This window comes from Rhizobium sp. L51/94 (assembly GCF_019355555.1).
GTDB lineage: Bacteria > Pseudomonadota > Alphaproteobacteria > Rhizobiales > Rhizobiaceae > Rhizobium > Rhizobium rhododendri.
The window spans coordinates 56,733-155,000 of sequence record NZ_CP072141.1; the positions used below are offsets into that span (position 1 = coordinate 56,733).

Here is a 98,268-nt window from a genome sequence, read left to right on the forward strand (position 1 = left end):
CGACTTGATCGCCGGATAGAGCGCCCGGTAACGCCCGTAAGCCTCCTCGTAGGCACCAGCGAAGGCGGATACGGGCTCGATCGTCCCGGCCGTCGCCGGCGGCGTGCAGACGGCAACCGGATCGGCCCCCGTGGCCGCAATCAGCCCGAGCCGGGCAGCACCGAAGGCCGCGCCGAAATCGCCGTCGGCCGGCAGGTCGACGGGCACGCCGAGCGCGGTGGCGATCGAGGCCAGCCAGTAGCGAGAGCGCGAGCCGCCGCCGATAGCGGTGACGCGGGAGATTTGGGTGCCGGCAGAACGCAGCGCCTCGAGGCTGTCACGGATGGCGAAGGATACCCCTTCGAGCACGGCTTGGGTCAGCACGACGCGGCTGCTCTCGTGGCCAAGGCCGATGAAGGCGCCACGGATCGCGGCATCGTTATGCGGCGTGCGCTCGCCGGAAAGATACGGGAGAAATGTTACGCCCGACGGCGCCTTCAGCGTATCGCCGAGTTCGCCGGTGAGGTCAGCCGGCGACTTACCGGTGATCTCGGAATGCCAGTTGAGCGCATCGGTGGCCGACAGGATGACGCCCATCTGGTGCCAGGTGTTGGGAAGCGCATGGCAGAAGGCATGCACGGCGCTCTCCGGCTTCGGCAGATAGGAGCCGTTGGCGGCAAACAGCACGCCGGAAGTCCCGAGCGACACAAAGGCTGCGCCATCGCTGACGGTTCCCATGCCGCAGGCCGAAGCCGCATTGTCGCCTGCCCCGCCGGCCAGGACGACGTCGCCGGACATGCCCCACTTCGCCGCCAGTTCGCCACGAAGTTTGCCGCCAACCTCGGTGCCTTCGACCAGTTGCGGCATCTGCGCTTCGGTAAGGCCGGTGGCGGCCAGCAATTCAGCCGACCACTTGCGCTTGCCAGTATCGAGCCAGGATGTGCCCGCCGAGTCCGACATTTCCGAGATGTGTTCGCCGGTCAGCCAGAGGCGGAGGTAATCCTTGGGAAGCAGCACGTGGGCCACCTTGGCGAAGATTTCCGGCTCGTGCCTGGCAACCCAGGCGAGCTTGGGCGCGGTGAAGCCCGGGAAGACGATGTTACCTGTCAGTGCGCGAAAACGCGGATCGGCGTCGAGCGCGGCCGCCTCGACATGGCTGCGCGTGTCGTTCCAGAGGATGCAGGGGCGCAGCACCTTGTCGGCAGCGTCCAGCAGCGTCGCGCCATGCATCTGACCGGAAAGGCCGATGCCGCGCACCGCAGAAAGCTCGTTCGGATGAGAAGCCTTGAGGCCCGCAATCGCCTCCTCCGTGGCACGCACCCAATGCGCCGGATCCTGCTCTGACCAGCCGGGATGCGGCCGCGAAACGTCAAGCGCGCCATTGGCGGAGCCGACGATCTTCTGATCGCCGTCGATCAGCATGGCTTTGACGCCGGAAGTGCCGAGATCGAGACCGAGATACATGTGGTTTACTCCTGTTGCCGCCCCTCAGGGCAGATTGTCTTTCAAGAAAATATCGAGCCGGATGCGCTCCTGGGCCGCGATGACAGCCAGCCCGTCGGCCTTGGCCTTGAGCACGCGGACAGCGCTGCGAACCTCATGGCCTGCATCCTGGTTAAGCACCACGTCGATCAGCCCATCCTGCAGGGCCTCGCGGGTGTAATCGGTCAACTCGTGCGCAACGACTGTCAGAGCCTTGCCTGCAGCCCGCGCCCGCAAGGCTCTGATCAGGCCGCGGTTGCCGGCGCCAATACTATAGATGCCGATCACGTCTGGATTGTCCGCCAGTGCTTTCGTGACAAGCCCGTTCACCGTCTCCGGATCGTCGAGCCCCTCCAGCACCGGCAGCAGCGTCAGGGCGGAAAACTCCTGCTCCATCATCGCCGAAAAGCCCTCGAGCCGTTCGCGATGGTCCCGTACCAGCAGCGAACCTGCGAGCACGAGGACTTCCCCCTTCCGTCCGCCGAGAAACCGGCCGAGCAAGCGCGCCGCCGTCCGCCCTGCCGCGATGTTGTCGATGCCGGCGTAATGATGACGTGCGGAACCGGTCAGGTCGGAAACCAGCGTCACCACGGGAATTTTCGCTTGTACCAGCCTTTCAACGGCATCCCGGACTTCGGGCGCATCGACGGCAACGAGCGCCACGCCGGCAATATCGGCGCCGGCAAGGCTGTCCAGCGCCGCCACCAACGCTGCGGGGTCGAAAGCCTTGACCTCGATGATGCGGATAGAGCACCGCTCCGATCCGGCGCGTGAAATTGCCTGCCGCGCCTCGGCGTGCAAGCTGTGCATGAAGGAATTATCGCTGGCCGGAAGGATGAAGACGAGCGGATAGAGGCGACCCTTGGCCAGATTGGCGGCCGCCATGTCGCGCACATAGCCGATATCGTTGATGACCGCTTCGACCCGCTGCCGAGTGACGCTGCGCACGCCGGCACGCTGGTTAAGCACCCGGTCCACGGTCGCAAGGCTAACGCCCGCTGCAGCGGCGATATCGTGAACGGTTGGCCTCATGTCTCCTCCTTCGAAGACACTTAGCGCCAAATCTGACGTACGTAAATCAGATTTTTCAAGGCGAAGGCTTTCGACGCAAGCTTGCCGCCGAAAGACCGGGCTCAGACGTTATTTTTCGCGGTCGTTGGCGATCCCCGCCTCGACCCGCCGGGCGATAGCCGAGAGATCGCGCTTCTCGCCGCCGAGGGTCTCGATAGCACCCACCGCGACGTCGCTCGCCACGTAGTCGGATTTGTGACCCATATTGTGGATTGAGATCAGTCGGGCGCCGCTTATGGCTTTTGCCAGTTGTCCTGCGTGGATTGTGGGCGAGACGACACTGTCGGTATCGCCTGTTATGATGATGGTAGGCTTTTCTATCTCGGGGTAGCGCGGCGATGTCTTGGCGGTCCAGTCCTTGAGATTGGCAACATCGACGGCGTTGTTGTGAAAAGAACCGGGACGGATCGCCATCAGCGCGTGGGTTTTCGCCACATAGTCCGCAGGCGCGACGTTCGGCGCAAAAACGCCCTTCACTGCACTGTCGATCATCACCACGCCGGCTGGCGGTGCGATTAACGTCGAAAACAGCCAGCCCGTCACGGGCGTCGAGGCCGCGCGATAATACCAGGCGATGCCGCCCGGCCAGGGATAGACGGCGGGCGAGAGAAAGACCAGGCCGATGACCTTGTCGGGGTGACGCAGCGCAAAGCTGGCAACCACGGCACCACCGAAGGAATGGCCCACGATGATCGCCTTCCTTATCCCCCGTTTATCCATGACAGCGGCTATGGCATCCGCCTGACCATCAGGATAGGCGTTTTCCGCACCGCCACGGTCCGAGCGTCCGTAGCCGGGGCGATCGACGAACAGCAGATCCGCCCGGCCCTCCAGCTTGCCACGAAACGACAGCATCGGGTCGAACAGGTTGGCGCTGGCACCATGGACGAAGACGACCGGCGGCAGGTCGGGATGACTGGCGCGCAGGTAGACGCTGTTCATCCTGTAGCCACCGACATCGATCAACTCCTGCGGCACGGAATCTGCAGTCGCCGAGGTCGCGCAGGAAGCTCCGCAAGCGAACAGTGCGAGAAGCACGAGTGCCCGCCTGATGGTGCAGAAAGTCGTTTTGAGCATGTAAACGGGGTCCGGCATGGAGGAACGAATGAAATGTCGATACGTCGCCGACGGCGCGCCGGTTCACCGGCCGGCACGAAAACGCCGCCAGACAGATACGTCGTGGCGGCGAAAAGGTTTCGGTCGAAGTTGCTAGTGGCCGCCGGCCGGCGCACCCTTGGGTGGCGGCTTCGGCTTGCTGATCATCGCAACGCCGATCAGCATGAGCGTGAACAGCACCGTCAGGATCATGAACACGTCGCTGAACGACATCACCATCGCCTGCTTGGTGGTCAGGTTGACCATCGTGCGTACGGCGACATTCGAACCGTCCATCCCGTGAGCATTGTAGTTGGCGGCCATGCTGTTCAGCTGATCGACGGCAACCGGATTACCCCAGTTGATATTTTCGCGCAGGCGCATGTAGTGCAGGTCCTGCCGGGTGGTCAGCACCGTGTTGATGATCGCAAGGCCAACGGCACCGCCGAGATTTCTCGTCAGGTTGAACAGGCCCGAAGCGCCGCGCATGCGCTCCGGAGCCATCGTCCCCAGCGCGATATTGTTGATCGGCACCATGCACAGCATCAGACCCACACCGCGCAGGATCTGCGGGATGAGCAACTCCCAGAAATCCCAGTCGGTGGTAATCGACGTCATGATCCATGTGCCGGCTGCAAAGAAGATAAACCCGGCCGCCATGATAATCCGCGGATCGAGCTTGCTCGACAGCATGCCGGCGACCGGCGCCGTACAGAACATCGCGAGGCCGGAGACAAACATGGTCTCGCCGATCATCAGCGAATCGTAGCCGCGTATGCGACCGAGATAGAGCGGATAGACGTAGGTCAGGCCATATAGCCCGATGCCCATGACGAAGGAAAATACCGAGCCGAAGGAAAAGTTCTTGTTGGCGAAAGCCTTCAGATCGACAATCGGAAAGGACGCTGTAAAGGCCCGGAAAAAGAATATTACCCCGCCTATCGCCGAAGCAATGGCGGCGATGACGATGTAGCCGTCGTTGAACCAGTCGTTGGTGTTACCTTCCTCGAGCACATACTCCAGCGCACCGAGAAAAACGGCCATGCCCAACAAGCCCCACCAGTCGAACTTCTTCATCAGCGACAGCTCAGGCTTGTCGAAGTCGATGAAATTCCATGTGACGAGCGTCACGAGAATACCGGGGCCGATGTTGATCAGAAACAGCCAGTGCCAGGAGAAGGCATCGCTGAGATAGCCGCCGACCGTCGGTCCGATGGTCGGTGCCAACGTGGCGATCAAGCCGATGATCGGCGATATGACATTGCGCTTTGATGGCGGAAAGATGGTAAAGGCGGCAGCAAACACGGACGGGATCATGCCCCCGCCGATAAAGCCCTGCATCGCCCGATAAACGATCATCTGGTCGATATTGGTCGCAGTGGCGCAGAGAGCGCTGGATGCGGTAAAGCCGGCAGCGCAGATGGCGAAGAGATAACGGGTGGAGATGATCCGTGCCAGCGTGCCCGACAACGGGATCATGATGACTTCGGCTATCAGGTAGGCAGTCTGCACCCAGGCGATTTCATCGGAACCGGCACTGAGGCCGGCCTGAATTTCAGCCAGCGATGCCGACACCACCTGGATGTCGAGGATCGACATGAACATGCCGAGCACCATCGCGATGAATGCGATCATCCGGCGCGGATCTACGCGCTCCGAATCGGGAGCGGCAGAACCGGCAGCCGGTCCTGCAGTGGGTGTTGCGGCAGCCATGGATGCTCTCCGAGCGTTACTTGTTTGACTGCGGCGCAGTGCGCGTATCGACGTCGACGACGACGCTGAGGCCGGCACGCAGGCGACCGCTGTCGAGTGCTTCCTGCGGCAGGGCGATGCGGACCGGCACGCGCTGGATCACCTTGGTAAAGTTGCCCGTCGCATTTTCAGGCGGCAGCAGCGAGAAGACCGAGCCGGATGCCGGCGCGATAGACTCGACGATACCGACAATCGGCTCGTCGCTATAGGCATCGACATGCACCTCGACCTTGGAGCCCGGAACGACGTGCTGGAGCTGGGTCTCCTTGAAGTTGGCGTCGATGTAGAGCTTGCGGGTCGGGACGATGGACATAAGGCGCGTTGTTGAAGACACGTAATCGCCTTCCTGGACCGAGCGGTTACCCACGATGCCATCATAGGGGGCCTTGAGGACCGTGAAGCTCAGGTCGCGGGCGGCCTTGTCCCGCGAGATTTCGAGTGTCCGGACCGTGCCTTCAGCCTGCCTGCGCTGCGCTTGCAGCAAGGCAATATTCGCCTGTGCCGAGGCAATATTGGCATCGCCGGCGACGAGGTTGGCGTTGGCCTGGTCGAGCGCGATATTGGCGGAGTCGACGTTGGCGGCGGTGCCAGCAGACTTCGATTCCAGCTGGGTCGCGCGGCTCTGGGTGATCTGCGCGCCACGCACCGTTGCCTGCAGCGCCACCTTCTGGGCCTGCGCCTGGGCAAGCGAGGCCTGCGCCCCTACGATTTGCGCGTCGATGGTCTGCAATGCCAGCTTCTCTGTATCAACCTGCGCCTGCGCCTGGTCGAGTGCGTTCTGGTAATCGCCGTCGTCCAGTGTCAGCAGTACATCGCCAGCCTTGACCTGCTGGTTGGCAACCACGTCGACCTTGGCGACATAGCCGGCAACCTTGGGCGAGATGACCGCCATGTCACCGCCGATATAGGCATCGTCGGTCGACACCATGAAACGTCCGGTCGTCCACCAGTTATACCCGTACCAGCCACCGCCGATCAGCGCGATCACGACGATGATCGGAAGGACGAAGCTGCGGCGCTTTTTGCCGGCTTTTGGCGGATCGACTGTCGTTGTAGCCGAGGGCTCAGCTGGCGCAGGGGTGCTGCGTGCTTCGGCCGCTGCCGGCTCCGCTTGCACAGCCGGGTCAGACTGGGCAGAATTGGCGTCTGCGGGTTCGCTTACAATGCGTGCAACATTGTTCTTCTGAATGGACGACATGTAGAGAGCACCAGATTTTTACGGAATTTGTCGAACCGAACGGTTCGGTTCAGTTGACATAGAGCGTTTAACACATCATATCAAGTCATACCGAACCAATCGGTTCGATTTGGTTAAAGAATCTTCGTTGAATGACAGTGTCTGACAATATAACGGTCAAAAACAATTTGGCGCCTGAGGATAACTCTTCTTCGGCAGGCGGTCGCTGGGCGGCTGGCGAAGATCCGACGAAGCGCGAGCAGATCCTGGATGGCGCCCATCGCGTCTTCATGCGGCTCGGCTTCGACGCCTCGAGCATGAACGATGTAACGCGCGAAGCTGGCGTTTCAAAGGGCACGCTCTACGTTTATTTTGCCAACAAGGAAGAGCTGTTCACCGCAATCATCGAGCGGCAGCGTGCTACATTCATCGCCACGATGCGCATGGCTCTGGCGGAGCATGACGATCTCGAAGGGGGCCTCTACGACTTCGGCGTCACGTTCGTGCGGCATATGACCGACGAAAAGGTCATCACGGCGATGCGCACGGTGCTGGGTGTCCGCGAAAGAATGCCTGTCCTCTGCAAGCGGTTCTTCAAGGGACCAGAAAATCTGCGCACTGTCCTGCAGGACTTTCTGCTGCGGCACATGGCGGATGGCAAGCTGGAGATAGACGATCTCGACCTCGCGGCCGGGCAGTTTCTCGATCTTTCCAGCGGCACTTTCTTCAAACTTCGCCTGTTCGGAAGCATGGATGAGCCCCCTGAACAAGCGGAAATCGAGCGTGTGATCAATGGCGCGGTGAAAACCTTCCTCGCCGCCTATGGAAAGTCTTCAAAGCCTTCGTAAACCAAGGCGCCCTCGCGGCGCTTGCGCTCGAACTTCCAGTTCCTACATTAGCCCGGGTATTTTTCGCCGGTTTAGTCAATGTGGGGAACACGATCGATGCAGACACTGATGCCATTGCTACAGGATCCAAGCGCCTGGGTGGCGCTCGTCACACTCGTAGTGATGGAGGTGGTTCTCGGCATCGACAACCTGATCTTCATCTCGATTCTCACCAACAAGCTGCCACCTGAAAACCGCGACAAGGCCCGCAAGATCGGTATCGGCCTGGCTTTGATCATGCGCCTTGCGCTGCTGGGCACGGTCGCCTGGATCGTGCGCCTGACGGAACCGGTCTTCGATATCATGGGCCATGGCTTTTCCTGGAAGGACATCATCCTGATTGCCGGTGGCCTGTTCCTCCTGTGGAAGGCCACGAAGGAAATCCATCACAGCGTTGATCCCGTCGATCAGAACGGCGATTTCATCGCAAAGTCGACCACGACGGGCTTTGCCGCTGCCATCGGCCAGATCCTTCTGCTCGACCTCGTCTTCTCCGTTGACAGCATCATCACCGCCGTCGGCATGACGCCGCACATTCCGATCATGTTCGTGGCCGTCATCACCGCGGTCCTGGTCATGCTGCTGGCTGCAGCGCCGCTTGCCAACTTCATCGAGAAGAACCCTTCGATCGTCATGCTGGCGCTCGCCTTCCTGCTGATGATCGGCACCACCCTTATCGCCGACGGCATGGGCTTCCATGTACCGAAGGGCTACATCTACACCGCGATGGCATTTTCCGCCCTGGTGGAGATTCTCAACATGATGGTGCGCAACCGCAGGGAAAAATCCAAGACCCGGCACTGAGCCTACGGACCTTCCCGCAATAGACCGGCTCGGCGCTCGAAAGACTGCCGATCCGTCAGGCCAGCATGCCGCTCTGGCGCACCGGAAATCGGCGGTTTTTCTTGACCTCGACGGTTGAATATGTCCTAAGGCCAGCCAGACGGAAAATGGCTGGCCTGGCAGTGTTTTTGGCGCTGTTTTGAGGCTGTTTCCGAAACTCCGATCCGTGGCGCCGGCCAGTGCCCCGTCTGGATCTCCCGCACGTCATTACGGATAGACATCATGACCACTTCAGGCGTCCGCGTCCGCATCGCACCCTCCCCGACCGGCGAGCCCCATGTCGGCACGGCCTACATTGCGCTGTTCAACTATCTCTTTGCCAAGAAACACGGTGGCGAGTTCATCCTGCGCATCGAGGATACCGACGCTACCCGTTCGACGCCGGAATTCGAGACTAAGGTTCTGGATGCGTTGAAGTGGTGCGGGCTGGAATGGTCGGAAGGCCCTGACGTCGGCGGACCCTATGGGCCTTACCGCCAAAGTGACCGCAAGGACATGTACCAGCCCTACGCCGAGGAGCTTTTGCGCAAGGGCCACGCATTCCGCTGCTTCTGCACGCCGGAGCGCCTGACGGCAATGCGCGAAGCCCAGCGCGCAGCCGGCAAGCCGCCGAAATATGACGGTCACTGCCTTAACCTGTCCGCCGAGGAGGTAACCTCGCGCGTTGCATCGGGCGAAGCCTCCGTGGTGCGGATGAAAATCCCGACGGAAGGCTCCTGCGACTTCCACGACGGCGTCTATGGCGATGTCAGCATTCCGTGGGACAGTGTCGACATGCAGGTGCTGATGAAGGCCGACAACATGCCGACCTATCATATGGCAAACGTCATCGACGACCATCTGATGAAGATCACCCACGTCGCGCGCGGCGAGGAATGGTTGGCGTCCGTGCCGAAACACATACTGCTCTACCGCTATTTCGAGTGGGACCAGCCGGTGTTCATGCATCTCTCCCTGATGAGGAATGCCGACAAGTCGAAGCTGTCGAAGCGCAAGAACCCCACCTCGATTTCCTACTACACGGCACTCGGCTATATCCCGGAAGCGCTGATGAACTTTCTCGGCCTGTTTTTTATGCAGATCGGCGAAGGCGAGGAACTGCTCGATATCGAACAACTGGCTGCCAACTTCGATCCAGAGAACCTGTCCAAGGCCGGCGCCATCTTCGACATCCAGAAGCTGGACTGGCTGAACGGCCGCTGGCTGCGCGAGAAAATGTCGGAAGAGGAATTCAGCCGGCGCGTGCTCACCTGGGCGATGGAAAACAACCGCCTGCAGGACGGCCTGAAGCTGTCGCAGTCGCGCATCACCAAGCTCGGCGAGCTGCCGGACCTGATGGGCTTCCTGTTGAAATCCGATCTGCACCTCGATGCATCGGCCTTCGCCAAGATCAAATCGACGCCTGAAGAGCTGCTGGAAATCTTCAACACGGTGCAGCCGGATCTCGAAAAGATCCTCGAATGGAATGTCGAGTCCATCGAGGCCGAGCTGCGTGCCATCGCCGATCGCATGGGCAAGAAGCTGAAGGTCATCCTGGCGCCGCTCTTCGTTGCCATGTCCGGCTCGTCACGCTCGCTGCCGCTGTTCGACAGCATGTCGATCCTCGGCCGCTCCGTCGTGCGCCAGCGCCTGAAGCTCGCAGCCACTGTGGTGGCGACGATGGCCGGCAGCGGGAAATGAATGTGCTGGGAGGAGACACCTGTGTGTGTCCTCCCTCATTCCTGTGCTTGTCACAGGAATCCAGCCACGGCGCGTCTGCGCTGTGAGAGAATGAACGAACCATCCCACGTCCAAGGACTTGGACGTACTGGATTCCTGTGACAAGCACAGGAATGAGGGATACCGAAAGCAAAGCGCGCCCCGGCTACAGGAAATAGAACAATGTCCGACAACAAGACCGAAACTGCCCTGTCCTCCGATGCGACCGAAGTGCGCGCCCAGAAGCTGAAGCTGCTGCGCGAACAGGTGGGCGATGTCTATCCGGCGCATTTCCACCGGACCATGACGAACACCGAGCTGGCGGAGAAGTACAAGGACCTGGAGATCGACGTCGAAACGACCGACACGGTCACGGTCGCCGGTCGCGTCTACTCCTCGCGCAATTCCGGCATGTTCATGGACATCCATGACGCCGGCGGCAAGATCCAGATTTTCAGCCACAAGGACACCACGCCGGAAGAAGCCCGCGCCCTGCTGCCGATGATCGATATCGGCGACATCATCGGCGTGACCGGCGTCGTGCGTCGTACCAAGCGCGGCGAGCTGACGATCTCGGCCCGCGAGATCACCATGCTAACCAAGTCGTTGCTGCCGATGCCGGAAAAGTGGCATGGCCTGTCCGACATCGAGACCCGCTACCGCAAGCGTCACCTCGATATCATGACTAACGAGGACAGCAAGCTGCGCTTCCAGCAGCGCTCGAAGATTGTCTCCGGCATCCGCCGTTTCATGGAAAATGACGGCTTCATGGAAGTCGAGACGCCGATGCTGCATTCGGTCTATGGCGGCGCCACGGCCGAGCCCTTCAAGACCCACCACAACACACTGAAGCTCGACATGTACCTGCGCATCGCGCCGGAACTGTTCCTGAAGCGCACGCTGGTTTCAGGCCTGACCGACAAGGTCTTCGAGATCAACCGCAACTTCCGCAACGAAGGCGTCTCCACCCGGCACAATCCGGAATTCACGATGATGGAGTGCTATTGGGCCTATGCCGACTACGAGGACATCATGGACCTCGTCGAGCGGCTGTTCGAGACACTCGCCCTGTCCATCCACGGGACGACCGAGTTTGCCTTCGGCGACAAGCAGATCTCCTTCAAGGGCCCGTTCAAGCGCGTGCCCATGCCGGACGCCGTCAAGGAGGCCACTGGCATCGACTTCCTCGCCATGAAGACCGACGAGGAAGCCCGCAGCGCCGCCAAGGTTGCCGGCTTCGCCGTCGAGAAGGACTGGACCTGGGGCGAGTGCCTGGCTTTCATCTTCGAGGAGAAGGTCGAGGGCACATTGATCCAGCCAAGCCACGTCACCCATTTCCCGAAGGACATCTCGCCCTTCGCCAAGGAAGTGCCGGGCGAGCCGCGCCTTGTCGAGCGTTTCGAGACCTATTGCAACGCCTGGGAACTGGGCAACGCCTTCTCGGAACTGAACGATCCGGAAGAGCAGCGCAAGCGCATGGTCGAGCAGCTCGAGCAGGCCCATGCCCGCGGCGAAAAGGACAAACAACTGGACGACGAGTTCCTGGACGCAATCGACCAGGGCATGCCTCCGGCCGGTGGCCTCGGCATCGGCGTCGACCGCCTGATCATGCTTTTGACCAACGCCCCGTCGATCCGCGACATCATCCTCTTCCCGGCTCGCCGCGCCAAGGCTGACTAGATAACGCATATGTCGAAGCGCAGGGGGGGCGACCCCTGCGCCAACAGTCTATCGGCTTGTGCCTGTCACCTGCGGATCGGCCGGCAGGGTGGCCGCAACGGCTTCGCTCGTTGCGGGCAAGGCAGCGTTTACCTGCAGCGACGTGGGTATGATCTTCGGCTCGACCTTCACACCTATGAAACTGCCGGTACTGCCATGCTCCGGCTTGACGTCGGCTGCTGCAGGCGGATGCTCGGCTGGCGGTGCAACAGCCTCCGGTGATTTTTTCTCGCTGCTCTCGCTCTTCGCAGCGCCCTCGGCTGTCGGCGGGGTCTTCGGATGCTTGCCGCCTTCTGGCACCTTGGCAACTCCCGTGGTGACCGGGTCGGTACAGTCGCTGTGGTCTTTCAGGGAGGCCATCACGCCGTCGATATCCGTGCTCGTCATATCGACCCGGTCTCCGAAGAACAGGCCTTCGTCGCTGGCACCGCCATTGTAGTAGCGCGCTGTTATCGGCACCTCGACCGAGCCATCGGCAATCTTCTCAGGGTGGGGAATATAGACCACCGTGGCGCCAAGGGCGCGGCCGTGAATGTCGGACTGCAGTGTCGGTCCCTTCTTGTCGAGCACCACGACCTGAACCAGGTCCGGCTTCTGCGCATCATAGACGGCCTTTGCCACGCGCAATGCTGTCTTGACGCGCGTCAGACCGTCAGTCGCATCGGAGGTGATGTACTTGCGCAGCCAGACACGGTGATTCTTGCGGATCGTCACGAGATTGAGGTCGGTGCACTGCATGCCGTTGACGGATGTAGCGGAGGGGCCAAGCAGTCTGTCGCGACCGATATAGAGTGCGAATGCGCCGGAGGAGCCCATCAACAAGGCCACTCCGCCGACAATCATAACCAGCTTCCGGGGTCGCCGGAAAATGCGCAGTAAGGCCTTCAAGCCAACTGCTCCACCATAAAGCACTCCAACACCGCGATAGACACTCGCAAAGCTAGAGATATGACGTTTCAGAATACTTAAGGAGAGCGTAAAACGCCCCTCCATACAGCCACATTTCGATAAAACAGTCGCCGGAATTTCAGAAACGAAACCAATAGCTTCAAGTTTGTGCCGGATAGACGCATCCACCTGAGGCTGCTTCATTTCGAGGCGATTTACAACCTTATGATGCGTCGATGGCTTGCTTGCATTCGTTGATAGGTGACGCTGCGCCCTCCATCGCTCGTTGTACCGCGATCAGGCCGACCGACATCATCATACCGGCGCTGTTCTCAACCGCGCACGGTCCCGGCGGATAACGCGGTGCTGGTCACCTTGCTGTCGAATGTGGCATCCTAATATCTTGACCCCAGGCGACGGCCAGATCGCCGACGGCGGCAACCAATGAAAAGGGAGAACGTCATGGACACTGCAATGCTGATCGGGTCACGCTTCGAGGCCGGCACGGAAAATGAAGAACACGTTCTCAACCCGAAGACCGGCGAGACCGTGCTCGACCTCCCCGAAGCCTCGCTCAGTCAGGTCGACAAAGCCGTGGATGCTGCAGAAGCCGCCTTCAGGACATGGTCGCAGACCACGCCGGCCCAGCGTTCGGCTTACCTGCTGCGGATCGCCGACGCGATAGAGCGGGATGCCGAGGGCTTTGCAGCGCTCGAAGCGCTGAATTGCGGCAAACCGATCAACGCAGTCCTCAATGACGAGATACCGGCGATCGTCGATTGCTACCGCTTCTTTGCCGGTGCCGTGCGCAACCTGCACGGACCTGTGGCGGGTGAATATCTGCCCGGGCACACCTCGATGATCCGCCGCGACCCTGTCGGCATCGTCGGCTCCATCGCGCCCTGGAACTATCCCCTGATGATGATGGCATGGAAGCTTGCACCGGCGCTGGCCGGCGGCAACACGGTTGTGTTCAAGCCATCTGAACAGACACCGTTGTCCGCCCTGAAGATGGCGAAGCTGTTCGCCGAGATTTTGCCCGAGGGCGTGGTCAACGTCATCCTTGGACGCGGGGAGACGGTCGGCAGCGCGCTGATCAACCATCCGAAGATCGGCATGGTGTCGATCACCGGCGATATTGGCACCGGCAAGAAGGTTTTGGAGGCAGCTGCCAAGACGGTCAAGCGGACCCACCTCGAACTCGGCGGCAAGGCGCCAGTCATCATCTTCGACGATGCCGATATCGATGCAGTGGTGTCGGGCATTCGTACCTTCGGCTACTACAACGCCGGCCAAGACTGCACTGCGGCCTGCCGCATCTATGCCGACGCGAAAATATACGACAGGTTCGTCGCCGACCTGACCTCCGCCGTGTCATCCATCAAATTCAATCTTGCCGACGACACCGAGAACGAGATCGGACCTCTGATTTCGAAACGCCAGCGCGACAGGGTGGAAAGCTTCGTCGACCGTGCAGCGGAGCACAAGCACATGGAGATCACCACCGGGGGCAAGGTATCTGGCGATAGGGGCTTCTTCTACACGCCAACCGTCATCGCCGGCGCGACCCAGGCAGACGAGATCGTCCGCCGCGAGGTATTCGGGCCTGTTGTCTCCGTCACCCGCTTCACCGACGTCGACGACGCCGTCGCCTGGGCTAACGACAGCGACTATGGCCTTGCCTCATCCGTCTGGACAAAGGATATCGGTCGCGGGATGCAGACGGCGGCACGGCTGCAATACGGCTGCACCTGGATCAACACCCACTTCATGCTGACAAACGAGATGCCGCATGGCGGGATGAAGCAATCGGGCTATGGCAAGGACATGTCGATCTACGCGCTGGAAGACTACACCACGGTCCGCCACGTGATGATAAACCACGGATGAAGCGGCGATCTCGGCGCACTCCACGTCGGGTGCGCCGGTTGAATTCAGAGACAGTTGGAACTTTTCTTTCGCTGGCGCGTATCCCTGCGACAATTGGCGCAGAGGAAATTTTTCATGCTGAAATGGGCTCTTATATTCTTCGTTGTTTCGGTGATTGCCGGCTTCTTCGGTTTTTCAGGCGTATCCGCCGCGACGGCAACCATCGCACGCGTGCTGTTCGGCATCGCCCTGATCGTGTTCCTGATCTTTGTCGTTCTGGCCATCATGGCCGGCAACGCAATAGTCTAACGACCTGACTTTGCTCCGCCCCCCGGTTGGTCGGGCGGAGCATCTGACCTTCAAGGCAGGCAAGCGTCGAAGGTCAGCGTGAACCGCGTTTCTTCCGCGGAAGAGGCAACTGTCAACTCACCGCAATGAGCGCGCGCTATCTCGGATGCAATATAGAGCCCGAGACCAAGCCCCTGGTGGCTGGAATTTGCCGAAGCCCGCACAAAGGGCTTAAACAAGTGCTCGGCGATTTCGCCCGGTATGGGATCTCCGGGGTTTGCGACGGTGAGCTCGAACCGGCCATTCTCGACACGGGCGCCCACGTAAATTTCCCCATCCTCCGACCCGTGCGTCAACGCATTCGCAAGCAGGTTCGACAACAGCTGGCCTATGCGCGCCGGATCGCAGCGTACGCTGACGGCGCTTATGTCCGCCCGGATAATCCGGTCGGGATGGGTGGACGCTAGCTCGCTTATGACCTGCTCGATCATCGGCCGCACTGGCACCACCTGCATGTTTTCCACCAGCAGACCGCTGCCGAGACGTCCGCGTGCAAAGTCCAGTACGTCGTCGATCAGTCCGGACATGCGGCTGACACTCGCCTGCATCAGCTTCAGGATCGAACGCGACTTGTCATCGAGAGGCGAGCGCTGCAGGATTTTCGCACCGGCTTCGATTGAGGCCAGCGGGTTACGAAGATCGTGCCCGAGGACAGCGATGAATTCCTCTCGAAGTGCCGTATTTTCCTGCTCTGTCCGCAGCCTGTCCTCGCTGTCGAGAACGCGCTGGTTGGCATCGAGATGCAGCGCGATCAGGTCGGCGAACAGCCGGAACATGCTGATCGTCGATTGCGTGCTCAGTGTTCTCGGCACCCGGTCGATAGCGCAGAGCGTCCCAAAAAACGTGCCGTCGGGCAGGATGATCGGCATCGAGATATAGCTCTGCAGCCCGTACATCTGCGGCGTATGATGCATGGAAAACACCGGGTCTCTGGCAACGTCGTCGATAACTACCGGCTGGCGGTTCTCACGGATGTCGTGGCAGATCGTTGTCTCGACCTTCAATTCGCCGCCCGGCTCCAGGCCAAAGGCAATGTCGTCCCGCACGCCGCAGGCAATCCAGCGATCTTCTGTGACCCTGGCGACTGCCGCAAATCCCATGCCGGTGGTCTTGCAGACAACTTCGAGAATGGTGGGAACGGCATCGATCCGCGAGATGGCCCGGACTGAGGAGGTCGATAGCTCGTCTGACATTCCACGCTCACTCGCCACGCTTGAACAAGGCGCCTCCCGTTACGCTGCGGGAAGACAAACCAAATTTGACCTACACAGAACATTGGCCCTTGGATAGTAGTCAAGCCCGACAAATTGTTTGCCGGTACAGGGTCAAGCAAGTCTAGCGCTGCATTGCTGAAGTCGCTGCCCAAACAAGCCTAGATGAGGCTGGCACCGACATTGATCGCCAGTGCCAATATCGTGGTATTGAACAGGAACGACAATACGGAATGCAGCAGCGCAGTCTTGCGCATGGATGTCGTGGCAATAGCGACATCGGCAGTCTGCGATGCAACGCCGATCGTGAAGGTGAAATACAGGAAATCCCAATAATTGGGTTCCTTGATATCGTCGGGAAAGCGGATCGGCGGCTTGCCGCTGCTGTCTGCATAGAAACGGTGGGCATAGTGGGTGGTGAACAGCGTGTGCAGGAAGACCCACGAGATCAGGATCGTCAGAAACGCCGTCCCGGCATTCTCCAGGGCCTGCGCAGGAGAAGCATTCTTGACGCCGCTGAGTTCGATGCCGATACCCCCGATGCTCGCCACTGCGGCGGCTATCGACAGGCAAAGCACCAGAACGTCGGAAAAGTCGCAGTCGGCCGATCGCTGCCGGATGCGGCTGACGTTGGAGCGCAGCATGCGATACCAGGTGAAGGCGATGTAGACGACCGCGCCCCAGTTCCAGCTTGCCAGAAAGTTGCTGGCATTGAACTGCCGGGACGTCGTCAGCGCGAAGACGACCAGGCTGGTCAGGACAGCGAGTACGACGTTCAGATGCTTGCGCACCAGCATAACGACGGGCGATCGCGCCGCCCTTCGCTTTACACTCTGCTGCATGCCGGCGCTCCGTTCCTGGTCACATCGTCCTGATATACAGTGGCGGGGCAATCTGACAAGCCATCCGGCTCAAGCCACCGCACCAGCAAACATGTGCTGTCATCAGCAACTTCAGGGTCTACATCGGCCACCTACTGTCAGCCGGTCCAGCCGCCGTCCACAACCAGCGCCTGGCCCGTCGTGAAGCCCGATTCATCCCCGGCGAGATATGTCACCAAGGCAGCGATCTCTTCAGGCGTGGCGATGCGCCCCATCGGTTGGCGGGCAATGAAATCGGTCATGGCCTTGTCGTAGTCGCCGGTGGCCCGAAGGCGCTCATGAAGCGACGGGCTATCTACCGTGCCGGGGCAAATGGCGTTGGCACGAATGCCCTTGGCCACGAAATCGGCGGCAATAGACTTGGTCAGGCCGATCACGGCAGCTTTGGAGGCACAGTAGGCAAAGCGGTTCGGCACGCCCTTAACGCTTGAGGCGACCGATGCCATGTTGACGATGACACCCTTGCCCTTCTCCAGCATGCCCGGCAAGAATGTACGGCATGTTGTGTACATGGCCTTGGCATTGAGGTTGAAGGAGAAGTCCCAGTCTTTCTCCTCGCAGTCGAGGATGCTGCCCGCGTGGACGAAGCCGGCACAATTGAACAGCACGTCGATGGCGCCGATCTTGCTGGCAAATTCCTTGACGCGATCGCTGTCGAGCACATTGAGGACGTGGGTTTCGGCTTCCTCGAGGCTCGCCAGAGCCGCCTCGTTGATATCGGTCGCAATGACCCGGGCGCCAAGCCCGAGGAAGCGTTCGGCCGACGCGCGGCCGATGCCCTGCGCCGCCGCTGTGATCACGACGGTCTTGCCTTCCAGTCCGTGTCCCATATCGAATTTCCCTGTCCTAAGATCTGCCGGAACGCCTTAGCATCAAGCCGGGATCGTTTACACAATGAACGACTTGAGCCAGCCAGTTCGAACTCTATGCCCGCTGACGCGACAGCGTCCAGAGACATTCGCACGCCCGCTCAACAGCGATAATATCCACATATGCATGTTTGATTTATCTGTAAACGCCACATTGTCCAGCGTCAAGGTAGCAGCCCATCGCTTGCAAACGCCATCCATTCATATATGAAAGTTTTCAGTCAAATTGCAGTGACAGGGATGAGATGGCCAGCGCTGACGAGGAAGGTGACCGGTACAGAGCCCCGGCACTCGACAAGGGTCTCGATATTCTGGAGCTTCTGGCACGCATCGACGGCGGCCTGACACAGGCGGAGATCGCCAAGCATCTCGGCAAGAGCCCCAACGAATTCTACCGCATGCTTGATCGACTGGTGCGGCGCGGCTATGTCCAGCGACAGGAAGGCGACCGCTTTTTACTGACGCTGAAGCTGTTCGGGCTGGCACATTTTCATGCCCCCGTGCGCCGGCTTGTGTCGTTCTCGACGCCGCTGATGCGCGAATTTGCCAACCGCGCCGAACAGGCCTGCCACCTGGCGGTCTTTGATCGCGGTTCCGTCGCCATTATCGCCCAGCAGGATTCGCCGACCTATTGGGGGATCTCGATCCGGGTCGGCGCCCAGATCAGCTTGTTCAACACCGGCTCCGGCCATGTGCTGCTCGCTTTCCGCGACGAAAAGCAGCGACAGATGATGATCGACGAGCAGCAGCGCCGCGACGATGATGTCGCCATGCCCGGCGATCTCATCGGGCGGCTGCAGGTCATCAGGGAGCGCGGCTTCGAGACCATGGACAGCCTGCAGACGACAGGCGTCCGCAACATTTCCGCGCCCATATTGGCGCGAGATGGTAACGCGCTGGCCGCTCTTACCTGTCCCTATATCCAGCCGGTCAGCGACAAGGCACCCAGCTTCGACCAGGTCATAGCGTTTGTACGCGCCGCAGCAGCGGAGATTTCCGAGACGGTTGCCGGAATGGTGGACGAGGCAGGTTGATAACTCTTATATGAATACCCTATTCTTCCGTGAAAAGCCTGACGGCACATCCGGAGGAAACCATGCTGTTCGATAGCCATCTTCATATCGTCGACCGGACAAGGCTGAACTACCCCTGGCTCGCCGGCTCAGGCGCGCTCAACCGTGACAGTCTCTACGACGATTATGCCCTCGAAGCAAAACGGTGCGGCATCACCGGCGTCCTGCACATGGAGGTCGACGTCGATCCATCCGACATTGAGCCGGAAACAGAGTATGTGCGCGAGCTCGGCGCTCGGTCGGACAGTCTCATCCGCGGCGCGATTGCAGCTTGTCGCCCGGAGGACACCGACTTTCCGTGGTACCTCGAGCGTGTGCTAGCCGATCCTTTCGTCAAAGGCCTGCGTCGCGTCCTGCATGTCGTTCCCGACGAGTTGTCCACGCGTCCGCTCTTTCGCGAAAACCTCAGCCTCATGGCGGAGACGAGGCTGACCTTCGACCTCTGCGTCCTGCCGCATCAGATCGAGCATGCGATAGCACTCGTCGACCTCAACACGGAAGTCCGCTTCATCCTTGATCATTGTGGGGTCCCAGCCATCAAGGATAGCATGAGCGAAGCCTGGCAAAACGGCATCCGGGAAATTGCACGCCGTCAGAATGTCAGCGTGAAGATTTCCGGCGTCGTCGCCTATGCCGATCCGCAAAGCTGGACGGTGGAGACTTTGAGGCCCTTCATCGAGCACTCGATTGCATGTTTCGGATGGGATCGTGTCATCTGGGGCAGCGACTGGCCAGTCTGCACCCTCGGCGGAGGGCTATCGACCTGGGTGGCTGCAACCCACGCCCTCATCGCCGGCTGCAGCGAAAGCGAGCGGGCACGGCTCTATCGGCAGAATGCCCAACGGCTCTGGAACCTGTGAACCGACCGCAAAGAAACAGGCCTGGCTGCGTGCTGCGACCAGGCCTTCGAGATCATAGTTCAGTCGTGACGCTTAAGCGGCCTTCAGTTCCTTGGAGACCATTTCACGCAGTGTCACCAGATCCTTGCCGAACTGGCGAATGCCTTCGGCAAGCTTTTCAGTGGCCATGGCGTCTTCGTTCATCATCCAGCGGAAAGTCTTTTCATCGACGTTTAGCTTCGGCGTTGCCTTCTTGACATCCGGCGAAAGCTTGCGCTCGAGCTTGCCTTCGTCCTTTGCGAGTTCGTCGAGCAGGTTCGGGCTGATCGTCAGGCGGTCGCAGCCGGCAAGTGCCGCCACTTCCTCGGCGCTGCGGAACGAAGCGCCCATGACGATCGTGTTGATGTCGTTGGCTTTGTAGTAGTTGTAGATTTCACGAACCGAGATGACGCCTGGATCTTCTTCCGAGGTGTAGTCCTTGCCGGTCGACTTCTTGTACCAGTCGAGAATACGGCCGACGAACGGCGAGATCAGGAACACCTTTGCATCGGCGCAGGCAGCAGCCTGGGCCATGCTGAACAGCAGCGTCAGATTGCAGTCGATGCCTTCCTTCTGAAGGACTTCGGCAGCCCGGATGCCTTCCCATGTGGACGCCAGCTTGATCAGGATACGATCCTTCTCGATGCCGCGCTCCTTATAGCCGGCAACGATGGCATGCGCCTTCTCGATCGAGGCCTTGGTGTCGAACGAAAGGTCGGCGTTGACTTCGGTAGAAACGCGGCCGGGTACCAGCTTCGACAGCGCGGCGCCGACGGAAACCGCCAGGCGGTCGGCAACAGCTTCTGCAACGGCCTCGGACGAACCCGACTGCTTCTTGCCCCAGGCAACGGCTTCCTTGATATCGTCGGCAAACATCGGCGTGCCGAGCGCCTTCAGGACGATCGATGGGTTTGTCGTGCAATCCACTGGCTTCAGGCGCGCGACGGCCTCGATGTCGCCGGTATCGGCGACGACGGTCGTCATTTCGCGAAGTTGGTCAAGCTTGGAAGTCATGATGAATATCCTTGTTGATTTCGAACTGAGGACCGACGCCGTCTTGCGTGGCGAACGGTAAGGTTGGCAGGCCCTCCCCGACGCAAGTAAACGAGAGGGCAGTGACGATGTTCCCGCGGACGCAAGGGTTTCGCAGATGTATGGCGCGGGCTTTAGGATATGCCGGGGGAGCCATGCGGTGCAAGCGCGGAACTATGTTCCCGGCATCGCCGCTCCAGCACGCAATCATAACATCTGCCCGCAGATTGCCCTCCTCGCTGGACAAGAGACTCGGTTTTCCAAGGTGGATATCACCGCTCCACCAATGAAAAGTCAAGGACATTTGTGCATTTCAATTGACATAAGTCTCATGTCGCCCAATATCAACCCTGAAAAGCCGGGGTAGCGGCAAACAACATGCACGCGACGTCCGCCAATGTCATCGTGGCGGCAAATTCTCGGCGGCCTTGTTGCCGGAGGACATATGGCCAAGCTCAGACGTGGAACCCACATCGCCTATTCAGAAACGGCATCGCTGCGCCTGAGGGCTGCCTGGCTCTACTACAACCAGAGCCTGACGCAGAAGGACGTAGCCGAGCAGCTCGGCATCAGCCGCACCACCGTCATCCGCCTGCTCGACGAGGCGCGACGGCGCAGCGAGGTGCAGATCTGGATCAACGACGGCATCGACGATTGCGTCGAGCTGTCCATCAAGCTGGAACGTGCTTTCGGGCTGGACGAAGCGATTGTCGTGCCGACGCCCGCAGGCGGCGGCGTCGATGCCCAGGCAAAGTGCGTCGGCCTGGCGCTCGGACAGTTCCTGACCGAAGCCATCCCCGACGATTATACCATCGGTGTCGGCTGGGGCCGGACGATGACGGCATCGCTCGGCAGTTTCCGCCCACCACGCCGCGACAATTGCAAGGTGGTCTCGCTGCTCGGCGGCATCGTTGCCGTCCAGCAGACCAATCCGATCGACTATACGTGGCGACTGGCAAGCCAGCTCGGCGCCGAATGCTACATGTTTCTAGCACCGCTGCTGGTCGACTCGATCGAGACGAAGAGAAACTTGATCGAGAAATGCGGCCTCGAAGCTATCTACCGGCTGGCGGAAAACCTAGATCTGGCCATCGTCAGCTGCGGCGATATCGGCCCGCACTCCACATCGCTCTCGGAAGGCTTCATATCCAAGGCCGAACTCGATGAGCTCATCGCTGCCGGCTGCGTCTGCGACACCATGTTCAATTTCCTCGATGCCGACGGAAACTCCGTCGACCACACCATTAACAGCCGGGTGATGTCCGTCGATCTCGATACCCTGAAGAAAGCAAAGCACATCGTTCTCGCCTGCGGCGGCGCGCACCGGGCGACGGCCATCCATGCCACGATCAGGCGTATCGGCTGCAACACGCTCATCACCGACGAAAGTGCAGCGCGAGAGCTGCTCGGCCGCATGGAGCCGGTTGCCGCCTGACCTCAGGCCTTGCCGGCTTCCCAGCCGAGCATCGCACGTTTGCGCGTCAGCCCCCAATGGTAACCGGTCAGCGCCCCGCCCTTGCCCAGCGCGCGATGGCAGGGAACGACGAACGAAATCGGATTTCGGCCGATTGCCCCACCGACTGCCCGCATCGCTGTCGGCTGGCCGATATCCCGGGCGATGTCCGAGTAGGTCATTGCCTTGCCGAAGGGAATTTTCAAAAGACTTTCCCAGACGCGCACCTGAAAATCGGACCCGATCAATACGACACGCAGCGGCTGGTCCGCAGACCATTGGCTCGGCTCGAAAATACGCTTGGCAAAGGGCGCCGTTGCCTGGCTGTCCTCGACATACCGGGCGTTCGGCCAGCGGCAAGTCATGTCCTCGAGACAGGCGGCCTCGCTGCCGGTATCGCTGAACGCCAGGCCGGCCAGACCTCGATCGGTGACCATGACCAGCGCCATGCCGAACGGGCTGGCATGGAAGCCGTAGCGGATGGTTAGCCCCCCGCCCTTCGCCTTCCATTCCCCCGGCGACATCGCCTCGTGGGTGACAAACAGGTCGTGCAGCCGGCTCGGGCCGGAAAGGCCGACCTCGATCGACGCCTCGAGCAAAGGCAGCGCTTCCTGCCGCAGCAGCCGCTTGGCGTGATCCAGCGTTACCGCCTGCAGGAAGGCCTTGGGCGACAACCCGGCCCACCGGGTGAATGTCTTCTGCAACTGTGTCGGCGATTGCCCCAGCCGCGCGGAGAGATCTTCCAGGGACGGCTGGTCGCGATAATCCTCGGTGATCAGCTCGATGACGCTGCGCACGACCTCGTAGTCGGATCCTTCCGGGGTAAAGTCTTTCGTAAGCAGCGGCGCCATGTTCATCATCGGTCTCCTTGCGGCCATGATGAGGGTTCGCCACCCGTCTCGCCACCCGTTTCTTGCACCGACGCTAAATTCGACGTTTCACGGTCGCAAGTGCTGCCCGGAAGGCCTTGGCAAAGCTTTCGCGATCCTCTGGGTTAAGAAACGACCCGACATCCGCCCGCCGCCCCTCGCCCGACACATGCATGGAGCGGATACCGACGCCGGGCTCCCGCCGAACCAGGAAGCGTAGCCAGAACGGGTTGAAACGATGCTCGACGGAGCGACCGGAGGCCAGCACCTTGCGGATGGAGACATCGGTGCGGGACACCTTGACCTCTTCGCGGACACCGCCCGACCGATAGTTCAGCCAGAAGGCGCCATAGAGAAGCAGGAAATCCGCACCGAGGAAAAAACCGATCGGCCACGCGCCGCTGGCAACGAACAGGCCGCCATAAAAGAGGCTGAGAAAGCCGGCCATGGCGAGCATGACCTTGAAGCCCTTTCGGCCGAGCGAGCGATGCGGAAAAAGCTCCGCAGAAAAAACCAGCTTTTCTTCCGGCGCCCCGCCGTTGCCATCCGTCATAATCCGCGATTATAGGTCTTTGATGGCAAATCCCAAGATCAAATCCGGCCTTCCGGCCCCGAAAAAGGCCCTTGCGACAGCACGCCGCAAGCCCTCGTTCCGCAGCGTCTATCCGAAGACGGAAATCGACGAGATCTTCCGTCGCTTCTCGATCCAGCGGCCTGAGCCAAAGGGCGAACTGGAGCACGTCAATCCCTTCACCCTGCTCGTTGCCGTGGCACTGTCAGCGCAGGCGACTGATGTCGGTGTCAACAAGGCGACACACGCCCTGTTCGCCATCGCCGATACCCCCCAGAAGATGCTCGACCTCGGCGAGGATCGAATCCGCGACTATATCCGCACGATCGGCCTCTATCGCAACAAGGCGAAAAACGTCGTCGCCCTGTCTGCAAAGCTGATCAGCGATTTCGGCGGCGAGGTGCCCCAGACCCGCGAAGAGCTGGTGACACTGCCGGGCGTCGGCCGCAAGACCGCAAATGTCGTGCTATCCATGGCCTTCGGCCATTCCACCATGGCCGTCGACACGCACATCTTTCGTATCGGCAACCGCATCCGGCTCGCACCCGGCAAGACGCCGGACGAAGTCGAGCAGCGGCTGATGAAGGTTATTCCAGACCACTATCTCTACCACGCCCACCACTGGCTTATCCTGCACGGTCGCTACGTCTGCAAGGCCAGGCGGCCGGAATGCGAACATTGCATCATTGCTGACCTCTGTCGCTCGCCGGAAAAAAGCTGCGACATCCCGGCGCCGCTTGTACCCCTACCGCCGCAATTCGTCGGAGAATGAGGGGTCGCGGAGGGTCAGCCGCTTGTGCAGATGAACCATCATGGCGCCAGCAAACAGCGGCGTCAGCAGGTTGACGAACGGAATGGTCAGAAACGCTGCAATCACCAGCCCGGCCAGGAAAACCGTGGACGCATTCTTCTTTCGAAAATTCCGGGCCTGCTGCGGCGAGCGAAAGCGGCTGGCGGCGAATTCGAAAAATTCGCGGCCGAGTAAGTAGCCGTTAACCAGGAAGAAGGCGACGAGATTGACCCCCGGCACGATCAGCAGAATAAGCGCTATGCCGTTGCCGACGATGAGCACGCCGAGGAACTTGATCGAACTGACCATGGCAGGGCCGAAGGGCATCGCTTTGCCGGGGGCATCGAGCGGATAGTCCTGGCGCTCGACGACCTCGGCGACGTCATCCAGGAACAGCCCGGCGACCAGCCCCGCCACCGGCGCCAGCAGGAAGGCCGCGCCAAGGCCCACGACTGCCGCCAGCGCCACGGCCAGCCAGTCGACCCAGGCAGGCAGTCCTGAGAAAAAGTAGTGCAGTAAAGACACCCCGTAGGTGGCGACAAGCGCCTGCAAAGCTAGCCAGAAGCAGATCAGGACGGCGATGGAGAGGCCGAGTACTTTCCAGACCACCCGGCGCATGTCCGGTGCCAGCAGATTGGCAACCGCCAGGCGTGCAGATTCTATGATCATGGATGACATTCTCGCGTAAAAGGCTTTTGATCTATGTAAGGGAGGCTAGGCACTCCGACAAGAACTCGGTGTGTACAAGCAACGCCAACATTGTAATAAAGGCTGCACTAATATAAAATGAATGATATTACACGAGACAAACCTTACTTTTGACGAACCTGAAAATTAGGCATTGACGCGCGCAGATTGTTTTGTTTGGACAGTGATGGCGCAATAACATTGCGAGGCAGAATGGACGACCTCAGCCAGAAGCTAAAACAATATATCAAATCCGGCACGCCCGCCGAGAGACGGATTGCGCGGTACTTTTCAGACCATATGAGCGAACTGCCATACGAGACTGCATCGTCCGTTGCCGACAGGCTGGAATTGAGCCCGATGACCGTTGGCCGCTTTCTGCGGGCGCTGGGCTACCAGGGGCTGGATGGCTTCAAGGTTCACCTGCGCGAAACGGTTCCGCCGACCGCGCTGCAGAAGAACCCGACGACCGTGGAGCAGCTCCACCAGGACGCCGCCGCAGGCCTGCCGTTGGCAGCATTGATGGCAGAGCAACTGGACATGCTGCACCATGTCTACAATCTCTCGTCCCAGCCGCAATGGGCAGACGCGGTCTCTTCCATCCTCGGTGCAAGCGACGTCTTTGTCGCGTGCCATCTGACATGCCCGATCGGCCAGTATTTTTGCGATCGACTGAGCTTTGCCCGCGACAACGTACGGATGGCCGGCAACGGCAATGCCACCTATATGGAGCTTCTGGCACCATCCACGACGAATTCGTTGCTCATCATTATCGACTCGCACCGCTTCGCGAAGTCTCGACTGCTAGCCCGCTCGGCACGTCGCTCGGGCCTGAAAGTTCTGCTGGTCACCAGCCAGTACACTGACTGGGCCCATGAATTTTCCAACACCACGCTGTCCGTCCCGCCGCCCCGTGTCGGGCCACGCGATAATCTGACCGCGATGTCCGCACTACTGGAGTTCCTCGCAACCGCTGTAATCCACGCCGCCGGCCAGGACGCCGAAGTCCGCGCACGGCGACTGGCAGAACTCGAGAACATGTTTGCCGAAGCACCGATGCGGTAAATCCGAGAGGCGGGTGGAGCGGTTACAGCGAGGGCGCGTATCGCTTTGGCGCTAGAAGTGCATAAAAACAAAGAGATAGAACATTTTTGCATCACCATGAGATGCTGAAATGTTCTAATCCATCATTTCGAGTTCAGCCCTATGGCGGATCATCGCCAGGAACCGTCTGTACTCCCGGTCATAGCCGGCCTTTCTGCTGGCGTCGGGCACCCGCTCGTTGCCGCCCGGATACATCGCCGCCCCGGCCGTTGCCAGCGTCTCGTGCATCCCACAGGCGACCGAGGCCGCAATTGCAGTGCCAAGCAGCACGGCTTCGTTCATCTTCGGCATGATCACCGTGCAGCCGGTGACGTCGGCATAGAGTTCCATCAGCACCGCGTTCTTCACATGCCCGCCTGCGACATGCAGTGTGTCCGGAACGTGCCCGTGTTCCCGCATCTTGTCGAGGATATGGCGAATGCCAAGGGCAATGCCGAGGCTTGTCCGCCAGTAGAGCCGGCATAATCCGTCAAACGAAGTATCGAGCGTCAGGCCGCTGATGACGCCAACCGCATGCGGATCGGCAAGCGGCGAACGGTTGCCGTGGAAATCAGGCAGAACGTGAATACGGGCACCGAAATCGGCACCCTCAATATCACGCAACTCCAAGATCCTCGCGACGATCTGGGCATGCAGGGCAGCGGTCGGCGCGCCACCGGCAGCGTGCATCCGGACGATATGGTCCAGAAGCCCGCCGGTTGCCGACTGGCCTGCTTCGACCAGCCACCAGTCAGGATAGACAACATCGAAATATGGGCCCCACATGCCTGTGCTGCCCGGCATTTCGCGGGAAAAGGCAACGACGCAGCTCGACGTTCCCGCGATCAGCGCGAGTTGTCGCTCTAGTTCCTCCGGCTTGCCGACATGCGCGGCAAGCGCGCCCAATGCGCCCGCATAGGCATCGATGACCCCGGCGGATACACGGCAACTGCTGTCGAGCCCGAGGGCTTGCGCCGCCTCCACGCCCAACATGCCCATGCTCGAGCCGACCGGCGCCGTCTCCTCCGGCAGGTGTCCACGCTCGAGGAGGTCGGAGAGACCGATCTGGTCGAGAAAATCGTGCTGCCAGCCGGGGCTGCGATGCGCCAGGTAATTCCATTTCGCCGTCAACGTGCAACGCGAGCGAGCCAGCGATCCGGTCGCCTTATAGGTCATGAAATCCGCCAGATCGAAGAAGTAGCCGCTTCGTGCCCAGCTCTCCGGCAGGTTCTTCTTCAGCCACATCAGCTTCGGCATCTGCATTTCCGGCGACATTACATGGCCGGAATGGGCAATGACCCGGTGCTGCGTGGCGGTGCAGAGGTCCGCTTCCGCCAGCGCGCGGTGGTCGAGCCAGACGATGGTGTCGAAACGCGCCTCGCCCCCGGTCGATACCGTCAGCGGCTGGCCATCGCGGTCGCGCACCACCAGCGAGCAAGTGGCATCGAAGCCGATGCCGGCAATCGCGTCTGCCGCCACGCCGGAAGCGGAGCGTGCAGCCCGGACGGCAGCACAGACTGCCGACCAGATATCCTCCGAGCTATGTTCCGCATGATTTTCCTGCGGCCGGTTCATGAGGATCGGATGCTCGCCCTTGCCCAGCATCCGCCCATGCGAATCGAACACGCCGGCGCGCGCGCTGCTCGTGCCGATATCGACCGCAATCACATGATCACGCATTAAGTCCCGGTCCTGTCCGTCCTGTGTTTTTGGACAAGGTGTATCAAATCCGGCATGGCGTCAAACACCACTTCGGGTGCCAACCGCTCCAGTTCCGCCCGGTAATGGGCCGAGGTGGCATGCGCTCCGCCGGTGAAGGCAAAGACCGTCATTCCGGCGGCCCGTGCAGCGACGATGCCCGCAGGACTATCCTCGACGACGATGCAGTTTTCCGGTGGGACGCCCATCTGCTTCGCCGCATAGAGAAACAGGTCCGGCGCCGGCTTTCCGCGCTTGACCATGCTGGCGCTGAAAATATGCGGCTCGAGCCGATCGAGGAGGCCTGTCAGGCCGAGCGACAGCTTGATCCGCTCCAGCTGGCTGGACGATGCCACGCAGCGCCTGATGTCGAGCCTGTCGAGAGTTTCGCCAATACCGGTAATCGGCTGCAACTCGCTGCGAAACCGGGCGTAAAGGTCCTCACGGATACGATCGAGAAAAGCCTGGTCGGCCTGAACGTTAAATTCCGTATCCAACGTGTCGATCAGGGTTGCAAGGCTTTTGCCGAGAAAGCGCTGGTAGGCACCTTCAGCATCGATTTCGATCCCGCTGTCCCGCATCGCCTGGACGACGACGGCGATGGAGAGCGGTTCGCTGTCGACGAGAACGCCATCGCAGTCGAAGATGACAAGCCCGTTTTCCGCGTCAATCATTGCCGGTCCACCTTCATCCAAAGGGATGCCGGCGCCTCTCGGGACGCCGGCCGATGTTTAATCAGCCAGATTGTTGTCGAGGTAAAGCTGCAGCGTTTCGCGCGTACCCTTTTCCCACAGCGTCTTAAGTGCGTGCGCAAAACGCTTGCGGAAAAGCTCGGACTTGGCGACCTCGCCGAAAATGTCGTCGAAAACGAGGAAAGCCGCCGGATCTGTCTTCGCCTTCAGTGCCGCTGCGTGCAGTCGATCCGAACTGGCATCGTTGAAGACGATTTCCTTGCCGCTGTCCGTCGTGCCGGCGAAATAACGGCACCACAGCGCGGAGACCAGCGACAGGCCGACAATATCCCTGCCCTGCGCCAGATTATCGAGCGTCGATGGCAGGATGAATTTCGGCTGGCGATTGGAGCCGTCCTGCGCCAGGCGCGGAATGGTATCGGCAATCTTCGGGTTCAGCAGCCGGTGCTCGATCAGCGCGAAATAGTCCTTCAGGTCGGTGTTTGGCACAGGCGGGATGATCGGGATGATTTCCTCGTTCTCGAGCTTAGCGAGAAAAGCCCGGATCAGTGGATCTTCCATCGAATCATGGACGAAATGGATGTCCATCAGCGCCGCCGGATAGGCGATCGCTGCGTGGCCGCCATTGAGGATGCGGATCTTCATGTGCTCGTAGGGCGTGACATCGGGCACGAAGGTGACGCCGACCTTTTCGAGCGCCGGGCGGCCAGCCGTGAACTTGTCCTCGAGTACCCACTGCTTGAATTCTTCGCAATAGACTGGCCAGTTGTCCTCGATGCTGAAAACATCCTTCAGCAGGTCGATCTCGCGCTGCCCGGTCGCCGGCGTGATGCGGTCGACCATGGCATTCGGGAAGGCAACGTTGGCCTTGATCCAGTCGGCAAGGTCAGGGTCCGAAAGCCGCGCAGTGCCAACGACGGCGTTGGTCGCCACCACGCCATTGTGCGGAATGTTGTCGCAGGACATGACGGTGAACGGGACGAGGCCCTTGTCCTTGCGCGCCTTCAGCCCGGCAACGATCAGGCCGAAGACCGTCTTCGGTTCGCCAGGATTCTGGCCGTCGGCGATGATGGCCGGGTGGGCCGGATTGAACTTGCCCGAGGCATCGATGAAATAGCCGCCCTCGGTAATGGTCATGGACACGATACGGATGGCCGGGTCGGCGAGCTTTGCAATGATCGCCGCGGAATCGCCGACTGGCAGGATGTCGATCATCGGACCTGTGACGCGCGCCGACGTCGAGTTGTTGTCCTGCTCGACAACGGTCGTCAGAAAATCCTGCGCCGCAAGCTTTTCACGCATGCTGGCGTCGGACGGCAACATGCCCGCACCGACGATTGCCCAGTCATGATCATGGCCCGCAGTGAACAGGTCGTCCAGATAAACCGCCTGATGGGCACGGTGGAAATTGCCGACGCCGAAATGGACGATACCGGCCGACAGCTGAGACCGGTCATAGGCCGGGATGGCGGCCGTTTCCGAAATGGCTTTCAGGGTTGCCAGCGAGAGTTTGGTCATGATCGAAAGTCCTTCCGAAAGGTCCTGATGGTCCGTATTATCGTTGCGCCCGTCGGCCACTGCGCTTCCCCGGCTCACTCGCCGGGACGTGCGTCATCGCTCGTCGCGGGTGCGGCGTGGCCAGCCTAGGAGGCGATGGCCAGGCCCTTGTCGTCGAACTTGTGGATGCGGGTGCGGTCCGGGGTCATGTAGACGATCTCGCCTGCCTTGACCGGGAATTCACCGGTACCACGCGCCGTGATGTGGCCGATACCTTCGACATCGACGTGCAGGAACGTATCGGAGCCGAGATGCTCGGCAACCGTGACCTTGCCCTGCCAAACGCCGCTTTCGGTCGACAACACGATATGCTCGGGCCGAACGCCAACCGTCGGCGCGCCGAACGGCTCTGCATAGACGCCGGTGACAAAATTCATCCTCGGCGAACCGATGAAGCCGGCGACGAAGAGATTTGCCGGGTTCTTGTAAAGCTCCATCGGCGAGCCGACCTGCTCGATGTTGCCGCGGTTGAGGACGACGATTTTGTCTGCCATGGTCATGGCTTCGACCTGGTCGTGGGTCACGTAGACCATTGTGGTCTTCAGCTGCTGGTGCAACTCGCTGATCTCGAGACGCATGTTGACGCGCAGCGATGCATCGAGGTTTGAAAGCGGCTCGTCGAACAGGAAGGCCGATGGCTGGCGCACGATGGCACGGCCGATGGCGACGCGCTGGCGCTGGCCGCCAGACAGCATGCGCGGCTTGCGGTCCAGATAATCGGTGAGGTTCAGCACGCGGGCGGCTTCGCTCACCTTGCGGTCGATCTCGTCCTTCGACATGCCGGCCATCTTCAGCGGGAAGGCGATGTTGCTGCGCACGCTCATATGCGGATAGAGCGCATAGGACTGGAACACCATGGCAAGCCCGCGCTCGGATGGTCCGAGGCTCGTGCCGTCCTTGCCGTCGATGATGATCTTGCCGCCGGACACATCTTCCAGCCCGGCGATCAGCCGCAACAGCGTCGATTTTCCGCAACCGGACGGCCCGACGAAAACGACGAACTCGCCGTCCTTGATTTCAAGGTCGATGGAAGGGATGACCTTGGCTTCGCCAAAGACCTTCGAAACCTTCTGAAGGGTAATGCTGCCCATGTCTCTCTCCCAGATATCTTATTTGACCGCGCCAAAAGTCAGGCCGCGAACGAGTTGCTTTTGGCTGAACCAGCCGAGGATCAGGATCGGCGCAATCGCCATGGTCGAGGCGGCCGAAAGTTTTGCATAGAACAGACCTTCGGGGCTCGAGTAGGAGGCGATGAAGGCCGTCAGCGGCGCCGCCTTGGAAGCAGTGAGATTGAGCGTCCAGAACGCCTCGTTCCAGGCGAGGATGACGTTCAGCAGCAATGTCGAGGCGATGCCCGGTATTGCCATCGGCGTCAGCACGTAGATGATTTCCTTCATCAGCGAGGCACCGTCCATGCGGGCTGCTTCCAGGATCTCACCCGGAATTTCCTTGAAGTAAGTATAGAGCATCCAGACGATGATCGGCAGGTTGATGAGTGTCAGCACGCCGACGAGACCGATGCGGCTGTCCAGCAGGCCGGTGGCCTGGAAGAGCAGATAGATCGGAATGAGGGCGCCGACCGGCGGCATCATCTTGGTCGAGAGCATCCACATCAGGATGTCCTTGGTCCGCTTCGTCGGCGAAAACGCCATTGCCCAGGCGGCCGGAACCGCGATGATCAGCCCGATGATGGTCGATCCGACGGCAATGATGACCGAGTTCGAGAAGTGCAGGAAATAGTCCGAGCGAGACTGCACCTCGACATAGTTCTCGGTCGTCCAGTGGAAGAACAGGAACAGCGGCGGCGAGGCGACGGCATCGCCTTCCGACTTGAAGCTGGTGAGGAAGGTCCAGAGGATCGGGAAGAAGATCAGCAGGCCGAGCGCCCAGGCGACGACCGAGACGATGACCTTGTGGCGGGTGGAAACGCTGCGAGCCATCTCAAGCCTCCAGATTCTTGCCGACGATGCGGACGAGGAAGATAGCGACGATGTTGGCCAGCACGACGGCGACGATACCGCCCGCCGATGCACCACCGATGTCGAACTGCAGCAGCGCCTGCGAATAGACCAGATAGGTCAGGTTCGTGCTGTCCGTGCCCGGGCCGCCATTGGTGGTAACCAGGATTTCGGCAAACACCGACAGCATGAAGATGGTCTCGATGAGAATGACCACCGTGATGGCGCGCGCCATGTGCGGCAGGATGATGTAGATGAATTTCGACACCACGCCGGCACCGTCCATCTCGGCTGCTTCCTTCTGCTCTTCGTCGAGCGACTGGAGAGCTGTCAGCATGATGAGCGTCGCAAACGGCAGCCACTGCCAGGCGACGATGACGATCACCGAGGCCAGGGGGGCGTTGGCCAGAAAGTCGTAAGGCTGGAGCCCGACAGCCTTTGCCGCATAGGCAAAAAGGCCGTTCACCGGGTTCATGAACATGTTCTTCCAGATCAGCGCCGCCACCGTCGGCATGACGAAGAACGGTGCGATCACCAGGATACGGACGATCCCCTGGCCGAACATCGGCTGGTCCAGCAGCAGCGCGAAGGCAATGCCGCCGACAATGGTGATGAGTAGCGCACCGCCAACCAGCAGCAGCGTATTCATCAGCGCCTGCAGGAAGGCCGGATCGGTGAGGAAGTACTCGTAATTGCTAAAGCCGATGAATGGATGGTCGCCCGGCATCAGCAGATTATAGTTCAGCGTCGAGAAATAGATCGTCATTGCCAGCGGCACGATCATCCACGCGAACAGCAGGATCACGGAGGGCGCCATCATCAGGCGGGCAGCGGAACGGGTCTGTAAGGTCGCCATGGGAAGGACCAATCTTGTCTTGAAGCGGGGAGAGTGGCCGCAACAGCGGAATTTTTAAAAGGCCGCCAAGTGACGCTTGGGGCGATCGCCGGCGAACAGGAGGGAGGCGCGCAAGGCGCCCCCACTCCCTAGCCCAGCCGATATCTTACTTGGGATAACCGGCCTTCTTCATTTCGCGGGTCGTCAGTGCCTGCGCACTCTTGAGAGCCTGGTCGACAGTGACCTGGCCGGCAAGCGCTGCAGAGAACTGCTGGCCAACGGCAGTGCCGATACCCTGGAATTCAGGAATAGCGACGAACTGAACGCCGACATAAGGAACCGGCTTGACAGTCGGCTTCGTCGGATCGGCGGAGTTGATGCTGTCCAGCGTCATCTTCGCGAAAGGAGCAGCCTTCTGGTAATCGGCATTCGCATAGAGCGAAGCGCGGGTACCGGGAGGTGCGTTCAGCCAGCCGTCTTTCTGAGCAACAAGGTTGGTGTATTCCTTGCTGGTTGCCCAGGCGACGAACTTCTCGGCAGCTTCGATCTTCTTGGAACCGGCCGGGATGGCGAGATTCCAGGCCCAGAGCCAGTTGCCGCGCTTGCCGAGACCGTTGTCAGGAGCAAGTGCGAAACCGACCTTGTCGGCAACCTTGGACTGCTTCGGATCGGAAACGAAGGAAGCAGCAACCGTGGCGTCGATCCACATACCGCATTTGCCGGTCTGGAACAGGGCGAGGTTTTCGTTGAAGCCATTCGAAGAAGCACCTGGAGGTCCGTCTTCCTTCAGCATCTTCACGTAGAAGTCGAGGGTCTTCTTCCACTCAGGCTGATCGAACTGTGCAGTCCACTTTTCGTCGAACCAGCGTGCGCCGAAGGAGTTGGACATGGCTGTCAGGAAAGCCATGTTCTCGCCCCAGCCGGCCTTGCCGCGAAGGCAAATGCCGTAGACTTCGTCTTTCTTGTCGGTGATCTTCTTGGCTGCGTCTGCGATGAAGTCCCAGGTCGGGGCATCAGGCATCTTCAGGCCGGCCTTGTCGAAAAGGTCCTTGCGATACATGACCATCGAGCTTTCGCCATAGAATGGCGCAGCATAGAGCTTTCCATCCGTGGTCAGGCCGCTGCGGATGGCCGGAAGAAGGTCATTCACATCATAGCTGGCGCCGAGATTGTCGAGCGGCTGCAGCCAGCCTTGCTTGGCCCAGATCGGAACTTCATAGGTACCGATCGTCAGAACGTCGTACTGACCGCCTTTGGTGGCAATGTCGGTCGTGACCTTCTGGCGGAGGATGTTTTCTTCGAGCGTCACCCACTGCAGGTCGATGCCCGGGTTCTTGGTCTTGAAATCATCGGTAAGTTTCTGCATGCGGACCATGTCGCCGTTGTTGACGGTAGCAATGGTTAGCGTCTCTGCAGACGCCATTCCGGCAAGCATCATCACTGAGCAGGCGCTCAGGAGTAGAGTCTTCAATTTCATAATCTTCCTCCCAGAAGAGAAAATATGAGCATTCGCTTAGCTCGAGGGCAATTACTCATAACATGCGACAAGTTGTCAATGCTTAATCGTTGCTGCGACGCCGAACGAAAAAATAAGTCGTTGAAGAAAATGGGTTAAATTTGCCTCAGTCGTCGATCAAGAATGCGGCAGTCGCCTCATCCGTAATCAGGCCGTTGATCAGCCGGCCTGTCAGCGCCGCTCTGATAGCCTCAAGTTTGCGTTGCCCCTTGGCAATTCCGATCACGGTCGATGTTTCGCGGCTGGGTATCGGCGCGCTGGCGACACGCTCGTTGACGGCGTTTTCGAGCAATTTGCCCTCCCCGTCGAAGATCCAGCCGCAGATCTCCCCGGTCGCGCCTTTGGCGACAAGCCCGACCATTTCGTCCCGGCCGAGAAAGCCGTCGACGCAGAGTGGCGCGTCGACGCCCATCTCGCCGATCCCGACAAAGGTCACATCGGCAACGGCGCTGATATCGAGCGTCGAGCGCACCAGCGCCTGCGCGTGCAACAACTCACGCTCAGAAGCAGCCGATACGAGAACCGGCAACGGCATGGGATAGTGACGGGCCTTGATCGCGTCCGCCATGCTGAAGATGACGTTGTAATAGGCAGCGGAGCCGTCCGGACCGATGTTGCCGGTGAGCGAAACGATCCGATGCTGCGTGCAATCGATGGAGGGCAACTGGTCGACGGCAGCCTTCAGCGTGCGCCCGGTGCCGATGGCAAGCACGATGGGCTCCGGTCGCTTGAGCCAGCGTTCGATCTCGGCGGCGGCGGCCTCCGCGATGCCGACAGTCGTCGACGTCGATCCGGGATCGCTCGGCACCACCTCGACATGGGAGAGGCTGAATTTCCGGCGCAGATCCTCGGCCAGCTGCAGGCAGGCGGCGATTGGATGGTCGAGGCGGACCTTGATCAGCCTTTCGGCAACCGCGAGCGACACAAGCCTCTGTGCCGATTGCCGCGAAATCCCCATGGCCCCGGCGATCTCGTCCTGGGTCCGGCCGGCGACATAGTACAACCACCCGGCTCTTGCCGCGTCATCGAGCCTGCCCTGGGTTTCCGACTTCCTGGCCATCCTGTCCCTTCTGTGGCGCTGGCCGCAACATCCCCGACATCGGGTCGAACATCGCTGCAGCCAGAGGCACGATTGTGACGACGCGAACCTTACGCTGCGTCGGGCGGAATGACGCCCTTGGTCAGGGTGAAGCAGCCGTAAAACCGGCGCTCGCCTGTCTGGATGACGCAATAGGCGCTCTTCGCACGCTCATAGAACGCGAAACGCTCGACCGGCACAAGCGGCCAGTGCTTGCCTTCGGCGCGATCGATCTCTGCCTGCATCTCGACCTGAACGGCCGGCAGTTCATCCGGGGAGCCGACCACTTCCATGCGGGTGGCTGCGTCGTCGATGAACGTATCGAGCGGCATCAGCGACAGGATGGCGGCAGCAGCCTGTGGAGAGGTGACGTTATCAATCCGCAGCAGATGGCCAAGGCTCGTTTCGAGCGCCACCGACTCAGCCGGGAAGTTGGTATCGACGATGACAAGCATGTCGCCATGGCCCATGGAGGCCAGCGCGTGCAACACGTCGGCATTGAGAGCAGGTGAAATTCCCTTGAGCATGATAAAGCCTCCTCCAGGCACTTCTTTCAGAATTCGCATTGGTGGCGGGAGACCCCGCACTTTGCGCAGCAGACAAGTAAACGCGACGCCGCAGTCTGTCCAGAGACGCCGTGGATGCGCGTCCGCAAGCGAAGCGCCGACGCCAGCTTGATACACGGCTTATTTAAGCCCCGATTGACCGCATAGCTCCCGCCATATTAGGACAGACATCCCCGAGCGTTGCGAGGCAATTGTGAGAATTCTCCTGGTCGAAGACGACGATACCCTCGGCAGCGCTGTACGCGACCACATTGCCGCAAGCGTCCATGCCGTCGACTGGGTGAGAAACCTCGGAGATGCCGAAAGCGCGGCGAACTCGGTTCACTACGGCCTCATACTTCTCGATCTGCAATTGCCGGATGGCACTGGTATCGATTTTCTGAAGACACTCCGCAAGAATGCCAAGGAGACACCGGTCATCATCCTGACGGCACGTGACCAGATTTCAGACCGGATAGAGGGTCTGAACAGCGGCGCCGACGACTATCTGGTCAAGCCCTTCAATCTGGGCGAACTCTCCGCGCGCATCATGGCGGTTGCCCGGCGTTACTCAGGCAGTCCGCAGCCGATGCTCAAGATCGGCGACCTCGAAGTTGACCAGACGCAGCGCCGCCTTATCGTATCGGGCAAGGACGTCGTGCTGACCGGCCGCGAATGGGCGGTTCTCGACCTGCTGGTCGCCCGCCCCGGCGCCATGGTCTCCAAGGACCAGGTCGAGGAGGCGCTCTATGCCTTCGGCTCCGAAATCGAGAGCAACACTGTCGAGGTCTATGTCAGCCGGCTGCGCAAGAAGATCGGCCGGGACCGCATCCGCACGGCGCGCGGCGTCGGCTACTCGCTCGGAGAACGATAATGCCGGAGACACTCGGCCGCCTCAGCCGCATCAGCATCACCCGTCGGCTGATCACCACGCTCACAGGGCTCGTCGTGCTCTTCTGGCTGATCGCGGTGGGCCTGGGCGCCTATGTGATGAACCGGGAATTTGCCGAAATCTTCGACGGAACGCTGCAGGAAACAGCGGAAAGACTGATGCCGCTCGTGCTCGACGACCTCGCCCAGCGCGACGGCGCCACCGATCCCCAGGCTTTGCAGGCCGTGCAGCAGGGCCTGAACAAGGAATATCTCACCTATCAGGTCATCGATTCCAGTGGCAAGGTCATCATCCACTCACAGGAAGCGCCGGCCACGCCCTATGACGTACCCCTGAAGGTCGGTTTTCACGACACGCCGAAGCACAAGATCTACACAGAATCGGCGCTCAACGGCACCTTGTTCCTGCATGTAGCCGATGCCTTCCGAAACCGTCGCGAGGCCCTGCGCGAAGGCACCGTGGCGCTGCTCTGGCCGCTGCTGCTGCTGATACCGACGAGCATACTGCTGATCCAGTTCATCGTCAGCCGCTCGCTGGCGCCCATCGACCGCCTGCGCGACGAGATTGGCACCAAGGACAGCGGCAATATGGCGGCAGTCGAAGGCGATACACTCCCCCGCGAACTGCGGCCGATTGCCCGTTCCGTCAACCTGCTGCTCGGAAGGCTGCGGTCGGCACTGGAAGCCGAGCGGGAATTTACCGCGAACAGCGCCCACGAGCTGCGCACGCCGATAGCCGGTGCGCTGGCGCAGACACAACGATTGATCGCCGAACTGCCCGAGGGTCCCTTGACCGTCAGGGCCGGACGCATCGAGACGGCGCTCGCCAATCTCGGACGCCTTGCAGAAAAGCTGCTGCAGCTGGCGCGTGCCGAAGCCGGGATCGGCGCATCCGACAAGCCGCTGGATCTGACGCGCATCGTTGACGCTGTCGTCGGCGACTACGACCGGGACAGTCGCACCGCCGGTCGCGTCACGCGAGACTATGCAGCCGGGGTGACCCTCGCGCGCTGCGTCGACATCGACGCCTTTGCCATCGTCGTCCGCAACCTGATCGAAAACGCACTCGTCCACGGACCGCACGATGGGGTCGTCACCATCTCTGTCACCGGAGATGCCGTCAGCGTCGTCAACGGCGGCAATGTCGTCGCGGCCGAGGAGCTCGCCGGCCTCAAGCGCCGGTTCCGTCGCGGGGAAACGAGCGCCGCCGGCTCAGGCCTCGGCCTCGCGATTGCCGACAAGATCGTCACACAGATGGGCGGCCGACTGGACCTGCTGTCGCCGGCCTCGGGTCAGCCAGATGGCTTCGAGGCCCGCATCGTCCTGACACCGCCGGCCGGAAGCTGATCTCTTGCAATGGCTGGAAAAGGATGCGAGCAACGTCGTCTCAGTGCCATAGCGAGTGACGGATGATCGTTTCTTTTGACATCGGCGGGTCCGCCATCAAGGGCGGTTTTGCCCGCTCCCAATCCGACATTACGACGCTGCCGCGCCGGGTTACGCCCGGCCATGATTTCGAGGCCTTCGTCACGGTGCTCCGCGAGATTATTGCCGAGGCCCCGGAAAAGCCTGATGGCATCGCCGTCTCCATCGCCGGCGTCGTCGATCCGGACACGCAGACGCTGACCTGCGCCAACATTCCCTGCCTCCACGGTCGCAAACTTGGTAGCGATCTGGAGACGGCACTCGGCTATCCCGTGCTGATCGCCAACGATGCCGATTGCTTTGCCATGGCAGAGGCCTTTTCCGGCGCGGGTCGCGGTCACCGCATCGTCTTCGGCGCCATCCTCGGCACCGGGGTCGGCGGTGGACTGGTTGCCGACGGGCGGCTGGTTAATGCATCCGGCGGCTTTGCCGGCGAATGGGGCCACGGACCGATCGTCGCGGCCTTTGCCGGCACACCGCCTGTGGCCATTCCCGCCTACCCTTGCGGCTGCGGCCAAACCGGATGCGTCGACACTATCGGTGGCGCGCGGGGGATGGAACGCCTGCACGCGCTGCTCCACGGCACCAGTCTTTCCAGCGAGGAAATCATCGGCTTTTGGCTCGGCGGCGACGATAAGGCGAGTGCAACGCTCGACGTCTACATCGATCTCGTCGCGCCGCCCCTGGCCCTGACAGTCAACATTACAGGCGCCACCATCGTGCCCGTGGCAGGCGGTTTGTCGAATGTCGAGCCGCTGCTGGAGCGCCTGGATATAGCCGTGCGCCAGCGTATCCTGCGGAAATTCGACCGCCCCCTCGTCGTCCGCAGCCAGTGCCGCATCGAGCCCGGCCTGATCGGCGCCGCCATTCTCGGGCTGCGCGATGTCGAGGAGCGCCGCCATGTTGCTTGAGGTCTGCATCGAGGACAGCGCCGGCCTTGCCGCCGCCATCGACGGCGGCGCGGATCGCATCGAACTGTGCAGCGCGCTTGCCATCGGCGGCCTGACGCCGAGCGCCGGCCTGATGCGCGAAGCCGGCCAGCGTCAACTGCCTTGTTATGCCATGATACGACCACGTCCCGGCAACTTCGTCTGGTCCGCGGAGGACATGGAGGTGATGTACGGCGATATCGACATCGCACGCAGCGCTGGATTGGCCGGCGTGGTACTAGGTGCCTCCCTGCCCGATGGCCGGCTGGATCGCGAAAGCCTCGACAAACTCGTCCGCCACGCCGAAGGTCTCGGCCTGACGCTGCATCGTGCCTTCGACCTCGTGCCCGACTGGCGCGACGCCGTCGAAATCGCAATCGATCTCGGTTTCGAGCGGATTTTGACCTCGGGCGGAAAAGTGGCGGCTCCGGATGGGGTCGAGGCGTTGGAAACGCTGGTAGCACTTGCATCCGGCCGGATATCCATCATGCCTGGCTCCGGCATCAATCCGCAAACCGTGAGCACCTTGATCCCGAGATTGAAGATCACCGACATCCACGCCTCCTGTTCTTCCAGCGCAGCATCCAGCGACCCGCGGCTTGTCTCCCTCGGCTTTGCGCCTGCGCTCGAGCGACGTACGGACGGCGCGGTGGTTCGCGCCCTGAAGGCGCTAGTCGCCTAAGACGGGCTGCGTTGCCGACATGGCAAGCCCGATTGCCACTGGGCGACAAAGAGGGCATGAATGCATCTGTTGCGTAAAAGCGTCCCTTCCGGAAAGTCGGGAACTGCGGCTGCGCGAAAACGATGCTTTCACGGCTTGAGTCTCGACAGTGATTTCGCAGAGAGCATGAAATGACGGTTTCACCCCCGCGACGGAAAAGCCGCATCGTTTTCTGGCTGGCCGCGATCCTCATCCTGACGGGCATCGTCGCCACCGCGCTGCTTGCCAACGACCGGCGGAACTTGCGGTTTCTGGCTGACCGCTACCATATCGGCTGGCTCGGATATGAAACCGTCATGCCGCCGAAGAAGCTACCGCAAGCCAAACAAGGCCCGCGGCCGTTTGCGCCACCGCCAAGCCCGCCTGCAGTGGTAAAACCGGTCGCGACGCGGCTTTTTACCAACCTGAATTCCGCGCCCAGCTTTTTCCTACGCCGCTGGAAAATCGCCGGCGAGAAGGCCTGCAACGCAATCTCACGAGCCGGCTTCCCCGTCAGCCCTTGGCATCAGGGCGTCATCGACAATTCGACATTCGAATGCAGCTACCAGACGCCGGTGTCGGAGACAGCAGAAGAAGAACAACCTTCGCTCTTCGTCATCGTCCGCGGCACGCCGAAAGGCGAGGTCAGCAGTATCCGGGTCAAGGCGATCCTGCCCGAGACTGCCGCCGGGCGGGAGCTGCAGGCAAAATTCCAGGGCTTGGTCCACGCCATCGTCCAGGCTGTCGGCTGGGGCGACCTCAGCGATGCCACGGACCGCATTGGAAGGCTCGAGAACGTCACACAGTCGAGCTTCGGCGCAAGGATTGTATTCTCGCATGAGTTCGCCGATCCGCGCCGTTTCAACCTCATCCTCGACATCGACAGACCCACCGGCGACCGCATCCTCGCGGCCAATTTTTTCGACACGTCCAAGTGGTTGCCGCTGCCCGAAATTATCGCGCGCAAGTGATCCGAATTGGTACAGCAGCGGAGTGCAAACAAGGACAACGCAATTGCTGCGTTGCAACATACTGCCATTGCACTAAGATGGCCTCGTTCTACATGTTCGTTTCACCGTTCATTCCGTAGGGGATTTCGATGAGGTAGCAGGCGTGAAGCCAGCCGGTAAAGCTCTGGCATCATTCATGAAACTGATGACATATCAGTTTATCTGTTTCTTGAGCGATTACGCAGGAGCCGGAAATCTGGCCACGTCAGCAACTTCAAATCGACCAACAGAACGCGTTTGCGTTGTCTGAAAAAGAGGAAAATCGATGCGTATCACGATGATCGGGTCTGGTTATGTGGGTTTGGTGTCAGGCGTCTGCTTTGCGGATTTCGGCCATGACATCATCTGCGTCGACAAGGACGAGAAGAAGATTGCAGCCTTGCGGGCCGGCGAGATCCCGATCTTCGAGCCGGGGCTCGAAAGTCTCGTGGCGGAAAATGTCCGCTCCGGCCGCCTGTCGTTTTCGACGGAAGTGGCAGAAAGCGTCGCCGCCAGCGATGTCGTCTTCATCGCCGTCGGCACCCCGTCGCGCCGTGGCGATGGCCATGCCGACCTGTCCTATGTCTATGCTGCTGCCCGCGAGATCGCCACCCACGTCAAGGGCTTCACCGTCATCGTCACCAAGTCGACTGTCCCTGTCGGCACCGGCGATGAAGTCGAGCGGATCATGCGCGACACCAACCCGGACGCTGACATCGCCGTCGTGTCCAACCCCGAATTCCTGCGCGAAGGCGCCGCCATCGAGGACTTCAAGCGTCCGGACCGCATCGTCATCGGCCTCGACGACGATCGTGCCCGCGCCGTGATGACCGAAGTCTACCGGCCGCTCTACCTCAACCAGGCGCCGCTGCTGTTTACCTCGCGCCGCACGTCCGAACTGATCAAGTACGCCGCCAACGCTTTCCTCGCCATGAAGATCACCTTCATCAACGAGATGGCCGATCTCTGCGAAAAAGTCGGCGCCAATGTCCAGGAAGTCTCCCGCGGCATCGGTCTCGATGGCCGCATCGGCGCCAAATTCCTGCATGCAGGCCCAGGCTATGGCGGCTCCTGCTTTCCGAAGGACACGCTGGCTCTGGCAAAGACCGCACAGGACCATGACAGCCCGGTGCGGCTGATCGAAACGACCATCTCGATCAACGACAACCGCAAGCGGGCCATGGGTCGCAAGGTGATCGCGGCTGTTGGTGGCGACGTTCGCGGCAAGAGCGTCGCAGTTCTCGGCCTGACCTTCAAGCCCAACACCGACGACATGCGCGACAGCCCTGCGATCTCGATCATCCAGACCTTGCAGGATGCCGGCGCCAAGGTGGTCGGTTACGATCCGGAGGGCATGGACAACGCACGCGGTCTGATCGAGGGCATGACGTTCGCAGCCGATGCGTACACCGCCGCCGAGGGCGCAGACGCTCTCGTCATCGTCACCGAATGGAACCAGTTCCGCGCGCTCGATTTTGCCCGCCTGAAGCGGGTCATGGCCGCACCTGTGCTCATCGACCTCAGAAATATCTACCGCCGCGACGAGATCACAAAGCACGGCTTCGAATATTCGAGCATCGGACGGCCGAACCAGACCAACGATCAGCACTGAACGTTGTCAGCAATCAAAAAAAGGGGCATAGCTTGGCGCTATGCCCCCTATTTTATGCGTTACCCAAGCAGCATTGGAAACAACGCCAGCAGGTCTACTGCTTATCTCACACTCACATAAGGTTTGGATTCGCGTATGTGGTGGCGATAGTAGGAGCCCGGAGAATCGGCCGAGATCAGATTGCGGTAAATCTGTTCCGGCACGTTGCTGTAGGGCTCAACTTTGCCATTGTGAAACTCGATTTCCATGCGCGACGATTTCAGATCGTACGCAACAGCCGTAATGAGGCGCGATTTTATTTGAATGCGTTCCATTCCAAAATTCCCTTAGTTGCAAGAAATCAAAAACCAGAGCATGGGCACTGCTTCTACATCCCGGTCAGACGAACTTAGTATCTTTTACCGCTTATATTAAGTATTTAATAATAATAGCAATTCACAAATAATCAACGATGTTTACAGTTGCACTTCGCGGATAACGATTAACAACCTTGAGATGCGAAATGTCTCCGACTATCGAGATGAGTGCTCAGGCTACAGGAAGCAGATCCTGCAATCAGCCTCTCCAACTCGCTTATGAAGAGCCCGACAGACCGTATTTCTCGCTATGCTGGGGCAATTTTACGGCAAACGAAGTGCTCGCCAAGAGTTGATCGGTCGCGCCCCTGCGTTGCAGCGTTTTTCTTGCGCCGCGTGCGCGCAGTGGTGATATTCACCCTTCCTCCTTGTGCATCATCGCCGACGCCGAAAATGCGGAGCCAAGCCGCGACGGAAAGCCTGAATCAACAGCATGACACAGACTGAAAACGCCCCCTCGGACCCAGGGTTCGCCACCGAGCGCGATCCGCGACTGCGCTTCATCATCCCGGCCGTCGTTGCCGTCGCCTTCCTGATGGAACAGCTGGATTCGACGATCATCGTCACAGCTATTCCCGCCATGTCCCACAGTCTTGCCGTGACGCCACTCGCCATGAACCTCGCGGTCACGGCCTATATCCTGACGCTTGCGATGTTCATTCCGGTCAGCGGCTGGTTTGCCGATCGATTCGGTGCACGCCGCATCTTTGCGCTGTCGCTGCTGATCTTCACTATCGGCTCGGTGCTCTGCGGGCTGGCAGTCAATTTCCCGATGCTGATCGCGACGCGCGCCCTGCAGGGCTTCGGCGGGGCGATGATGACGCCGGTCGGCCGGCTCATCCTCATTCGCAGCTTTCCGCGCAGCCAGCTCGTGACTGCCATGACCTACATGACCTTGCCAGCTATCCTCGGGCCTTTGGTTGGCCCCATCCTCGGCGGCGTCCTGACGACCTATCTCTCCTGGCGATGGATATTCTACGTCAACGTGCCCTTCGGTATCATCGGCATCGTCATGGCGCTGCGCTACGTCGAGGATACCCACGCCGACACCTCCAAACGGTTCGACGTTCCGGGCTTTCTGATGGTCGGCTCCGGACTGGTGCTGCTGCAATACGGCATCGAGAATATCGGTCGGCCGGCCATTCCCGTCCCGGCCATCATTGCCGTCCTTGTCGCCGCCTTGCTGCTGCTCGTCTTTTTCGTCCGATATGCGCGCGCCGTGGCTGCGCCGGCTGTCGACCTGACGCTGTTTCGCCTGCGCTCTTTTCGCGTCGGTACGCTTGCCGGAGGCATCTGTCGTGTCGGATTGAACGGCGTGCCCTTTCTGCTGCCGCTGATGCTGCAGATCGGCTTTGGCGTCAGCCCCATCGTCTCGGGCTCGCTGACCTTCGCCAGCGCCTTCAGCGCACTCGTGGTCCGGCCGATCTCGCAACGGCTGCTGCGGGCATTCGGCTTCGATCGGGTGCTGACCTGGAGCGCCGTCGCAGGCTCGCTGACAGTCGCAGGCTTTTCACTGATGACGCTTCAGACACCCTATTGGCTGATTATCGTCTGGGTGTTTGTCTTCGGCCTGACACGGGCCGCACAGTTCATGACGTCGAACACGCTCTCCTACTCGGACACGCCAGCAGCGCAGCTCAGCAGCGCCACAAGCCTCGGGGGCGTGCTGCAGCAGCTGAGCGTCAGCTTCGGCGTATCGATCGCCGCCATGCTGCTCGGTCTCGTCACAGCGGGCAGTGGCGCCCTGACGCTCGGCAGCTTTCATATCGTCTTTCTGGTCATGGCTATCATTCCGCTGCTTGGCCTGCCCGGCTTCCTGCAGCTGAAACCAGAAGACGGCCAGCAGGTCAGCGGCCATGTGCGAAGAATAGCCCCGGACTAAGCGGAGTTACACGGTATTCAGGCTGCCACGGCAACCTTGCGGGGACTGACCAGGTGATCCTTTAGCACGATACCCGCCCTGTCGATCTCCTGCAGCACGACATCGTAGCTCCAGAGATCCGCCAGATGCTGCAGCACCTTCCGGGTGTCGCCCTCCTCCAGCAGACTGCCGTTCATCACCGTGTGCCGCAGGATCAGCCGACGGTCGCCGGGCAGGTCGACATCGACGACCTCGATATGTGGATCGATCCAGCCGATGTCGTATTGCCGAGAGAGTTCTCGCCGGACGCGCCGATAGCCGCGCTCGTCGTGGATTGCCGCCACCCGCATCCCTTCCTCCTCAGCCGGATCGTCGGTCAGGTGGAACAGCCGCAGCTTGCGCATAAGGTTGGGGCTGAGAAACTGGGCAATGAAGCTCTCGTCGCGATAGTTGGCCCAGAGATCGCGGAGCACCGCCATGGCATCTCCGGTTCCGGCAATCTCCGGGAACCATTCGCGATCCTCCTGCTCCGGCTTGGTGACGATACGTTCGATGTCCTGCATCATCGCAAAGCCGATGGCATAGGGATTGAGGCCGGAATAACGCTGGTCATCGAACTGCGGCTGGAACACCACATTGGTGTGGGATTTCAGAAACTCGAGAAAATCACCGTCGCCGATACCGCCGCGCTCGTGCAGACGTGTCATGATCTCATAGTGCACATAGGTCGCCGTGCCCTCGTTCATCACCTTCGTCTGACCCTGCGGGTAGAAATACTGGGCCACGTGGCGGACGATTCGGAGGATTTCCCGTTGCCACGGCTGCAGGCGGGGCGCTGTCTTTTCGAGGAAATAGAGGATATTTTCCTGCGGCAGCCCGGTGATTGCCTGCCGGCGCTCGAGGCTGAGATCCGGTGCGCTCTTGCCGGCCTTGGTCGGCACGGTTCGCCAGAGATCGTTGAAGATGCTTTCGTCATGCGCTCGCCGCTCCTGCAGCCGGACCTCCTCCATCCGCAGATCGAGCTTCTTCTTGCCGGCATAGCGGTGCACGCCGTGCGACATCAGTGCATGGGCGGAATCGAGCGTCCGCTCCACGGCCGCATGCCCGTAGCGTTCCTCGCAATTGGCAATATAGCCCTTGGCGAAATTCAGGTAATCGAGGATGCCATCGGCGTCTGTCCACAGCTTGAAAAGGTAGTTGTTCTTGAAGAAATGGTTGTGGCCGAAGGCGGCATGCGCAATCACCAGCGCCTGCATCGTCGCGGTGTTCTCCTCCATCAGGTATGAGATGCAAGGGGAGCTGTTGATGACGATCTCGTAGGCTAGCCCACGCAGGCCCTTGCGATAAAATGCCTCGTGATGGGCGAAATGCTTGCCAAACGACCAGTGCTTGTAGAAGAGCGGCATGCCGATCGAGGAATAGACATCGAGCATCTGCTCGGCAGTGATGATCTCGATCTGGTTAGGATAGACATCCAGCCCAAGCTCGTTGACGGCGATGTCCTGGCAGGCATCGTGGATGCGCTGCAACGCGGCGAAATCCCAGTCGGCACCGTCGTAGAGACGCTTCATTGCCTTTGCCATTATCAGCCAGCCCTTGTCTCCGCAGCGCGGCGTTGAAAGAGATCATGGAATACCGGGTAGATCTGGCTGCGGTCGCTGACCTTGCGCATCGACAGCACCGGCCAGCCGGCCGAAATCCGCTCATAGAGCTGCCAGACCGCCGAGCCGGACGAAATCGCCCCGCTGCGCCCTTCGCCGACTTCGAGATAGGCGAAATATTGCGTCGCCGGCAGAATCCAGTCCTGCATGAGAGCTGCTGTCGTGGTGCTGTCGGAATAGGCGTTGTCCCCATCGGATGCCTGCGCCGCATAGATGTTCCAGTCGGACGGTGGAAAACGCTCGGTCATGATCCGTCGCATCGCATCCAGCGCGCTCGATACCTGCGTACCGCCCGTGGCGGGGCTGCGGAAGAATGTTTCCTCGTCGACCTCCTCGGCCGTGTCGGTATGGCGGATGAAGACGATCTCGACGCGCTTGTACTGCCTCGTCAGGAAGATATAGAGCAGCATGTAGAAGCGCTTGGCGAGATCCTTCATGTGCTCGGACATCGAGCCGGAGACGTCCATCAGGCAGAACATCACCGCCTGGGCGACCGGCCTCGGCTCGTTTTCGAAACGCCGATAGCGAATGTCGATCGGATCGATATACGGAATGCGCCGCACCCGTGATTCCAGCGCCGACACTTCAGCCTCCAGTGCCAGCCGCCGATCCTCGTCTACGCAATCGGCGATCTCGGCATGCAGCATGGCCACCGTCTCCGCCTTCGGCCGGTTAAGCGCAACGCGGCGCATCATGGCCCGCTTCATGGTCCGGTTGATGGCGAGATTGGAGGGAGAGCCGTTTACGGAATAGCCTGCCCGCACCGGGTTCGGCTGTTCGGATGTGGCGAGCTTTTTCTTGGCCAGATCCGGAAGCTCGAGGTCGTCGAGGAAGATGTCGAGGAATTCGTCGCGGGTCAGGACGAAGCGGAAGGCATCCTCGCCGTTGCCATCGCCACCGTCGCGCGGCTTGCCTTTTCCGCCCGGCGGGCGGGAGAGAATATCGCCTTCGATGAAGGTCTTGTTGCCCGGCAGGACGTGTTCGTGGATGCCGGCCGGGCCTTTCCGGAAGTGCGGCTCCTCAGTGCCCCCAAGGGGAATACTGATCTCGCCGCCTTTGAGAACGTCTTGAATACCGCGGCTTTGCGAGGTCTCGTAGACCGCTTTCTGCACCAGCGCCTTTGCTCGTCGCAGGAAGCGCTGGCGATTTTCGAGACTCTTGCCGCCTGGATTCAGGCGCCGGTCAACAATGTGCATTCCTACTCCTCTGTTGGGACTAGTCTAGCCTGCCTGTTTGACGCGCATGTACCACTCTACCAACCGGCGAACCTGGCGCTCCGTATAGCCGCGCGAAGTCATGCGCTCGACGAATTGCCCATGCTTCTTCTCCGTGTCGCCGTCCTTCTTCGAGCCGAAGGAAATCACCGGCAACAGGTCTTCCACCTGGCTGAACATCCGCTTTTCGATGACTTCGCGGATTTTCTCGTAACTCGTCCAGGATGGATTCTTGCCGCCATTGCTCGCCCGCGACCGCAGGCAGAATTTTACCACCTCGTTGCGGAAATCTTTCGGGTTGGCGATCCCGGCAGGCTTTTCGATCTTGGTCAGTTCCTGGTTGAGCAGATCCCTGTCCAGCATCTGGCCGGTATCCGGATCCTTGAAATCGACATCCTCGATCCAGGCATCGGCATAGTCCACATAGCGGTCGAAAAGGTTCTGGCCGTAGTCGCCATAGGATTCGAGATAGGCCTTTTGGATCTCGTGTCCGATGAATTCCGCGTAGCGCGGCGCCAGCTCCCCTTTGATATACTCCATATACTGCTTCTCGACCTCGGCCGGCAGTTGCTCCCGCCGGATCGACTGTTCGATGACATACATCAGATGCACCGGGTCGGCCGCGATCTCTGTCGTATCGTGGTTGAACGTCGCCGCCAGAACCTTGAAGGCAAAGCGCGTCGAGACGCCGTCCATGCCCTCGTCGACGCCGGCTGTGTCCCGATATTCCTGCACGCTGCGGGCCCGGGGGTCCGTTTCCTTGACGCTCTCGCCATCGTAGACGCGAAGCTTGGAAAACGGCGTCGAGTTTTCATGCCGCGTCAGCCGCGACAGAACCGTGAAGCGCGCCAGGGTTTCCAGCGTCGACGGCGCGCAAGGCGCCTGGCTAAGCTCGGACTCCTCGATCAGCTTCTCGTAGATCTTCTGCTCTTCCGTGACCCGCAGGCAATAGGGCACCTTAACGACGCAGATACGATCGATGAAGGCCTCGTTGTTCTTGTTGGCCTTGAAGGTCTGCCACTCCGCCTCGTTGGAGTGGGCCAGAATGACGCCTGAGAACGGGATGGCGCCGATATTCTCGGTGCCAATGTAATTGCCCTCCTGCGTCGCCGTCAGCAGCGGATGCAGCATCTTGATCGGCGCCTTGAACATTTCAACAAATTCAAGCACGCCCTGGTTGGCGCGGTTGAGGCCGCCGGAATAGCTGTAGGCGTCGGCATCGCTCTGGGCGAGGCTCTCGAGCTTGCGGATATCGACCTTGCCGACGAGCGAGGAGATATCCTGGTTGTTCTCGTCGCCAGGCTCGGTCTTGGCGATGGCGATCTGGCGCAGCCGCGACGGCTGCATCTTCACCACCTTGAAGCGCGAGATATCGCCGCCGAATTCTTCCAGCCGCTTCAGGCACCAGGGGCTCATCAGCCCTGTCAGCCTTCGCTTCGGAATACCGTAGCGTTCCTGCAGCATGTCGCCCATCGCAGCCGGATCGAACAGGCTGAGCGGGCTTTCGAAAACCGGGCTGAGTTCGTTGCCGGCCTTCAGCACGTAAATGGGATGGACCTCCATCAGCGCCTTCAGCCGTTCGGCCAGCGACGACTTGCCGCCACCGACAGGGCCGAGCAGGTAGAGGATCTGCTTGCGCTCTTCCAACCCTTGCGCCGCATGGCGGAAGAAGGCGACGATTCGCTCGATCGTCTCTTCCATCCCGTAGAAGCCCTCGAAGGCGGGATAGGTCCGGATGGTGCGGTTCAGGAAGATACGCCCAAGGCGGGAGTCCCTCGACGTGTCTACAAACTGTGGTTCACCCATCGCGGCAAGTAGTCGCTCTGCCGCATTGGCATACATCAGTGGTTCGCCCTTGCAGGCTTCCAGGTATTCAGAGAAAGACATCTCGACTTCGCGCCGCGCTTCAAAGGAACGGGCGAAGGTGTTGAATAGTACATCCGTGTTGTACATGGCGCCTCATCGAGGTTGCTATTGCAAATACGCCTGGTCAGCTGGATAACAATCCGCTGTATTCATATTTCGGTGACGTTTCTATGAAAGTGAAATGCGACCGTGAATCAAATGCTACGCTTGATTCGGCAATGCAGCAATATCCGAGGCAATCCCAAGTCACCGATTTAATGATAAAGATGCTCAGGGTTGCGTAATAATGAATGCGAATATACCTGAAGTGGCGGATGTGAGTGTATGGTACTCAAGCGATATGCGCCATAAAACCGGTACCAAGCCATTGATTTCATAACAATCAATGCGAGTGGCACCGATAGCGGACGGCAAAATTGCCACATGCCGTCCGATTTTTTTCCACAGAGCCCGTTTGTTATCAGGCGTTCATCTGGGAGATGAGGCGCGTTTCCAGATAGGAATCCACCGCCTCTGAGCCGCCTTCCGTGCCATAGCCGGAATCCTTCATGCCGCCGAACGGCACTTCCGGAATGGAAAGGCCGTTGTGGTTGATGGTCAGCATGCCTGCTTCCATCCGCTGTCCCAGCGCATGCACCGTGCCGACTGACGTTGTGAAAGCATACGAGGCAAGCCCGAACGGCAGGCGGTTTGCCTCGGTGATCGCATCGTCGACAGTCGCGAAACGATTGATGATGGCGACGGGACCGAAGGGCTCCTCGTTCATGATGCGCGCATGGATGGGCACGTCGGTGATGACGGTCGGCTCGAAGAAATTGCCTTCGTTGCCGATCCTGCGGCCGCCGGTGCGCAGCGTCGCGCCCTGCGACACGGCATCGTTGATCAGCGCTTCCAGCGCCGGGATCCGCCGCTCGTTGGCAAGCGGCCCCATCTGCACGTCTGCCTCGAGCCCGTTGCCGACCTTGATCGCCTTGGCGGCGGCAACAAACCCATCAGTGAACTGGTCCATCACGCCGTTCTGCACGAGGAAACGCGTCGGCGCGACGCAGACCTGGCCGGCATTGCGGAACTTCGCCAGCGACGACACTTCGATGGCCTTGGCGATATCGGCGTCATCGAAGACGATTGCCGGCGCGTGCCCGCCGAGTTCCATCGTCGCCCGCTTCATGTGCAGGCCGGCAAGCGAGGCCAGTTGTTTGCCGATGGGGGTGGAGCCGGTAAACGAGATCTTGCGGATGACGGGGTGCGGGATGAGATATTCGGAGATCTCTGCCGGCACGCCATAGACGAGGTTGACGACTCCGGCCGGCATGCCCGCGTCGGCAAAGGCGCGGATCAACTCGGCCGGCGAGGCCGGCGTCTCCTCGGGCGCCTTGATGATGATCGAACACCCGGTCGCAACCGCTGCCGACAGCTTACGGACGATCTGATTGATGGGGAAATTCCAGGGCGTGAAGGCCGCAACCGGGCCGACCGGCTGCTTGATCGTCATCTGCAGCACGCCGGTGTGGCGCGCCGGGATGATCTGGCCATAAGTGCGGCGCGCCTCTTCGGCAAACCAGTCGATGGTATCGGCAGCCCCGAGCGTTTCCGCCAACGACTGCGCCAACGGCTTGCCCTGTTCACGCGTCATCACCCAGGCGATCATGTCCTTGCGCTCGCGCAGGAGATCGGCCGCACGACGCATGATCTTCGAGCGCTCGAAGGCAGATGTATCGCGCCAGACCTTGAAGCCCTTGTCGGCCGCCGCCAGCGCAAGATCCAGATCGGCGCGCTCCGCATGGGCGATCTGCCCGATGGTCTGGCCGGTCGCGGGGTCGCTGACAGGGATCGTCTTCTTCGAAAGCGCATCGCGCCATTCGCCATCGATGAAGAGTTTGACGTCGGGATAGGTATGCATGGGGAACCTCTTTGGATGATCAGGCCGGCTTTCAGCAGATGCCGCAGGAAGCGGCGGTGCGACAAGCCTCCAACCGACCGGCGTCGATCGATAATGCTTTTATGGGAGCGCTGTACATGGTGTCAACGACGGCACAATTCCAGCCACTGGTCCAGCCACTGGTCCTGCCACTGGCGGCACCAGCCGAGGATCACGAAAACGCGAACAACTCTGGATTTCATTAGAAGAAGCGCCATATTCGTCTCACAAAAGGAGCGAGAACATGAAAAGACTAGCAATTATCGCGGTGTCGCTGATGACGGCATTCACCGCCATCACGCCTGCCGAAGCATTCCCCGTATCCGCTGCGCCGGTAGCCACGATCCAGAATTCGGATGTCGTGAACGTGCAATACAGCGAGTACAGGCACCATGGACGCCGAAACGGCGATCGGCGCAATTACTATCGCGGCCGCGGCCATGATCGCCGCTATGACCGCGGCTACCGTCGCCACAACAACACGGGCGCCATCATTGGCGGCCTCGCAGCCGGCGCCATCATCGGCGGCATCGTTGCCGGCTCCCGCTCGAACGGCAGCTCCCATGCCCAGTCCTGCGCCAACCGCTACAGAACATACCGCGCTTCGGACAACACGTATCAGCCGAACAGCGGCCCACGGGTGCAGTGCCGGTAAGCTATCGGTTCGATTGAGTTTGTGTGATGTTAGGCCGCCCGTGACGAGAGTTGCGGGCGGTTTTTTGTGTTTAAATACAAGTAGACGCGTACTAAGCGTAGCGCAGGTGGAAATAGCGCTTCCCAATTTTTAGGACTTCACCATCTCGTACCATTAAACCAAGAACCGCATGAGACAGGAAATTTTTGCCCGTCTCTTTACCGTCGACAAGGGAGGAATGGGACTGCAAATCCAACGCATTCGCCATGTCGGTATTTGTTGCGCCCTGCGGCTTTTCTTCCAAGTGACCACGGATAGCGGCTTTCAACATATTCAAGCCCGCGATGGCATCTTCTTTTGGCGTCATGAATCAATCCTTTGAAATAGACTGAATAACACGTCCGCCAAAAACGCTCTAAACATAAATCTATCGCGGTAGAATCGTCCAAATTTATTGAGAAATTTGATGGTGCCCGGAGGCGGATTTGAACCACCGACACGCGGATTTTCAATCCGCTGCTCTACCAACTGAGCTATCCGGGCATACCTGCTTCATCCCGAAGGATTTGCCTCGCTTGGAGGCTTGGGGAGCTTGGTTTTCCCCGGAAGCGTGGGCGTTATAACATCTTGTTCGGCCATGTCCAGCATCAATCGCTACTTTTTCGACAGGAAATGCAAGACCGGTAATTGTCGAACGTCCTCAATGCCTTGCCGTTCGTTTCCGACAGGTTTGTGACTATTCCTCGTCCTCGTAGTCAGCCTTTGTCTCGTCGTCGGCAACCGGAATGGCATAGGAACCGCTCAGCCAGCGCGACAGGTCCATCTCGCGGCAGCGGTCCGAACAGAAGGGATAATGTTCGCGCATCGACGGCCGGCCGCATTCGGCGCAGGCGCGCGGCTTGCGCAGGGGCTCGACCTTGGCGCCGAGCTTAATCTCGTTTTCCGACATGGATCATCCTTCCTGCCAATGGGCGTGAACGTCGAATCCTTCGCCTGAAAGCAGCAGCATGGTCTCGTAGAGCGGCAGCCCGACGACATTCGTGTAGGAGCCGACCAGTTTCTGGACGAAACCGCCCGCCAGCCCCTGAATGGCATAGGCGCCTGCCTTGCCGCGCCACTGGCCGGAGGCCAGATAGAATTCCATGTCGTTGCCCGAAAGCCGCTTGAAGCGGACCTTCGTCTCGACGACCTTCTGGCGCATCTTGCGATCAGGCGTAATCAGGCAGATCCCGGTATAGACAGTGTGGCTGCGGCCCGAAAGCAGGTGCAGCGCCGCCGATGCTTCCTCGACGAATTCCGCCTTCGGCAAAATGCGCCGCCCGACGGCCACCACCGTGTCGGCCGATAGAAGATAGCTTCCCTGCCATGCGACGTCGCCCTTCAGCGCGGCATAGGCAGCCTCCCCCTTTTCAGCCGACAGACGACGGGCCAGCGAGCGCGGATGCTCGGCCTTTTTAGGAGTCTCGTCGATATCCATCGGCATGAGGCGCGCGGGTTCGATGCCCGCCTGGTGCAGGAGATCAACGCGGCGCGGCGAACCGGAAGCCAGTATCAACGAATGTTTCAGCGCCATAAAACCTCGACGTCAGCGGGAAGACGGGGGAGCCGGCGTCAGAACCCGCCGGACTACTTGAAGCGGTAGGTGATGCGGCCCTTGGTCAGATCGTAGGGAGTCATTTCCACCAGAACCTTGTCGCCAGCCAGAACGCGGATACGGTTCTTGCGCATGCGGCCCGCCGTGTGGGCGATGATTTCGTGTTCGTTTTCGAGCTTGACGCGGAACGTTGCGTTCGGCAGCAATTCGGTCACGACACCGGGAAATTCGAGGACTTCTTCTTTAGGCATGTAAGACGGTTCTTCCTGTCGTTTGACGCCGGGGCTGATGCCGCCGGAAAATTTGCGCGGAAACTACACAATCGACGCGGTCTTGTGAACCTCGTTGATCAGGCTTTCTGCATTTGTTTCATGCCGATTGCGCGGCAATTCCATTTCGCCGGGCCAGCCGGCTGTCGATCAGCCCGTACAGATGGTCGCGCACGCCACGATAGGCTTCGACGATCTGTTCGCGCGTTCCGGATATAACCGTTGGATCGAAGGTTGGCCAGTAGATGACCTCGACCGCCTGCGACCGCGTCAGTTCCAGCGCCGTGTGGTGGGCTTCCGGCGAGAGCGTGATGATAAGATCGAAGAAGTCGTCTTCCAGCTGCTCCAGCGTTTGCGGCTGGTGGCGACCGAGATCGAGGCCTATTTCGTCGAGCACCGCATCCACGAAGGCATTCCGCTCGCCGGCCCTAACGCCAGCCGACATGATATAGGTGCCCGATGGCAGAATGCTACGGGCGATGGCTTCCGCCATGGGCGAGCGGATCGAATTCATCCCGCACATGAACAGCAAGGCCTTGGGCGTATGGCTTGGCGTCGGAAAGCGATCCTGCGTTTCCATTGGCGCTTAACCCCGCCAGTAGAGAACGCAGACGAGCGTGAAAAGCCGTCGCGATGTGTTGAAGTCGATGTCGATCTTGCCTTTCAAGCGGTCGCTCAGCGTCTGCGACCCTTCGTTGTGGATACTGCGGCGACCCATGTCGATGGCCTCGATACGGCTCGGCGTTGCCGACCGGATCGCCTCGTAGTAGCTCTCGCAGACCAGGAAGTAGTCCTTGACGATGCGCCGGAATGGCGTCAGCGACAGGATATGCGTGGCGACCTGGGGCTCGCCTTCGGCACTGATATCCAGCACGAGCTTGGAATCCAGCAACGACAGTTTCAGGCTGTAGGGCCCACCGGCATGACCGATCGGCTGAAAGAAATTTTCCTCGACCAGGTCGAAAATGGCAACGGCGCGCTCGTGTTCGACGTCAGGGCTGGCGCGGCCGATCGTATCGTCGAGGACCACATCGGTCAGCCGGAAGTCGCCCGCCGCCATCGCCTAGCCTTCGAGGTTGAGCCGGATCGCCACCGAGCGGGCATGAGCATCGAGACCTTCGGAATTGGCAAGCGCGATGGCCGCCGGCCCGAGCGCCCGGAGCTGTTCGGCCCCGAGCTTCAGCACCGAGGTGCGCTTCATGAAGTCAAGCACCGAAAGGCCGGATGAAAAGCGCGCCGAGCGGGCGGTCGGCAGCACGTGGTTGGAGCCACCGACATAATCGCCGATAACCTCAGGCGTGTGCTTGCCGATGAAGATGGCGCCGGCATTGCGGATACCGAGCATCAGCGCATCGGGATCGTCGACCGCAAGCTCCAGATGTTCGGCAGCGATGCGGTTGGCGAGCGGGATCGCGTCTTCGAGGCTCTCGACGATGATGATGGCGCCGAAATCCCGCCAGCTCGCCGCTGCGGTCTCGACGCGACCAAGCGTCTTCAACTGCCGCTCGACGGCCTGTTCGACGGATTTGGCAAGCAGCGGATTATCGGTAATCAGGATCGACTGGGCGCCTCGGTCGTGCTCGGCCTGGGCAAGAAGGTCGGCCGCGATCCAGTCGGGATCGTTATCCTTGTCGGCAATGACCAGCACTTCGGAAGGACCGGCAATCATGTCGATGCCGACAGTCCCGAACACATGGCGCTTGGCGGCCGCCACATAGGCGTTGCCCGGCCCGGTGACTTTCGCCACCGGCGCAATCGTCTCGGTGCCATAGGCGAGCGCCGCGACTGCCTGCGCGCCGCCGACGCGGTAGATTTCCTCGACACCGGCCATGCGGGCAGCGGCCAGCACGGCGGGATTGACGACGCCCTCCTTTGCCGGCACCACCATGACGACACGCTCGACACCGGCGACCTTGGCCGGGATGGCATTCATCAGCACCGAACTCGGGTAGCTTGCCGTACCGCCGGGCACATAGATGCCGACCGCCTCGATCGCCGTCCAGCGCGAGCCGAGCACGACACCCAGTTCGTCCTCGTAGCTGTCATCGCGCGGCAACTGGCGGCGATGGTGCGACTCGATGCGCACGGCGGCAACCTTCAGCGCGCCCAGCACTTCCGATGGCACCTGCGCGATGGCAGCATCGATTTCCTCAAAAGTCACCCGCATCGGCGTCGCATCGAAATCGATACCGTCGAAGCGGACGGAATATTCTATCAACGCAACGTCGCCACGCGCCCGAACGTCGGCGATGATATCGCGGACGACAGCGTTCACATCCTCGGACACTTCCCGCTTCGTGGTCAGGAATGCCGCGAACTGCGCCTCGAAACCTTCCGCCGCCTGCTCAAGCCAGATCGCCAATGCCGATATCCTTTGCTTTCAAAAACCGCCGCAGCGGCAAGAACCAGTCTCTGCCACTCAGGCGGCGTCGTCGGGGTGCGTCGGTTTCTTGGCCGTTTCCCATGCGCCGCCGATATCGGCCAGCTGCACTTCGATGCATTCCACGTCGAGCGCCAGCGTAGCATTGCCGGCAAGCGTCAGTTCGATCGTGCCATCCGGCCCTTCGCCCTTCTGCTCGAAGCGAATGGCCAGAAGCGAAAGCACCGTCTCGCGCCTGCGGCGGTCGATGCCCAGCGTCCGCACGGCCAGCACCCGCTTGAACACGAGCGCCGCGCGATGGCGCTGATAGCCCTTGGCCTTGCCATCTGCCTTTTCCCAGTCGAAGCGGTTTGCCGTCAGGGAAAACTGCAGGCCGCGCGGCTCATAGGCCATGTCGCCGACCTTGAAGACGGCGTCCTGCATATGGGCAGAAACAACCGCCAGGTCTTCGCCATCGAGCGCCACAAGCTTCAGATCTGCCATGCCTTAGTTCCCCACATCGTCAGCCGCCACATCCGGCGGCCCGTTCCACCCCGAGATAGGGTGCCTGGGGCTTGGACGCAACGGCAGATGCGGCTCCCGGCAACGCTTTCAGGGCCTATTCGCTGAGCCGTTCGACGATGGCGCCGCAGCGCGTCAGCTTCTCTTCCAGCCGCTCGAAGCCACGGTCGAGATGGTAGACGCGCGAAACGACGGTTTCGCCTTCTGCGGCAAGCCCGGCAATCACCAGCGACACGGAGGCACGAAGGTCCGTCGCCATGACAGGCGCCCCGCGCAGCCGCTCGACACCCTCGATCTTCGCCGTCTGGCCGGACAGCGAGATCCTTGCGCCGAGACGGGCAAGCTCTTGAACGTGCATGAAGCGGTTTTCGAAAATCGTCTCCGTGATGTGCGCCGTGCCGGAAGCCCGCGTCATCAGCGCCATGAATTGCGCCTGCAGGTCGGTCGGGAAGCCCGGGAAAGGGTCCGTGACGATATCGACCGGCCGGATGCCGCCGCCATTGCGGCGCACGCGCATGCCGTTGTTGGTCGGCGTGATCTCAGCGCCGGCGCGACGCAAGGTTTCAAGCGCCGTCTCGAGCAGCGACATATCGGTATTTTCAAGCGTCACGTCGCCGCCGGCCATCGCAACAGCCATGGCATAGGTGCCGGTCTCGATACGGTCTGGCAGCACGCGGTGGCGGGCGCCAGAGAGTGATGTGACGCCATCGATGGTGATGGTCGAGGTGCCGGCGCCGGAAATCTTGGCGCCCATGGCGATAAGGCAGTTGGCGAGATCGACGACCTCAGGCTCGCGGGCGGCATTGCCGATGACCGTGGTGCCGCGCGCAAGCGTTGCCGCCATCATCATCACATGAGTAGCGCCGACGGATACCTTCGGGAATGTGTACTTGGCACCGATCAGGCCGCCCTTCGGCGCAGTGGCGTTGATGTAGCCGGCATCGATATCCATGTTGGCGCCGAGCGCCTGCAGGGATTCGATAAACAAGTCGACCGGCCGCGTGCCGATGGTGCAGCCGCCCGGCAGCGATACGCGTGCCTGGCCTTCGCGGGCGAGCAGCGGCCCGAGCACCCAGAAGCTGGCGCGCATCTTCGAGACCAGCTCGTAATGGGCAGTGGTATCGACGATCGTCCGGCAGGTGAAATGGATCGTGCGGGAATAGGCGTCGTCCTGACGCTCGCGCCGGCCGTTGACCGAGACGTCGACGCCGTGGTTGCCGAGAATGCGCAGCAGCAGTTCGACATCGGCCAGGTGAGGCACGTTTTCGAGCGTCAGCGTGTCGCTCGTCAGGAGCGACGCAATCATCAGCGGCAATGCGGCATTCTTGGCGCCGGAAATCGGAATGACGCCATTGAGCTCATTGCCGCCGACAATCCTGATACGATCCATGTGCGATTACGGGCGAACCCGCCTTTCTGAAATCTTGATGCCTTGCAGAGGAAGGTGGTGTTTAAAGGAAATCGGTCGCCGCTTCAATTCGTTTGCGGCGTGTAAGACCTAATCATTACAATTCGTCCATTTTTGCGGCAGGCAGGCCATCCGTCTCGTCAGCCTCGCCGGCGCGGCGTGCGCGCACCTGCTGCTTGCGGCGAGAAAGATTCTCCTTCAGCTTGGCAGCCGCCCTCGCCCGCCGCCGATCCGCTTCGCTGAGCAAGGGCTGCTGCGGTTTAAGCAAGGGGCCATCTGCGACCGTGGCACTCGTGCCGCCACCACTACTTTGTTCGTCTTCGTTCATGTCTGCCTTGATAGCGCAGATGACGATATTTCAAAAGCCACGCCGACGTTTTCCCGTGCTTGTTTCAAGAAGATTGGATTTTGCGGCTTGCGCTTGCCGATCAGCTATGGCAATAGCCGCCTCGCCCGATACGGCGCATCCGCTGCGCCACGATGCTGCTATAGCTCAGGGGTAGAGCACTCCCTTGGTAAGGGAGAGGCCTGGGGTTCAAATCCCCATAGCAGCACCATTTCCCCAAACGATATTGCCGCCTCATCCATCACAGATAGACACATTGCGTCGATGGCCGCGTGAAAGCGCCTAACTATCTGCCTGCGTCGGCACCGCAGCGGATTGGTACCAGCGCGTCTGCGCCCTAGACCGAGGGACGAGCACGTAGGCGAGGCGCCGGAAGAAATCGACGGTGCGGAAAAGATGGGCCGGAAGGCGCTTCCAGGCAGACAGCTTGGCCGCGCGGTAGTCCCGGCGACGGCCGATCATCGTTTCGCGTCGTGATTTGTTGAAGCCGACGAGATTGGTCTTGCTGGAAAAAACCGAAATATCCATATCCCACCCTCGCTCGATGGCGACGTCCCACGGCAAGGACATGACCGCGAGCGACTGGGCTATTTTCTCTGCACCGCGCCGCGTCACCAGATAGCAAGCCGTAGACCCCTGTGGTCCGAACAGGCAGCGGCCGATAGTGTCACCACGTTCGCTGCGGGCGTGGAAACGAAAGCCTTTCCAGCGGTGATTGACGAGCTTGATCATGTCGGCGCCGGGAACAGCACGGCTGGCGGCCAATGCCCTCGCAATGAATTCACCATCAAGCGCAATATCGTCCTCGATGATCACGGCCGCCTCGTTGCCGCTTGCGATAAACTGGCGTAGCGCCAGCAGGTGGCTTCGGTAGCAGCCGTACTCGCCCGGAAGAATACGCCTGCCATGACGGTTACCGAAGCGCTTCTGGTCGACGTCGACCCATTGCGCCTCTGGCACCAACAACCCGTCGACGCCCTCCACAAGCTCTATGGCGATGCCGAGTTCACGGCCGCGAGAGCAAACTTCCTGCAGTCTCTCCTTCGCCCGAGCGATATTGATGAGATAAACCGGAAGAGGCTGCAGGGTGGACATAAATGGCCTCGGTACGCGTAAATGAAAGTGGACAGAGCCGGATGCGCTCAGATCACGCAACCATCCGAATCGATCAGGCGGGCTTCGTGCAGGGCACAGTTAAGAACTCGGCCGCTCCATAACAAGCTGGCGGCGAGACCGCCACCCTCACACTTTGTTGTTCAAAGCCATTGAATTTTGTTATCCGGGCAAGGTCGCTGTCAGTACAGATTGCAAAACCCAAACGCCCGTTTGAACAAACCGCTTTCCCTTTCTATAGTCGCCTCGAACGGACATTCCAATGTCGTCCCTTCCGCTACCCTGGCGGCAGAAGCGACGACCCTATCGACAACGGAGGAGAAGACGATGACGAAGATGCGTGCGCTGGTTCTCGAGCGCCAGCACGAACTGGCCTTGCGCGACATAGACCTGCCTCAGGAAGTCGGCGCCGGACAGGTGAAGATCAAGATCCACACGGTCGGCGTCTGCGGCTCCGATGTCCACTACTACACCCACGGTCGGATTGGCGGCTTCATCGTCACTGCGCCGATGGTGCTGGGACACGAGGCAGCTGGCACGGTGGTCGAGATCGGCGCCGGCGTGACCCACCTGAAGATCGGCGATCGCGTCTGCATGGAACCGGGCATTCCCGATGCCAATTCCCGCGCCAGCCGGCTTGGCATGTATAATGTCGATCCCGCCGTCGTCTTCTGGGCAACCCCGCCGGTCCATGGCGTGCTGACGCCCTATGTGGTGCACCCGGCCAATTATACCTTCAAGCTGCCCGACAATGTCTCGTTTGCCGAAGGTGCCATGGTCGAGCCATTCGCCGTCGGCATGCAGGCCGCAAGCAAGGCGCGCATCGCACCCGGCGACACCGCCGTCGTGCTCGGCGCCGGCCCCATCGGGACAATGGTGGCAATTGCAGCGCTTGCCGGTGGCTGCTCGCGCGTCATCGTCGCCGATCTCGCCCAGCCGAAGCTCGATATTGCTGCGCAGTATCAGGGGATCATTCCCGTCAACATCCGCGAGACGAAGCTGCTCGACGCGTTGAACCTGTTGACCGACGGTTGGGGAGCGGATGTCGTGTTCGAATGCTCCGGCTCACCGAAGGCCTGGGAGACCATCATGGAGCTGCCACGTCCGGGTGGAGCAATCGTTGCCGTCGGCCTGCCGGTTGCACCTGTTGCCATCGACGTCTCGATCGCCACCACCAAAGAGGTGCGGATCGAGACAGTGTTCCGCTATGCGCACCAGTACGACCGTGCCATCGCCCTGATCGGCTCCGGACGCGTGGACCTGAAACCGCTGATTTCCGAGACTTTCGGCTTCGAACAATCCATTCAGGCTTTCGAGCGCGCCGCAGAAGGCCGGCCCAGCGACGTCAAGCTGCAGATTGTCATGGACCAGTAGGAGAAAGCCAAAAGCCCGCACGACATCCGTGCGGGCATTTGCAGAAAGGCGCTTAAAAGCCTGCTATTCGGCGGCCGCTTTGACGCCGCTGGCGTGTCGACCCATCGTCAGCTGTGCAAGCAAGAATGCAGTCACTGCAGCGCAGGCGATGGCTACCGTCATCGGCACGGCTGTTCCGTTGGCAAACAGGCTGGCCAGCACCATCGCAATCGCGCCGGTGGTGAACTGCAGCGTGCCCATCAGCGCCGAGGCCGTGCCGGCGATGGCACCATGCTCCTCGAGTGCGAGCACCGCCGTCGTCGGGATGACAAGGCCGAGAAATCCAAATCCGACGAACAGAAGGACGACCAGCACCGGAAGTTGCTCGAAGCCGAGGCTCATCGCTGCGACCAGAGCAACCATCGACGCAGCAAAGCCCGTGACGGCGAAGCGCATGACACGCACAAGCCCATAACGCTGGCCAAGCCGGCCCGTCAGCTGCGACACAGCAAAGAACGACACCGCGTTGACGGAGAAGGCAAAGCTGTATTCGGTCGGTGTCAGTCCATAGTGGTTGATCAGCACGAAGGGCGAGTTGGCGAGATAGACCAGGAAGCTGGAAATGCCGAAACTGCCGATGAGGGACAGCGTCATGAACGTCCGATCTCCGAGCAGATAGACATAGGCCGCCATCGCGCTGCGGAAACTGCTGCCGGCGCGGTCTTCTCTGGAGCGGGTTTCGGAAAGCTGCGTCGAGAGCAGGACCAGGCCAATGAAGGCAGCGATGGTCACAGCCCAGAAGACACCGCGCCAGCCGAAGAAGGCAATGACCGCGCTGCCGGTCAGGGGCGCCAGGATTGGCGATATGCTGAACACCAGCATCAGCAGAGACATAAGCCGCGCTGCCTCCACACCGACATGCATGTCGCGGACAACCGCCCGTGGCACCACCATGCCGGCGGCGCCGCCGATGCCCTGAAGGAAGCGGAAGGCGATCAGCATTTCGATATTGGTAGCCAGAGCGCAGCCGATGCTGGCGACGGCAAACAGACCGATGCCGATATAAAGTGGCGCCTTGCGGCCGTACATGTCAGCCAGCGGACCGTAGAGCAGTTGAAATGCAGCGAAGGGAATGAAGAAGGCAAGCAGGCTCATCTGAACCAGATTGTCCGGCGCACCGAGGTCATGGCCAATGGATGGCAGCGCCGGCAGGTACATGTCGATGGCAAAAGGCCCGATTGCTGACAAAAGGCCAAGAATCAGCGCGATGCGAAAGAAGGGTGTCATGGGGCGAATACTCTCGAAAATTGGATAGGGGCCGCTTTCGCTGGAAGCGCGGTAACAGATGCCGGATGCGGTACAGGCCGGTCACATTTTGGACACTGGTGTCAAATTAGACAGACTTGTCTAAAACGTCAATGCGACTTACTCTCCGATCATGACAAATGCGCGAACTGCACCACCGCAAACCATTTCAGACGTCCGGCGTGGGCTTTCGACCAAGCGGGTCTCCGTTCTCACGGCTGCAACAGAGGTTTTCTGCCGCGAAGGTTTTTCCGGCGCCTGCATCGATGAAATCGCCGAGCAGGCGGGTGTGTCGCGCCAGACGATCTACAACCACTACCGCGACAAGGAAGCACTCTTTGTCGCGATCGTCGAAGACATCACGGCGCGCACCGTAGAGGCGCTTTCATCGACGATCGCCACCTTTCCAGACATGCCAGCCGACATAGAGGCGGAAATGACTGCGTTGGTGTCCCTGTTGGTGCGCAACTGCCTCTGCAACCGCGATGGCCGTTTTATGCACAAGCTGCTGCAATCCGAAGGCGAGCGGTATCCGCAGCTGTTCGCGACGTGGCGCCAAAAGGGCTCGGGCTTGCCGGCCGAGGCCGTCTCTGGGCTTTTCACGCGCATCGCCAAAGCGGGTCTACTGGATATCGACGATGCAGACCTCGCGGCCCGGCAATTTCTGGCGCTCATCCATGCAGACTTGCAGACGACAACCTTGTTCGGCGGCATTCCCGAAGATGAAGATGTGGCGCGAGCAGCCCGCAACGCCGTGCGTACATTTCTCCGCGCCTACTCCGTACCGGCATAAGGCCGCAGTCCGGCTTGAGGTAGGGTAGAAAACAAGGCGCCCATATCGTCGTCACATTGACGCGGTCACATCAGGCGCCTGAAAGTATCAGGCGTCCGGCAAGTCGATCTTCAGGGCAGATGCAATTCGCTTGATTTTGAGCGGATCAGTGTCGGTGCCGGCCTCTATGGCGACGATTTCGTCAACTGTCAGTCCAACTGTCTCGGCCAGATCGTCGACGCTGTAGCCGAATGAGCCGCGCGTAATGCGAATTCGCGTTCCGACATCGGCGAGCTGGGCGGACGGTGTGTCATGGATGGGGTTGGACATGGAGTTCTCCTTCGCCGCCGGTGATCGTGCTCGACCGCTGGCGACATCGTTTACCAATGCCGACCCTCTTTATTGCCGCAATATCGAATCGGCAAGCAGAATTGCTGCAGAGCACAAAAGGATTGCCCGCCGGTTAACCGGGCCGCCGCCGTCCCCAATGTCACGCCGGTTCGCCGAATCATGAGGAAAACAACGCTTCTAGACGCTGTTAAAACCAAGCGAAGCCTACTCCGCAGCCATTGCCGGCGGCATCGGATGTTGCTGTTCGTCCACCGTCCCGGCCTCGTTCTTGCCGGCCTTTAATTTCGGCTCCTTGCCAAAGAACAGGGCGTAGGCGGCGGGCAAGACGATGATCGTCAGGACGGTTGCCACCAGGATACCGCCCATCATCGCATAGGCGAGCGGGCCCCAGAACACGCCGCGCGAAATCGGGATCAGCGCCAGTACGGCGGTGAGCGCGGTCAGCATGATCGGCCGGAAACGACGCACGGCCGAGCCGATGATCGCCTCCTGGCGCTCCATGCCCATAGCGATATCCTGGTCGATCTGGTCGATGAGGATGATCGAGTTGCGGATGATGATACCGAGCAGCGCGATGACACCGAGAATGGCAACGAACCCGAACGGCGCACCGCTGATCAGGAGCGCAGCCGCAGCCCCGATGATGCCGAGCGGTCCAGTCGCCAGCACCAGCATCGCCTTGCCGAAGTGCTGCAACTGGATCATCAGGAGCACGACGATGACGAGCAGCATGATCGGCGCCTTGGCGGCAATGGAGGCCTGGCTTTCCGCCGCATCCTCGGTACCACCCTGCACCTCGATCTGATAGCCGGGCGGCAGGCTGTCGCGGAGCGGCTTCAGGTCGGCGTAGAGTTTTGTCGTCACGTCGTTTGCCTGCACATCGTCGGGCAGCGTAGCCCGCACCGTGATCGTCGGCAGGCGGTCGCGGCGCCATTCCAGCCCCAGCGTCATGGTCGGCACGACCTTTGCCACCTGCGACAGCGGCACGAAACCGCCGGCATCGCTCGGCACGGAGATGGAATTGACCGCCGACAGCAGATGCCGATTGGCTTCCGGCTCGCGTGCCACGATCGACACGGTCTCTTCGCCTTCGCGGAAGTCGCCGAGCGAGGCCCCCGTGACGGCAGCGGCCAGTACCTGGCGAATGCGCTGCGACGTGACGCCGAGGGCCCGTGCCCGATCCTGATCGATCACCAGGCGCATTTCCGGCACCGGCTCGAGCCAGTCGTCGTGGATCGCACCCATGCGGGGATCGGCGGCGAAACGCTGCTTTACCTGGTCGGCGATACGACGAACCTCGAGGCGGTCGGGGCCAAGCACGCGCATCTGCACGGGCCATCCGGTCGGCGGACCGAGGAACAGCCGGTCGACCTTGGCGCGGATGTCCGGAAAGTCGGCGGCGAGAATGCCGCGCAGCTTGATGATCAGCCGCTCGCGGGCGGGTTCGTCGTTGGCAAGCACGAGCAATTGCGCGAAGTTCGGATTGATAAGCTGCTGGTCGAGCGGCAGGAAAAAGCGCGGAGCGCCCTCGCCGATGTAGCTGGCAACAAAGCGCTTGTCCTTGTCGTCGGCAATCCGGGCCTCCAGCGCCGCCGCCTGCTTTTCAACCTCGGCGATGCTGGTGCCCTCAGGCAGCCAGAGGTCGACAAGGATCTCAGGCCGCGACGATTGCGGAAAGAAATTCTGCGGAATGAACTGGAAGGCCCAGAGACTGGTGCCGAAGGTCAGCAGCGTCAACGCCAGCACGATGATCCGATGCCGCACGGCCCAGCCGACAGTGCCGCGCAGGCGACGGTAGAAGCGGGTATCGAAGACGTCGTGATGGCTGCCCGCATGATGCCGCTGCTTGAGGATCATGTAGCCGAGCCACGGTGTAAAATAGACGGCGACGAACCAGGATGTCACCAGCGCGATGCCGACCACATAGAACAGGGTGCGGACATACTCGCCGGCGGTAGACGCTGCAAAGCCGACCGGGATGAAGCCTGCCGTGGTGATCAGCGTTCCTGTCAGCATCGGGAATGCGGTTGATGTATAGGCAAAGCTGGCGGCGTCGAGCTTGACCATGCCCTCCTCCAGCTTGCGCTCCATCAGTTCGACAACGATCATGGCATCGTCGACCAGAAGACCGAGCGCAATGATCAGCGCACCCAGTGAGATGCGCTGCAGGTCGATGCCGAATTCGTACATGATGGCAAAGGTCGCGGCCAGCACCAGCGGAATGGCGATGGCAATCACCAGACCCGAGCGCCAGCCGATCGACACGAAGGAGACGATCAGCACGATGACGAGCGCTTCGCCCAGCGCATGCATGAATTCGCTGACCGCGTCGGTGACGACATCGGGCTGGTTGGCGATCTGGTCAACGGCGACGCCGAGCGGCAGCGACGATTCGAACCGCTGGTAAACGGCATCGACGGAATGGCCGACGTCGGTGACTTTGTAGCCCTTGGCCATGACCACGCCGACCTGCACGCTCTCATGGCCGTTATATTTGAATTTGGCCGTGTAGGGGTCCTGCAGCCCCGCATAGACGGTGGCAATGTCGCCGAGACGCGTCACCTGGTCTCCGGCCTTCAACCTCAACTCACGGATATCTTCGATCTTCCTGACATCGCCCTCGACGGAAATGCGCACCGACCTCAAGCCGGTATCGACGGAGCCGGCCGAATCGACGCTGTTCTGGCCCGTGACGGCAGCACGAAGGGTATCGAGCGTCAGTCCGCGCTCGGCCAGCGCCTTCGACGAGACGTCGATGTAGATTCTCTCGGGCTGGTCGCCGATGATCACCGCTTTTTCGACGCCCGGCACGGTTAGCAGCATGTCCCGCGCCTGGATGGCGAACTTCTTCAGCTCCGGATAGCTGTAGCCAGTGCCGCTGATCGAATGGAGCGTGATGAAGGTGTCGCCGAATTCATCGTTGAAATAGGGTCCGAGGAGGCCCGACGGCAGCTCGCTCTGGATATCGCCGACCTTCTTGCGCACCTGATAGAAAGCGTCGTTCACCTCGGCCGCGTTGGTGTCGCCCTTGACCTGGACAGTGATGATGGCGCTGCCGGCGCGGGTGTATGATTTTACCCAGTCGAGATGCGGCGTCTCCTGCAGTTTGCGCTCGATCTTGTTGACCACCTGGTCTTCCATCTCGTCAATCGACGCACCGGGCCAGATGGCCTGCACCACCATGACGCGGAAGGTAAAGTCGGGATCTTCCTTCTGGCCCATGTGGGTCAGGCCGAGGGCTCCGGCGATGATGATCAGCCCGAACAGGAAGCGGGCGATACTCGGATGGCCGATTGCCCAGCGCGAGAGATTGAATGGCTGCTTTTGTTCAGTGGGTGTGGTCATCATCTTCATCCGCTTTCGAGTGCGATCAGCGCATGACGGCCGCAGACGCAGCAGCGTCCACAGGCTCTGCGGCGGCGGCCTGCTGTCCACTGCCATCGGGTAGCTTGACCTGCATGTTTTCGGCCATGAACTGCGTGCCAGCGGCGACGACGAGATCGCCGGCCTTCAGGCCATCGGAGACCCGGACGCCGACCCCGGTAAACTCGGCAAGCCTGACGTCCTGCGCATGCACGGTGGCCGTTGTCCTGTCGACCAGCCAGACGACCTTGCGTCCGTCCTTCTCGGCCAGCGCACTGAGCGGTATGGACACGAAAGGCACGGCGTTTTCCGCTGTCGCCTCGACGGTAGAAGTCATCCCGAGAAGCACGCGCGGGTCGTTCGGCAGGCTGATCCGGACTGAGAACGTGCGCGATTGCGTATCGGCGCTGCCGGAGACCTCGCGCACCTTGCCATCGAACACGAGGCCGTCGTTCGCCCAGAAACGGGCCTTGACCGTCTTGCCGACGCTGAACTGGCCAACATCGGTTTCCGGCACGGCAATAGCGACTTCCTTCTCTCCGTCGACCGCAACGGTGATCACCGGCGTGCCAGTGCTGACCACCTGGCCGACATCGGCATTGACGGCGGTGACGATGCCATTGAGATCCGATGCGAGACTGGCATAGGCGACCTGATTCTTGGCCTCGTCGAGCGACGAGATGGCCGAATCGCGCGTTGCGACGGCCTGGTCGTAAGCCAGCTGTGCCTGCTCGAGTTGCGACTTCGAGGAGACGTTCTTATCGAACAGCTGCTGGGCGCGATCGCGAGAAAGCGTTGCGGTCTGGACCTGCTTCTCGGCGGAAAGACGATCCGCCTCAGCGCGCTTGACCGCCAATGCGTAGTCCGTGGCATCGATTTTCGCCAGCACATCGCCCGGCTTCACCCGCTGACCGATATCGACGCGCCGCTCGACGATCTTGCCGCTGACGCGAAAGCCGAGGTTCATCTCGGTTCGGGCCCGCACGGAGCCGGAATAATCCAGTGTCCGCGTTGTTTCCGCCTTGGCAATCTCGACGACCTTGACAGGGCGAATGACAGGCTTGGTCTCGGCCTGCTTCTCGTTGCAGCCGGAAATGACGGCAGCAGCGATGAGGAGGACAAAGGCGGATGAAAGGCGCAGTTTGATGGGCGAAATCATGATCGCACTCCTCGGTCGACGGCGGATGGACGGCAGCAGGCAAATTATCTCAAGGCACGAATGGCGTATTCCACGAGATCGTCGGGCATCGCCCGGTTCTCCTTGGCAAGGCACTGCGCCACCATCTGCGGGTGACAGAGGGTAACCGTTGCTGCGCCAAGACATTTCGACGCGATGTGGGGGTCCTGTTCGGCAAACTCGCCGGCAGCGATCCCTTCGGAAATGATACCAGCCATGACGTCGTGGATGCGGTCGATGTGCTTTTCGATGACATGCCAGTCACGCTCGATGGCGACGACGACCATCTCATGAACCTTCTCCTCGTCGAGCATGGTATCGAGAGTGAGCTTGTACTGGCCATGGACGAGAGCACGCAGCCTGTCGGCGGCACTCGCCTGCTTGCGCGCCGCGCCAAGGGCGAGCTCATAACCGGTATCGAGCATCCGCCCGCAGAGCGCCTGGTGGATTTCGACCTTGGAGCTAAAGAAGCGATAGATGTTTGCCGTCGACATGCCGAGATCCTTGGCGATGTCGGCCACCGTTGTCTTGGCATAGCCGTAGTGGCGGAAAAGCCGCTCGGCACAATCGAGGATGCGCGCAACATTCTCCTGGCGGTTGACCTCTGAGGAATCGGCGATGGCGTTCATAAGGCACTTTCGATTTACGACTGACGAAATTCTATTTTCGTCAGGCGTAAATCGAAAGTCATACTTTGTCAACGCATTGCCAGGCACCTGGCACGGGTTTCACTGTGCGGGAGTTCATAGCCGAGGCGCGCGGAGCTCGGAGCTCGGAGCTCGGAGCTCGGAGCTCGGAGCTCGGAGCGCACGACGCATAAAAAATGCCGGACCATTGGCTGGTCCGGCATGTCAGGCAGCAGTTTTTCTTAGGAGAACTGCACGTCGAGCGTCATTGGCACGGCGGCAAGCGCTTTTGATAACGGGCAACCGGCCTTCGCCTGTTCAGCCAGTTCCTTGAACTTGGCCTCGTCGGTGCCGGGCACGCTTGCAACCAGCGTCAGGGCGATACCCGTGATACCGAAGCCGCCTTCGACGCTTTCCAGGGTGACCCTGGCAGTTGTCTGCATGCTGGTCGCTTTAAGGCCAGCGCCATCGAGGATGCCGGAAAGAGCCATCGTGAAGCAACCGGCATGGGCAGCACCAATGAGTTCTTCCGGATTGGTGCCGGCAACGCCTTCGAAACGGCTGGCATATCCGTAAGGATGCTCCTTCAGAGCGCCGCTCTGGGTGCTGATCTCGCCTTTTCCATCCTTGATTCCGCCAGCCCAGTGGGCCGAGCCCGTGCGTGTGATCTTCATGTGGTGCTCCTTATGATTGGTTGTCGGGAGACGGCGGCTGCCGCTCCAGGGCAATCGATCGGAAAAACCTAAAAGGCTCCCCCATTGGCAATATAAGGTTTTCCCCGCAAAAGACGACCGCGGCAGCATGAAACTTCAAAAACGGCCACGGCTTCTTTTCCAAGGCACAAAAAACCCCGCGATCCGATTGGCTCGCGGGGCTCCTGGTAAAGGCGGATGTGACTGCACTGCGCCGAATGCACTATTTGTTCAGCGTCGCCTGCAGCTTGTTGACGTCGTCCGTCGACATCTCACCATCGGTGGCGACCTTGCCATCGGCAATCTTCCAGAGACGGAACGGGCCAGTGATATCCCCGTATTTGTCGAAGGCGACGGGACCGATGACGCCTTCGTAGCGGATCGGTTTGCCATCCTTGATCAGGCCGAGTGCCTTGGTGAACTCTTCCTTGCCGGCATAGATAGGCGTGCCCGAAGGATCGACGGCCTTGTAGATCGCGTCCTTGATTTTGGCAGGATCTTCCGAGCCGGCAATGGCGATGGCAAGCCCGGCAATGGCACCGGCATCATAGGAGCGGTCGGCTGCCGGATTGGATGGCTCGATACCCGAGAAATCCTTGTAGTTCTTCATGAAATAATCGGTCGAGGCCGTCGGGCTGGTGCCGGAAGACGTGCCGTAGGCTTCCTTCAGGTAATCGGCGCCGACAGACTCGATGAAGTCAGGGCTGTTCATGCCGTCGTTGAGCAGGAATTTCTGCACCCCGCCCTGCGACACCCAGGTACGGGCAATCGTCGCGCCGTCGACCGGGGTGCTGATCAGGTAGAGGCCATCCGGGGTGCCGGACATGGCAGCGGTGACCTCGGAGGCATAGCTCGACTGCTTCTCGTTGTACGGCGTGTCGGAGATGATCGTGCCGCCGAGCGCCTTGTAGGCGCGCGAGAATTCGGCCGACATGTTGACGCCGAAGTCGCTGTTGACGTGGATGATGGCGAGCTTCTTGAAGCCCTTGTCGACCGCGTATTTAGCAGCGGCGACGCCCTGCAGTGCATCCGAGGTGATCGTCCGGAAGAAGATGCCGTTGGTCTTGCCATCGCGCCCGAGCGCCGTCAGCGTCGGCGACGAGGAAGCAGGCGAAATCTGGACAACCTTCGCAGGAGCAGTAACCGAGGTCAGGATCGGGATCGACACCGACGAGATGATACCGCCGATGATGACGGGCACCTTCTTCACCTGTACTAGCTGCGTTGCCGCATCGACAGCGACGTTGCCCTGGCTCTGGCTGTCGCGGGTATCGGTGACGAGGTCGCAGCCGCGCACGCCGCCGGCAGCATTGAGGTCGCGGAAGGCCATTTCGACCGACTTGGCGCCGGCCTGGCCGTATTCGCCGGCAGGACCGGTCAGTTCCATGACGAGGCCGACGGTGATCTTGCAATCGGCGGCATTGGCGATGCCAGCGGCAGAGATCAGGCCGAGAGCGGTGGTTACGGAAAGAAGCGTCTTTTTCATGATTGTTCCCCTTGTTAGGTACGACTTCTATTTTTACGCAGTAATCCTGTCAGGTCTCCGGTGTCTGCAACCAGGTTTCTTGCAGATGCCGCCATTGGACGCCCGATGGCGCCGATGAACTCGCGGTAAAAAGGGCACTCGCCTGCCGACGGGACCGGACGCCCCTGCGGCACTGCACCTCGACATAAGTGACGACGACAGTATCGTCAGTCTGGAAGCCCGCGCGGATGTCCTCGATGTCGATCGAGAAATCACCATGGAAGGTGGCGCGATTGGCCCGGATCAGATCGATGGTCGCCGCCCTGTCGAAAACGCGGCCGGTCGGCGGTATCATCTGGAAGCCGTCTCCGAACGCCTGCTCACAGCGTCCGAAATCCGTCAGGTCAGCCGTCGCCGCATCGTACCAGCCGACGAAGAATTCGTGGAAGGCGATGACCTCGGCGCGGGCACACTCGAAGAGTGACTGATCCTGGCTCATACTTTCCCCGCGTTGAGATTGTAATGCATGATGGAGCCATGCCTGCCGTTTCGGTCGCGTTCCAGCGTGTAGACGTCACCGAGGGGGCCTTTGCTTTCAGCGATAATCGCTTCGATCTGCCCCATGTCGTCTGCCGAAAGCACGATATCCATGATGCCGGCATTGGCCAGCGCATGCGCCTGATTGCGGGCACCGACGATGACAGCTGCGACCTGCGGCTGACGCAGCACCCAGGCGCTGGCGACAGTGGCGATATCGACGCCATGTCGGTCGCCAATGACCTTCAATGTCGAAAGCAGCGATTGAAACAGGTCCCAGCCGCCGAAGTCGTCGATGATCAGCTTGTATTTCACCAGCGACCGGTTCTCGAGCGGCATCTCCGGCTCCGGCTGGCCCAGCCACTTGTCGCTGAGGAAACCGCCGGCAACCGAACCGTAGCACAGGAATTTCACATCATTCGCCGCAGCCAGCGCCGTCAGGCTGTTGGCCGGCCGCTGGTCGAGGACGGAATATTGCAGCTGCTGGCTGACCAGCGGGATACCCGCCTTCAGGATCTCGGCAACATGCTGGGTGTCGAAATTCGTAGTGCCGACATTACGGACCTTACCCTCCCCGTGCAATTCGTTGAGCCAGCCCAGCGCATCGAGATAGCCGTCAAGCGAGTAATCCCACCAGTGGAACTGCACAAGATCCAGGCGCTCCGTGCGCAACCGCCGCAGCGACTGCTCGACGATGCCACGGATATAATCGCGGTTCATGTTGCCGAGCTTCTCGAGATCGGGCACCAGCTTGGTGTGAACCTTCATCTCGGCCGCCGCCTCGGCCCCGCGCTCATTGCGCAGGCGGTCCCGGGCAGCGCCGATCAGTTCCTCGACGCCGGTGTAGATGTCGGCACAGTCGTATGTCCTGATACCGGCATCGTATGCGGCGATCAGGTCGGTCACGGCCTGATCGCGATCGATCGCCCCATGGCCACCGGCCAGCTGCCAGCCACCGCGAATGACGCGGGAAATGGCATAGCCGGGGCGAAGTTCGAAGGTTTTCGTCATGTCATGCAGCTTTCAAATTGGTAGAACGGTGGAGCGCGAAGGGCTCCCCCTCATTTGCCCTTTGGGCATCTTCTCCCCACGGGGAGAAGACAGATATCGCTCCTGCGCCGCGCGCCATCATTCAGGCCTCGTCACCCGGCAGCGGCACTGCCGTCGTCTCGGCATGGCTGAAACGACGCTTGCCCGTGCGCACGATCCTTAGCCGGCTAGCGCAGTTCGGGTCGGGACAGGCGATTTCGGCATCCGAGGTCATCCAGTCGTTCCGGTGCGTCGGCCGCTGCTTGGCGGCCAAGAGCGGCAGCACGGCGGAAATCGAATAGATGGAAAATCCCTGGCCTGCAGGCATCGACAGCATCTCGCCTTTCAGCTCGAAATAATCGCCCTCCCTGGCGCCGCAATAGATTGGCTTGCCCTCCGGGATGACCGCCTCGACGCGCAGGTCGTAAAGCTCGAAACTGTCGTCGGTTTCGCTCACCTCAAACCTCCGTCAGCGCGAAGGTGACGTCGCAGCCGCCGTTGCGGCGGATGATGCCGCAGGCGGCAGCGAAATGCTCGCGCTCCTCCGGCCGCACCTGCGCCATGACGGTGCCGGCCAGCCAGCCGATCGGGAACAGCAACCGCGCACCCTGCCCGTAGAACAGGCCGATGTCGAAAATGGCGTTGGGGCTGCCGCCCCACATGCGCGCCGGCACGTAACTCAGCACAATATCGCCCGGCTGCGGCGTCACCGTAGCGTTCTCGGCCGGCAGCGCAGTTGCATAGGCGGCCCCCTCGAGATGAGCCGCCGGGATCGGGCAGGAGATTTCCGGGCCGGTCCACATCGCATGGATGCCGGGCACGATGCGCGGCTCGGACAGATATTGCATGAAGAAGGCAACGTTCTCGGGCGCCTTGCCGGCCAGCAGCGGCGCGATCACGGACAGTCCGGAACGGGGCTCGGTGATGTGGATTGCATTCTGGCTCATGATCGGTCTCAAATCCTGGCTGCGTCTGTCTGCAGCTTGTTGCGCAAAAAGGTGAAGGGCCGGCTGATATCGGCGACCAGCGCGGCCCGTGCCGCGTCGGCATCCTGGGCGGCCAATGCCGCGACGATGCTGCGATGGTAATGGGCGGTATCGACCTCGCCGGCTTCGGAGAAGGCATAGATCGCCACCCGGATACAGGGGCCCGATTGCAGCCACAGGCTTTCGATCATGGGGATGAGCACGGCCGAGCTGCAGGCCCGGTATATCTCGAAATGGAATGTCTGGTTGAGCGTGACCTCGCGGTCCACGTCCTTCTTCTGCTTCAGGGCGCGCATCTCGTCCCATTCGTGCAGCATGCCCTCGATGACCGTGATATCTTTCGGGCCCATGCGTTTTGCGGCCAGCGCGATGGCCTCGCCCTCTATCAGGATACGGGCGCGCAGGAGGTCGTCGATACGCTCCAGCGTGATCGGCGGGACACGTACCGAGCGATTGGGCAGTGCCTCCAGCGCCTTTTCGGTGATCAGCCGCCCGAGCGCCTCGCGCACCGGCATGGTGCTGGTAACAAGCGCATCGGCAAGTCCGCGGATTGTTAGCACCTGGCTCGGCTCGAAAAGCCCGCCGATCAGCGCCCTGCGAAGCTCGGAATAGACACGGTCCTGAACGGTTTCGCGGCCAACCGGGGCCAGTTGGGCGGCAATCAGATCATTGCTTTTTTCGGCTGAGGCCTTTTGCATTGCGATCCCGTTTTTGACTTGCAGAACGAATTAAAGCTGAATAGCGTGATCAATGCAAGTGTGATCACAAATCAAAAAATCAGGGTGCGACAACGATCGTTCCCGGCCAGAGGGATCCATGAGTTTACCATCTGAACGGCAGGGGGAGGATACCCGGGAGCCTGTTCTGAGTGCGAGGAATATCGTCCGCCGATTCGGCGGCATCGCCGCCGTCAACGACGTATCCTTCGAAGTGCGGCACGGCGAAATCCTTGGCCTGATCGGCCCGAACGGCGCCGGCAAGACGACGATGTTCGATCTTCTCTCCGGCAGCGTCCTGCCGACGAGCGGCGAAATCCGACTGAACGGCACAGTCGTTTCCGGCGAATCCGCACACCGGCGCATCGGTCGCGGCCTCGGCCGCACCTTCCAGATCCCCCGCCCGCTCCCCAACATGACACTGATCGAAAACGTCATGCTCGCCGCCCAGCACCAGACCGGCGAAAAACTGTTTGCCAACTTCCTGGTGCCATGGCGCGTTGTCGCCGAGGAGAAGCGCTCACGCGAAAAAGCGATGGAGCTGCTCGATCTCGTCCTGCTGACGCGGCTGGCCCACGAGCCCGCCCGCGTACTCTCCGGCGGCCAGCGCAAGCTTCTGGAACTTGCCCGGGTGATGATGGCGGATCCCGCCATCATCCTCCTCGACGAACCGGCGGCCGGCGTCAACGCCACCCTGCTCGAAGTCATCATCGACCGCATCCGCGATATCAACGCCCGCGGTATCACTTTCCTGCTGATCGAGCACAATATCGACATGGTCACCCGGCTCTGCAATCGCGTACTGGTCATGGCTGGCGGCCAGCTGCTCTGCCAGGGCACGGCGGAAGAAGTGGCGCGCGACCCCCGCGTCATCGAAGCCTATCTCGGAGGTGCGGCATGAGCGAACCCGTTCTCCTCGTGCGCGATCTCGTCGCCGGCTACGAGCCCGGCGTACCGATCGTCCGTGGCGCCTCGATTACCGTCAACAAGGGCGAGATCGTCGTCGTGCTCGGTCCCAACGGCGCCGGCAAGTCGAGCTTCATCAAGGCTGTCGCCGGCCTCGTGCCGATCGCCGCCGGCACCGTGCTTCTCGACGGGCGGGATATCACTGCGGCACCGGCCCACATGATGGTCCGCCTCGGCCTTGCCTTCGTGCCGCAGACGGAAAATATCTTTCCGCAGATGTCGGTGGACGACAACCTGAAGGTCGCCTGCGGCATCCTGAAGCCGAGGGACGTCCCGTCCCGCATAGAGGCGATGTACACCGCCTTTCCGGACCTTGCCCGCCATCGCAAGATCGCCGCCGGCAATCTTTCCGGCGGACAGCGGCAGATGCTCGCCGTTGCCCGCGCGCTGGTCGTCGACCCCAAGGTGCTCGTCCTCGACGAGCCCTCGGCTGGTCTGTCGCCGAAATTCGTGTCGATGGTGTTCCAGATGCTGACCGAAATCCGCAAATCCGGCGTCACAATCCTGCTGGTCGAGCAGAATGCCAAGGCGGCGCTGGCGATCGGCGACCGCGCTTATGTGCTGGTCGAAGGCAAGGACCACCATGAAGGCATCGCCTCCGAGCTTTGGAACGATCCCGTCGTGGCCGAACTCTATCTGGGCCAGCGCCCGACGCAGCCTGCCAGACCGACCGAGACCGGAGGTGCCGCATGAACCTGCAATTCATCATCGACGGATTGCTGACAGGCTCGATGGTCGGCCTCGGCGCCATCGGCGTCACGCTGACCTATTCGATCCTGCGCTTCTCAAACTTTGCCCATGGCGACTTCATGGCCTGGGGCACCTACGCCACCCTGACCGCAGTCAGCGCCATCGGTGCGATGTTCGGCAAGATCGCACCGATCGGTCCGTTTTCCTTCGGCTGGCCGCTGATCGTTGCAGTGGTCATCGGCATGGCTTTTACCGGGCTGATGGCGCTGCTGCTCGACAAGATCCTGTTTGCGCGGCTGCGGGCAAAAGGCCAGACAATCATCGTCGTGATGGCCAGTTTCGGCGCCTCCATGGCGCTGCGCAGCCTGCTGGAGTTCATCTTCACCTCGCGTCCGGCCTATTTCAGCCGCTCGATCCAGATCGCCATGCCGGTCGGGTTCGGCATCCGCATCACGCCCGACCAGATCGTGCTGCTGCTGCTGACAGCATTTCTGGTGCTGGCGGTACACCTGCTGATGACCCGCACGCAGATCGGTCGCTCGATGCAGGCCGTCAGTCAGAACCCGGCGCTCGCCCGCGTCGTCGGCATCGACGTCGCCAAGGTGGTGCGCGTGACATGGTTGGTCGGCGGGGCGCTTGCCTGCATGGCCGGCGTCATGATCGGCATTCTCGTGCAGATCCGGCCGCTGATGGGCTTCGACATGATGCTGCCGATGTTTGCCGCAGCCATTCTCGGCGGTATCGGCAGCGTGCCCGGCGCTGTGCTCGGCGGTCTGATCATCGGCCTGACGGAAGCCGGCGCCGTCCAGTTGATCGGCGCAGAATGGCGCGCGGCGGTCTCCTTCGTCATCCTGATGGCGGTGCTGCTGGTCCGGCCGATCGGCCTCTTCGGAGTGAGAGAGAGATGATGGACATTCTTGGCTATGGCGCCTTCTTCCTGACGACGGCGCTGATCTTCTCGCTGATCACCCTCGGCCTCAATCTGCAATGGGGGCTGACCGGCCTTTTCAACGTCGGCCTCGCCGGTTTTGTCGCCATCGGCGCCTATACCTCGGCGCTGCTGACGACACCCGATACCGTCGGCCGCTTCGGCGGCTTCGACATGCCGATTGTCGTCGGCTGGCTCGGCGCCATGATCGTCACCGCCCTGGCTGCCGCCATCACCGGCGTCGCCACGCTGCGGCTGAAATCTGACTACCTTGCCATCACCACCTTCGGTGTCGCCGTGGTCGTGCAACTGGTAGCTTTGAATGCGCAGAAACTGACCGGCGGCCCGTTCGGCATCGGCTTCATCCCTCGCCCCTTCGCAGCACTTGCCGAAACGCCCGTGCTCTTCAACTTCTCCAACCTCGCCGTCGTCGCCGGAGTCACGCTCATTACCTATCTGGCACTGGAGCACCTTGCCCGCAGTCCATGGGGGCGCGTGCTGAAGGCCCTGCGCGAAGACGAGCGGGCCGCCATCTCGCTCGGCAAGAGCGCCCGCTTCTACCGCGTCCAGGCCTTTGCCGTCGGCGGCGCCATCATGGGGCTGGCCGGCGCCGTGCAGGCACATTTCATCGGCTTCATCGCGCCAGACAACTACATGCCGACGCTGACTTTCCAGGTCTGGACCATGCTGATCGTCGGTGGTTCCGGCAGCAACAAAGGCGCCATCCTCGGCAGCGTCCTCGTCTGGGCGATCTGGGCGGGCTCCGGCGCGCTGACCAGCGCAGCCTTCCCGACCGACCAGCAGGCCCGCGCCGCCTCGCTGCAGATCGTCGCCATCGGCGTCATGCTCTGCGTCATCCTGCTGGTGCGCCCTAACGGCATCCTCGGCAACATGCCGCGCCGCTTGCGCTGGTTCGGCAAGAAGCAGCCGCCGGCCATGCCCGACCAGAATGGTGCCGCCTCGTGAGCAAAGCAGACACCGCATCGCCGGACGCGCCGTCCCTCTGGCACGTCGTCGGCCGCAACCGGCGGCACCGGCCGCAACTCCAAGGCCCGCTCGATGCTGACCTCGCCATCGTCGGCGGCGGCTTCTCCGGCCTGTCGACTGCGTTGCATGCGGCAGAAAAAGGTCTTTCGGTGATACTGCTGGAGGCCGGTATCATCGCCTGGGGTGCCACCGGTCGCAACGCCGGCTTCGTGGTTCCAAACTTTGCCAAGGTGGACCCGGATAACGTCATCCAGCAACTGGGCCCCGAGCGCGGAAAGCGCCTGGTAGATTTGGCAGCGGGCAGCGGCGACCTGGTCTTCGAGCTGATCCGCCGCCACGCAATCGAGTGCGCCGCGCAGCAGAGCGGCTGGATCCAGCCTGCCCATTCCGCTAACGCCCTCGAAAAAGTACAGTCCCGCGCCGCGCAATGGCAGGCCCGCGGACGCCCGGCGGAAGTCATGGACCGACAGACGATCCGCGACGTGACCGGTGCAGACGGCTATTTCGGCGGCTGGACCGACAAATCCGGGGGCGTGCTCAATCCCGTCGAATATGCGCGCGGCCTTGCCGACGCTGCGGAAGCGGCTGGCGCCCGTATCTTCGAGCGCTCGCCCGTCTCAGCCATTGGCCGAGCAGCGGACGGTTGGCTGCTGCAGACGCCGACGGGCAGCCTGCGCGCCGGCAAGGTCGTGGTCGCGACAAATGCCTACGGCGGACGGCTCAATCCGGAACTCGCCCGCACCTATTTTCCATTGAAGGTATTCCAGGTCGCCACACATCCGCTGCCGGCCGCAATCCGCCAGCGGCTCCTGCCGGCAAATCAGTGTGTTTCCGATACCAGGCGCAACCTCTTCACCTTCCGCTTCGATGCCGACAATCGGCTGATTTCGGGCGGTATGCACATCTTCGGCCCTGGCGCCGACGCCCGTGTGCCAGCAACAATCCATCGACGCATGGCCGAAAAGCTCGGGCTCCCCGATCTACCGCCGCTGGAATTCAGCTGGTCCGGTCTGGCTGCTGTCGAACCGGATTTCCTGCCGCATCTGGTCGATCTCGGACCCGGACTGATCGCCGGCTTTGCCTGCAACGGACGCGGCATCGCCATGACGACGGCGATGGGCAAGGAGCTTGCCGCCTGGGCAACAGGTGCAGATGCCCGTGATCTTGCGATCCCCTTCGGACCGCCGGCACCGATACCGTTCCATGCTCTCCTGAAGCACGCGCCCAATGCGCTGCTGCCGTGGAGCATGCTGCAGGACCGGCTGGACGAGCGAGCCTAACCCCAAACGCAATGCGCCCGCCGATCCCATGACAGATCGACGGGCGCCCGCTCACTCCTGGCCCCACCAGGAGGAGCTGTTACTCGCGGTCGCCCGTAAAGTTGAGCAACAGCTGGAAGATGTTGACGAAGTTCAGGTAGAGCGACAGGGCGCCCATCACAGCCATTTTCTGCTGCGATTCCTGGTCATAGTTCTCGGCATACTGTTCCTTGATGTTCTGCGTATCCCAGGCGGTCAGGCCGACGAAGACGGCGATACCGATCACGGACACGGCAAACTGCAGGACAGTCGAGCCGAGGAAGATGTTGACGACGCTGGCGATCACGACGCCAATCAGGCCCATCATCAGGAACGAGCCGAAATTGGCGAGATCCCGCTTCGTCGTGTAGCCATAGAGACTTGTCGCGCCGAACATGGTGGCTGCGATGAAGAAGGTGCGGGCGATACTGGCGCCGGTGAACACCAGGAACACCGAGGCGAGCGATAGTCCCATGACTGCGCAGAAGGCCCAGAACATGGCCTGCGCGCCGCTGGCGGACATCGACTGGATCTTGAACGAGAAAAACAGCACGAAGCCGATCGGTGCCAGCATGACGACCCACTTCAGGGGCGACGAGAAGATCGGCACATAGAGCGCCGGCGTCGTGCCGACGACGAAGGCAACGAGCCCCGTCACGACCAGACCGATAGCCATATAGTTGTAGATGCGCAGCATATGCTTGCGCAGTCCTTCGTCGAACAGCGCCTGGGTGCCGGCGTTAACGCCGAAACCGGAGCGGGGATTGATCGGATTCATGATCTGTCTCCTTGATTGCGTTAATAGAGTGTCCGGGAAAGCCGCTCGGCCTCCCCGTCGAGATTGTTGGCGGCGGCATCGGCAACCAGCGCGTAGGCGACATCGCCGATCTGCCAGTAGGATGCCTGCACGCCGTCGAGGGCGATGTGGTCGACCTTGGCGACGGCAAAACTGCCTGGCCGGACTGCAAACAGCGACAGCCGCTTGCCATTCGCATCGACGGTAACTTCGATGCTCGGTCCGAAGGCCGACGGATAGATTTCGGCATCGGCCACCTTCCAGTCGGCCGGCAACGTCGGCATGACGATTGCGGTTGCCGCCCGGATATCATCCGGATTGTAGTTGGCCGACTTCGGCTGCGAGGCGACCTGCGCCCTCAATGCCGAGGTGCGGAAAGCCGCAACCGCATCGTCGACGAAAGCCGGCGGCGGCACGGATGCCGAGACCTCGGTGGCCGAGAAAGCGCCGAACGAATTGTGTGCCACCCAGCCCGATGCCACCAGAACGGCAACGGCAGCAATGCGCTGCAATGACTGCAATACGCGACCGTAGGCAAGCCCACGCTCCAGACGACGGGCGGCCTCGCGGGTCTGCACCCCGCCGGTTACGGCCTCCGTCGCCAGTGCCAGCCGCAATTCGCCGCGCAGGCTTAAGTCGGCCATGACCTTGGCAGCCGTTGCCGGATGTTCCGACAGGTAGGATTCCACCGCTATGCGCCGCGATACATCCAGTTCGCCGTCGACATAGGCATCGAGATCGGCGTCGATGATCGGATCAACTGACGTCATGATCGTTCCCTCCGATAACACGCAGATGCGACGCAGCCGGCGCCTTGTCCTCGAAATCCCTCAACTGGGCGCGCGCCCGCGAAATTCGCGACATCAGCGTGCCGACAGGTATGCCGAGCGTCGCTGCGGCCTCGTTGTAGGACATGTCCTCGATGGCAACGAGATGCAGCGCCGCACGCTGTTCTTCCGGAAGCCTGAAGAAGGCGTCACGCACCTGCGACAGCCGGACGGCATGCTCCTGGCCGGCCGCCAGCGACTGCTCCATCTCGACGGCCGCGCCATCATGGCGCCGCGCCATCGACCGGTCCCGACGCAGGCGGTCGATATGGGCGTTATGGACGATGGAGAGAAGCCAGGAGCGCAGGTTTGCGCCGCGACGGAAGGTCGACTTGCGCTCATAGGCCCGCAGCAAGGCATCATGCACGAGGTCTTCCGCATCGTCGGCGTTGCGCACCAGCGAACGGGCGTAGCGTCTCAGGGATGAGAGCTGTGCCAAGACATCGAATGTGCGTCCGTTGCGTTCCATGACCCAGTATACGGACACCGATGCGAACTTATTCCCGGCACGATCAAAAAAAATCGCAATGCGGCTTACATCAGCACGAAATTGGTGGGCGTCGGCAGCGGTGGCAGATCCGTCTCGCCCATGGCTTCTCGCAGATTGTGCTCGATAGCATCGGCAAGCGCACCGATCGGCAAAGCATTCGCCTCCTTGCTGAACGGATTTTCGAGCTCGTCACCGAGCGCATCGAGGCCGAAGAAGGTGTAGGCGATGACCGCCGCCGCAAACGGCGTTCCCCAGCCGAGCACGTCGACCGAACCGAACGGCATTAGGAAGCAAAACAGATAGGCCGTGCGATGAACCAGCAGCGTGTAGGCAAACGGCAACGGCGTGTTTCGGATGCGCTCGCAGGTCGCCGGCACAATTGCCATGTCGGTGATTGTCCTGTCGAGCATCTGGTACTGGATATCTGTTATCCGGTCGCTCGCCCGCATTCTTGCCAGATCGGCCGACATCAGCCGCATCAGCATTTCAGGCCTGTTCGATGCAGCGTGATAGAGGGGCTGGACATCGTCCGGCAATAGCCGCTCGACCTTGCTCTGGTCGCCCTCCGGCCGAAGATGCTGGACAAGCGCATGTGGCATGGCCATGGCCAGCGTCAGCAGGCTACGCCTGACCCGCCGCCCCTCCTCGCCGTGCAAGGCTTCCAGCAGCAAGGTCTGGCGCGAAAACGTCCGTGCCGCGTAGACCAGTTGTCCCCAGCTGTGCCGCGCCTCCCACCAGCGTTGATAGCAGGCGTTGTTGCGGAACGACAGAAACACCGAAAGCGCTGTGCCGAGCACGGCGAACGGCACGCCGCTGACCGACAGGATCATGCCCGGTCGCTCGTGATGGCCCCAGGTGATGAGGCAGGACATAACGAAAATCACGATGATCTGCGGCAAGATGCGGGGAACGATCGATCCACGCATGATGAAGAATAGCGGGAGTAGCCCCGGGCGCTCGCGGACGATCATGGTGGATGCTCTGTTGGGGCTGCCTGTACACCACCCTTACCGGATAAAGATAGGCTGCCTAACCGATATTGGCACAAACGGTGCACTGGGGGTATGCGCCCATTTGTCGCCTCACACGGGAGGCAATGCCGCCAGACTGCAATATCGGATATACACGAGACCTCGGATAAATATCCGCCAAACCTACCCCCCCAGACCTAAAGACTGAGGATCGCTCCGCCAGTTGTTACCTGACGGAGCGGTGGCCTTCGATCAGTTGCTGGCGGTCACCAGTACCGGTTCGGCACGATAGTCCTTGGGGAACATGCGCTTCAGGTCATCGATTTTCGGTATGTCGTTGATGGCGATGTAGGGATATGTCGGGTGGGTCGTCAGGAAATTCTGATGATAAGTCTCGGCCGGATAGAAGCTCTTTCCCGGCTCGATCTTCGTGACGACAGCCTCACCGAAAACGTGTGCCTTGTTCAGTTGATCGATATAGGCCTTGGCGACGCGCGCCTGTTCAGGCGTGGTCGGAAAGATTGCCGAGCGGTACTGGGTGCCGCTGTCTGGCCCCTGGCGGTTCAATTCCGTTGGATCGTGGGCGACGGAGAAGTAGATCTGCAGCAGATGGCCGAGGCTGATCTTGTGCGGATCGAAGACCACCTTCACGGTCTCGGCATGGCCCGTGCTGCCGGTGCTGACAGTCTCGTATTCAGCGGTATTCTTCGCGCCACCGGCATAACCGGACACCGCGCTGACGACGCCGTCGACATGCTGGAAGACGCCCTGCACGCCCCAGAAACAGCCCCCGGCGAGCGCGATTGTCTCGGTGCCGGAACCCGGCGCTGCGTCGATAGTGGCTTTCGGAATCTCTCGGGCTTCGCCGGCCTGGGAAGGTGTGAAATGCAGCACAGTGCCGCCGACCAGAAGGACCGCAACAGCGGTGCCGGCCCGTCGGCCATATCGGGACAAGGCTTCGCGCATGGAATATTTCAAAGTCATCGTCATGGAAGATCTCCCGTTAGCCGGAGGTGAATGCGTAGGCCTGAAGTCTGAGCCCAAATGCTGGGCGGAATTGGCGTTTCAAGAGGTGCGTCACGCAGATGATGCCTGGAACGTCATGGCGATGCCGTTCATGCAGTAGCGAAGGCCGGTCGGCTTGGGGCCGTCGTTGAAGACATGGCCGATATGGCTGCCGCAACGGGCACAATGCACGGCGTTGCGGACCATGCCGTAGGACGTATCCTTGACGGACCCGACGGCTTTTGGCAACGGTTGCCAGAAACTGGGCCAGCCCGTGCCGCTCTCGAACTTAGTCTCCGAGGAAAACAGGGGTAGTTCGCAACCGGCGCAGGCAAATCTTCCCTTACGGTGTTCTTCGAGCAGCGGGCTGGTGAAGGGGCGTTCCGTGCCCTCGTTGCGCAGAACCTCGTATTGTTCTGCGGTCAAAAGCTTGTGCCATTGCGCATCGGTATGGGTTATGGGAAACGTTGCGGCAGCAGCAGTCCCCAGCGATCCGTTCCAGCTCCGCGCGGAAAACACCGCCGCACCGGTCGCCACAGTCATCAGCAATGCGCGTCTCGTCTGCATTCTGGTCCTCCCGGTTTTATTCATCATACAGCAGATACGAACGCGGCCGTGGTTTTGTTACACAAAGCCGCGTGAGACACAGAAATGTGACCGCTATCCAGGCGAGGCCTCGGCAATACGGGGATCAATAGTGCGGCGGTTTCGCGTTGGCCGGCGCCTCGGCAGTTTCTTCGTCGAGCGTCATGAAACGCTCGACCAGACGTTCGAGCTTGTAGCGGGTTTCCTCGACCACCTTCCACTGCGCCGTCAGCTGGTCGGAGAGTTCGTCGATGGTCTTTGCCTGGTAGGCAACAACTTCCTCAAGCTGGGTAATGCGGCTTTCCTGGTCAGACATCTCGGCTTCCTTTCGATCGTGCCATGGCGGCGACACACCAGCTTTCGGCCCGGTTGGCAAGAGCCGCCCCAATCTTGCAGCGGACCCTCCATCTCGGTGGAACTGATGGCCTCGAGGCAAGTTACGAAACGCGGCCTTGTGCAAGCGGGAGATGATAATGTCCGACACTCCGAAAATCGAACCGAACGATGCTCCAGCCGGCGGATGGGGGTCGGTCAGATCGCTGGCCCATCAGGCGCGGGAAAACGGCCAGCCGCTCAGCGTCGTTGCAGGTCTCGCCAAGCAGAACAAGGCCGATGGCTTTGCCTGCGTCAGCTGCGCCTGGGCAAAGCCCGCCAAGCCTCACCCGGCCGAGTTCTGCGAAAATGGCGCCAAGGCGACATTCTGGGAACTGGCCGCCGCGCGCGCCGACGCGGATTTCTTCGCGCAGCACACGGTCACCGAATTGCGCGGCTGGAGCGACTATGATCTCGAAAATGCCGGCCGACTGATGCAGCCGATGCGCTACGATGCCGCGAGCGACCACTATGTTCCCGTCTCATGGGACGAGGCCTTTTCAGCCATCGGCCGCGAGCTGAAGGCAATCCGTGCAGTCGATCCCAACAAGGTCGTGTTCTACGCCTCCGGCCGGGCCTCGCTGGAAACATCCTACATGTATCAGCTGATGGCTCGGGTTTATGGCACCAACAACCTGCCTGACAGCTCCAACATGTGCCATGAATCCACCTCTGTCGCACTTCCGGAGAGCATTGGGATTCCCGTCGGAACGGTGCGGCTGGACGACTTCGAGACGGCGGAAGCATTCTTTTTCTTCGGCCACAATACAGGCTCCAATGCGCCGCGCATGCTGCACCAGCTGCAGGAAGCAGTAAAGCGCGGCGCCGAGATCGTCACCTTCAATCCGCTGAAGGAACGCGGGCTGGAGCGGTTCGTCAATCCGCAAAGCCCGCTCCAGATGGCCACCAACCATGCCACCGAGATCAGCAGCCAGTATCACCAGGTCAAGGCCGGTGGCGACATTGCTGCTATAACCGGAATCTGCAAGGCACTGCTGGCAACAGACGACGCCGACCTCGCATCCGGCGGGAACGGCGTCCTCGACCGCGAATTTCTGGCAGAACACACCCACGGCGCCGGAGAATTCATCGACTACGTCAGGTCTCAGAACTGGGACGTCCTCGTTCGGGAATCAGGCCTGCCAATTGCCGCAATGGTCCAGGCGGCGGATACCTATAGTCGCGCCAAATCCGTCATCGGCATCTACGGCATGGGACTGACCCAGCACAAGCTCGGCGTCCAGGCGGTCCAGATGCTGGTCAACCTGCTTCTGCTGCGCGGCAATATCGGCCGGCCCGGCGCCGGCATCTGCCCAGTACGCGGCCACTCGAATGTCCAGGGCCAGCGTACGGTCGGCATTTCGGAAAAGACCAAGCTGGTTCCGCTGGACAGGCTGAAGGAACTCTACCACTTCGAGCCGCCTTACGAGGATGGACTGACAACCGTTGATGCTTGCCAGTCGATCATCAAGGGCGATGTCGAAGGCTTCATCGGGCTCGGTGGTAATTTCCTTCGCGCCGTACCGGAGCGGGAAGTGATGGAGGAGCGCTGGCCGGCCATGCGCCTGACAGTGCAGATCGCCACCCGGCTCAACCGTGGCCAGCTGTTCAACGGCAGCGTCTCCTACCTCCTGCCGTGCCTTGGCAGAACCGAGATCGACGAGCAGGCAAGCGGTCCTCAGGCTGTCAGCGTCGAGGACAGCACGTCCTGCATCCACGGCTCCAGAGGTTTTCACGCTCCGGCAGGGCCCGGGCTCTATTCCGAAACGAAAATCGTTGCCGGGATCGCCAAGGCCACCCTGCCCGACAATCCAGACATCCCGTGGGACGAGTGGGTGAATGATTACGCTAGGGTCCGCGACGCCATAGAGGCGACCTACCCGAAGATATTCAAGGATTTCAACAAGCGGCTGTTTACCCCCGGCGGCTTTGAAAAACCGCTCGCCGCCCGCGAGCGCGACTGGCAGACGGACACGGGCAAGGCAAATTTCAAAGTGCCGACCGCACTGTCGGCAAGTTTCGCAGAAGACCACGCCGACATTTTCCGGCTGATGACGCTACGCAGCAACGACCAGTTCAACACGACCGTCTATGGCTATAGCGACCGCTTTCGCGGCGTCGAAGGCACCCGCATGGTGATATTCCTCAACGTGGCGGACATGCAGAGGCTCGGCATCGCCAAGGACGACACTGTGTCGTTGGTCACCGCTACCGATGACAATATCGTCCGCCGGCTGGATGGCCTGCGCGCCGTCCCACACAGCATCCCTGAAGGGTGCTGCGGCGCGTATTATCCCGAGTGCAACTCCTTGATACCGCTCTGGCAACATGCCGAAAAGAGCAAGGTGCCCGCCGCCAAATCCGTCCCGGTTTACATCGTAAAGGACGGAAGCAAGCTCGCGCCGATGCCAGTTTACAGCCGGATTAATGCCAGTCAGCCGGTCGGCATCGAGACCTGACAGCGAGCGATCCGAGCTTCCCGGAAAGCGATCCGGGGAGCCACTCGCAAGACATTTTGCGACAATCCGGCGAAACTCTAAATGGCCGTGTGGCTGTTATTCAACTGACATGAGCGAGCACTAGAGAGAGCGGCAAGAAGCGCCGGCCTCCTCTGGAGCGCCGCTTACCGAAGGCGCTTCCATCTTTATTTCGGAGACGCCGCATGAAAATCATCCAGATTACCGACACCCATGTCAGCCCCGGAAAGCCGCATTTCAACGGTAACTGGGAACCACTGGCACGCTGGATCAACGACAGCGGCGCCGATCTCGTGATCCACACCGGCGACCTCAGCGTCGACGGCGCCGACAAGGACGAGGACCTCGTCTTCTCGATGGATCTGATGCGGCAGGTTGCCGTGCCGATGCTGATTGTCCCCGGCAATCATGATGTCGGCCATCTCCCGGGTTCGGCCCAGCCCGTCAATGCCGAGCGGCTGGCCCGCTGGCGGCGCCTCGTCGGCCCCGACCGCTGGGTTGAAGATCGAGGCAATTGGCGCCTGATCGGTCTCAACAGCCAGTTGATGGGCTTTGAGGATGGCGAGGACGAAGCCCAGTTCGAATGGCTGGAAACAACGCTTGCCAGCCGGGGCGACCGCCGCGTCGCGATCTTCGCCCACAAGCCGCTCTTCGTAGACACGCCGGACGAGGGCGACACCGGTTACTGGAGCGTCCGGCCGAACCAGCGTCAGCGCCTCTACGATTTGATCGCCGCCCATGATGTTGCGCTGTTTGGCAGCGGTCACCTGCACTGGGCCTGGAAGGGCGGCTTCAAGACCACCTCCACCGTCTGGGCGCCACCGGCCGCCTTCATCCTCGACAAGATGGAACGCGAAATGCCCGGCGAACGCTTTGTCGGCGCCGCTATCCACACGTTTGCCGATGACGTCACCACCGAGCTTGTCGCGGTTCCCGGCATGACCGCCTATTTCCTCGACGATGTCGTTGAGGAGGTCTATCCCCAGGCAGCCCACAAGGTCGTCCGGGATGCGGCCCAATGAGCGCGCTTTCCCTTTCCGGCATTACCAAGTCCTTCGGTGACAACGCCATCCTCAAGGGCGTCAGCCTCGAGGTCGAGCCGGGCGAGTTCATCGCGCTGGTCGGCCCTTCCGGCTGCGGCAAGAGCACGCTGCTGCGCATCCTTGCCGGCCTCGATCATGCCGACAGCGGCGAGATCGTCATCGGCGGCAAGGAAATGTCCGGGACGGCGGCGGCCGACCGCAACATTGCGATGGTCTTCCAGTCCTATGCCCTCTATCCCCACCTGACCGCTGGCCAGAACATCGCGGTGCCGCTTGCCATGCGCCGGCTGTCTAGCAGCCAGCGCCTGCCCCTCATCGGCAATTTCATGCCCGGCCAGCGCAGCATCCGGAAGACGATCCAGGGCGACGTCGCCGAAATGGCGCGTTCGCTGAAGATCGACCACCTGCTCGATCGCAAGCCCGGCCAGATGTCCGGCGGCCAAAGGCAACGCGTCGCGCTGGCCCGTGCCATGGTCCGCCAGCCGAGCGTCTTCCTGATGGATGAGCCGCTGTCCAACCTCGATGCAAACCTGCGCGTCCATGCCCGCGGCGAGATCGTCGATCTCCACCGTCGCGCCGGCGTGCCGACGGTCTACGTCACCCACGACCAGGCCGAGGCCCTGTCTATGGCCGACCGCGTCGCCGTCATGATCGGCGGCAACCTGCTGCAGCTTGCCACGCCGCAGGTCATCTATGACGACCCGGCCCATGTCGACGTTGCCCGCTTCGTCGGCCAGCCACGCATCAACCTGGTTCCGGCGCTGGCCGAGAACGGCATCGTCTCGTTCGGCGGCATCCGCATGACGCTCGCCGACAGCCACGTCGATGGCACCGACGTCACCATCGGCATTCGCCCCGAGTTCGTGCGCCTGTCGGACGTCGGCAAGGATGCGCTTTCCGCCCGTGTCGAGCGCGTCGAATTCCTCGGCTCCGAGGTCATCGTCTACTGCAAGCTCGACGCCATCGGTGAAATCATGATCGCCAAGCTGACGCCGGCCGAAGCATCCGGCATTGCCGTCGGCAAGCCGGTGGGCATGATCCTCTCGCCCGACCGGGCAATGGTCTTTGCTGCTGATGGAAAACGCCTCGCCGCCGCTCACGTCAGCGTCGACGCGGTGCGGGAGCACGCCCATGGCTAGCATCGCCTTCGACGCCGTTCCCGCAAAGAGGACGGCCGACATCCACGCCCGCAACGAAGCGCGCACCGCCTGGCTGCTCGCCTCGCCGGCCATCGTCTTGATGGTCGTCTTCGTGCTCTTGCCGGTGATTGCCGTCATCGGTCTCGGCTTTACCAATTTCGAACTCGGCATCGACAAGTTCCGGTTTGTCGGCCTGGACAACTACGCCCACCTCTTCAGCGACCGCACCTTCAAGAAGTCGTTGTGGAATACGACGGTCTACACGGCCATCGTCGCGCCGGTCTCCATCATCCTCGGCCTTGGCGTAGCGCTTCTGATCGAGAGCGAGACGACGGCGCGCAGTTTCTTCCGCACCGCCTATTTCCTGCCGGTCGCCTCGCTGATCGTCGCCATGGCGACCGTCTGGCAATATCTGTTCCACCCCACCATCGGCCCTATCAATGCCATGCTGGCGATGGTCGGCATCCCGGGACCGAACTGGCTGGGATCGGCCGGCACCGTGCTCTACAGCCTGTCGATCATCGGCGTCTGGCAGTCGGTCGGCTTTAACATGGTGCTGTTTCTGGCCGGCCTTACCGCCATCCCGCGCGAACTCTATGCCGCCGCCGAAGTCGACGGCGCACGCTCGGCGATTGATCGGTTCCGGCTTGTCACCTGGCCGATGCTGGCGCCGACGACGCTGTTCGTTACCACCATCAGCATCATCAATGCCGTCAAGGTATTCGAGACGGTCCAGACGCTGACCGACGGCGGCCCAAACAGGGCGTCGGAAGTCCTGCTCTTCACCATCTATCACGAGGGATTCGTCTACCTGCATGTCGGCTACGCCTCGGCGATGACCGTCGTCTTCCTCGTCATCCTGATGGTGCTCACCTTCCTGCAGTACAACGTCCTCGACAAGCGGGTGCACTACTCATGAGCACAGCCACCTTCACCACCGGCCGCGCCATCCGCCTGACAGTGCTGTCGCTCGGCGCGCTGGTCTTCCTGTCGCCCTACATCTTCATGCTGTCGGCGGCCGGCAAGACGCAGAGCGAGATCTTCACCTCGGCGCTGTCGCTGATACCGCAGACATTCTATTACGTTGCCAACTTCACCAAGGCCTTCAGCCGGGTGCCGATGGGCACGCTGTTGTGGAACGGCGTCCTCGTCTGCGGCCTGATCTTCTTTTTCCAGGTCATCGTCGCAATCCCCTGCGCCTATGCCATGGCCAAACTCAAGTTCCGCGCTGCAAAACTGATGATGGCGATGGTCATGCTCGGGCTGCTGGTGCCGATCCACGCGACGGCCCTGCCGCTCTACGTCGCCTTCGACAGCGCCTCGCTGCTCAATAGCTACACCGCGTTGGTGGCGCCGTTCTCGATCTCGGTCTTTGCGATCTTCATGTTCCTGCAGTTCTTCCGCGCCATGCCGGACGACCTGATCCATGCCGCCCGTCTTGACGGCATGTCGGAGATCGGCATCGTTGCCCGGGTCATCGTGCCAAATGCCTGGCCGGCCGTCACCGCCTTCGCGATCTTCTCGGTGGTTGCCCACTGGAACGATCTCTACTGGCCGCTGATTGTCATCAGCAAGCAGAGCTTTGCCACGCCGCCGCTCGGCCTGATGTATTTCCGCGCCGCCGAAGCCGGCGACGATTACGGCGCGCTGATGGCCGCCACCATGGTCATAACCCTTCCCCTCGTTGCCGCCTTCCTGCTCGCGCAAAAGCGCTTCGTCGAGGGAATTACCATGACCGGTCTCAAAGGCTGACCGGTCGTCAAACAGGAGAACGCTCGATGAAACACTTCACCAAGCTCGTTGCCGCCGCTGCCATCGCGATGGCCGTGTCGGTGCCGGCCTATGCCGAAACCACGCTGACGGTGCATTACCCCATGCCCGGCTTCTTCAAGGACGTGATGGACACGATCTCGAAGAAGTTCATGGAAGAAAATCCTGACATCAAGATCCAGTTTGCCAGCCCGTCGGCCACCTACGAAGACGGCATCCAGACGATCCTGCGCCAGGCCGGTACTGACGCCATGCCAGATGTCACCTTCATCGGCCTCAACCGGCTCCGGATGATCTCCGAGCGCAACGTTGCCCTCGACCTCGGGCCGCTGATCAAGAAGGACGGCAACATGGCCGAGGAAGGCTTCTCGGACACGATCCTGAAGCTCGCCCAGGTCAACGGCAAACAGCTCGGCCTCGCCTTCGCCACCTCAACCCCGATCATGTACTACAATGCCGACCTGGTGAAGGCTGCCGGCGGTAATCCCGACGTCCCACCGACCACCTGGGACGAAGTCATTGCTCTAGGCGGCAAGATCAAGGCGCTCGGCAACGGCGTCGATGGTATCGATTTCCGCTGGCAGGGCGACGACTGGATGTTCTCCGCACTGCTGTTCGGCAACGGCGGCACGATGCTGAATGCCGACGAGACCAAGGTCGCGTTCAACGGTCCTGAAGGCCTGAAGGCTGCCGAAACCCTGCAGCGCATGGTCAAGGAAGGCGGCCTCCCCGTCTTCACCAAGTCCGCCGGAGAACAGGCCTTCGCCGCCGGCAAGGTGGGCTTCGAGTTCCAGACGACCGGCGCACTGCGCAATACCATCAAGAATGTCGGCACCAAGTTCGACCTGCGCACCGCCAAGCTGCCGCTGCTCGATCCGGCAAAGGGCCACCTGCCGACCGGCGGCAACGCCGTCGTCATTCTCGCCAAGGACCCGGTCAAGCAGGAAGCCGCCTGGAAGTTCGCCAAGTTTGCCGCCGGCCCCTACGGCGCCTCGGTCGTCGTTCCCGGCACCGGCTACGTTCCGAACAACGAACTGGCCGCCAAGTCCGACAAATATCTCGGCCAGTTCTACAAGCAGAACCCGCTGTTCCAGGCCGGCCTCAACCAGATGTCCCTGATGATCCCCTGGTACGCCTTCCCCGGCTCCAACGGCGTCAAGGTCACCCAGACCATCGTCGATAACCTGTCGCGCATCGTCGACGGTTCAGCCGAACCCAAGGAAGCCCTCGACGACGCAGCCGCCGACGTCGAAGGCATGCTGCCCCGCAGCTAAGCCACATAGGCTATGGCATGATCAGCGCCGTCTTCCGAAAGGGAGGCGGCGTTTTGCGGGGACCAAGCTGGCTTCGGAGACTGCTTCCTCTACCCGCGTCGCTCCCATCTTTCAAACGGGATGAGACCGCAAAGCACAAGAGACAGAGCCGGCACGAGCGGCAGGATTCATGCCGTCGACGAACCGGACGCTGGTATCTTATTTGCGAGCTGTGTAGCTGACCGACAAGAGATTACCGGTCTGGTTGAGTTCGACAACATCCCCCGCTCGCTCCCAGTCGGCGATGAGACCGAGCTCGAATTTGTCGAGCTTGGAGGGCTTGCCGAAATGGGAAAAAAAGGCGCTGAGCAGCGCTGCTCCGTCACCTGATGCATAAAACGAGCACATTCGGGTCGAAACCGGTCCTGTCGAAATCCAGAACGATAGGAGGCCGTCGCTATCTTTTGCGCCGCGCCGCCAGCCGACAACGTCGACCGATCCGCCGTTGTAGTTCTCGAAGCTCTTCTTCCAAGCCTTGTCCTCCACCGGTTGCCAGCCCAACACATCACCTTTCTTCGAGGCCTCGACAACAGTTGAGGATTCGCAGATGCCGATGAGCTGATCGGCAGTGAGAGGCATGGGTTGCTGTGCGGCCGAAACCGTTGCGGCGAAAGCGACTATGACCGAAAAGGTTCTAGGCACACGAAACTCCGGACAGGACCATGTCGCAACGCATTTAGCGCGGACGCGCATCATGTCATGGGCAGACAGTAAAATCAGATGGTCTCCTGGACAATTACCGAGGTAGACCCGCCACGGTTTTCCGCAGGGAGGACGCCCCGCGCTCGTGACAAAAAAGCCCATTCACCGTGAGCCCGAGCGCTCACTACCGATGCGGACGCCGTCCAATGGATGCAGCACCCCCTCTGTCGGCCTGGCCGACATCTCCCCTACAAGGGGGGAGATCAAGTCGTCGCGCCGGCTATCCGAAACAGTGACCTCAGGAATTCTGCGATGTCGAAGCCAGTTGGGCAGGCAATGGCGCTCCAGCCAATCTCCCCCCTTGTGGGGGAGATGCCCGACAGGGCAGAGGGGGGTGAAGCCCCAGAGACGATCTCGCCCGCAACCAGCCAAGCCCCAGAACAAAAAAGCCGCCGTCCTTTCAGACAGCGGCCTTCATATTCACAGTGAGCCCAAGGTTACTTCCCGGCGCGCACGCCGTCGAGAAGGTGCGGCAGCGTCTTCACGCCGTCGTTGCTGAGTTCCGGCGGCAGCAGGCTGTCCGGGAGGTCCTGGTAGGAGACCGGGCGCAGGTAGCGGCGGATGGCCATGGTGCCGACCGAGGTGGTGCGGCTGTCCGAGGTGGCCGGGAACGGGCCGCCATGCACCATGGCATGGCTGACTTCGACGCCCGTTGGCCATCCATTGGCGAGAATGCGACCAACCTTGCGCTCGAGCACCGGCAGCAGCTTGCGCGCATCGTCATGGTCGGCGGGGTCGAGATGCAGCGTTGCCGTCAGCTGGCCTTCCAGCTTCTCGGCAATAGCCACCATCTGCGCCACGTCCTTGCAATGGACAAGCAGGCTGGCAGCACCGAAGACTTCGTTACCGAGGCTTTCGTCTGCCATGAAGTGCTCGGCGTCGGTCTCGAAGAAGATCGCCGGGCTGCGGTTGGCGCCTTCGGCAGGCTTGCCCTGGGCGACCGTCTTGACGGCCTCGTTGCCGGCAAAGGCAGCGACGCCCTTGTCATAGGCAGCGTGGATGCCGGGGGTCAGCATCGGGGCAGGTACGCTTTCGGTAAGCGTACCGGTGGCAGCAGCGATGAAGGTGTCGAGGTCGGGGCCGTCGACCGCAAACATCAGGCCCGGGTTGGTGCAGAACTGGCCGGCACCCATGGTCAGGGAGCCGACGAAAGCCTTGCCGAGCGCTTCAGCGCGGGCGGCAAGCGCTGCCGGGAACAGATAGACCGGGTTGACGCTGCTCATTTCGGCATAGACCGGGATAGGCTCGGGACGGGCAGCGGCAATGGCTGCAAGCGCCAGGCCACCGGCACGCGAACCGGTAAAGCCGACCGCCTTGATGTGCGGGTTCTTCACGAGCGCAGCACCGGTTTCATTGGCGCCGGTGACCAGCGAGAACACGCCCTCCGGCAGGCCGCAGGAGGCAACGGCGGCGCGGATGGCGCGGCCGACCAGTTCGCCCGTGCCCGGGTGGGCAAGGTGGCCCTTGACGACAACAGGGCAACCGGCAGCCAGCGCCGACGCCGTGTCACCGCCGGCGACCGAGAAGGCGAGCGGAAAGTTGCTGGCGCCGAACACGGCGACCGGGCCGAGCGGGATCTGGCGCAGGCGCAGGTCCGGGCGCGGCAGCGGCTGGCGATCAGGCAGGGCCGGATCGACGCGCAGGTCGAGCCACTCGCCGGCACGGACAACCGACGCGAAGAGGCGCAACTGGCCGACGGTGCGGCCGCGCTCGCCGGTGAGGCGGGCGAGCGGCAGGCCGGTTTCGGCATGGGCGCGCTCGAGCAGCTGGTCGCCGATCTCGAGGATATTGGCGGCGATGGTTTCGAGGAAGACGGCGCGGTCTTCTAGGCTCACGGCGCGGTAGGTGTCGAGGGCGGCAGCGGCGAGATCGCAGGCACGGTCGACATCGGCAACGGAGGCGACGGCGAAGGCCGGTTCCATGTTTTCGCCGGTGGCAGGATTGATGGCGCGCACGGTTCTATTGTCGCCGGTGGAATCGGCGCCGATCAGAAGGTCGCCCTTGATGTCGAATGCCTGGGTCATGAAATTTCCTCGAGTGTTTGGAGGACGCCGCGAAATGCGCCCGGAAGCCGGATATCAATATCGGATGACAGCTATAAGATGATGGCCTGCGCTGCAAGTTCAAGTCGCACATCGGGTAAGTCATCGTCGACGTTCGCATGGCGTCAGGGATGGAACTGAGCCGGCGTTCGTGCGACTGTAACGCCCGCTCAGCCTCGGCTGCGCACCTCGTTCTCTCCGCGTAGACGATTGGTCCCTTATGACGTTCGAAGATATCGCCAATCCGGTCGTTCAGTTCTGCTTCGTCATGATCGTCGGTTTTGTTGTCAGCCGTATCCTGCTGCGCCGCCGGCAGGTCTGGCGTCTAGTCGCGCAGATCGCACTGTTCATCCTGTTGACAGTAGTGCTTCTCCACAACGACATCGTCCCCTATGAAAAGGCGACGCTGGAAACCTCGGTAACGCTGCGCATCTTCACGACCTTCGCCAAGATCGTCTGGTGGATCAATGGCGCCTGGACGCTGGTCGCCTTTGTCCGCGTGTTTCTGATCTTCGAGCGCAAGCCACGCGAGGGCCGGCTGCTGCAGGACCTCGTCGTCGGCGTCATCTATATGAGCGCCGGTCTCTCAATTGTCGCCGACGTCTTCGGTGTCCCCGTCGGCACGCTGCTCGCCACGTCGGGCGTGTTTGCCATCATCCTCGGCCTCGCGCTGCAGAGCACGCTGAACGACCTGTTTTCAGGCATCGCGCTCAACCTCGGCCGACCCTATTCGGTCGGTGACTGGGTGGTGCTCGACGACGGGATGCAGGGAAAGGTGATCGAGACCAACTGGCGGGCCACCTACCTTTTAAACGGCACCAACGGCCTGATCGTCATTCCGAACAGCGCGCTGGCAAAGGCGCGACTGACAAACCTGTCGAGCCCGGATGAACAGCACGGCGTCACCATCACGGTTCGCCTGGTACCCACGACGGCCCCCAAGTTCATGGCAGAGGTCATGCGGAATGTCCTGCTCAGCAGCAATTCGATCCTCGCAAACCCGGCACCGTCGGTTTCCATAGATGCCCTGGACAGCCAGGCCGTACAGCTCGGCCTCTCCTTCAGCGTCAAGAACATCGCCATGACGACAACGGCCAAGAACGAGATCTTCGACCTGATTTACCGCCACGTCAAATCCTCCGGCTACAGGATGGCGCCGCCGGTGGGCAGCGGCATCTACGGCGATGCGGAGGCCTTGGCGGATACGGACAAGGTCCGCAAGATTAGCACTCCGCTCAGCCTGCTCAGCAATATCCCGCTGTTTGCGCCGTTGACATCCGAGGAAAAGGAGGCCCTTGCAGGCCAGATGACCCGGCGAACCTATCGCAAGGACACTGTCATCGCCGCCCAGGACAGCCAGCTGACGGCATTGATGATCGTGCGCACCGGCGTCGTCAGCATCACGCGCAGCGAGGACGGTCGCGAGATAGAGCTGACCCGGCTCGCGCCCGGCGACTGCTTCGGCGAAGGTGGCGTATTGATGGGAGCCAACGAAGTCGGCAGCATCCGGGCGCTGACATTCGTCGTCATCTACGAACTCGGCCAGGAACAGCTGTCGCCCTTGCTGAAAGACAGGCCGATGATTGCCGAAGAGCTCGGCCAGATCATGTCGCAGCGCATCGATGCCGAAAAACACCTGTTCGCCGGGGGCGGCACCATCGGCAATGGTGCACAGGGCGGATCGCTCGCAACCCGCATCCGCCACCTGTTCCAGCTTCCGCACGACTGAAGCAGCTCTGCTATCCGATAGTTTGATGACGCGGAGACCTGTGAAACAATAACGGAAAGATCTGCTATACAGCCCTTCCAACGTAAAACGCCCGGCTTTGTTGCCGGGCGCGCATGTGCTTTACGGTAATCGGGAAGCGGCCAAATTGCCGGCCGTCCCGGATGCCCCCGATCAGTTCTCGCCGCGGGTTGCTTCGAACAGGAACCAGGCGCGACGCTCGGCAAAATCCGTCCAGGTGTCGATGACGCCGCTGGTGCCGTTGTCCTTGGCGTCGTCGGCAAGTTCCTTGGCCTGGCGCAGCGCTTCCACCAGCGAGAGATTGTCGGCATGCAGCTCCTTCAGCATCGCGACCGGCCCAACGAACTCGGCGTCGTTGTCCGAGATCGACTGGTGACGCGCGATGTCGCCGACAGAGCGCAGCGTGGTCGCGCCGATCTTGCGGACGCGCTCTGCGATATCGTCGGTCGTGCCGATGATCTGGGCAGCCTGCTCGTCGAGCATCAGGTGATAATCGCGGAAATGCGGGCCTGACATATGCCAGTGGAAATTCTTGGTCTTCATATACAGCGCGAAGGTGTCCGCGAGGATGCCGTTCAGCGCATCGGCGACCTTGGTCTTGTCATTACGGCCGAGATCGGTAGGGGTTGCGAGAGCTGCTGAGGATGCATTGTTCTTGGTCATGATCTTCCTCTGATATCTTTTGTGCGGACCATCGCCCGCATCGATAAATCTGTCATGTTTTATGTCCGGATATCGGTCGGCAGGCTGCGGGAAGGCAAGCACCGTCGTGCCGCTTTTCATTCCGGGTGGGCACGCCGATAAGGTCTCGAGAGGGCAAAAGGTTCCTTGACCTCGAGCCTACATCGCCTTGACCTCTGCCGCAACAATGCCAGCTTTACAAAGCATGCCATGCAGGCACCGGAAAGGTCTTGCAGGCCTTTGACGAAACGATCACAACGAAGCCGCCACCTCCGATTTCCAATCCCCAAGGAATTGCCGATGTCTGCAACTGCGCCCGAGATACTGGCCGCCAAGGCCGATGAGACACGCACCACACCCGCGCCGGCCGACCCCTGCGCCATGGTCCTGTTCGGCGCCGGTGGCGACCTGACCCGCCGCCTGGTCATTCCGGCACTCTATAACCTGCTGCTGTCGAAGACCCTGCCGGACAAATTTGCCCTGATCGGCGTCGATCTTGCCGATGGCAACGTCGAGAGCTGGGCCAAACGCCTGCGCGAAATGCTCGAAACTTTCATCGGCAACCGCTCCTCGGATTTCGACATTACTGCCATCGACGAGGCCGCCTGGGCGACGCTGGTGTCGAAAATGGTCTATATCCAGGGGGACCTGACCAAACCGGACCTTTATGCCGCGATCGGCAAGGCGCTGGATGCCGCCAAGTCCGGCCATGACACCCAGGGCAACGCCATCTTCTATCTGGCAGTCGCCGGCCAGTTTTTCGGAACCGTCATCGATCAGCTGGGTGCGGCCGGTCTCGTGACCCAATCTGACGGATCGGATGGCGGGGCGAAGTTCTGGAGACGGGTCGTCATCGAAAAGCCCTTCGGCCACGATCTCGCCTCTTCGCAGGCCCTGAACGCGCAGATTCTGAAGGTCCTGAAGGAGGATCAGATCTACCGCATCGACCATTTCCTCGGAAAGGAAACGGTGCAGAACATCATGGCCTTCCGCTTTGCCAATGGCTTCTTCGAGCGCATCTGGAACCGCGATGCCATCGAGCAGGTGCAAATCACCGTGACGGAGACAGTCGGGGTCGAAACGCGCGGCAAATTCTACGAAAACACCGGCGCCCTGCGCGACATGGTCCCGAACCATCTCTTTACCTTGCTGTCGATGGTGGCAATGGAGCCGCCAACCTCCTTCGACGCCGCCTCCATCCGTTCGAAAAAGGCGGAAGTGGTCGAAGCCATCCGTCCGTGCCAGCCATCGGAAGCTGTGCGCGGCCAGTACGATGCCGGTTCGGTGCTCGGCAAGACCGCAGTCCCCTACCGATC

The 98,268-nt window shown here is 61.1% G+C and carries 95 protein-coding genes and 2 tRNA genes (2 of these 97 running past the window's edge); 36 read left to right on the top strand and 61 right to left on the bottom strand.

Features of this window, described 5'->3' with window-relative positions; genetic code table 11:
- From xylB to J5274_RS00290, 5 genes are all read right to left on the bottom strand, one after another.
- Positions 1-1,443, bottom strand: partial view of a xylulokinase gene (xylB, locus tag J5274_RS00270; RefSeq protein ID WP_142830423.1) — the 5' portion only. The gene continues 12 nt to the left of window position 1, outside the view; 1,443 of the gene's 1,455 nt are visible here — the first part of the coding sequence; the start codon lies at positions 1,441-1,443; its stop codon lies beyond the left edge, outside the window.
- A gap of 24 nt (positions 1,444-1,467) precedes the next feature.
- Entirely contained in the window at positions 1,468-2,493 is a 1,026-nt protein-coding gene (locus J5274_RS00275) for a LacI family DNA-binding transcriptional regulator (RefSeq protein ID WP_142830421.1), read from the bottom strand.
- A 108-nt stretch (positions 2,494-2,601) separates the two neighbouring features.
- Entirely contained in the window at positions 2,602-3,609 is a 1,008-nt protein-coding gene (locus J5274_RS00280; RefSeq protein ID WP_142830419.1) for an alpha/beta fold hydrolase, read from the bottom strand.
- 132 nt (positions 3,610-3,741) lie between these two features.
- Entirely contained in the window at positions 3,742-5,340 is a 1,599-nt protein-coding gene (locus J5274_RS00285; protein WP_142830417.1) for a DHA2 family efflux MFS transporter permease subunit, read from the bottom strand.
- 16 nt (positions 5,341-5,356) lie between these two features.
- Entirely contained in the window at positions 5,357-6,577 is a 1,221-nt protein-coding gene (locus tag J5274_RS00290; protein ID WP_142830415.1) for an HlyD family secretion protein, read from the bottom strand.
- A gap of 131 nt (positions 6,578-6,708) precedes the next feature.
- Between J5274_RS00290 and J5274_RS00295 the strand changes: the two genes are divergently transcribed.
- From J5274_RS00295 to lysS, 4 genes are all read left to right on the top strand, one after another.
- Positions 6,709-7,404, top strand: a complete 696-nt coding sequence (locus J5274_RS00295) for a TetR/AcrR family transcriptional regulator (protein ID WP_142830413.1) — start codon at positions 6,709-6,711, stop codon at positions 7,402-7,404.
- A 96-nt stretch (positions 7,405-7,500) separates the two neighbouring features.
- The gene (locus J5274_RS00300; protein WP_142830411.1) at positions 7,501-8,247 is read left to right on the top strand and encodes a TerC family protein; all 747 of its coding nucleotides are present in this window, start codon (positions 7,501-7,503) and stop codon (positions 8,245-8,247) included.
- A 261-nt stretch (positions 8,248-8,508) separates the two neighbouring features.
- Positions 8,509-9,966, top strand: coding sequence for a glutamate--tRNA ligase (gene gltX, locus J5274_RS00305; RefSeq protein ID WP_142830409.1), 1,458 nt, complete (start codon positions 8,509-8,511; stop codon positions 9,964-9,966).
- A 201-nt stretch (positions 9,967-10,167) separates the two neighbouring features.
- Positions 10,168-11,664, top strand: coding sequence for a lysine--tRNA ligase (gene lysS, locus J5274_RS00310; protein ID WP_142830405.1), 1,497 nt, complete (start codon positions 10,168-10,170; stop codon positions 11,662-11,664).
- Between the two features lie 48 nt (positions 11,665-11,712).
- On the opposite strand, the gene J5274_RS00315 is transcribed toward lysS, so the two are convergent.
- Positions 11,713-12,546: a hypothetical protein gene (locus J5274_RS00315; protein ID WP_219274715.1), complete on the bottom strand. Its 834-nt coding sequence runs from the start codon at positions 12,544-12,546 to the stop codon at positions 11,713-11,715.
- 507 nt (positions 12,547-13,053) lie between these two features.
- Here J5274_RS00315 and J5274_RS00320 point away from each other — a divergent pair.
- Both J5274_RS00320 and J5274_RS00325 read left to right on the top strand, forming a co-directional pair.
- Positions 13,054-14,481, top strand: a complete 1,428-nt coding sequence (locus J5274_RS00320; RefSeq protein ID WP_142830403.1) for a gamma-aminobutyraldehyde dehydrogenase — start codon at positions 13,054-13,056, stop codon at positions 14,479-14,481.
- Between the two features lie 114 nt (positions 14,482-14,595).
- Positions 14,596-14,769 carry a DUF1328 domain-containing protein gene (locus J5274_RS00325; protein WP_111218870.1) on the top strand — a complete coding sequence of 58 codons (174 nt, stop codon included), beginning with the start codon at positions 14,596-14,598 and terminating at the stop codon, positions 14,767-14,769.
- A gap of 50 nt (positions 14,770-14,819) precedes the next feature.
- Here J5274_RS00325 and J5274_RS00330 read toward each other — a convergent pair whose 3' ends face one another.
- The 3 genes from J5274_RS00330 to J5274_RS00340 all read right to left on the bottom strand — a co-directional run bounded on the left by J5274_RS00330 (position 14,820) and on the right by J5274_RS00340 (position 17,730).
- Positions 14,820-16,001, bottom strand: coding sequence for a HAMP domain-containing sensor histidine kinase (locus J5274_RS00330; RefSeq protein WP_142830402.1), 1,182 nt, complete (start codon positions 15,999-16,001; stop codon positions 14,820-14,822).
- A 179-nt stretch (positions 16,002-16,180) separates the two neighbouring features.
- Complete coding sequence (locus tag J5274_RS00335) at positions 16,181-16,861, bottom strand: DUF1345 domain-containing protein (protein WP_219274716.1); 681 nt, start codon at positions 16,859-16,861, stop codon at positions 16,181-16,183.
- Between the two features lie 137 nt (positions 16,862-16,998).
- Entirely contained in the window at positions 16,999-17,730 is a 732-nt protein-coding gene (locus J5274_RS00340; RefSeq protein ID WP_219274717.1) for an SDR family oxidoreductase, read from the bottom strand.
- Positions 17,731-18,014: 284 nt separating this feature from the next.
- Here J5274_RS00340 and J5274_RS00345 point away from each other — a divergent pair, with 284 nt between their 5' ends.
- Positions 18,015-18,803: an IclR family transcriptional regulator gene (locus J5274_RS00345; RefSeq protein WP_142830396.1), complete on the top strand. Its 789-nt coding sequence runs from the start codon at positions 18,015-18,017 to the stop codon at positions 18,801-18,803.
- Positions 18,804-18,865: 62 nt separating this feature from the next.
- Positions 18,866-19,702: an amidohydrolase gene (locus J5274_RS00350; protein ID WP_219274718.1), complete on the top strand. Its 837-nt coding sequence runs from the start codon at positions 18,866-18,868 to the stop codon at positions 19,700-19,702.
- Between the two features lie 72 nt (positions 19,703-19,774).
- On the opposite strand, the gene tal is transcribed toward J5274_RS00350, so the two are convergent.
- Positions 19,775-20,734 (bottom strand): transaldolase, encoded by a 960-nt coding sequence (tal, locus tag J5274_RS00355; protein ID WP_142830392.1) that lies wholly within the window; start codon positions 20,732-20,734, stop codon positions 19,775-19,777.
- A gap of 463 nt (positions 20,735-21,197) precedes the next feature.
- Here tal and J5274_RS00360 point away from each other — a divergent pair, with 463 nt between their 5' ends.
- Positions 21,198-22,187, top strand: a complete 990-nt coding sequence (locus J5274_RS00360) for a sugar-binding transcriptional regulator (RefSeq protein WP_142830390.1) — start codon at positions 21,198-21,200, stop codon at positions 22,185-22,187.
- A 2-nt stretch (positions 22,188-22,189) separates the two neighbouring features.
- On the opposite strand, the gene J5274_RS00365 is transcribed toward J5274_RS00360, so the two are convergent.
- On the bottom strand, positions 22,190-23,062 hold the full coding sequence (locus J5274_RS00365) for a bifunctional helix-turn-helix domain-containing protein/methylated-DNA--[protein]-cysteine S-methyltransferase (protein WP_142830388.1): 873 nt from the start codon (positions 23,060-23,062) through the stop codon (positions 22,190-22,192).
- Between the two features lie 67 nt (positions 23,063-23,129).
- Positions 23,130-23,627 (bottom strand): DUF2244 domain-containing protein, encoded by a 498-nt coding sequence (locus tag J5274_RS00370; RefSeq protein ID WP_142830387.1) that lies wholly within the window; start codon positions 23,625-23,627, stop codon positions 23,130-23,132.
- A gap of 22 nt (positions 23,628-23,649) precedes the next feature.
- Here J5274_RS00370 and nth point away from each other — a divergent pair, with 22 nt between their 5' ends.
- The gene (gene nth, locus J5274_RS00375; protein ID WP_142830385.1) at positions 23,650-24,417 is read left to right on the top strand and encodes an endonuclease III; all 768 of its coding nucleotides are present in this window, start codon (positions 23,650-23,652) and stop codon (positions 24,415-24,417) included.
- Here the strand turns inward: nth and J5274_RS00380 are convergent.
- Complete coding sequence (locus tag J5274_RS00380) at positions 24,391-25,104, bottom strand: sulfate transporter family protein (RefSeq protein WP_142830383.1); 714 nt, start codon at positions 25,102-25,104, stop codon at positions 24,391-24,393. The genes nth and J5274_RS00380 overlap by 27 nt on opposite strands.
- 231 nt (positions 25,105-25,335) lie before the next feature.
- Here J5274_RS00380 and J5274_RS00385 point away from each other — a divergent pair, with 231 nt between their 5' ends.
- Entirely contained in the window at positions 25,336-26,187 is an 852-nt protein-coding gene (locus J5274_RS00385; protein ID WP_142830381.1) for a MurR/RpiR family transcriptional regulator, read from the top strand.
- Positions 26,188-26,301: 114 nt separating this feature from the next.
- Here J5274_RS00385 and J5274_RS00390 read toward each other — a convergent pair whose 3' ends face one another.
- From J5274_RS00390 to J5274_RS00430, 9 genes are all read right to left on the bottom strand, one after another.
- Positions 26,302-27,885, bottom strand: coding sequence for an FGGY-family carbohydrate kinase (locus J5274_RS00390; protein WP_142830379.1), 1,584 nt, complete (start codon positions 27,883-27,885; stop codon positions 26,302-26,304).
- Positions 27,885-28,577, bottom strand: coding sequence for an HAD family hydrolase (locus J5274_RS00395; RefSeq protein ID WP_142830377.1), 693 nt, complete (start codon positions 28,575-28,577; stop codon positions 27,885-27,887). The genes J5274_RS00390 and J5274_RS00395 overlap by 1 nt, the downstream gene beginning before the upstream one ends.
- Before the next feature lie 57 nt (positions 28,578-28,634).
- Entirely contained in the window at positions 28,635-30,113 is a 1,479-nt protein-coding gene (locus J5274_RS00400) for a mannitol dehydrogenase family protein (RefSeq protein WP_263431682.1), read from the bottom strand.
- Positions 30,114-30,238: 125 nt separating this feature from the next.
- The gene (locus tag J5274_RS00405; protein ID WP_142830375.1) at positions 30,239-31,243 is read right to left on the bottom strand and encodes an ABC transporter ATP-binding protein; all 1,005 of its coding nucleotides are present in this window, start codon (positions 31,241-31,243) and stop codon (positions 30,239-30,241) included.
- Between the two features lie 18 nt (positions 31,244-31,261).
- Positions 31,262-32,092 carry a carbohydrate ABC transporter permease gene (locus J5274_RS00410; RefSeq protein ID WP_142830374.1) on the bottom strand — a complete coding sequence of 277 codons (831 nt, stop codon included), beginning with the start codon at positions 32,090-32,092 and terminating at the stop codon, positions 31,262-31,264.
- A gap of 1 nt (position 32,093) precedes the next feature.
- Entirely contained in the window at positions 32,094-32,966 is an 873-nt protein-coding gene (locus tag J5274_RS00415; protein WP_142830372.1) for a carbohydrate ABC transporter permease, read from the bottom strand.
- 145 nt (positions 32,967-33,111) lie between these two features.
- Positions 33,112-34,422: a sugar ABC transporter substrate-binding protein gene (locus J5274_RS00420; RefSeq protein WP_142830370.1), complete on the bottom strand. Its 1,311-nt coding sequence runs from the start codon at positions 34,420-34,422 to the stop codon at positions 33,112-33,114.
- Between the two features lie 145 nt (positions 34,423-34,567).
- Positions 34,568-35,521 (bottom strand): sugar-binding transcriptional regulator, encoded by a 954-nt coding sequence (locus J5274_RS00425; protein ID WP_142830368.1) that lies wholly within the window; start codon positions 35,519-35,521, stop codon positions 34,568-34,570.
- A gap of 89 nt (positions 35,522-35,610) precedes the next feature.
- Complete coding sequence (locus J5274_RS00430) at positions 35,611-36,066, bottom strand: RbsD/FucU family protein (protein ID WP_142830366.1); 456 nt, start codon at positions 36,064-36,066, stop codon at positions 35,611-35,613.
- A 232-nt stretch (positions 36,067-36,298) separates the two neighbouring features.
- Between J5274_RS00430 and J5274_RS00435 the strand changes: the two genes are divergently transcribed.
- The 6 genes from J5274_RS00435 (at position 36,299) to J5274_RS00460 (ending at position 42,630) form a co-directional block, all read left to right on the top strand.
- Positions 36,299-36,958 carry a response regulator gene (locus tag J5274_RS00435; protein WP_142830364.1) on the top strand — a complete coding sequence of 220 codons (660 nt, stop codon included), beginning with the start codon at positions 36,299-36,301 and terminating at the stop codon, positions 36,956-36,958.
- Positions 36,958-38,322 (top strand): HAMP domain-containing sensor histidine kinase, encoded by a 1,365-nt coding sequence (locus tag J5274_RS00440; RefSeq protein WP_219274719.1) that lies wholly within the window; start codon positions 36,958-36,960, stop codon positions 38,320-38,322. The genes J5274_RS00435 and J5274_RS00440 overlap by 1 nt, the downstream gene beginning before the upstream one ends.
- 62 nt (positions 38,323-38,384) lie before the next feature.
- Positions 38,385-39,311 (top strand): ROK family protein, encoded by a 927-nt coding sequence (locus J5274_RS00445; protein WP_142830360.1) that lies wholly within the window; start codon positions 38,385-38,387, stop codon positions 39,309-39,311.
- On the top strand, positions 39,301-40,011 hold the full coding sequence (locus J5274_RS00450) for a copper homeostasis protein CutC (protein WP_161990966.1): 711 nt from the start codon (positions 39,301-39,303) through the stop codon (positions 40,009-40,011). Before J5274_RS00445 ends, J5274_RS00450 begins: the two co-directional genes overlap by 11 nt.
- A gap of 170 nt (positions 40,012-40,181) precedes the next feature.
- Entirely contained in the window at positions 40,182-41,000 is an 819-nt protein-coding gene (locus tag J5274_RS00455) for a DUF6030 family protein (RefSeq protein ID WP_142830356.1), read from the top strand.
- Between the two features lie 304 nt (positions 41,001-41,304).
- Positions 41,305-42,630, top strand: a complete 1,326-nt coding sequence (locus tag J5274_RS00460; protein WP_219274720.1) for a UDP-glucose/GDP-mannose dehydrogenase family protein — start codon at positions 41,305-41,307, stop codon at positions 42,628-42,630.
- Between the two features lie 101 nt (positions 42,631-42,731).
- Here J5274_RS00460 and J5274_RS00465 read toward each other — a convergent pair whose 3' ends face one another.
- Positions 42,732-42,944 carry a KTSC domain-containing protein gene (locus J5274_RS00465; RefSeq protein ID WP_111218920.1) on the bottom strand — a complete coding sequence of 71 codons (213 nt, stop codon included), beginning with the start codon at positions 42,942-42,944 and terminating at the stop codon, positions 42,732-42,734.
- Between the two features lie 475 nt (positions 42,945-43,419).
- Between J5274_RS00465 and J5274_RS00470 the strand changes: the two genes are divergently transcribed.
- Positions 43,420-44,868: a DHA2 family efflux MFS transporter permease subunit gene (locus tag J5274_RS00470; protein ID WP_219274721.1), complete on the top strand. Its 1,449-nt coding sequence runs from the start codon at positions 43,420-43,422 to the stop codon at positions 44,866-44,868.
- A gap of 17 nt (positions 44,869-44,885) precedes the next feature.
- Here J5274_RS00470 and J5274_RS00475 read toward each other — a convergent pair whose 3' ends face one another.
- From J5274_RS00475 to J5274_RS00490, 4 genes are all read right to left on the bottom strand, one after another.
- Entirely contained in the window at positions 44,886-46,430 is a 1,545-nt protein-coding gene (locus J5274_RS00475; RefSeq protein WP_142830352.1) for a SpoVR family protein, read from the bottom strand.
- Between the two features lie 2 nt (positions 46,431-46,432).
- A complete protein-coding gene (locus J5274_RS00480; protein ID WP_142830350.1) occupies positions 46,433-47,704 on the bottom strand; it encodes a YeaH/YhbH family protein in 1,272 nt (423 codons plus the stop codon).
- Between the two features lie 24 nt (positions 47,705-47,728).
- Entirely contained in the window at positions 47,729-49,675 is a 1,947-nt protein-coding gene (locus tag J5274_RS00485; RefSeq protein WP_142830349.1) for a PrkA family serine protein kinase, read from the bottom strand.
- A 373-nt stretch (positions 49,676-50,048) separates the two neighbouring features.
- Positions 50,049-51,488 carry an NAD-dependent succinate-semialdehyde dehydrogenase gene (locus J5274_RS00490; protein ID WP_142830347.1) on the bottom strand — a complete coding sequence of 480 codons (1,440 nt, stop codon included), beginning with the start codon at positions 51,486-51,488 and terminating at the stop codon, positions 50,049-50,051.
- An 11-nt stretch (positions 51,489-51,499) separates the two neighbouring features.
- On the opposite strand from J5274_RS00490, the gene J5274_RS00495 reads away from it, so the two are divergent.
- Together J5274_RS00495 and J5274_RS00500 are read left to right on the top strand one after the other, a co-directional pair.
- Positions 51,500-51,712 carry a hypothetical protein gene (locus tag J5274_RS00495; RefSeq protein ID WP_142830345.1) on the top strand — a complete coding sequence of 71 codons (213 nt, stop codon included), beginning with the start codon at positions 51,500-51,502 and terminating at the stop codon, positions 51,710-51,712.
- Positions 51,713-51,750: 38 nt separating this feature from the next.
- Complete coding sequence (locus J5274_RS00500; RefSeq protein ID WP_142830343.1) at positions 51,751-52,161, top strand: BA14K family protein; 411 nt, start codon at positions 51,751-51,753, stop codon at positions 52,159-52,161.
- 91 nt (positions 52,162-52,252) lie between these two features.
- Here J5274_RS00500 and J5274_RS00505 read toward each other — a convergent pair whose 3' ends face one another.
- The 11 genes from J5274_RS00505 to J5274_RS00555 form a co-directional block, all read right to left on the bottom strand.
- Positions 52,253-52,507: a hypothetical protein gene (locus J5274_RS00505; protein WP_142830341.1), complete on the bottom strand. Its 255-nt coding sequence runs from the start codon at positions 52,505-52,507 to the stop codon at positions 52,253-52,255.
- A 100-nt stretch (positions 52,508-52,607) separates the two neighbouring features.
- Positions 52,608-52,683: transfer RNA gene (locus J5274_RS00510), tRNA-Phe, on the bottom strand.
- 193 nt (positions 52,684-52,876) lie between these two features.
- Entirely contained in the window at positions 52,877-53,089 is a 213-nt protein-coding gene (gene yacG / locus J5274_RS00515) for a DNA gyrase inhibitor YacG (protein WP_111218937.1), read from the bottom strand.
- 3 nt (positions 53,090-53,092) lie between these two features.
- On the bottom strand, positions 53,093-53,713 hold the full coding sequence (locus J5274_RS00520; protein WP_111218939.1) for a Maf-like protein: 621 nt from the start codon (positions 53,711-53,713) through the stop codon (positions 53,093-53,095).
- A 53-nt stretch (positions 53,714-53,766) separates the two neighbouring features.
- The gene (gene infA, locus J5274_RS00525; protein WP_004117876.1) at positions 53,767-53,985 is read right to left on the bottom strand and encodes a translation initiation factor IF-1; all 219 of its coding nucleotides are present in this window, start codon (positions 53,983-53,985) and stop codon (positions 53,767-53,769) included.
- A gap of 118 nt (positions 53,986-54,103) precedes the next feature.
- Positions 54,104-54,583 (bottom strand): low molecular weight phosphatase family protein, encoded by a 480-nt coding sequence (locus tag J5274_RS00530; RefSeq protein ID WP_142830339.1) that lies wholly within the window; start codon positions 54,581-54,583, stop codon positions 54,104-54,106.
- A gap of 6 nt (positions 54,584-54,589) precedes the next feature.
- Positions 54,590-55,063: a UPF0262 family protein gene (locus tag J5274_RS00535; protein WP_142830337.1), complete on the bottom strand. Its 474-nt coding sequence runs from the start codon at positions 55,061-55,063 to the stop codon at positions 54,590-54,592.
- 3 nt (positions 55,064-55,066) lie between these two features.
- Positions 55,067-56,365: a histidinol dehydrogenase gene (hisD, locus tag J5274_RS00540; protein ID WP_219274722.1), complete on the bottom strand. Its 1,299-nt coding sequence runs from the start codon at positions 56,363-56,365 to the stop codon at positions 55,067-55,069.
- A gap of 57 nt (positions 56,366-56,422) precedes the next feature.
- A complete protein-coding gene (locus tag J5274_RS00545; RefSeq protein WP_111218945.1) occupies positions 56,423-56,866 on the bottom strand; it encodes a DUF2948 family protein in 444 nt (147 codons plus the stop codon).
- A gap of 115 nt (positions 56,867-56,981) precedes the next feature.
- Complete coding sequence (gene murA, locus J5274_RS00550; RefSeq protein WP_111218947.1) at positions 56,982-58,274, bottom strand: UDP-N-acetylglucosamine 1-carboxyvinyltransferase; 1,293 nt, start codon at positions 58,272-58,274, stop codon at positions 56,982-56,984.
- A gap of 115 nt (positions 58,275-58,389) precedes the next feature.
- Positions 58,390-58,620: a hypothetical protein gene (locus J5274_RS00555; protein ID WP_142830333.1), complete on the bottom strand. Its 231-nt coding sequence runs from the start codon at positions 58,618-58,620 to the stop codon at positions 58,390-58,392.
- Positions 58,621-58,774: 154 nt separating this feature from the next.
- Here J5274_RS00555 and J5274_RS00560 point away from each other — a divergent pair.
- Positions 58,775-58,849, top strand: a tRNA-Thr gene (locus J5274_RS00560).
- Positions 58,850-58,920: 71 nt separating this feature from the next.
- Here J5274_RS00560 and J5274_RS00565 read toward each other — a convergent pair.
- Complete coding sequence (locus tag J5274_RS00565; RefSeq protein ID WP_142830331.1) at positions 58,921-59,733, bottom strand: glycosyltransferase family 25 protein; 813 nt, start codon at positions 59,731-59,733, stop codon at positions 58,921-58,923.
- Positions 59,734-60,078: 345 nt separating this feature from the next.
- Between J5274_RS00565 and J5274_RS00570 the strand changes: the two genes are divergently transcribed.
- Positions 60,079-61,125: an NAD(P)-dependent alcohol dehydrogenase gene (locus J5274_RS00570; protein WP_142830329.1), complete on the top strand. Its 1,047-nt coding sequence runs from the start codon at positions 60,079-60,081 to the stop codon at positions 61,123-61,125.
- A 63-nt stretch (positions 61,126-61,188) separates the two neighbouring features.
- Here the strand turns inward: J5274_RS00570 and J5274_RS00575 are convergent, their stop codons facing one another.
- Entirely contained in the window at positions 61,189-62,391 is a 1,203-nt protein-coding gene (locus J5274_RS00575; protein ID WP_142830327.1) for a multidrug effflux MFS transporter, read from the bottom strand.
- Between the two features lie 151 nt (positions 62,392-62,542).
- On the opposite strand from J5274_RS00575, the gene J5274_RS00580 reads away from it, so the two are divergent.
- Positions 62,543-63,202: a TetR/AcrR family transcriptional regulator gene (locus J5274_RS00580; RefSeq protein WP_142830326.1), complete on the top strand. Its 660-nt coding sequence runs from the start codon at positions 62,543-62,545 to the stop codon at positions 63,200-63,202.
- 87 nt (positions 63,203-63,289) lie between these two features.
- Here J5274_RS00580 and J5274_RS00585 read toward each other — a convergent pair whose 3' ends face one another.
- The 11 genes from J5274_RS00585 to J5274_RS00635 form a co-directional block, all read right to left on the bottom strand.
- Positions 63,290-63,511, bottom strand: coding sequence for a helix-turn-helix transcriptional regulator (locus J5274_RS00585; protein ID WP_142830324.1), 222 nt, complete (start codon positions 63,509-63,511; stop codon positions 63,290-63,292).
- Positions 63,512-63,736: 225 nt separating this feature from the next.
- Positions 63,737-66,877: an efflux RND transporter permease subunit gene (locus tag J5274_RS00590; protein WP_142830322.1), complete on the bottom strand. Its 3,141-nt coding sequence runs from the start codon at positions 66,875-66,877 to the stop codon at positions 63,737-63,739.
- A 25-nt stretch (positions 66,878-66,902) separates the two neighbouring features.
- The gene (locus J5274_RS00595; protein ID WP_142830320.1) at positions 66,903-68,054 is read right to left on the bottom strand and encodes an efflux RND transporter periplasmic adaptor subunit; all 1,152 of its coding nucleotides are present in this window, start codon (positions 68,052-68,054) and stop codon (positions 66,903-66,905) included.
- 44 nt (positions 68,055-68,098) lie between these two features.
- Positions 68,099-68,701 (bottom strand): TetR family transcriptional regulator, encoded by a 603-nt coding sequence (locus J5274_RS00600; RefSeq protein ID WP_142830318.1) that lies wholly within the window; start codon positions 68,699-68,701, stop codon positions 68,099-68,101.
- A gap of 239 nt (positions 68,702-68,940) precedes the next feature.
- The gene (locus J5274_RS00605; protein WP_142830316.1) at positions 68,941-69,372 is read right to left on the bottom strand and encodes an OsmC family protein; all 432 of its coding nucleotides are present in this window, start codon (positions 69,370-69,372) and stop codon (positions 68,941-68,943) included.
- A 241-nt stretch (positions 69,373-69,613) separates the two neighbouring features.
- The gene (locus J5274_RS00610) at positions 69,614-70,876 is read right to left on the bottom strand and encodes an ABC transporter substrate-binding protein (protein WP_142830314.1); all 1,263 of its coding nucleotides are present in this window, start codon (positions 70,874-70,876) and stop codon (positions 69,614-69,616) included.
- Positions 70,877-70,925: 49 nt separating this feature from the next.
- Positions 70,926-71,354 (bottom strand): hypothetical protein, encoded by a 429-nt coding sequence (locus J5274_RS00615; protein ID WP_142830312.1) that lies wholly within the window; start codon positions 71,352-71,354, stop codon positions 70,926-70,928.
- Positions 71,351-72,403 carry an aldo/keto reductase gene (locus tag J5274_RS00620; RefSeq protein ID WP_142830310.1) on the bottom strand — a complete coding sequence of 351 codons (1,053 nt, stop codon included), beginning with the start codon at positions 72,401-72,403 and terminating at the stop codon, positions 71,351-71,353. The genes J5274_RS00615 and J5274_RS00620 overlap by 4 nt, the downstream gene beginning before the upstream one ends.
- 121 nt (positions 72,404-72,524) lie before the next feature.
- Complete coding sequence (locus J5274_RS00625) at positions 72,525-72,878, bottom strand: TIGR04076 family protein (RefSeq protein ID WP_142830308.1); 354 nt, start codon at positions 72,876-72,878, stop codon at positions 72,525-72,527.
- Position 72,879: 1 nt separating this feature from the next.
- Positions 72,880-73,368, bottom strand: coding sequence for a DUF3830 family protein (locus J5274_RS00630; RefSeq protein WP_142830306.1), 489 nt, complete (start codon positions 73,366-73,368; stop codon positions 72,880-72,882).
- Positions 73,369-73,376: 8 nt separating this feature from the next.
- Positions 73,377-74,105, bottom strand: a complete 729-nt coding sequence (locus J5274_RS00635; RefSeq protein WP_142830304.1) for a GntR family transcriptional regulator — start codon at positions 74,103-74,105, stop codon at positions 73,377-73,379.
- Positions 74,106-74,223: 118 nt separating this feature from the next.
- Between J5274_RS00635 and J5274_RS00640 the strand changes: the two genes are divergently transcribed.
- From J5274_RS00640 to J5274_RS00660, 5 genes are read left to right on the top strand one after another with little or no spacing between them, the layout of a single operon-like run.
- Positions 74,224-75,024 carry an ABC transporter ATP-binding protein gene (locus J5274_RS00640; RefSeq protein WP_142830303.1) on the top strand — a complete coding sequence of 267 codons (801 nt, stop codon included), beginning with the start codon at positions 74,224-74,226 and terminating at the stop codon, positions 75,022-75,024.
- A complete protein-coding gene (locus tag J5274_RS00645; RefSeq protein WP_142830301.1) occupies positions 75,021-75,782 on the top strand; it encodes an ABC transporter ATP-binding protein in 762 nt (253 codons plus the stop codon). Before J5274_RS00640 ends, J5274_RS00645 begins: the two co-directional genes overlap by 4 nt.
- The gene (locus J5274_RS00650) at positions 75,779-76,687 is read left to right on the top strand and encodes a branched-chain amino acid ABC transporter permease (RefSeq protein ID WP_142830298.1); all 909 of its coding nucleotides are present in this window, start codon (positions 75,779-75,781) and stop codon (positions 76,685-76,687) included. Before J5274_RS00645 ends, J5274_RS00650 begins: the two co-directional genes overlap by 4 nt.
- Positions 76,684-77,673: a branched-chain amino acid ABC transporter permease gene (locus tag J5274_RS00655; RefSeq protein WP_161990965.1), complete on the top strand. Its 990-nt coding sequence runs from the start codon at positions 76,684-76,686 to the stop codon at positions 77,671-77,673. The genes J5274_RS00650 and J5274_RS00655 overlap by 4 nt, the downstream gene beginning before the upstream one ends.
- A complete protein-coding gene (locus J5274_RS00660) occupies positions 77,670-78,974 on the top strand; it encodes an FAD-binding oxidoreductase (RefSeq protein WP_142830297.1) in 1,305 nt (434 codons plus the stop codon). Before J5274_RS00655 ends, J5274_RS00660 begins: the two co-directional genes overlap by 4 nt.
- 79 nt (positions 78,975-79,053) lie before the next feature.
- On the opposite strand, the gene J5274_RS00665 is transcribed toward J5274_RS00660, so the two are convergent.
- The 7 genes from J5274_RS00665 to J5274_RS00695 form a co-directional block, all read right to left on the bottom strand.
- Positions 79,054-79,770 (bottom strand): Bax inhibitor-1/YccA family protein, encoded by a 717-nt coding sequence (locus tag J5274_RS00665; protein WP_142830295.1) that lies wholly within the window; start codon positions 79,768-79,770, stop codon positions 79,054-79,056.
- Positions 79,771-79,790: 20 nt separating this feature from the next.
- Positions 79,791-80,558: an anti-sigma factor gene (locus tag J5274_RS00670; RefSeq protein ID WP_142830293.1), complete on the bottom strand. Its 768-nt coding sequence runs from the start codon at positions 80,556-80,558 to the stop codon at positions 79,791-79,793.
- Positions 80,545-81,084 carry a sigma-70 family RNA polymerase sigma factor gene (locus J5274_RS00675; protein ID WP_142830554.1) on the bottom strand — a complete coding sequence of 180 codons (540 nt, stop codon included), beginning with the start codon at positions 81,082-81,084 and terminating at the stop codon, positions 80,545-80,547. The genes J5274_RS00670 and J5274_RS00675 overlap by 14 nt, the downstream gene beginning before the upstream one ends.
- Positions 81,085-81,149: 65 nt before the next feature.
- Positions 81,150-82,076, bottom strand: a complete 927-nt coding sequence (locus J5274_RS00680; protein ID WP_142830292.1) for a bestrophin family protein — start codon at positions 82,074-82,076, stop codon at positions 81,150-81,152.
- Between the two features lie 252 nt (positions 82,077-82,328).
- Positions 82,329-83,066, bottom strand: coding sequence for a peptide-methionine (S)-S-oxide reductase MsrA (gene msrA / locus J5274_RS00685; protein WP_142830290.1), 738 nt, complete (start codon positions 83,064-83,066; stop codon positions 82,329-82,331).
- An 87-nt stretch (positions 83,067-83,153) separates the two neighbouring features.
- Positions 83,154-83,648 carry a peptide-methionine (R)-S-oxide reductase MsrB gene (gene msrB / locus J5274_RS00690; RefSeq protein WP_142830288.1) on the bottom strand — a complete coding sequence of 165 codons (495 nt, stop codon included), beginning with the start codon at positions 83,646-83,648 and terminating at the stop codon, positions 83,154-83,156.
- Between the two features lie 124 nt (positions 83,649-83,772).
- A complete protein-coding gene (locus J5274_RS00695; RefSeq protein WP_142830286.1) occupies positions 83,773-83,982 on the bottom strand; it encodes a SlyX family protein in 210 nt (69 codons plus the stop codon).
- 157 nt (positions 83,983-84,139) lie between these two features.
- On the opposite strand from J5274_RS00695, the gene J5274_RS00700 reads away from it, so the two are divergent.
- The 6 genes from J5274_RS00700 (at position 84,140) to J5274_RS00725 (ending at position 91,741) form a co-directional block, all read left to right on the top strand.
- The gene (locus J5274_RS00700; RefSeq protein WP_142830284.1) at positions 84,140-86,497 is read left to right on the top strand and encodes an FdhF/YdeP family oxidoreductase; all 2,358 of its coding nucleotides are present in this window, start codon (positions 84,140-84,142) and stop codon (positions 86,495-86,497) included.
- A gap of 203 nt (positions 86,498-86,700) precedes the next feature.
- A complete protein-coding gene (locus J5274_RS00705) occupies positions 86,701-87,537 on the top strand; it encodes a metallophosphoesterase (protein WP_142830282.1) in 837 nt (278 codons plus the stop codon).
- Positions 87,534-88,697 carry an ABC transporter ATP-binding protein gene (locus J5274_RS00710; RefSeq protein ID WP_142830280.1) on the top strand — a complete coding sequence of 388 codons (1,164 nt, stop codon included), beginning with the start codon at positions 87,534-87,536 and terminating at the stop codon, positions 88,695-88,697. The genes J5274_RS00705 and J5274_RS00710 overlap by 4 nt, the downstream gene beginning before the upstream one ends.
- On the top strand, positions 88,690-89,616 hold the full coding sequence (locus J5274_RS00715) for a carbohydrate ABC transporter permease (protein WP_142830278.1): 927 nt from the start codon (positions 88,690-88,692) through the stop codon (positions 89,614-89,616). The genes J5274_RS00710 and J5274_RS00715 overlap by 8 nt, the downstream gene beginning before the upstream one ends.
- Positions 89,613-90,449 (top strand): carbohydrate ABC transporter permease, encoded by an 837-nt coding sequence (locus J5274_RS00720; protein WP_142830277.1) that lies wholly within the window; start codon positions 89,613-89,615, stop codon positions 90,447-90,449. The genes J5274_RS00715 and J5274_RS00720 overlap by 4 nt, the downstream gene beginning before the upstream one ends.
- A gap of 26 nt (positions 90,450-90,475) precedes the next feature.
- Positions 90,476-91,741 carry an ABC transporter substrate-binding protein gene (locus J5274_RS00725; protein ID WP_142830275.1) on the top strand — a complete coding sequence of 422 codons (1,266 nt, stop codon included), beginning with the start codon at positions 90,476-90,478 and terminating at the stop codon, positions 91,739-91,741.
- 198 nt (positions 91,742-91,939) lie between these two features.
- Here J5274_RS00725 and J5274_RS00730 read toward each other — a convergent pair whose 3' ends face one another.
- Both J5274_RS00730 and J5274_RS00735 read right to left on the bottom strand, forming a co-directional pair.
- Positions 91,940-92,584, bottom strand: coding sequence for a hypothetical protein (locus J5274_RS00730; protein ID WP_142830273.1), 645 nt, complete (start codon positions 92,582-92,584; stop codon positions 91,940-91,942).
- Positions 92,585-92,919: 335 nt separating this feature from the next.
- Positions 92,920-94,506, bottom strand: coding sequence for an aldehyde dehydrogenase (NADP(+)) (locus J5274_RS00735; RefSeq protein ID WP_142830271.1), 1,587 nt, complete (start codon positions 94,504-94,506; stop codon positions 92,920-92,922).
- Between the two features lie 238 nt (positions 94,507-94,744).
- Between J5274_RS00735 and J5274_RS00740 the strand changes: the two genes are divergently transcribed.
- A complete protein-coding gene (locus tag J5274_RS00740) occupies positions 94,745-96,253 on the top strand; it encodes a cyclic nucleotide-binding domain-containing protein (protein ID WP_142830269.1) in 1,509 nt (502 codons plus the stop codon).
- A gap of 171 nt (positions 96,254-96,424) precedes the next feature.
- Here the strand turns inward: J5274_RS00740 and J5274_RS00745 are convergent, their stop codons facing one another.
- Positions 96,425-96,934 (bottom strand): Dps family protein, encoded by a 510-nt coding sequence (locus J5274_RS00745; protein ID WP_142830267.1) that lies wholly within the window; start codon positions 96,932-96,934, stop codon positions 96,425-96,427.
- A gap of 318 nt (positions 96,935-97,252) precedes the next feature.
- On the opposite strand from J5274_RS00745, the gene zwf reads away from it, so the two are divergent.
- Positions 97,253-98,268: the 5' portion of a glucose-6-phosphate dehydrogenase gene (gene zwf, locus J5274_RS00750; protein ID WP_224127932.1), read on the top strand. 577 nt of this gene lie beyond the right edge of the window; the window shows 1,016 of its 1,593 coding nt (coding positions 1-1,016); the start codon lies at positions 97,253-97,255; its stop codon lies off the right edge, out of view.

Bases quoted from the DNA above. Each gene is read 5' to 3' on its own strand.
- J5274_RS00275 (WP_142830421.1), bottom strand. From the start codon at position 2,493: ATGAGGCCAACCGTTCACGATATCGCCGCTGCAGCGGGCGTTAGCCTT.
- J5274_RS00280 (WP_142830419.1), bottom strand. From the start codon at position 3,609: ATGCTCAAAACGACTTTCTGCACCATCAGGCGGGCACTCGTGCTTCTC.
- J5274_RS00285 (WP_142830417.1), bottom strand. From the start codon at position 5,340: ATGGCTGCCGCAACACCCACTGCAGGACCGGCTGCCGGTTCTGCCGCT.
- J5274_RS00290 (WP_142830415.1), bottom strand. From the start codon at position 6,577: ATGTCGTCCATTCAGAAGAACAATGTTGCACGCATTGTAAGCGAACCC.
- J5274_RS00295 (WP_142830413.1), top strand. From the start codon at position 6,709: ATGACAGTGTCTGACAATATAACGGTCAAAAACAATTTGGCGCCTGAG.
- J5274_RS00300 (WP_142830411.1), top strand. From the start codon at position 7,501: ATGCAGACACTGATGCCATTGCTACAGGATCCAAGCGCCTGGGTGGCG.
- gltX (WP_142830409.1), top strand. From the start codon at position 8,509: ATGACCACTTCAGGCGTCCGCGTCCGCATCGCACCCTCCCCGACCGGC.
- lysS (WP_142830405.1), top strand. From the start codon at position 10,168: ATGTCCGACAACAAGACCGAAACTGCCCTGTCCTCCGATGCGACCGAA.
- J5274_RS00315 (WP_219274715.1), bottom strand. From the start codon at position 12,546: ATGATTGTCGGCGGAGTGGCCTTGTTGATGGGCTCCTCCGGCGCATTC.
- J5274_RS00320 (WP_142830403.1), top strand. From the start codon at position 13,054: ATGGACACTGCAATGCTGATCGGGTCACGCTTCGAGGCCGGCACGGAA.
- J5274_RS00325 (WP_111218870.1), top strand. From the start codon at position 14,596: ATGCTGAAATGGGCTCTTATATTCTTCGTTGTTTCGGTGATTGCCGGC.
- J5274_RS00330 (WP_142830402.1), bottom strand. From the start codon at position 16,001: ATGTCAGACGAGCTATCGACCTCCTCAGTCCGGGCCATCTCGCGGATC.
- J5274_RS00335 (WP_219274716.1), bottom strand. From the start codon at position 16,861: ATGCAGCAGAGTGTAAAGCGAAGGGCGGCGCGATCGCCCGTCGTTATG.
- J5274_RS00340 (WP_219274717.1), bottom strand. From the start codon at position 17,730: ATGGGACACGGACTGGAAGGCAAGACCGTCGTGATCACAGCGGCGGCG.
- J5274_RS00345 (WP_142830396.1), top strand. From the start codon at position 18,015: ATGGCCAGCGCTGACGAGGAAGGTGACCGGTACAGAGCCCCGGCACTC.
- J5274_RS00350 (WP_219274718.1), top strand. From the start codon at position 18,866: ATGCTGTTCGATAGCCATCTTCATATCGTCGACCGGACAAGGCTGAAC.
- tal (WP_142830392.1), bottom strand. From the start codon at position 20,734: ATGACTTCCAAGCTTGACCAACTTCGCGAAATGACGACCGTCGTCGCC.
- J5274_RS00360 (WP_142830390.1), top strand. From the start codon at position 21,198: ATGGCCAAGCTCAGACGTGGAACCCACATCGCCTATTCAGAAACGGCA.
- J5274_RS00365 (WP_142830388.1), bottom strand. From the start codon at position 23,062: ATGAACATGGCGCCGCTGCTTACGAAAGACTTTACCCCGGAAGGATCC.
- J5274_RS00370 (WP_142830387.1), bottom strand. From the start codon at position 23,627: ATGACGGATGGCAACGGCGGGGCGCCGGAAGAAAAGCTGGTTTTTTCT.
- nth (WP_142830385.1), top strand. From the start codon at position 23,650: ATGGCAAATCCCAAGATCAAATCCGGCCTTCCGGCCCCGAAAAAGGCC.
- J5274_RS00380 (WP_142830383.1), bottom strand. From the start codon at position 25,104: ATGATCATAGAATCTGCACGCCTGGCGGTTGCCAATCTGCTGGCACCG.
- J5274_RS00385 (WP_142830381.1), top strand. From the start codon at position 25,336: ATGGACGACCTCAGCCAGAAGCTAAAACAATATATCAAATCCGGCACG.
- J5274_RS00390 (WP_142830379.1), bottom strand. From the start codon at position 27,885: ATGCGTGATCATGTGATTGCGGTCGATATCGGCACGAGCAGCGCGCGC.
- J5274_RS00395 (WP_142830377.1), bottom strand. From the start codon at position 28,577: ATGATTGACGCGGAAAACGGGCTTGTCATCTTCGACTGCGATGGCGTT.
- J5274_RS00400 (WP_263431682.1), bottom strand. From the start codon at position 30,113: ATGACCAAACTCTCGCTGGCAACCCTGAAAGCCATTTCGGAAACGGCC.
- J5274_RS00405 (WP_142830375.1), bottom strand. From the start codon at position 31,243: ATGGGCAGCATTACCCTTCAGAAGGTTTCGAAGGTCTTTGGCGAAGCC.
- J5274_RS00410 (WP_142830374.1), bottom strand. From the start codon at position 32,092: ATGGCTCGCAGCGTTTCCACCCGCCACAAGGTCATCGTCTCGGTCGTC.
- J5274_RS00415 (WP_142830372.1), bottom strand. From the start codon at position 32,966: ATGGCGACCTTACAGACCCGTTCCGCTGCCCGCCTGATGATGGCGCCC.
- J5274_RS00420 (WP_142830370.1), bottom strand. From the start codon at position 34,422: ATGAAATTGAAGACTCTACTCCTGAGCGCCTGCTCAGTGATGATGCTT.
- J5274_RS00425 (WP_142830368.1), bottom strand. From the start codon at position 35,521: ATGGCCAGGAAGTCGGAAACCCAGGGCAGGCTCGATGACGCGGCAAGA.
- J5274_RS00430 (WP_142830366.1), bottom strand. From the start codon at position 36,066: ATGCTCAAGGGAATTTCACCTGCTCTCAATGCCGACGTGTTGCACGCG.
- J5274_RS00440 (WP_219274719.1), top strand. From the start codon at position 36,958: ATGCCGGAGACACTCGGCCGCCTCAGCCGCATCAGCATCACCCGTCGG.
- J5274_RS00445 (WP_142830360.1), top strand. From the start codon at position 38,385: ATGATCGTTTCTTTTGACATCGGCGGGTCCGCCATCAAGGGCGGTTTT.
- J5274_RS00450 (WP_161990966.1), top strand. From the start codon at position 39,301: ATGTTGCTTGAGGTCTGCATCGAGGACAGCGCCGGCCTTGCCGCCGCC.
- J5274_RS00455 (WP_142830356.1), top strand. From the start codon at position 40,182: ATGACGGTTTCACCCCCGCGACGGAAAAGCCGCATCGTTTTCTGGCTG.
- J5274_RS00460 (WP_219274720.1), top strand. From the start codon at position 41,305: ATGCGTATCACGATGATCGGGTCTGGTTATGTGGGTTTGGTGTCAGGC.
- J5274_RS00465 (WP_111218920.1), bottom strand. From the start codon at position 42,944: ATGGAACGCATTCAAATAAAATCGCGCCTCATTACGGCTGTTGCGTAC.
- J5274_RS00470 (WP_219274721.1), top strand. From the start codon at position 43,420: ATGACACAGACTGAAAACGCCCCCTCGGACCCAGGGTTCGCCACCGAG.
- J5274_RS00475 (WP_142830352.1), bottom strand. From the start codon at position 46,430: ATGGCAAAGGCAATGAAGCGTCTCTACGACGGTGCCGACTGGGATTTC.
- J5274_RS00480 (WP_142830350.1), bottom strand. From the start codon at position 47,704: ATGCACATTGTTGACCGGCGCCTGAATCCAGGCGGCAAGAGTCTCGAA.
- J5274_RS00485 (WP_142830349.1), bottom strand. From the start codon at position 49,675: ATGTACAACACGGATGTACTATTCAACACCTTCGCCCGTTCCTTTGAA.
- J5274_RS00490 (WP_142830347.1), bottom strand. From the start codon at position 51,488: ATGCATACCTATCCCGACGTCAAACTCTTCATCGATGGCGAATGGCGC.
- J5274_RS00500 (WP_142830343.1), top strand. From the start codon at position 51,751: ATGAAAAGACTAGCAATTATCGCGGTGTCGCTGATGACGGCATTCACC.
- J5274_RS00505 (WP_142830341.1), bottom strand. From the start codon at position 52,507: ATGACGCCAAAAGAAGATGCCATCGCGGGCTTGAATATGTTGAAAGCC.
- yacG (WP_111218937.1), bottom strand. From the start codon at position 53,089: ATGTCGGAAAACGAGATTAAGCTCGGCGCCAAGGTCGAGCCCCTGCGC.
- J5274_RS00520 (WP_111218939.1), bottom strand. From the start codon at position 53,713: ATGGCGCTGAAACATTCGTTGATACTGGCTTCCGGTTCGCCGCGCCGC.
- infA (WP_004117876.1), bottom strand. From the start codon at position 53,985: ATGCCTAAAGAAGAAGTCCTCGAATTTCCCGGTGTCGTGACCGAATTG.
- J5274_RS00530 (WP_142830339.1), bottom strand. From the start codon at position 54,583: ATGGAAACGCAGGATCGCTTTCCGACGCCAAGCCATACGCCCAAGGCC.
- J5274_RS00535 (WP_142830337.1), bottom strand. From the start codon at position 55,063: ATGGCGGCGGGCGACTTCCGGCTGACCGATGTGGTCCTCGACGATACG.
- J5274_RS00545 (WP_111218945.1), bottom strand. From the start codon at position 56,866: ATGGCAGATCTGAAGCTTGTGGCGCTCGATGGCGAAGACCTGGCGGTT.
- murA (WP_111218947.1), bottom strand. From the start codon at position 58,274: ATGGATCGTATCAGGATTGTCGGCGGCAATGAGCTCAATGGCGTCATT.
- J5274_RS00555 (WP_142830333.1), bottom strand. From the start codon at position 58,620: ATGAACGAAGACGAACAAAGTAGTGGTGGCGGCACGAGTGCCACGGTC.
- J5274_RS00565 (WP_142830331.1), bottom strand. From the start codon at position 59,733: ATGTCCACCCTGCAGCCTCTTCCGGTTTATCTCATCAATATCGCTCGG.
- J5274_RS00570 (WP_142830329.1), top strand. From the start codon at position 60,079: ATGACGAAGATGCGTGCGCTGGTTCTCGAGCGCCAGCACGAACTGGCC.
- J5274_RS00575 (WP_142830327.1), bottom strand. From the start codon at position 62,391: ATGACACCCTTCTTTCGCATCGCGCTGATTCTTGGCCTTTTGTCAGCA.
- J5274_RS00580 (WP_142830326.1), top strand. From the start codon at position 62,543: ATGACAAATGCGCGAACTGCACCACCGCAAACCATTTCAGACGTCCGG.
- J5274_RS00585 (WP_142830324.1), bottom strand. From the start codon at position 63,511: ATGTCCAACCCCATCCATGACACACCGTCCGCCCAGCTCGCCGATGTC.
- J5274_RS00590 (WP_142830322.1), bottom strand. From the start codon at position 66,877: ATGACCACACCCACTGAACAAAAGCAGCCATTCAATCTCTCGCGCTGG.
- J5274_RS00595 (WP_142830320.1), bottom strand. From the start codon at position 68,054: ATGATTTCGCCCATCAAACTGCGCCTTTCATCCGCCTTTGTCCTCCTC.
- J5274_RS00600 (WP_142830318.1), bottom strand. From the start codon at position 68,701: ATGAACGCCATCGCCGATTCCTCAGAGGTCAACCGCCAGGAGAATGTT.
- J5274_RS00605 (WP_142830316.1), bottom strand. From the start codon at position 69,372: ATGAAGATCACACGCACGGGCTCGGCCCACTGGGCTGGCGGAATCAAG.
- J5274_RS00610 (WP_142830314.1), bottom strand. From the start codon at position 70,876: ATGAAAAAGACGCTTCTTTCCGTAACCACCGCTCTCGGCCTGATCTCT.
- J5274_RS00615 (WP_142830312.1), bottom strand. From the start codon at position 71,354: ATGAGCCAGGATCAGTCACTCTTCGAGTGTGCCCGCGCCGAGGTCATC.
- J5274_RS00620 (WP_142830310.1), bottom strand. From the start codon at position 72,403: ATGACGAAAACCTTCGAACTTCGCCCCGGCTATGCCATTTCCCGCGTC.
- J5274_RS00630 (WP_142830306.1), bottom strand. From the start codon at position 73,368: ATGAGCCAGAATGCAATCCACATCACCGAGCCCCGTTCCGGACTGTCC.
- J5274_RS00635 (WP_142830304.1), bottom strand. From the start codon at position 74,105: ATGCAAAAGGCCTCAGCCGAAAAAAGCAATGATCTGATTGCCGCCCAA.
- J5274_RS00640 (WP_142830303.1), top strand. From the start codon at position 74,224: ATGAGTTTACCATCTGAACGGCAGGGGGAGGATACCCGGGAGCCTGTT.
- J5274_RS00645 (WP_142830301.1), top strand. From the start codon at position 75,021: ATGAGCGAACCCGTTCTCCTCGTGCGCGATCTCGTCGCCGGCTACGAG.
- J5274_RS00650 (WP_142830298.1), top strand. From the start codon at position 75,779: ATGAACCTGCAATTCATCATCGACGGATTGCTGACAGGCTCGATGGTC.
- J5274_RS00655 (WP_161990965.1), top strand. From the start codon at position 76,684: ATGATGGACATTCTTGGCTATGGCGCCTTCTTCCTGACGACGGCGCTG.
- J5274_RS00665 (WP_142830295.1), bottom strand. From the start codon at position 79,770: ATGAATCCGATCAATCCCCGCTCCGGTTTCGGCGTTAACGCCGGCACC.
- J5274_RS00670 (WP_142830293.1), bottom strand. From the start codon at position 80,558: ATGACGTCAGTTGATCCGATCATCGACGCCGATCTCGATGCCTATGTC.
- J5274_RS00675 (WP_142830554.1), bottom strand. From the start codon at position 81,084: ATGGAACGCAACGGACGCACATTCGATGTCTTGGCACAGCTCTCATCC.
- J5274_RS00680 (WP_142830292.1), bottom strand. From the start codon at position 82,076: ATGATCGTCCGCGAGCGCCCGGGGCTACTCCCGCTATTCTTCATCATG.
- msrA (WP_142830290.1), bottom strand. From the start codon at position 83,066: ATGACGATGACTTTGAAATATTCCATGCGCGAAGCCTTGTCCCGATAT.
- msrB (WP_142830288.1), bottom strand. From the start codon at position 83,648: ATGCAGACGAGACGCGCATTGCTGATGACTGTGGCGACCGGTGCGGCG.
- J5274_RS00695 (WP_142830286.1), bottom strand. From the start codon at position 83,982: ATGTCTGACCAGGAAAGCCGCATTACCCAGCTTGAGGAAGTTGTTGCC.
- J5274_RS00700 (WP_142830284.1), top strand. From the start codon at position 84,140: ATGTCCGACACTCCGAAAATCGAACCGAACGATGCTCCAGCCGGCGGA.
- J5274_RS00705 (WP_142830282.1), top strand. From the start codon at position 86,701: ATGAAAATCATCCAGATTACCGACACCCATGTCAGCCCCGGAAAGCCG.
- J5274_RS00710 (WP_142830280.1), top strand. From the start codon at position 87,534: ATGAGCGCGCTTTCCCTTTCCGGCATTACCAAGTCCTTCGGTGACAAC.
- J5274_RS00715 (WP_142830278.1), top strand. From the start codon at position 88,690: ATGGCTAGCATCGCCTTCGACGCCGTTCCCGCAAAGAGGACGGCCGAC.
- J5274_RS00720 (WP_142830277.1), top strand. From the start codon at position 89,613: ATGAGCACAGCCACCTTCACCACCGGCCGCGCCATCCGCCTGACAGTG.
- J5274_RS00725 (WP_142830275.1), top strand. From the start codon at position 90,476: ATGAAACACTTCACCAAGCTCGTTGCCGCCGCTGCCATCGCGATGGCC.
- J5274_RS00730 (WP_142830273.1), bottom strand. From the start codon at position 92,584: ATGGGCTTTTTTGTCACGAGCGCGGGGCGTCCTCCCTGCGGAAAACCG.
- J5274_RS00735 (WP_142830271.1), bottom strand. From the start codon at position 94,506: ATGACCCAGGCATTCGACATCAAGGGCGACCTTCTGATCGGCGCCGAT.
- J5274_RS00740 (WP_142830269.1), top strand. From the start codon at position 94,745: ATGACGTTCGAAGATATCGCCAATCCGGTCGTTCAGTTCTGCTTCGTC.
- J5274_RS00745 (WP_142830267.1), bottom strand. From the start codon at position 96,934: ATGACCAAGAACAATGCATCCTCAGCAGCTCTCGCAACCCCTACCGAT.